This is a genomic window from Streptomyces sp. R33, from assembly GCF_041200175.1.
Lineage (GTDB): Bacteria > Actinomycetota > Actinomycetes > Streptomycetales > Streptomycetaceae > Streptomyces > Streptomyces katrae_B.
This window is the reverse complement of sequence record NZ_CP165727.1, coordinates 8,351,181-8,464,048: the sequence shown is the minus strand read 5'-3', so window position 1 is coordinate 8,464,048 and position 112,868 is coordinate 8,351,181. Positions and strand designations below refer to the sequence as shown.

Here is a 112,868-nt window from a genome sequence, read left to right as displayed (position 1 = left end):
GCCGCGTGAGCGTCCGAGGGCGTGATCGGCGGGCTCTCTGCGGCCTTCGGCCCCTTTTTGCGTGCTCCGGCGGAATGCTGGTGGGCTCGGACGACGGTGGAGTCGACCGATACGGTCCAGCCGATGTCGTCATCGGCGTCCGCGGCCGCCAGGAGCGCGGTCAGGATCTCCTGCCAGGTCCCGTCGACGGCCCATCTGATCAGCCGTTTGTGGGCGGTCGACCGTCCGTAAGGTCAAACGTCGGGTGTGTCAGAGCCGTCTCGTGGTGAACAAGGTGGTCCCGTGTACCACGTCCACTTCCTTCCGATCGGTCTCGGTGAACCCGACCTTGGCCAGCACTCTGCGAGAAGCAGTGTTCCAGTCCCAGACCGTGGCCCACAGACGTTCGTACCCAGACGGGGCCTTCCCCCGTGGTGGTAGACACGCTTCGTTGATCACGCGGCGAGCGTGAGCTTAGCTGCGTGGTGTCGGCGTTCGTATTCGTTGGGGCTGAGGTGGCCGTTGGCGGAGTGCCGGCGGCGGGTGTTGTAGCGGGTCAGCCAGGCGAAAACGGTTCTGCGGCAGATGCTGGCGTCGCCGTAGTCTCGGCTGCCCTGGAGGGTCTCGCGTTTGAGGGAAGCGTGGAAGCTTTCGCAGGCCGCGTTGTCGGCGCTGGACCCGACCGCGCCCATCGACCGGGTGACCTTCAACTGGTCGCAGAGACCTGCGAAGGCCCGAGAGCCGTATTGCGCCCCGTGATCGGAGTGAAAGGCGGAACCCTCCAGGCTGCCGCGGGTGCGGGCGGCCATCAGCAGGGCGTCGGCGACCAGGTCCGTGCGCATGTGGTCGGCGATTGACCAGCCGACCACCCGGCGGCTGAAACAGTCCAGCACCGTGGCCAGGTAGAGGAACTCGCCGTTCCCGAGGGGCAGGTAAGTGATGTCGCCCATGTATTTCAGGCCCGGCTCGGTGGCGGTGAAGTCCCTCTGGAACAGGTCAGGGACCAGCGCGGCTGCAGGGTCCGCGACAGTGGTGCGGACGCGTCTGCGCAGGCGGATGCCGGTGATGGAGAACCTTCGCATCACCCGGGCGACGCGCTTCTCATTGACGTGCAGGCCGGTCTCCTTCAGCTCGGCGGTCACCCGAGGGGAGCCGTAGGCGCCGCCGGACTGCGCGTGGACCTCGCGGATCCTCGTAGCCAGGCGCTGGTCGGCCCGCTGCCGGACCTGCCGGGCCTCGGCGCCGGCCAGCCACTTGTAGTAGCTGGATCTGTTCACGTCCAGGACCTGGCAGAGCTGCTTCACCTCGAAGGCGTCCCGGTGATCGTCGACGAACTGGAAGCGGCTCCTCACCAGTTCGTCTCTCCGGCGAAATACTTGGCTGCCTTGCGGAGTATGTCGCGCTCGGTCGCGAGTTTGCGTTCATTCGCCTCGAGCTCGGCCACCCTTGCCTCCAGCTGCCGGATCCGCTCGTCCGGATCCGCGGACGGCGTCGCCTGCCCGGCCCGGGCCGACGTCTGCCCAGCCCGGGCGGCGACCGGGCCGGCGCCTCGGCATTCCCGGTCCCTCAGCACCCACTCCCGCAGGGTGGCCCGGTTGATGCCCAGGTCGGCGGCGATGCTCTTGTAGGTCGCCCCGGGAGTGGACTCGTACAGGGCCACGGCATCGGCCCTGAACTCGTCCGAGTAGTCCTTCATCGCCATCGGCGGTCTTCTCGCTTCCTCCGGATCAAGCAGATCCAGTATCAGCGTGTCCACCACTCAGGGGGAGGCCCCACGATCGCGCCCATTCCAGAACCGCCAACGAGGCCTCGGTCGCGTATCCCTGACGCCACATTCGGCGTAGCAGCTCGAATGCCAGTTCCGGTTCCCCTACCGATCCTCGCCCGCTGTCGACCAGCCCGCAATAGCCGATGACGTCACGAGACGCCTTCCGTTCGACCGCCAGCAACCCGGTCGACCACACCTTGTTGGTGCGGATCGAATCCTCGAGCTCCGCGACCGTGGGGTGTCCGTCCGCGTCGATTCGGCGGTGCGGCGGCACTCGTGGATCACGTTCGGTCCACAGTTCACGCTGGACGACAGCCTCGTCTACCCGCCAAGGTCTGAGCAGCAGCCGACTCGTCTCGAGTAGAACCTCGCTGCCCGGCGCGCCAATAGTCATGACAGCAACCATCTCACGGGCGAACGCGCTGGCGTGTCACGGGGCGCTCGGTCGGTCCTGTCGATCGTGGATGCTCGACATGCGGAACAACCGAAATCCGGAAATCCGGTGGGCCCCCAGCTCCTCGTCCCGCCTGCTCGCCCACTTTCTCACACGCTCGATCGTCTCGTCCGGCGTAGGCATCGCCGAGTACACGACGAACTCCGCGTAGTTCGGGTTGTCGATCGGCAGTGGTGACAGTGGATGCTCGCGTAGCCTGGCCACCAGATACCCGGCGGCCAGCAGGTCACGGGACTTCTCGATGTCGAGGTCGGCCTTGTCCGCGTGCCAGTAGGAGCCGTCGTACTCGATGGCTAGCTTCCGCTCCCCGACCGTCTCGACCGTGATGTCGACGAGCCAGTTCGCGCGCCGAGCGAATGCCTCGTGCCGCACCGACTGGCCGGACGATGCCCGGCCGAAGGCGCGCTCCGCAGCGGCCCAGTGGTCAAGCTCTATACGGGACTTGCCGTGTTCCCGGCACTCGGGGCAGCCGCTGCCGTTCGCTCGTGAGGACAGGGCCGCCTGCCATGCGTGATCCGGGTTTGCGGAACAGATCCAGGCCGGTGTGAACAAGGTCTGGCTGGTCGGCCGAACCTGCCACGCGGACAACGGATTGGTCGGCGACCATTCCGCCGCCAGATGAGGGAAGTGGTGGGCGAGCGAGTCGAGGATCGTGCGGCACTCCGGGCAGCGCAGGCGCTGGCCTTGTTCCCGGCGGGCCGGTGTCTCCTGCCACTCGTGGCCGCAGTCTGGAGTTCGCCACCACACGAGCTTGCGTGAACCGGGCGACACCTTCGCCAGCTGAGTCTTGCCGTTCTTGGTCGGGTGCCATTGTGCGGCGATCTCGGCGTTGAGTCCGAATGCCTTGGGGTCGGCCTCGATCGCCTTGAGACGCGTCGCGCGTGTGTCCTGGCCGCGGCAGGACGGGCAGCCGTTACGCAGATACGGGAGCGGAGACTGGCGACGGCGGTGGCCTCGTGGGCAACGTAGCCGACGCTGCGAGTAGTCCGCGAGTCGAGCCTCCGGCTCGGCGGCTTTGCGCGGCTCCGGCCGACTGGAACGCTCAGTGGCCAATACGAGGTTCTGACCGCTCTTCCGTGAGAACTCCGCTCAGGGGTGCTTACGGCCATGCCAACGTCGTAGCTGCTGCGTATGGGGTATCGCCCTTGGTGGAGGGGCCTGGGATAGTCGAGGTATGGATCCCATTGCACCGGAGTCGGCTGATGAAGTGTTCCTGACGGCCGAGGAGTACGAGGCGGTGCATGCGGCTGTCCGCACCGTGGCTGGATCTAGGGGAGCTGGGCAGCCCCAGACGCTCAACTCGCTCTTTGAGCAGTGGGACGAGTTGGTGCACGAGGTGGAGGAGGGGTACGGATGGTCGGCTCCGGAACTCTCAAACGATCTAGGGTGTCGCACGGCGTTGGCCCATGTTTGGCGTCTGTTGCCGCCGCGAGTCCGCGCCATCCGTCAGCCTGAACTTGATGAGATCGACCGCAGGTTCCACGCCACCACCGTGGGCTGGCCGGGTCGGGATGACCAAGAAGGACAATGGTGGCTGCGGCGTGTGCCACGGCACCTTGAAGCGGAGACCTCCCAGCGCAGCACGCACGGCTGGCCCATGGGGTGGGACGTCATGGCGTTCCCGAAGCCGGAAGCGGTAGAGATCGCCGACTGAAAGGCGGCAGAACTCGGCGCATCCATCTCACCGGGCATGAAGGCTACGGCTGAGAGAGGATGCGGGCTCTGAACAGGGTGAACGAGGCTCTGCCGTACATCTGACGCTTGATCGTTTTGATTCTGTTGACGTGGCCTTCGACGATGCTGGAGCTGTAGGGCAGGGGGATCAGGAATGATCGCGGACCATTTCCTCGGGCAGCTGCTCGACAGGGTTCCCGAGACGAGAGCCGGCCTGGAGGAGATGTACGAGGACGAGGACGCAGACGGGGACGGGGGCGCGCCGATCGAGGCGCTGCCGGCCTCGGACACCGACCTGGACCTCTACGGGATCCTGCTCGACGGGCTGGTCAGGCCCGTCCTCCAGCCCGCCCTGGCGGCGCCGGAGCGGGACGAGGACCTGCTGAGGCGGTGTTTCGGCTTCGTCGAAGAGGTCTATGAAGTGGACACCCAGTACACCCGTGGCGCGGTGTACTTCCAGGTCCTGGAGAGCCTCCTCGACGCCCGTGAGTACCTGGACAACGCGGTCCCGTTCCTCCGGGGAAACCTCAGGGAGCCCGTCTCCAAGATGCTCAGGAACTATGAGGTCGAGGGCTACGAGGACGGCCTGCCGCCCCTCTGACCAGGAGCGGTAGCGGTACGGAAGGAAGACGCCGAAGTGGTGCCCGGTTCCCACCGGGCGCCACTTCGGCGTTCCGCGTCGTGCGAGCCGGTCGGTCGAGGTCGAACCGCTCGAGGTTCATGACCTTGCCGAAGCTGTCGGTCTCAGAGCGGGCGAGGTACGGGAGTGGCCCGAAGGAAGTGAGTGGCTCGTTCGGGACACGCTCTACAGATCAGTCATCATCCGCCGCAGAGATGCCGTCTCCGAAACCGGCGAGTGGCAACCTGTGTGGAAAGCCATGAAGGAACTCGCAGCACAGCATGGGGGACGGCAACGTGCGCCTCGTCGTGCGGTTCGATGACTGAGCAGGACACTGCGACCGCGCCTCGCCGCTGGGCGCCCCCTCCGGATCATCTCGCCGACCAGAGGAAGATGCCCGCGACGTGCAGTCCAGCCAGGTAGATGGCCGCTGTCTTCTCATAGCGGGTGGCGATCCCGCGCCACTGTTTCAAGCGGTTGATGCAACGTTCGACGGTGTTGCGCTGCTTGTATGCCTCACGGTCGAAGGCGGGCGGTCTGCCACCCCTGCTGCCGCGTCGCAGACGGTGGCCGCGTTGATCGGCTGGAACGGGGATGACCGCCCGGATGCCGCGCCGCCGAAGGTGTTCACGGATGGCCCGTGACGAATACGCCTTGTCGGCCAACACGGCCACTGGCCGGGTCCGAGATCGTCCACGCCTTCGCGGAACTCGCAGGCGGGCCATCACGTCAGCGAAGGCAGGCGCGTCACCGGCCTGTCCGGCGGTGAGGTGGAAGGCCAGGGGCCGGCAGTTGCCGTCGGCCGCGAGATGGATCTTCGTGGTCAGCCCGCCGCGGGATCGGCCGATGGCGCCGCAGCCGGTTGTAGACACCCCGCAGTTGCCGTACTTCTCCGGCAGCCGCACCCACTGTGCCCCGGTCTGAAACTTCCAGGCGATGGCGTCGATCACCTCTCGGTAGTCCCGCCACCGGCCACCCCGCTTCGGCGTCCGGTCCGGAAGCAACCGCTCGATCCGCGCCCACTGCGCGTCAGTCAACGGCACACCCGGAAAAACGATCGGACGATCTGGAAGAAGCGGCTACATGCAGCCGGCGCCATCGGCCCTGCCGACAGATGTCCACCAGGCGATCAATCGGCCGGCCATCGCGTCTGGCCTCAGGCCCAGTGGGTCGAGACCGAAGTGATCCTCCAGCTCGTGCCGCAGGAACTCCCCGATCTCCGCCTGGTCGGCGCCACCACGGAGGCGCTGGAGCAAAGGGGCGGGCATGCAGTCGTACTCGTCCTGCACGTCGTCACCGACGCCGATCGGATCCCACTCATTGAGCAGATGCCGCAGGTCGTTCTCGGTGACGTCGGTTCCAGATCCCATCGCTCCAGGGTGCCACCCGAGAACCACCGCCATCACTCACCCCCACCTTGATCCAAACCAAACCGCCTAGGGCTTAACACCGGCCACCACGCCGTGCTGTCCCGATCGCATGGCCACGGCGTGATTGAGGTGGAAGAACGGCCGTGCCAGTGGCATCAAGCGTCGCAACGCGGCCTTCCTGACGCTGACGTACTCATTGCAGAAGGCCACACAGCCGTGCCCACCGTCGTCTCGCACGTGCCATCGCACGTTGCCCGTGATGTCCCCTTCGAGTGCCGCCTCCAAGACACGTTCGAGGGGATCTTGCGCGAGCGGTCGCAGTCGTACCGTCAGCTCGTAGGGCAGCATCGACCTGATGACGACCTCGCACTCCTGTTCGCCGGTCTGCTTCACGGAACGGACGGCCGGCCACCATGAGGGGTAGTGCTCGATGTCGGCAAGCTTCGCGTACATGGTGGCGGGCGGGAGAGATGCCCTCCAGCGTCCGGCGAAGCGCATCTCGTGGCGGCTCACGTCAGTCTCCCTGTCGGCTGTGTGCTCCGGGGCACTCGCAGATGATTGCGGGTACAGGCGAAGAACGCGGCGGTTCCCAGTGCCCACATGAGGAGGAACCACAGTGGGCCGAGCAGGAGGTGTCCGTACGGGGTGTCCGCGGAGGTGAAGCCTGCGCCAACGCTGACCTGTGTCGGACCGTATCCGGGGAGCAGTTGGAGCCCGTCCTTGCCGGCTGCTGCGTTGCTCGTGGGGTTCTGCAGCATGGTGTCGAGCAGACTCGTCATGATGATGACGAACAGCGCCGCCAGCTTGTTGCGCAGAAAGGCGCCGAGGAGGACGCCGATACCGCCGTAGGCGACTGCGGCGGTGAACAGACCGAGCGCGAGGAGCCCTGGCCTGACGGGATCCCAGTACCAGCAGATGACGGCCGTGGCGTAGCACGCGATGAGGGCGGAGGCGACGGTCATGGCAATGACCTTGCTCAGGAGCAGAAAGGTACGGGGATAGCCGGCGAGCGCGAGTCTGCGGTCGAAGGCGAGGGACTTGAAGGTCGTGATGAACATCATGAAGCCGACGATGAGTGTTCCACACCGACAGGGGCGCCCAAATAGAGCGCGGCTGCCTTCGCCCAGGTATGCCGTCGGCATGGCATCCGACGCAGCATGGGCCGGGTCGGCTAGAAAGACACCGCCCAGCGCGACGATGTCTTCGCGGAGCACTGGGGTATGGCTGGCCAACCAGTGCCAGCGGCGCGACCAGCTCGACCGGGCGCAGCTCGAAGCCCTCGCCGGACTCGGGATGGACTGGGCCAGCTCGTAATTGCCTGCCCCGTCCCCGGCCGCCGAAGTGGTCGTGGACGGCTCGGAGTCCGGTCCCGGCTACGGGCAAGCCCCGGGCCCGGCACCCGCCTCTCGGACCGCGTGACGCTATACCGCTTCCGAGTGCGCGACCAGGTCATGTTCGGTCGGCTCCCGCTCACTTCTCGTCGAAGGTGATTTCCTCGGCCTGGCGGGTCATCTTCACGGTCTGGCCGTTGGTGATCTCGACAATGTTGTGCAGGCCGGTCAACTGCTTCGGATTTCCCTGGATGTAGAACTTGTCCGAGTTTCCGGCGAGGAAAGCAGGGAAACAGGCCAGGGAGGGATCCGCCGGGTTGAGGTCCAGGTAGTCCTTCAGCCGACGGAACAGCTTCGGGAGGATCACGGCCCCGGTCTCGGCCGTGAGCGAGTCCATCCCGATGACCTTCGCCCCCTCGGTGGTCGCATCCTTGGCCCATACGCCCTTCCTCGCGTTCCTAGCCTCCCTGGCGGCGACGGTCAGGGAGGCGCGCAGGTGGTCCGGGAAGGCGGCGTAGTAGGTCGGGTAGGCCAGACCGAGGTCGATCATGTGGTAGTTCGCGGTCTTCTTCAACAGGTCCTCGTCGACTTCGGTTTCGTAGCCGTTGAAGACCGGGGGGAAAGTCCTGCTGACCAGGGCCACGCACCGGCCGAAGATGTCCGCGCCGCGGGTGAGGATGAAGCCGGGCACGGCGTCCGGGGTGGTGCTCTTGACGAATTCGCCGTCGCGGACAACGTTGGTGAAGCCGAGCGAGGCCAGTAGCTCGTCACGTGCCTGATGCGCCAAGTTCAGCGGCTGGTGCTGCACGCCTGAGGGGGAATCCTTGTCCCCGTAGTGGGTCTCCAGCGCGTCGATGGCTTCCAGCCGGATCGGGGCGCGGCCGTCACCCTTCGGCAAGACCCTGTTAACCCCGGGCACGAGCTTCCAGTCCGCCACGTTGTCCGGGAGGAAGAGGATGGTGTCACCATCCGGTGCGGAGAACGCCGCCCGGAAGGTTCCTTTGATCAGCAGCATGGACGTGGCGGACATGGCACTCCCACAGACATCGGACAGGGTCGGCGCGCGCCTCCCCACTGTACGTCACCTTTGGTTACATATAGTGCATATCCGGCGAATCTACGGACATGCCCGGGCAGGGTGCGATCGCCCTTCGAGGGACGGGGTCAGCAGCGCCACGTCTTTGCGGGGGCCGCCCCTGACGAAGGCTTCGAGGCCCCCAGGCCGCCTCCGTACTGAGTGCCGTTCAAGATGAACATGTGCTTGCCGCTCAAGATGAGCATGCCGGCGGGCATCGTTGATCTTCATTGTGTCACTGGGATGCTCGGGGTACCGATGCTCCTTTCGAGGCTTGACATGATGCTCAGGTGATCGTTCCCGCTACCTGCCGTTTTGCCCTCGACCCAGACCGACCAGCCCGTGTTCGGCCTGGCCAGCGACCTTGAGCTGCACCTCCAGCGACCGGTTCCGCCTTCCCCGCCATGACTCGTCCGATCCGCCTGGCCCAAGGATCCGAGGCCGAGCCCCTGGTCAGGATGTCAGCAAACGCGGACCCCGCCGTTCTCGTCAAACACCTCCTTCGAAGAGATCAAGGACCTCGGCTTCACCGGCTGCCTCAACCTCCTGCACAAGCACATCAACCAAGGCCGCGCGGACGCCGACCGCAGCCACATCTCCCCGCGCCGACTCGCCCGGATGATCCTCACCAGGCACGACAACCTCAAGCCCGAGCATCGCAATCTTCTGGCACGACTCACCGCCGCCTGCTCCGAAATGACGCCAACTGGCCGCCCATATCGCGGACTTCGCCCAGCTCCTTACGCCCCGCGAAGGAAATGCCGACGGGCTCTCGCGCTGGATGGGCCAGGTCCGCGCAACCGATCTGCCCCATCTGCACGCCTTCACCCGAGGTCTGGAACGGACCGCGACGCCGTGAACGCCGCGCGCACACTTCCCTACAGCAACGGCCCCACCGAGGGCGCCAACACGTTCAGAGCGGTCTTCCATCGCATGGTCCAGCAGGTCTGTCCCTTGTCGGTGGGGTCCAGGGACGTGATCGCCACATCGCTGGGCGGCGCCGCACGTGCTCCTCGAAGTCGACCACCCGAAGCGGCTCGACCGTGAACCTCTCCACACGCCCTCCCCATCTCTGCACATGCCCCACAGCCGATCACGGCAGCCGCCACCGTCGGCTCCATGCTCCCTGCTCGTCCGGCAGCTGTGACGGAGTGTCATCATCACGGAAGCCGAGTCAGAGCCGCAAGGCGACGCCGACCGGCTGTGGCTCGTGGCCGGGGCGGTTCCGCTGCCCGGGGAGGTGCTGCCCGAGGCGCACCTGGATGGCGAAGAAGGCCAGGCTGGCTCCCAGGGCCACCACGAGGGTGGGCAGCAGCCCGCGCGGCCAGCCCGCGGGGAGGAAAGCGAGCAGGTCTTCACGGAAAAACACGGGGTAGCCCCCGACCACCCCCAGGAGCAGGCCCACCGCCAGCAGCGCGCGGTATGCCGTGCGGCGCCGCCCCTCGTTCTCCGTTCGGGCCAGGGCGTGCCCGAGCCGGCCGAGTACGAGCAAGACGGCGAGCCCGCAGACGAGCAGCATCCAGACCGGGAAGAAGAGGGCCTGCGGGCTGCGCGCCAGGACGGCCTGAATGGAGATGGGCAGGTCGCTGAGCGGGACGCCGAACGCGCGGTAGTAGGCCTCGTTGTACTGGTTGCCGAAGTAGTAGAGCGGCCCGAGGACGACGGTCCCGGGCGCTGCGACGTACGCCGCCTTGTCCAGGAACGACCTCTTGGGAGGGACCTACGGCGACCGCCGCGCCTTCACGGGCATGCGCTCAGTCTGTCGGTCCGCCCCGGGGCCCGCACGTCATGGCCGTCTGCCCGGCTGACACCTCGCCGCGCCTTCCGCCGCTTCCGTTCCCGTACTCCGGCGACTGGCTCTTCTACTTCACCGAACCCGACGGGTTACGTCATCGGCCTCAACCGGAAGCGGATCTCGACCTTGCCTTCGGCGATGTCGAGGCCGCCGAGAAGCTCCTCGTCGGTCTCGGTGCCTCCAAGCCCGCCCGAGGCAAGCACCGGGCACTCAGGGGCTGAGTCGCGGCAGCGACGGGGTGCCGCGCCCGGCCCCCTCGGTATCGGGCCGACCGGGATGGAGCCGCTGGAGCCTCCCGCTGGTGGCACGGGGAGCTCCCGGCGCGCCAACAAGACCTGGTCCATTGCGGTGCGGGGTTACTTCTTTCTCAGGCATGGATGGTGTGCTTATGTCGGGCTGCGGGTGGCAGACAGGGCCAGGGAGAGGACCCAGGGCTGGTCGCAAAGGGTCTCGACGTCTTCGCGGGAGAGCATGCCCGTCAGCACGGTGCGGCCGGGCACCGCCGGGCTGTCGACGCCCCTGCTGCTCAGCTGTTCGAGCTGGGCTGATGAGGGCGGTTGGGTGAGACGCACGAGCACCAGCATGTCCCTGTCCTGGGGGGCGCGGTCCTGGGCGTCGACGGCCATGGCGAGCGAGGCGTCGAGTTTCCGGTAGTCCACGGGCCGATTCTCAGAGGTTGGTGGCGTCGATGAGGCCGTGCCCCCACTTGGGGTCGAAGCTGCCCGGGGCGGCGCCAGGGACGGCCGCGTTCTCCCGGAGGAGTTCCAGCAGCTTCCGCGGGTCACAGCCGGGATCCCGCTCCAGGATGAGGGCCGCGAGCCCCGCGACGAAGGGGGAGGCCATGCTGGTTCCCTGGAGCGCCACGTGCTGATCGTCCGTCACGAAGGCCGGCTCCATGTCAAGGGCGTCGCGGGACAGCGCTGAGACGATCATGGCGCCGGGGGCAGTGATGTCGGGCTTCTGCGCCCCGTCCCGGCGCGGTCCCTCGCTGCTGAAGCTCGCAATGTCGCCGAGTTCCAACCATGGCGCCTCCCGGTCGATGCCGTCGATGTCCTTCCACTCGGTACGGGTGGTGAAGGCGGCCACGGTGATCGCCGACGTGGCGGCGCCGGGCGAACCGACCTTGAGGGCGTCGTGCACGGCGGGTCCGCTGAACTGCGGCTGCGGCCTGGCATCAGCGCGGCCGAGCATCCAGACGTCGACCTTGCCGCTGGTGACGTTCGCGCCGCGGAGCAGCAGCCGCCACTTGCCGGGGCCGGCGTTGGCGGGACCGTGAGTGATCTCCGGCTCGACTTGGACGAGGAAGTTGATGTCGCGGTTGGCAGTGTTGGGGCCCGGCGTGGTGATCTGGACCTTGCCCCCCGGGAGGTCGAAGACCTGGCTCGGCCGGTCCGCTTCCCGTACCGGCTGGAAGGGGGTCGTGGCGCCGGTTGGGGAGGCCATGGCGATCTCGAGCCGGTCGCTGCCCGCATACCAGCCGTTGAGCAGGAACACGTCCGGTTGGCCTTCGAAGACGCCGGGATGACAGGGGACCTGGCGGGTGGCGCCCTGCGGGACGGTGATCCGGGCGTGGAGGTCGTCATCGCCCTCGTTGCCGGCGGCGCAGACCACGATGCGGCCGGGTCCGCACTCCTCCTCGATGGACTGGGACATCGTGTCGGTGCCATCGTGCGCGTCGGAATGACCGCCGAGGCTGAGGTTGACGACCGCTGGCATGTCCAGGTCTCGGGCGACGCGGAAGACGTACTGGATTCCGTCGACGATGTGGGCGTCGTCGAAATCCGTCTTGACGATCACCAGGCGCGCCTCGGGGGCGATGCCTTCCGCACCGGCGGCGATGCCGGCAACGTGGGTTCCGTGGCCCTCGGTGTCGCGGGACAGGGCGGCCATGGCCATCCCGGCGTTGGCGAACTCCGCTCCGTATCGGCCCTCCGGCACTCCGGAGCCGCTGCGCACGGTCTGGTCCCAGATCCGTTCGATGCGCCCGGTGAAGGCCGGGTGCTGCGGGTCGATGCCGGTATCGACGATACCGACGATGACGCCTTTGCCAGTCAGTTCGGAGCTCGTCCGGAACTGGGACACGCCGACCTTCTGCTGGGCGAGGTTCAAGTAAGGGCGCAGCCGGTTGGCGGGCACGATGCGCTTGATGCCGGGGTGCTCGCTGAGCCGTTCGAGGGCGTCGATATCGACGATGGCGGTCCGTACCTTCTTGCCGCCCTCGTTGAGCACGATGCCGCTGCCGAGATCGCCATTGAGGAGGGTGTCCGGGTCGCATTCGAGGGTGACGACGACGCGCAGGGGCTTGGCTCGCTCCCGTACGGAGACGAGGCCGAGCATCCGGGCCTGCCGCCGCAGGGGCTCGCGCCTGCCGCCCTCCTGCTGGTAACGCTCGTACGCCGCTGCCAACGGAGACGCAAGCTTGGTGTAGTCCATGGCTGCTCTTCCCTACGGGCTCGTCGAGGTGGTCGTCTCCAGACTTGACTGTGGCCAGCTGGAGTGCACGGCCGACATGCCCTCTCCCTCGTACGTCACTCTGTTGGTTGCGGGTCAACGCGCTGTCATCCTCGACCGAGCGAAGCCCGATTTGCAGGCCAAGGAAGAACACGTTGAGAGCCGAGCCCGAGCAACCGAACGCAGGAACGACCTCACGACGTTCGCAGGCAAGACGTTTCCTCCGCCAGCGTCACCGGTCCGCTCACGTTCGAGGCATACACCTCGGACTATTACGTGAGTTACGACGGATCAAGCCCGCAGGGGCGACGTGTGCCCTGCTTGCATCGGCGCCCAGGACCACGGTCCGCGAAGTGCCCGGAACCTCCGGGATGCGCACGAGCAGGAGGGTGACGTCGTCCGGGTTGTCGTCGACGTCCGGAAGCAGGTCGCTCAGCAGCCGGTCGGCTGCGCCGTCCAGGGCGCCGGTCGTCGCGAGGCCCATCCCCAGCACAGCGGCGAGCCCGTCGACCTGCCCTTCGGTATCGCTGACCGAGGTCTCCACGAGTCCGTCCGTATATGTGAATGTGCGCCCGAGTTCCCCCGCACGCGCTGCCCGTGGGTACACCGAGGACCTCCAGCAGGCCGGGCAGTCCGCCTGGGACAAGATCCGCACCCAGCAGGACGGCGCCGCCGCGTGAGCCCGACGGCCGTCTTCGACCACACCGCCCTGGTCGCCCTCTACCGGGCCGACCCCTTCTTCACCGGCTTCTACATCGAATCCTCCCGGGGCACCGGCCGCGTCCTGATCCCGGCGCTGTCCGTCCTCGCTGCCGAACGCGCTACCCCCGGGGCCGGCGCTCACACCGCACGGCTGCGATTCGCCGCAGGCGTGCCCTTCACGACCGCCCACGCGCTGGACGCCAGCTCCTGGCCCGCCAGCGACTGGACGGTCACCCACCCGGCGGCCATCGCCTGGCAGGCCGCCAAGACCGGTGAGCCCGTCACCGCCCTATCCCTGACCCACGAGGCGTACGAGGGCACTGGCATCTACCCCCTCGACCCCACCTAGCCAGGACGGCCAATGCCGGAGGTCACGCAGAAGCCCGGCCACGGCTTCGGGATCATCAAGTCCGGCCTGGCAGCGGTGAGCTTGCAGATCGGCAACCTCGACCAGAAAGTCGAAGCCCTCGACCAGAAGATCGACCGGAACGAGGTCCAAATCATCGAGCTGCTCACCCAGCTCGTGGGGCAGCGCCCCGACGCCGGCTGATTTATCCGGGCCCGGCGCCCGGCCCGTACATGGCCCCGACCAGACACCTCTGGTCGGGGCCGTCGCGCGTCCAGGGTCAGACGAAGGCCGCCTTCACGTCCGGCGGTTCCCGTCCCGGGTGATCAAGTTCGAGGGACCAATCGACCAGCGAGGTCGCACCCTCGACTCTTCGGGACGCTGCGTCCAGCGGCCCTGCGTGACCAGCTGTCCGGCGCACGGTGAGGCCGGTGCGCCAGGCGTCGGCGGCCTTCTCCCACCGCCTCCGCCCGGCCACGGACGCCTCGTCGCCCAGTGCCGTCGATGTGCACCCGCGCCGCGCCCTTGATCAGCCTGCTTCGGTCAAGGCTGCGCGCGCGGCGGCGAGGATCTCCTCGGAGAGCGGGGAGCCGTTGGTGGCCCGGGACAGGACCAGCGCTCCGAACAGGGTGCAGAGGCGGACGATGCCGTCCTGGTCGTCAGTGGCGAGGAAGTCGGCGAAGTCGGCCACCCCCTCGGTGTAGACGCGACGGGCCTCACGTCCCCCGCCTTCGCGCGCAATGTCGGAGGCGAGCGCGGCGACCGGACAGCCGTCCGCCGGGCCGTCACGGTGCTCGACGGAGAGGTAGGTGTCGATCAGCACCTGCTGGGCGGCGTCGCGCCGCCCTTCATACCGCTCAAGTCCCTCGGTGTAGCGCCGGGCGAGCTCGGTGAAGGCGTGGGCGGTGGCCTCGTCGACGAGCGCCTCCTTGGAGGCGAACTGCTTGTAGAAGGCGCCGTGGGTCAGACCGGCCGCCTTCATCAGGTCGGCGACGCTGACCTGCGTGCCCTGCTCCCGGAACAACCGGGAGGCGGTGTCCACCACCCGCCTGCGATTTTCCTGCGCCTGCGCCTGCGATACGCGGCCCATGGCCACCTCCCGTTGGATGTCGACTGGCATCTATCGTAACTCCATGTTTAGATTGATTGCGTAATCTAATTTGTGTGGGTTGCCGTCGGCACCCGTCAGGAGCAGGAGCAGGCATGGAACTCAAGAACGCGGTCGCGGTCGTCACCGGCGCAAACCGGGGGCTCGGGCGGCACCTGGCAGCCCAGCTCGTCGAGCGTGGCGCGAAGGTGTACGGCGCGGCCCGACGCCCCGAGGCGGTTGACGTGCCGGGCGTCATCCCGCTGCGGCTGGACGTCACGGACGAGGCGTCGGTACAGGAGGCCGCCCGCGCGGCGTCCGACGCGACACTGCTGATCAACAACGCGGGCATCTCCACCGGCGTGACACTGATCGGAGGCGACGTGACTGAGGTGCGCCGGGAGATGGAGACCAACTTCTTCGGGCCGCTCGCCGCGACCCGCGCATTCGCCCCCGTCATCGAGGGCAACGGCGGCGGCGCCGTACTCAACGTCCTGTCCGCCCTGTCCTGGTTCCACCCGGCCGGCCTCGGCTCCTACGCAGCCTCCAAGGCCGCCGCCTGGGCGCTGAGCGATGCGACCCGTGAGGAGCTGGCACCGCGCGGGATCACCGTCTCGGCTCTGCACGTCGGGTACATGGACACCGACATGGCCGCCGGCGTGCCTGCCGATCAGAAGGTCGCCGCCCCCGACGTCGCGGCCCAGGCCCTGTCCGGCATCGAGACCGGCCTGTCCGAGATCCTCGCCGACGAGACCAGCCGGTACGTCAAGCAGAGCCTGTCCGCGGCACCCCAGCCGAACGCGGGCTGACGCTCCCCCCTCCACCCCGGCGCGGCCGCCTTCCCACCCCCTCCGACTCGCCGAACTGGTAGCCGTCCGCGCCGTCGAGGACCGCGTCATCGCCCCAGCCGTGCCGGTCGCCTGACGAGTGAACGCGGCTGAGGACGCAACGCGCCCGCGCCACAGCCAGAACAACACAAACTATTTCAAAAAGTACGGCGGCCATTCGGGATGCGCCCGCCGCCGAGATACCCGCCCCCAGAAACGCTTTGCTAGGAGTGCTCCGTGAAGGCCTTCGTCCTCGAGAGGTACGGCTCCCCCTTGCGGGAGGTCGAGATGCCCGTACCGGTCCCCGCCCCCCATGAGGTGCTCGTGCGCATGGTCGCGTCGGGCGTCAACCATGCCGACGAGCGGCTCCGCTCCGGCGAGTTCAAGGCAATCTTCCCGTTCCGGCTACCCAAAGTCATGGGCGGTGAGCTCTCCGGCGAGGTCGTGGAGGCCGGCTCCGCGGTACGAGACGTCGCCGTGGGTGACCACGTGTACGGCTATGTCGACTTGGCGGCCACGGGCACCTTCTCCGAGTTCGTCGCGGTCGACGCCGCCACGATGGCAGCCGTGCCCCAGTCCGTGAGCCTGGTCGAGGCCGCGGGGCTTCCAGTCGTCGCGCTCACGGCCTGGCAGGCCCTCGTCGAGATGGGCAAGGTGAAGAAGGGCCAGACCGTCCTCATCCACGGCGGGACCGGTGGCGTGGGATCGGTCGCGATCCAGCTCGCCAAGCACCTGGGCTGCACCGTCGCCACCACCGTCTCGACGGCGAACATCGCAGCCGCCCGAGAGCTTGGTGCCGACATCGTCATCGACTACCGCCACGACGACCTCGCGCAGAGCCTCGCCGGCACGCCCGTCGACCTCGTCCTCGACACCCAGGGCGGAGCCACGCTGCAGGCTTCCCTCGGTGTGCTGCGCCCCGGCGGCACCGTCATCGGCATCACGGGCCCGCCCGACCCGGCCTTCGCGCGGCGCGTCGGCGTCAACCCCGTCGTCCGGCTCGCCATCCGGGCCCTGAGTGCCCGTACTCGCCGCCGGGCACGCGCGCTCGGGGTCACCTACCGCTTCCTGTTCATCACACCTGATAGCGCCGCGCTGCGCCAGGTCGCCGTGCTGGTCGACGACGGGGTGCTGCGCCCGATCATCGACCGGGTGCTCCCGTTCGACCAGACCCCGCGGGCTCTCGACGAGGCGCTCGCCGGCGGCACACGCGGCAAGGTCCTGGTCACCACCGACTCGAAGGTGGTGACCAACCGTGGCTGAGTCCAACGTCCGTCCCCGCCCGACCACGTGGGCCACGGCGCCCAACCGCCGCATCGTCGTAGGTTCGAACACGCTCGTATACCGCGACCTCGGCCCCGAGAACGGCGTCCCGCTGGTCCTGCTCACTCACCTGGGCGCCACGCTCGACGAGTGGGATCCCCGATTTGTCGACGCGCTCGCCCGCGACCGCCGCATCGTCGCGCTCGACCTCACGGCGTCGACGAACTCGTCGACGTGTTGGAAGACGCCGCCGTGCCCGGCCCCTGGGTAGATGATCAGTGTGCTGCCGGGGTGCCGCCTTGCCCGCTGGAGTGCGGGGAAAGAACAGGAACTCCCATACACCGCCCCGACAGAGGAGGCTGCCCTGGAGCGGTTCGCCGAGTTCGCCGAGGCCTGGGGCAAGAAGTACCCGGCGATCGTCAGGCTCTGGGAGAACGCCTGGGAGGAGTTCACCCCGTTCCTGCGGTTCGACACCGAGATCCGCCGCATCGTCTGCACGACCAACGCGATCGAGTCCGTAACGCCAGGATCCGGCGGGCGGTCAAGGCCCGTGGGCACTTCCCGACGCTCTGGAGTGCGTTTATATGGCGATCATGTCCCTGGACCCCACGGGCAAGGGGCAGGCCCGCTGGACCATGCGCTGGAAGACCGCTCTGAACGCCTTCGACATCACCTTCGACGGCCGGCTCTCCGCAGTCCGTCAGTAACCCCAACCGCCCTCGATACACCGTTCGATTGACAGACCCTCGGGGATCAATGGAACCGTGGCTATCGGTGAGAACGATCACGGCCAGGCGGTGGCTCGGTTGGGGGCTGGCTCGTTGGTCCGGTCACGGACATCGACCACGAACAGGGGGTCGATACTGGTGGGCTCTCGTATTCAACTGTCACCAGTTCTCCGCTGATCCCAACCGGATGGTGACCGTGTGTGATCTCCAGCGGCGAATCGGCTCCACGTGCGCCCGGCCGTGCGGAGATTCACCCGCTTCGCCCACCACCGAGCCGATGTCTGATCACCTGCCTTGTGTGGGGGGGACGGTTCGCGGTTTCGTGGCCAGGCGTGAGCGGCGTCTCATCGGCGGAAGTGGGCGTGGTGTTCGTGCAGGAAGGCGTCGACGGTGCGGGGCTGGCGGCCGAGGATGTCGGTGACAGTGGTGGTGGGGGTTTCGGGTCGGGCGATGGCGAGTTGCTGGATCTCCGTCACGTGGTCGGCGAGCCAGGTGGGCATGTGGGCGTTGTGGATGAGGTTGTCGCGCAGTTCGTCCGGGGTGAGGTTGACGTAGCGGATCTGGTTGCCGGTCAGGGTGGTCAGTCGTGAGGCGAGTTCGGGGTAGGCGACGGCTTCGGGTCCGGTCAGGGCGTAGGTGTCGCCGGCGATGTCGGGCCTGGTGAGGGCAGCGGCGGCGACGTCGCCGATGTCGCGGCAGTCGATGTAGTTGCAGGGCGCGTCGCCCGTCGTGCCGAGGATGATGCCCTGGGCGACGGTGGGGGCCAGGCGCAGGAGGTTTTGCATGAACGCGTAGGGGCGCAAGAGGGTATGGGTGAGGCCGCTGGCGCGCAGGTGTTCCTCGACGGCGTGGTGTCCGCGGGAGATGGCGACCGGGGAGTCGGGTTCGGCGGCGGGTGCGGAGATCTTGACGATGTGTCCGATGCCCGCGTGGGCGGCGATGTCGATGACGCGGGTTTCGAGTTCGACCTGTGCGGGGCTGTTGGCCATGGCGAGGAAGAGCTGGCCGGCGCCCTTGAAGGCGGTGCGCAGGGAGTGGGGGTCGGTGGCGTCGGCGTACTGGACCTCGACGGGCGGTTGGTGTGCGCCGGTCATGCCGGGGATCGGCCTGTGCGGGGTGCGGGTGAGTGCGCGGACGGGTGTGCCGAGTGTGAGGAGGCTGTGGAGCAGGGCGTTCCCGGTTGCTCCGGTCGCTCCCATGACAACGATCATCGTGTGCTCATTCCTGGGTGACTTCCCGGCGGCGGGTGCTGCCGGGGTGGGCCCGGTCGGGCTTGGGCTCGTGGGACGGGTGGGCCCGGTGAACAGGGGTGGGCTATATCGGGGATGCTGTGGTGGTGCTGCGCCAGCGCAGGGTGATGATGGTGGTGGCGAGGGCTGCGGATACGGGCAGGTCGATGCGCAGGCGCTCCAGCCACGGGGTGGCGGGGATCCGAGTGTGGGCGGGTAGCCATTGGGCGGTGAACCATCCCAGCAGGGCCGCCGCGCCGACGGCGGTGATGACGAGTGCCGCGGTCAGGGCGACGCGCGGCGTGGTGGTGGTCCACCGTCGGGGCTGCCCGCCGTGCCGCAGCCAGGTGCCGACCAGGAACGCCACCACGGCGGAGGTGCCGGCGATGGAGGTGCAGGCGGCCACGGCCAGGTCCTGCTGCCCGGTGACGACTCCGGCGGTACCGGCCATCAGCCCAGGGGCGGCGTAGGCGGTCAGTACCTCGCGCCACAGGGTGAACGGCCGGGAGGCTGCCCGGTTTCGGCTGGTTCTGTCCTTCGTTGCGGGCACGTTGGCCTCTTTCTCGTTCGCGTGAGGGAAGCGAAAGGTTGCGGTGGGGAGCGTCAGGCTTACTCGGCCAAATTAATTAGGCAACTAACTATTGCCTCGCAAAAAGGGCCCTACCCGAAGGGCGGGGCCAAGCCAACTGAGATCCGGGTCAGTAAGCGGCCAGGGCCGCACTGCCGCGCACGACGCGGGCGAGCAGATCCAGGAACACCGCACGCTCCTCGACGGAAAGCCCGCCCACCATCGCCTCCAGCAGCCCGAAATGCTCGGACGCCATGTCACGCAGGCGCTGCGCACCGCGCGCGGTCAGGACGGCCACCGTGCCCCGGCCGTCGTCCGTGGACGGGCGGCGGGCGATCAGCCCCTCGCGCTCAAGGCCGTCCAGCAGGCCGGTGACCGTGGCCCTGGAGACATCGAGGTCGGCCGCAAGGCGCGAGGGGGATTTCTCCCCGCCGTGGTCTTCGAGGTCGGCGAGCAGGCGGTAGCGCCCCGTCGACAGGCCGAACCTGGCAAAGTGCACCTCGGCCGCCCGGCCGACCCTCGCGCCCGCCGAGATCAGCCGCACGGCGACCAGCACCGCCTGCGGATCGACCTCCAGACCGTAGCGCTCGACCTGCCGTCTGGCCTGGTCCAGCGTGGGTGCCTCGCCATCGATTTCATCCCTCGCCATGCACATAATATGGCGGCTAATCACTTTGCCTGTCAAGGCACCCCGGCTGGTGGGCTCTCGCATTCAACTGTCGCGGGTTCCCTTGGGAGCCCAGCCCGCTGGTGACCGGCTGTGCTCGCCAGCGGCGTATCGACTCCAGGCCCCGCCGCTTTCTCTGAGGAGGCGGCTGGTGGTCTTGTCGTGGTAGCCGAGGGCGTCCGCGACGACGGGGGCGGGAAGTTCGAGGAGTTTGCGGCCCCGTTGTTGCCGAACAGCCAGGTGCGGGCCGGGCCCGAGGCGTTGTACTGGTCATGCTCGTAGAGGCACAGATGCACGGCCGGACAGGCATCCATGCCCTGCGCGGTCTTTACCCGGATCTCCGGGGTCGGAGCGGGAGCGACGGCAGGGGCGGGGGCGGCGGTGCTGTGGCCCGCCAGGGCCAGGGGCAGAGCGGCCGCGGCGAGGACGCCCGCCAGCACGACACGGATCTTCATACCCGCCCTAACCGGACAGAGCCGGTCACGGATACGCCACGTCCGCAGACGCTGCACCGCGCGCAGGGCTGGCCAACCGTGCCACTCAGCCGCAAGACGTGTGTCTGAGTGCCTCAGTTGGCCAGTTCGGCCAACTGAGGCACTCAGACGGGTAGCGGCTATCGGCGTCAGTTCACCTTGGCGCAGACCGCACCGACGTCGAACGAGGTGTTGGCCTGGCCGGGCGTGCGCGCGGTAAGGCGTTAACAGAGTCGGAAGGCTCGTTCGGGTCGGTCGGAGGGTGTTTCACCGCATCGTGTGGATCATGTGTGTGTGCCTTGCGCAGGTGGGTAGCCGTTTTCCAACTGGGCTATACCCTCCGATGGTGACGGTGAGCTACCAGAGGATTACTCAAAGCGTCTTATCGCAGGCCCTCGTCCCGGGGTGGACAGTGCGCGACGGCGAGACCTGGTGCATGGTCACCCCGCCGCATCACACGCGCCGGGAGCAGGGCTGGAAGCTGCATCTGTCGGCGACCTTGCCGTCCTCGCCGCACGTTCTTGAGTGTGCGGCCCCGATCCTGGTTTCCCACGGGTGCGCCTTCAAGTTCGCGGTCTCGCCCGAGGTCACCGCGGATCTCACCTCCGCCCGGGCCCCGCGTGGCCAGTCGGGCAAGTTCCTGACCGCGTACCCGGGCGACGACGAGCAGTTGCGCACGCTCGCCGGACTGCTGCACGATGCCACGCTCGGCCTGGCCGGGCCCGCGATCCTCTCCGATCGGCGGTACCGGCCCGGCAGTCTCGTCCACTACCGCTACGGGGGCTTCGCGTCCTCGCGCCGCCTCAATGACGAGGGACTGTACGAGGGCGTGCTACGGGCCCCGGACGGGACGTTCGTGGCGGACGAGCGCAATCCGTGGTTCTCACCCCCGAGCTGGGCGCCGCTGCCGTTCGAGCCGCCCGTGCCCGCCGGGTCTGGGCGCCGTCGCGGCGAGCCGGTGGTCCTGGCCGGCCGCTACCGCGTCGAGGAAGCCGTTCGCCATTCCAACCGCGGCGGCGTCTACCGGGCGCGGGACGGGCACACCGGCGAAGAGGTGCTGATCAAGGAGGCCCGTCCGCACGTGGGCGCCGACGCGTCGGGCAGGGACGCCCGGCACTGGCTGCGGCACGAGGGCGACGTCCTGGCGCGGCTCGCACGGCAGGGCATCACCCCGGCGCTGCGCGAGATGTTCGAGGCCGGCGGGCACGTCTTCCTCGTCCAGGACCTGATCCCCGGAGCGAACCTGGCGCGGTGGTGTGCCGAGCGGCTGGCGCGCGACGGCGTTCCGATGCCGGCAGCCGTGGCCTGCAAGCTCGCCCGCGGCCTCATCCGGCTGGTCGCCGCGACGCACGCCGCCGGGTTCGTGCTGCGCGACCTCAAACCCGGCAACGTCATGGTCACCCCCGATGACATGCCGGTCCTGATCGACCTGGAATGCGCGATCCGCTTCGGCGAGCGCGCGCCCGTGGTGGGCACCGCCGGGTTCACCGCACCGGAGTACCTCGGCCACCGCGACCACAACGACAGGGCATCGCCGCCCGCGCCCGGCCCGGCGGTGGACTGCTACAGCCTGGGGGCCACTCTCCTGCACGTGGCGAGCGGTCTCATCCCCCAGCTCGCCGCGGATTCCCCCGACCGGCGCGGCGCCGGTGAGCGCGTCGCGGCACTCGTGGCCACCGCCGCCCCCGCCGCGCCCGCGCTGCGCGCCCTCGCCCCCCTCGTCCTGGGCCTGACCGCAGACCTCCCAGCCCGCTGGACGATCGAGGACGCGGCCGCCTTCCTGCGCCAGGATCCCGGCGTCGCCGCTCCCGTGGCCGCCGGCCCCACGCTGACCCGCGACAGCCGCAGGCGGCTCATCGACGACGGCCTGGCGCACCTGGCCGCGACCATCACTCCAGGCGGCGAACACCTGTGGCCACGCCCCCGCTCGGCACCCCCCGGCGACCCGTGCGCCGTCCAACTGGGCGCGGCCGGGGTACTGTCCGTCCTCGACCGTGCCGTGCGCTGCGGCGAGCACAGCGCCGAGCCCACCCTGCGCGCCGCAGCCCGGTGGCTCGAGCGCCGGCTGGCGCAACCCGAGCGGGTCCTGCCCGGGCTGTACTTCGGCCGCTCCGGCACTGTCTGGGCGCTGCACGACGCTGCCCGCACGCTCGGCGACGACGCCCTGTCCGACTCGGCGAGCCGATACGCGCTGCGTATCCCGCTCGACGGAACCAACCCCGACGTCTGCCATGGGCTTGCCGGGGCCGGCCTGGCACAACTGCACCTGTGGCACGCCACCGGCGAGACCCGCTTCGCCGAGCGAGCCTCCCACTGCGCGGACCGGATCCTTCGCCTGACCGGCGCCGGTGGGGCCCGCCGCGGGGAGGCGTTCGCGTCCCTGCCGTACGGATTCGCGCACGGCACAGCCGGGAAGGCCGCCTTCCTGCTGGCCGCCGGCCGTGCCCTGGACCGCGCCGACCTCGTCGAGGCAGCCACCGGCGCCGGGCACGTCCTGTGCGCGGCCGCCCGCGTGAGCGGCGAGGCCGCCGACTGGCCCAAGGGGCCTGGAGAGAGCGAACGCACCGCCCTGAACTTCTGGTGCCACGGCGCCTCCGGCATCGGGACCTTCCTGATCCGGCTGTGGCGCGCCACCGGCGAGGCCCGGTTTCGCGAATACGCAGAACGGGCCGCGCACGCCGTCCACCGCGACCGCGCTCGGGTGGGTCCGAGCACCTGCCACGGGGCGGCCGGCAACGGCGAACTCCTGCTCGATGCAGCCGACGCCACCGGCGAGAGCCGCTACCGCGCGTGGGCGGCGCAGACCGGCGCCTGCCTGCACGCCCGCGCCACCGTGCGCGAGGGGCGGCTGCTGGTCCCCGACGACACGCTGCGCGAGGTCAGTGCCGCCTACAACGTCGGCCTGGCCGGCGTCCTGGATTTCCTGCTGCGACTCGAACACGGCGGGAACCGCTCCTGGCTGGTCGACACCGACTGACCGCCGGGCACCACAAGGAAAGGGAGACACCACCATGGACACCCACGTCCTCGAACTCCAGGAACTGCCCGAAACCGACGAGCAGACGCTGGAACCGATGATGTGCTGCGACACCGACTTCACCTCGGGCCAGTGCACCGACTCGGGCCCCCGCTGTCAGGACGTTGCGCCTGACCCCGCGCAGGCGTAGGACGACGCGGTGTGCGGCCGTCCCCGGGCGGCCGCACACCGCTCCCGAGCAGCGGAGAGACTCGTTGGAGCAATGGAACGCGGTGCTGCCCCCCGGTATCGCCGCCGCGGCCCTGGACCTGGTTGCCGCCCTGGCTGGCCGACCGCGCCCGGCCCCCACGTGCGTGCGGCCCGATCTTGACGGCGGCGGACCCGGACTCGCCCTGGCCTACCACCAACTCGACCTGAGCCTGCCCGGAGGCGGCTGGGACGTCCCGGCTCTCGGCTACCTCGCCGCCTCGGCCGCCGGAGCCGAACGCCTGCCAAGCTCCTTCCCGGGCCTGTTCGGCGGCCTGGCCGGCCTCGCCTTCACCGCCTGGACCCTCACCCGAGACCCGGACCTGCTCCCCGCTGTCCACGACACCATCCTGCGGGAGGCCACCGCACGGGCCCGAGCCCTCGAAGACCACCTCCACGGCGTGCCCGTGCGCACCTTCGACGTCGTCTCCGGACTCACCGGCACCGGCGCCTACCTGCTGTGCCGCCACCACGAACCGGCGACCCGCCGCGCCCTGCGAGCCGTACTTTGCGCCCTGGTGACCCTGTGCGGCGAACACACCGGAACACCCCACTGGCACACCCCCGCCGCAGAGATCCGAAACACCACGACACGCCAGGGCTTCCCCCACGGCCTCCTCGACTGCGGCCTGGCACACGGCGTCGCCGGCCCACTCGCCCTGCTGGCCCTCGCTCTCGGCGCCGGCATCGTGGTCGCCGGGCAGACAGAGACCGTCACCCGCACCGCGCACTGGCTCGCAGCCCAACGCCTCGACGACGAACACGGACCCCACTGGCTCGGACAGATCGCCCCACCCGGACACCCCACCGCGACCGGCCCCCGGGTGATCCCCTCCTCCTGGTGCTACGGCACCCCTGGCATCGCCAGGTCCCTGTGGCTCGCCGCCACCGCACTCAACGACCCCGCCTTGCGCAGCCTCGCCGTCCAGGCCCTCAAGGCCGTCCACCACCGCACCGCAGCACAACGCTCCCGCCCCAGCGCTGCAGGCCTGTGCCACGGACTCGCAGGCCTCCTTCACATCACCACCCGCCTCGCCCACGACACCAAAGACCCCGAACTCGCCCACGCCGCCGCCGAACTCAGCGAAAACCTCCTAGCATCCCACGCTTCCGTGACGACCGCCGGGCCCGGATTCCTCGACGGCGCCTCCGGCGTCACCCTCGCACTCCTGGCCGCCGCGACCGACACACCACCAGCCTGGGACAGAGCCCTCCTCCTGGCATAAGGCGCCGCCGTGCCCTCCCCTGGAGAAGACAGCGAGCAGCCGGCAGCTGCCCCGACCACCCCTCCGCCGATCGCAGCCCCTCCTGCCCCCTCGGCATCCGGCTCGTGGAAGCGGCCCACCGTCGCCGTCGCGGCCGTGATCCTGCTGGTCGCCGTGGGGGTAGCCGCGAAGGGGTGGTCAGGGTCGAGCGAGCAGGGCGGTCAGGCCAGGCCTTCCTCCCGCACGGCGGCACGGGCCGCGGGAACAGCCGCTGCCCAGTCCCGTGAGGCGCTGGGGGCAGACGGCCACTGTTCTCCTCCAGAAGCGTTCCGTCCGGTGTTCAGCTCCGCCCTTGCGCGAAGGTGGAGCACGACAAGGTGGCCTTCGCCCTCAGGGTCGACAATCCCACGGGCTCCGCCGCCGACGTCACGGTCAAGGTGGGCGGCTCCTGGGCAGGAGCGGCCCACGACTGCGATCCGGGCCCCGGCACCACCCACATCACCGTCGAACCGGGCACGACGTTCACCACGGAACCGGCTCACTGCGAGATCGCGCGCCAGAGCGCCCCACTGGTCTATCAGGCGGAGGCGTAGTACATCGCAGCGGGCGACGGGCAGGAGTGGATCGGCCACGTCTTCTCACCCCCCGCCAACGTCTACGCGGACCGGGGAACCCTGTGGCGGTACGGCGGCGACGTCCGCCGGCGTCTTGGCCCTGCCCGGTCTGTGACGCGCCCAGGGGCATGAAGTGCCTGAACGACGACAACTATGCGCCCCGGTCACCGGTCATCCCGCCGTCACCCTAGGTGTCGGCCTTGAGGCTCTCGACGAACGAGTGGAAGTCATCGGCCAGGAAGAGCTCCGAGTCGGTCTCGAACCACGCGACCGAGGGCTCGCCATCCCGCCCGCAGGTCCGATAGTCAAGCCCGATCCAGCAGTGTCCGTCGCCGCCGAGCAGCACGACGGGTGCCAGCAGACCCCACTCCTCGACCATGTACGGGCTGCAACCGCCGGGGCGGCAGCGGGGTGTCCCTGACGGGCGCGCACGCCCCGATCCACCACGACACGGCGACCCGGCAGGCGCGGCGCATCGGCTCGGTCGCCTGAGAGCCGTCGTCGTTCAGGCCTTCCTGAGCAGCTGGGTCGCCGCGCGGCCGAACATGAGGCGGGCCGTCCGGTTCAGGACGCTGTCGAAGAGGCGGGGCAGGAAGCGGATACGCAGTTCCTCCCGCCACACCACCCGGCTGCGGCCCCCCGGCCCTGGCCGGACCTCGATCTCCGCCCAACCCAGGACGACCCGGCCGCGCTTTTCCAACCGGCACAGGCCAGGCTCGTCACCCGCCGGCGGCCGCCAGACCGTCACCTCCATGACGTCGTCGACGGTCACCGGTCCGACGCCCGACCGGGCCACGAAACGCGTTCCCTCGTGGGTCGGCGGCGCGGTGAGCACCTCGATCCTGGTCAGCGGGACCACGTCGGCGTGGCGGGGCCATTCCGTCAGCCTGCGCCACGCCTCCGCGGGGGCGAGCGGGGACGAGCGTTCGAGGGAAAAGGTGGGCACGGCACGAGCGTAGGGAATCGGCGCCGTCCACTGCGTAACGACGGGAAGCAAAGCGATCCCGGACAGTCCGGCCCGGTCTCACTCTTGCTCGGGGTGCTGCAGCCCGAGGGAGCCGGCGCGGCGGCCGCCCTCATGGAAATCGAACGACGAGATGGTGCCCGTCGGGCAGTACATGGCCAACTCCGGCACACGAGCACGAAGAACGGACTCGGTAAGAACGAGGACACCGCCACGACCCGGGCCGCGCAGCTCGCCGCGATCGACCAGGACTGGAACTGCCCCTGGCCCCTGGACTGGCAGCGCCACCACCGCGTCCTGGCAGACCTGGTCGACGCCGACGGCCAGCTGCCCGACATCGCACCCGGCGTGCTGATGGACGGCGACGACACCGGCAAGTGGCTCCAGCAACAGAAGCAGCCGACCGCCTGGGCCCGGCTGACCCGGCAGTGGAGCGACGACCACGCCGCCTTCCAGGCCCGCGACCTGTCCGGCCGCGACTTCGTCTACGTGTGGGCCGACGGCGTGCACCCCAAGGTCCGCCTCGGCCAGGCGCACTCGTGCGTGCTGGTCCGGCTCGGTGCGGATGGACGGCACCAAGGAGCATTCACGGACCACCCGCCGCCCCGGCAGCCCGGACGAACTCAGCATCACCTGGGACCACGACGGATGTACCGCGCTCACACAGGTCGAGAGCAAGTCCGCCGTCGACGCCCCACAGGACATCATCGACCAGCTTCTTCGCCATCATCACCGACCAGATCCGCACCCCCACCCGAACTCGTCGACGAAACCGGCCGCATAACCTGGCGCAGCCGCAGCACCCTATGGGGCAAAACGGTCTGGAACAGGGATGCCACCGCGCACACACCCCTGCGCTTCCCCGGCCAGTACTTCGATGCCGAGACACAGCTGCACCACAACTACTTCCGCACCTACGACCCGGAAACCGCCCGCTACCTCACGCTCGACCCTCTGGGCCTGGACGCGGACCCCAACCCCGTCGCCTACGTCGCCAACCCCCTCACCGACTACGACCCCCTGGGCCTCACACCGTGCAAGGAGGCGGACCCGACCTGGGGCGGACGCGTACGCTTCAGCACCGGACCGGGCGGCCGCGCTGGCACCATGAGAGCCACCATCGAACCAGGAATGACCGGCGGCACAACCAGGCCACCGAAAACCATCCTCGGTTACGTAAAGGGCCAGAAGCTCAACAAGACCCATCTGCTCGGAGCACAGATTGGCGGCTCCAACAAGGACCTGCGCAACTTCGTCACCATGCACCGACACGCCAACTCGCCAGTGATGAAGAAGATCGAGGACCAGATCCGTGCCGCAGTCGACGCCGGCGAGACGATCGAGTACACAGTCACACCCGTCTACGGGAGTGACCGTGCTACCGACGTCATCCCCAAGGGCCTCATGGTCCACGCCCGCGGAAACCGGGGATACCAGTTCACGCCCTACGAGGGCGGAAGCCCGGCCACCACATCACTATCCTTAACGTCCCCAAATACTGACCGGCCGGCTTTCAGGAGCATCGCCATGCACCCCGACGTGGAAGCCCTTGTTCAGCTCGTCCCGCCGCAGCAGGAAGCAACCCCCCGTGACTGGGCAGCGGTCCACAGCCGCCTCGGCCATGACCTGCCCGAGGACTACCGCCAACTCGTCGACACCTACGGCGGGGGCTTGTTCGACGAGGCGATCTGGATCCTGGAACCCGACTGCGCGGACAAGGAATACGATCTCTTCGCCATGGTCCAGGAGCGTGCCGAAGTACTCGAGCGGCTGTGGGAGGGGGACCGCGGCGAGCCCAACCCCGCACAGCTCACGGAACCCGGCACGAGCCTCGTGCCGTTCGCGCACATCGAGGGCACAGGCGCCTTCCTGTACTGGCTCACCCGGGACGATCAGGACCCGGCTGACTGGACGGTCATGGTCGATGCCGGTCGGGGACCGGAATGGGAGCACTACCCTGTCTCCTGCGTGCGGTTCGTCAAGGCAGCCCTGACCGGTGAGATCCGCAACAACATGTTCGACGAGCTCCTCCCCACCGACAACCACATGTTCGAACCGACCAGCGACTTCCTCTAACGACCTTGGGAGCGATTGAAATCGAGGCGTGCTGGCCTGATGGGTCGGCTGGTGGATGATCAGCAGTCGGCCCGCCGGGCGAGCACCAGTTCGGTGCCGGTGTTGCGGCGGGTTGCCCGCCGGGGCGGAGCGGTCGGAGACCAAGCCGGCGATCGCGAGGTGGGGCTCGACGTAGGTCTCGCGGCGGCCGGTGAACCGCTGCAGTGAGCGCCACTGCTTGAACTCGCCATTGGTGTGCTCCACGCAGATCCGGCGGGAGGACTGACGGCGCCGCTGCTCGCACCAGGCGTGGTGGTCGCCCAGTGCCGCGTCGCCCTTCGGCTTCTTTGGTGGGGCAGCCCGAGGCAAGTGCGCGCTGTCTGAAGGGGCCTTGCCAGGATCCTGGCAGGGCCCTTCACGCGGCAGCCGGCGGGCAGCACGCTTCGGGCTCGGTCGGTGGCAGTTCACAGTCCCTGGTGGGGTGGCTGCCGGTGGGGGTTAGCGGCGGTGGTTTTCGTGGTGTCCGCGGCAGCCCCAGGCTTCGGTATCGATGAGGTTGCCGCGGTTGTCGCGGAGGGTGGCGGTGTCGCGCTCGTCCCAGATCTGGTGACGGCGGTGCTGGTAGACGTCGTGGCGGGTGTCGCGGCCCTGGCCGGTGTGGACCTTGACGCTGGAGCGGCCGTCCAGACGGAGGTGGTAGCGGTTGCCCTGCTGGTCGGTAAGGGTGAAGCCGTCAAGGTCGACGCTGCGGCGGCCGGTGTTCTCCACCTCGACCCATTCGGTGTTCAGGGCGCGGTTGCCGCGGCCGCGACTGTCGTGCTGGACCTCGCCGATGACGATCGAGGGGTTCCGGCCGCGGTGGTGGCGCCGCTCGTCGTCGTGGGCGGCGGCCGGCATCGCGGCGGCGCCGATCAGGGCGCCGGTAGCCAGTACAGGTACCTCGGGGCGAAGACTCCCCACAGCGCGATGGCGCCGGCGGGCACGCACAGGCGTAGCCAGCGCGGGTACGTGACCGGCTGCGCCAACGGCCGTAGGAGCCGACGGAATCGGGTGGGACGGCTGGAGTCGGGCACCTGGTCATCCTGCCAGTGGGACGAGCGCGGAGCCTCCCCCATATGGGGGAGAGCGAACCCACCGATGGGGGAGGTCGCGGGGCCTTCTCCACTGCCAAGGTGGCTTCGTCCTCAGCATCGATGGCCATGACCTCACGAAGGGCCGCGGTGGCATCCGGGTGGCGGACCGGCTCACCGTCACCGTGCGGCTCGGCCCGGGACACGACCCCGGCACCGAGTTTCCCGGCGCAGGCCACGGCCCCCGATGGTGACCGGCCGCGCAAGCTCGTGCGCATTCGTGCGAACGGTCCACCGTCAACACCTCTACCTTGGAGACAATGATGAAGCACAGACTCGCCGTGGTACTGGGCGTCCTTTCGCTCAGCGCGACATGCCTCGCCGTCGCCGGTCCAGCGTCAGCGACAACGCTCTCCTGGAATCCGTGTGCTCAGCCCGACGGCCCCGCCGACCAGCAGTGCGCTGATCTGTCCGTCCCCATGGACTACCGGAAGCCGGACGGCGCCCACCTCACCCTGCGCGTCACCCGCCTGGTCAGCGACCGCCCGGCCGCCCGGCGCGGCACCCTGCTGGTCGTCCCGGGCGGCCCGGGCGGATCCGGCGTCGACGCGCTCGCCTACACAGGACCGGCGCTGCGCAAGGCCTTGGACGGCGCCTACGATCTGGTCAGCCTCGACCCGCGCGGGGTGGGTGGCTCCACGGGCGTCGGCTGCGGGCTGAGCGCGGACGACCGGGACGTGATGAACCTCCGCAGTTGGCCTGGTCCCGGTGGCGATATCAGCGACAGCGTCGCCCGCGCCCATCGCATCGCTGACGCCTGCGCCCGCAACGGCGGTGCCGTGGTACGCAGTTACTCCACGGCGAACGAGGTGCGCGACATTGAGCGCTTCCGCCAGGCCCTCGGTACCGCGAAGCTGTCGATGTACGGGGTGTCGTACGGCACGTATGTGACCGCCGCCTACGCTCAGGAGCACCCCGAGGACACCGAACGGGTGGTGCTCGACAGCACCGGCGATCCCGACCCGGCGCGAGTGGAACGCGGTTGGCTCGCCAACACGGCGGCCGGCGCCGACGAGCGGTTCCCCGACTTCGCCCGCTGGGCCACCGACCCTGCTCGCGACCGCGACGGGCTACGGCTGGCCCAACGCATCAGTGAGGTGCGGCCGTTGGTGCTGTCCCTTGCCGACAGACTGGACCGCACGCCCCGCGCGACCACCACGCCGGACAAGCCGCTCACCGGCAACATCCTGCGCCAGGCCGTCCAGCAGGCGCTCACGTACAGCGATGTCGACTTCCCCTGGCTGGCCCAACTGATCAAGGCGGCCGAAGACCCCCACGCCACACTTGCCCTGCCCCCCGGATACGCCACGCCGATGCCGGACCGCGACGCCGCCGTGTTCACGGCGACGCAATGCAACGACGTGAGCTGGCCCCACGACGTTCGCGGCTACGCCCACGCCGTGGCCACCGACCGCATCCGGCGCCCGCTCACCGCAGGACAGCCGGTGAACATCACCCCCTGCGCCTTCTGGCACACCGAGCCGACCGACAAGCCGGTCCGCATCACCTCGGACGGGCCGTCCAACATTCTGATGCTGCAGAACCTCCGGGACCCGGTCACGCCCTACTTCGGTGCCCTGCGCATGCGGGCCGCCCTCGGCGACCGAGCCCGCCTGGTCACCGTCGACCGCGGCGGCCATGGCTCCTACCACGCCGACGGCAATGCCTGCGGTGACCGGGCGGTGACGGGGTTCCTCCTGACCGGGCATCGCCCGTCGGCCGATCTACGGTGCACGACGTAGCTGCGACCCGGGCCAGAAGCGTTCCGGCGACTCGAGGACGACCCGACCCAACCCGACCTCGCGGAGCGCATGGCACACCTCGCGGAAGGAGGCCGTAGGCAGTCCTCAGACGCCGCCTCACCAAATGAAACGACGTCTCACTGATCTTTTCGTAAGTTCGGTGGGTGTGGTGGGTGGATGGTGAGTCCGGTGTGGGCGAGGAAGGACCATGGCAGTTGTGGGTTGTGGTTGATTGCGGTGGATGCCTTGTTCGGTGGCGTCGGCGACCTCTGCGAGGTGGTCGCCGGCGAGGTTGGCGAGTTCACGTTTCTTGAGTGAGGACCACAGCAGCTCCACCGGGTTCAGCTCGGGAGCGTAGGCGGGTAATCGCTCGAGGGTGAGCCAGTCCTGGTCGGCGACCCAGGCGCGCATCGCCCGGCTCCAGTGGGCGGACAGGCCGTCCCAGACCAGCACCACCCGCTCGCCGCGGTAGAACCCTGAACCGGTCGAACGACTCCTCAGCGGTCTCCCAGTCTGGTTCGGTATCTGCTGCTTGCGGGACCCCGACCCGGACCGTAGCCGTGACGAGGAGCAGACACCGGTCCACTCCAGCCGCGGCCGGGTCCAGGGCGGCCACCGCGGCGGCGAACATGGCAGGCTGGTACACCGCGTAGCGTTTCGCCTGGATGCGGATGCGCTCACCGTCCACAGTCACCCCACGGATGTCGATGCCATGCTGCTTCTCGCCCCGGCCGCCAAACCGCTCAACGAGTGCCCCCGGGAACAGTCCAAACCTTGCGGGCAGTTCTGAGCCACGCCGGGAAATCGTCCACGCACCACAAGCTACGTGCACTCGGCGTCAAAGTCATCGGCAGGCACATACTGTCTGCGCATGACCAGGAGCACGCCAGCCAGACCGATATCCGTGGAGGCGGTGTTCCCGGAGCCGGCCGCTCATCGGGGCCGGACCACGCGGCTGCACGAACCTGCTGCGACGTGAGCGTGGACTCGACTGTCTGCCATGACCTGCCCGGCGGTCGAGCAGGCCCGGAAACCGATGCCACTTGTGATCACGGCCCGGCCCGACCAGGAACCACTCACCCCGTCCGCCCGTCATGTACACGGGGGTTACCAGAGACTCAACACCCTTTACACTCTTCACGATCGAGGTCCGAGGAGATCCATGGCCGACACCGTCAACTCACTGGCCGCCCGTGTTCACGAACTGCTGGTGGAGGTCATGACCAACGGTCCCGCCGCGGTGGGCACCGCGGGCTTCCACGACGTCGTCGCGCGCGCCACGGCGCTCGGCCCCGACGGCACGTGGCTCGTCGCCGCGGGCCACGCGAGCCTCGGCGTCCTGGCCGTCCTGCACGGAGAGGCGGACCGGGCCATCTTCCACCTCGACGCGGCGGTGGCAGCCGGTTTCAACGACTGCGTGGCGCTCCACGTCGCCCCCATACGTCCGCTGCACGACGATCCCCGCTTCCGGGCCCTGTATCAGCGGATGCGCATCACCCAGGCCGACCTCGACGAGTTCTTCTGGCTGCACCAGGAAATGCAGCTCATGTCGCAGGACGCCCAGACAGCGGCCGTCGACAACATCGGCCGCCTCGACACCGGGGTGTCGCCGCTCCCGCAGGCCCCCATGCCGACCCGCGAACCGAACACCCCCGGCGTCCTGATCACCCGCATCGATCTCGCCGCGACCCAGACCGCGCTCCAACAGGCCGCCTTGAAGGCGGAGTTCCAGCGCAGCTCCGGCAATACCAGCCTCAGTCTCATCGACGACTCGTGGGACTACGACCGCGCCAGGCGCGACGCCTGGCACGCCGACGAGCTGGATTCCCAGCGCCTGCGGGCCGCCGAAGCCCGGGCTTTCATCGAACGCCCCGGCGCCGGCACCACACTCATCCCCTGCCCGCCGCTGGGCTCGATCACCTACCCGGGCTGAGGAGAAGCCTCACCGGCACAGTGGCCGGTGAGGCTTCTCCCCCGGCTCCCGTCCGCCATTTCGCGCGAGGCTGGTGAGAACCGGCTCAGAGACCGCGACGCCCCCGCCGGCCGGCGGGGGCGCGATGGCAGGTACTCAGGCTTGGGTGAGCCAGCCCTCTTCAAGACCGCCCAGAACAAACCCGTTCTCGAAGCGCACCCTGTATCTGATCTGAGCGCCGACTCCGGCGTCGAACCCTCCGGCCCGGATGAGCTGCTGACGGAGGTTGTCGATCACGCCGGCCGTGTAGCCATCGAACTGGACGCCGCGGATTCGCCGTTCGAATTCCGCGAGCCCGTCCTGGGCCACGCCGCCCGCTTCCTTTGCCGAGCCCGTGACAATGCCCTCCAAGCCTTCGGCCAGGCACAGCGGACCGGGGAAGCCAATCCTGGCCGCCGTGTCGTTCGCGGTGACCTGAACATCCCTGGTCAGCTTGACCTTCGCGCCGGTCTCGTACGGCATGGGTGTACCCCCTCATTCGATCTCGGCCGTGACCATGGCAAGCGTAATCGGGATGCCATGGAAGGAATGGGTGTCCGGCGAGATCAGGAGCCCCACGGCTTTCCAGGCCGGGCCCTTCGTATCGGCCTCGGCCTGCAACTGCTCGAAGATCCGCTCCCAGGTCAGGTCCGGCTTCTTGCCTACCGGCAGCAACGGCTCCAACCGCTCCCGCTCGCCATTCGTCAGATGGCTACGACGCATGGGCGGTCAGCTGTCGTTGCGGGGCGGCAAGCGGCTGCGTCCGGCCCTCGTCTACGAGGCGGCGCGGCTGGTGACCGACGAGGAGGTTCCCGGCCTGGACGAGGCCGCGCTCAGCCTGGAACTCCTGCAGATGCATGGGCTCGTCCACGACGACATCATCGACGACAGCCCCGAAAGGCCCGGCGGTCCCTCCACCTACTACGCGTACCGGCAGGAGTTCCCGCACGACGAGCGCACCGCCTCGGCGCTGGCCATCCTCGCGGGCGACCTCGCCGCGTTCCTGTCCGTACGCGTCCTGCTCGACGGCGCCGCGTCGGACGAGGTGAAGCAGGCCATGTTCAGGGTCCAGGGACACCGGCGCCCAGACCGTCGCCGGGCAGATCATCGACCTGGAACGGGATTCCAGTCCGCTGCCGGACGAGGAACTGCTCCATTGCGTCACCGAGTTCAAGTCCACCCGGTACTCGATCCTTGCGCCCCTTCGCCTGGGCCTGCTGGCTGCGGGCGCCGACCTCGCCGCCGACGACGAACGGCTGCTCCGCTATGCCACCGCGCTCGGCATCGCCGGCCAGATGCGCAACGACTACCTCGACCTCTCCGGGGAAGGGGGTGCCGGCCCGGGCTCCGACATCCGTGCGGGGCGGCGCGCGTACGCCGTGCGGGCCGTACTGGCCGCCACGGACGGCGCCGAGCGGGCGGTGGTGGAGAAGGCGCTCGGCGACGTCGACTGCCCCCGGGAGTCCGTCGACCACATCCGCGACCGCGCCCGGCGCCACGGCATCGACGCCCGGATACGCGCCGACATCCGGCGCCACGCGCAGACCGCCACCGCCGAAGCCGCCGCAGGGACGCCCCACTGGCGTACGGAAGCCGTCTCCTTCTTCACACACCTGCCCCACGTGGTCGCCCACACGGTGCAGTGAATCGCTCCGGGCTCCGTCCGGCGCCGCGGCGCCTCCCCCCGGCGGTCCATCGTGATCCCTCCCGGGGAGGCGCTGCGCACGCCGGAATCGGGCGTGTCGGAAGGTTCTGTTCGGGAGGCTCTGTGGCCCGGTGTCCGGGGCAAGGGGTGGCGGGCGAGCGGCCTCGCGCAATGCCGCGCGCCTGGCGGCCGACCGCCGGCCGCGCGCGAGGATGGAGGGATGACAGACCACTTCACCACCCGGACCATCGACGTCACCACCGGCTCCGCCGAGGCCGTCCACGATTTGACCGCCGCTTGCGCCCGCTTCCTCCGCGACGTCGCCCGCGGGCGCGACGGGCTCCTCAACGTATTCACCCCGCGCGACGGCCGGGCTCGCCGTCATCGAGACGGGCGCCGGCAGCGACGACGACCTTCTGGACGCCCTGCGCACGCTGCTCCCCCGCCGACGACCGCTGGCCCACCGGCACGGCTCCCCCGGCCACGGCCGCGACCACGTGCTCCCGGCGCTCGTGCCGCCGTACGCCACGCTTCCGGTCGTCGGGGGCGAACTCGCGCTGGGAACCTGGCAGTCGGTCGTCCTGGTGGACACCAACGGGGACAACCCGCAGCCCACCGTACGGCTGTCCTTCCTCGGCTGAGGACCCAGTGCCGTGCGGCGGCTCCCCGGCGCCTCAGGGGCGCCGGGGAGCCGGAGCCGGAGCCGTCACCGCCGGCGGTCGCGTACGGCGCTGGGCGTCGGTGTTCGGGGTGAGGGCGTCCCCGGGCCTTGACCCCGGATTTTGAACACCTCTATGCGGCTTGGGCCGAGGCGGGAGGGCCGGCGTCGGGTGTTGTATCGGGTCAGCCATCGGAAGGCGTCGAGCCTGGCCTCGCGCTTGCTGGACCAGCCTTTGCGGCCTTTGAGCGTTTCCCTCTTGAAGGCGGCGTTGTCCGCGCGGGACCCGACCGCCCCCATGCTCTGCCGGACCCCCGCTGACCTGCAGATTTCGGCGAAGGCCGGGCGGGACCGGCGGGACCGGTCGGACCAGGGTTGCCCGGGCAGCCCGGCCTACTGCCGGCCCCGCAACGCCCGCCACCGACACCGCCGGCAAAGCAGCGTCCGGACCAGTACCTACTCCTGCCAAGCCCGGGTCCCGTGCTTCCTGATCCACCGGCCGAACACACCAACCCCCGCTGGACCGTGATCAGAACTCACGCAACTGAGACAGCGTCACCCCACGTGCGATAAAGCCCGGGAACAGCGAGCCCATGCACATCCCTCACCCCCAAGTCGGTGACCCCACCCGCTGAAAACAGCCTGCTACCAGCAATAACGTCCCAAAGCCCACTGTCTCTCACCCCATCACCCCAAAACCAAGAGATCACAACCAGCCGTTGCACAGAAGGCGAGGGCGAATGACAGCCCGGGGTCGGGCAGCAGCGGAAAGTGGCGAAGATCTTGCGGTCCTTCCGGCGGGCGTTCGTCCGGTTGAGACCCGGAGGGTGTGGACCGGGGCCTCCGCATGCGGTTCGCCGCCGCCGCTGCACGAAACGCTCCGGCCCGGCTGACAGCGCCGTCGTGCACCACCCCTCAGGACTCCCGAGGTCATTGCTACCGGTCTCGCCGCGGACCGTACGCCACGGGCAGGAGAACGCTGCCGCTACATGTCCCAATGCCGGACTCGCCCGCCTTGATGACCGAATACCGCCCTATGAGACAGCGTGGCCGATTTTGAAGCCGCGGTGTTGTCGGGGAGTTGGCACCGGGCCATGATCGCTTCTCGTACAACCCGACTACCCACCAGGGAGCCGAGATGTGATGGCAAACCCCCTTCCACGGGATGGGGCTGGACGGCCTGCGGGCCGCCTTCCGGTACCTGCAACCCGGGGCCACCGTGCATGGTTCCGGTTCCTGAACAAGGGACGTTTCTGAAACTCCCCTGCAAAGCCACTCAGAGGAACTCCGGGGGCTTTTCGTTCTCGGCCCCCGCACAGTCGGTTCTCAGCTTCTCCCGCACTACAACATCCGCGTAGGCGCGGCCGTTCACGCCGAGTGGGTCCGCCTGGCAGCACGGCTTCATGTATGGCGCCCCGTACGCCGGACTCCGCTACTGCGCCGACGCAGACCACGCGGTCCGACACGCGTCGTCATCACCTGATGCCGCCGACCCGGCCCGAACGGGGTGGTCAGAGCCAGCTCTGACCACGACAATCCCCGGTCGGCCGAACAAGACATGGCCATCCGCCCGTCAACTGCCGACGGCGCACGGCCATGACCTGATCGCAGCTCGCCGCGTTCTCCTCCACCGTGCCGCTCTCTCGCATGCCCTGCATTCCACCATCAAAGGAGTTCTTGATCTTCATGTACAAACGCTCGGGATTTCTCGCCCTCACCACGGTGGGCGTAGTGCTGTGCACCGCTGGTCTCACGCCATCGGTCAGCCAGGCAGCCGGCAGCGCCGACGGCGATAAGGGGTCCTACGCCGAAAAGCACGGCCTGACAATGGATGACATCGGGCACATCAACGCACTGAACGAGAAGGCTCTGAATCTGGGTCAGCCCGGCAAGTCATCGGAAGGGTCACTGCCGAGTGCCGCCGAGTCCCTCAGTGCCTCCGCATCGGCTGGCGACAGGGTGACCCCTCCCGCCGAGCCGCTCGACAGCATGCCTGACGCGTACCGGGCCCACGGAGACAGGGCCACTACCGGCATCAGCAACTACATACGCAAGTGGCAGCAGGCCTACAGCCACCGCGACGGCAAACCTCAGCAGATGACCGAAGAGCAGCGAGAGCAGCTGTCCTACGGGTGCGTCGGCGTCACCTGGGTCAATTCAGGCCCCTACCCGACGAACAAGCTGGCCTTCGCGTCCTTTGACGAGGACAAGTACAAGAAGGCTCTGGAGACCACCGGCCCACGGCCGGGCGAGACGCGGGCCGAGTTCGAAGGGCGCATCGCCAAGCAGAGCTTCGACGAGACAAAGGGGTTCAACCGGGCTCGTGATGTGGCATCCGTCATGAACAAGGCCCTGGAGAACACCCACGACGAGGGGGCCTATCTCAGCTACCTCAAGGCAGAGCTCACGAAAAACAACGACGCTCTGTCCAAAGAAGATATCCGTTCGAACTTTTACACAGCCCTGAGGAACACACCGGCCTTCAAGGACAGGAACGGGGGCAACTACGACCCGTCCAAGATGAAGGCGGTCATCTACTCGAAGCACTTCTGGAGCGGACAGGACCCCAGGAACCCCTCCGACAAGAGGAAGTACGGCGACCCGGACGCCTTCCGCCCCGCCCAGAACACAGGCCTGGTCGACATGTCGAAGGACAGGAACACCTCGCGTAGCCCCGCCAAGCCCGGCGAGAGCTACGTCAACTTCGACTACGGCTGGTTCGGGGACCAGAAAGAAGCAAACCCCGACAACACCATATGGACCCACGCCAACCACTACCACTCGCCCGGCGGCGCCATGGGGCCCATGCAGGTATACGAGAGCAAGTTCCGCAGCTGGTCCAGCGGCTACACGGACTTCGACCGCGGAACCTACATCATCACCTTCATACCCAAGAGCTGGAACACCGCCCCCGCCAAGGTGAAGCAGGGCTGGCCGTAACACCCCGCCCCTCACCACGAACACGCCCTCCGCGCAACTGCCCAGCCCACCACGTGCCACATGCGGAGCGGGGCAACCCTTCGATCACCCACACCCCCCAGTTCGCGGCCCGATGACCACCGCCCCGACCGGGTGCTGCCCATCACCCTCAGGGCTCCGCTATGAGCACTGAACACTCGGACAGGCAGTCCTCCGCATCGTCGACAAGGACCAGGTGGAGCCCGTCGAGGAACAGGACCGGCGTATCCCGCCTCCCCTTTTGCCACTCACGACAGGGGAGGCGGCCGGTACCTTCGCGGGGATGACGGTCGCATCGCGGGCCGGAAGCCGGCGGCTACCACGACCCGGGCGGACACCGAACTGCCCCACCGTATGGCCGTCTCCCCGCCAGAAACCAGCGGGAGACGGCCATACGGCGGTTGGCGATGTAGCCGAACCGCTCACATGACTCTTCGCACACCTCAGGACCTTGCGGCCACCCTCTCGTCCCCGGACAACGGAACGCTGTCTCGTTACCCGGGTGGCGGCGCACGGACCGGCCGCGCGTCACGGAAGACAGCTGATGCGCAGGTAACGTTGCGCCAATGCCCTGACCGCGTGGCCGTACTCGGCATAGACGTTCAGCCGCCGCTTGCGCCGTGCCTGATCCGGTCGTTTCGGGGCTGGCTGCCCGCCGCTCGCCCCGCCGACCACGGCCGCGTCACTCGTCCCTGACCGGGCGGGCTCGCTCCAGGGGCGTCCCCCCACGGACGGGCGCCACCCGACCGGCCCGTCGCCTTGTCCGGTGCGGTGCCGCGTGGCACCGTCGGAAAGGCCTCAGCCCCCAGCACTAACGACAGAGGAGGCCGCGCATGGCCGACGACCTGGCCGCGGACACCATCCGGAAACTGGAAGACGCCATGGCGTCCCGCTCCCTGCCGGAACACACCACCGAACTGCTTCGCGTCTCCCTCGGCCAGGCCAGGGCGGCGAAGTCGGCCGGTCACGACCAGGAGGCGATTACCATCGCCGCCCAGGCCCTCCAGATTGCGGAGACCTCGTCCACGGACCGGTAGCGGCACGCCCCGGCCCCGGCCCCCGGCGCCAGCTGGGGACCAGGGCCGGGAGCCGAGCCGGTGGGACCGTCAGCAGTGGCCGACGCTGGTCTGGCCGGCCGACCAGCGATGAGTGGCCGGTGCCGGCTATGAAGCCATCGAGGGTGTGGCTGCGGTCCAATTGCAGCCGGCAGTGTTCAGGCGGAGCTTCCGCCGGCGGCGGACCCGTCGTCGTTCCTCCCGCTCGGGGGCCGCTTCGGCCTCGTGTCTGCTTTGCTCTTCGGGCCTGCCCCCTCTGGCGGGCCTTCTCCTCTTCGGCGGCGGTCTTCTCCAGGGCGGTGAGGACCTCCTTGCCCAGGTGCATCCCGGCGGCGTCGTGGTGGGCGCGTGTGGTGGTGGAGTCGATGCCGACCCGGTACAGGTCCACCTCGCGCCGCTTCGCCGCCTCCGCGATCAGGTCCTCCAACAGGGCTTGGAACTCTTCGGCGTCACGCCACTGGCGGGAGCGATTGGAGACGGTTGACCAGGCACCGAACTCGCTCGACATCTCCCGCCGCTGCACGCCGGTCCGGAACCGCCAGATCATGCCCTCGAACTGCTGCCGCAGGGTCTTGGGGTAATACGGGCCGTACTCGCCGATCGGCAGGTGCGGCTCAATGAACTCCCACACCTCGTCAGTCAGTTGAGCGCGCGTCACGTACGACGGTCTACCGGGCCAGGGCCCGCGCAGCCGCAGATTCGCCGGGCCCCCGCACCCCAGACGGGGCACCCACCCCGGAGGCTGCGGTGCTCATCGACAGGAATCCAGGGCCGCCGGCCAAAGATCGATCAGGATGGTGGCATCGAGGACGTGACACTCCTCATCCTGGAATGGCCGGGTGAGCAGGGTGTGAACGCCATGTGGCGCGCTCACCCATCGCTCCCAGCCCCTCGACACCGAGCCACGCACCCCGGCCGGACTCACTCTGCTTTTCACCGGGCCGCAGCTCCTGAGCGCTCTCACCCAGGAAGATCTGTCCTCGGCCGATCATGAGGGCGATCCCAGCCTGCTGCGCCGCCCGCTCTTCCTGACCACCAGCCGGGAGCGGGTCTTCCCCGTCGTCACCCCCCTGACAGCCAGCCCGCCCGCCCCGTTCCGGACCACCGCGCACAGCCCGTTAGTCGAGGGGGTGCCAGCCGGGTTCGAGGCGGTCGAGGAGGGTTTCGAAAGTTGTTGTGGCGCGGTCCCAGTCGCCGTCGGCAAGGGGTGCATGCAGCAGCCCCAGTAGGGAGTCGACCAGGAGCGCGGCCTCGGCATCTGCCCTGTCATCAGGCATGCCCAGGCCCGTGAACGCGCAGACCAGAACGTGTCTCCATTCGGTGAGGAGGCTGCGCATCACCGGGCCGTACCGGTCGGGGTTGAGCACGCTCGCGGTCATGACCTCGAAGGTGACCGGCAGGATGTCCCGCCGTTCGGGCGGCGTGGTGAACTGGCGCCAGACTTCCTCCAGCATCGCCCGCATGCCTGCCGGGTCCGTCGGTGCGCCCGCGACGTCGAGGGCCCGGCGCAGGACCAGCAGCGGGCGCCCCTCGTCACGGTCCAGTGCCTGGGCCACCAGCTGCTCCTTGCTGCCGAAGTAGTACAAGAGCATGCGGTCGCTGGTCCCGAGCGCCTTGGCAAGCGGGCGCAGGGAGAGGTCCGCCAGTCCGTTTTCGACCACGTAGGCGCGGACCTGCCTCAGCAGGTGGTCTCGTTTCGCCTGGTCAGCCGTACGCGCCATGTCACTCCGCAACCCCGATGCCCGATATGCGAGGTATTTACTGTAATGGGCGCTACATGTATATTTGAATGTAGCAAGTGCTACACGTATCGGCTGGGAGTCGCCACACGGCGCGCCACCAGCTGACCCAACCCGGAAGGAATGATCACGCATGGCCGGCCGGCAGCCCGACCACGCAGAGGCACGGCGCAGCGGACCTCAGAAGACCCGGACTCCGAGGCGCGGATGCCTGCGCTCGCACGCGGTTCACGGCGCGCCGTACCAGAACCTCACCCGCCCGGCATGGGCCGCGCGGCAGATGGCCATGTGGGGGCGTGTCCTGAACCCGCCCAGCGCGAGGCTCGACCGCGCCGTCACCCGGAACACGTCCTGGCCCGTTGTGCGCGCCCCGGAATCGGTCGGCTGTACGCGGCGCCGCCTGACAGCCCAGCTGACCGCGTGGGGCCTCGAGGAGCTGGTCGACACGACTCAGCTCGTGGCCAGCGAGCTCATCACCAATGCGCTGCGACACACCCGCGGTCCCATCGGCGTCCGCGTGCACGTGCACGGCGGCCTCCTGCGGTGCGAAGTGGAGGACGCCGACCCGAACGGCCCGACCCGCCGGACCGCCCCCGCCGACGCCGAAAACGGACGCGGCATCGAACTCGTCGACGCCCTCGCCCACAACTGGGGTAGCCACCGCACCCTCACCGGCAAGACGACATGGTTCGAACTGCCCCTCCCCCACCAAAGCCGAGCCGCCACGGTGGCCGTGCGGTAGGGCGGTAGGGCGGTAGGGCCCCACCCTCGAGGTCCACCTCCGCGAAGGATCCGATGGCGCCCGCCCGTACGGGGAGCACGGTGTCGGCGAGGTAGCCCTGGGGGGAGCAGTGGCCGCCGGCATCACCCCGGCGCTCCGCAGTGCATCGCCCGGCCGACCAGGGCGGAGCATCGGTCTGGTGGGCGAGCGCCCAATCTCGCACTGCGACCACGGTTGGCCGTGAAGCAACGGCGGTCTGTGCGATCCCGCCCGCCGGCTACGAGCTCCTTGAACTTCCGCCGGCCGAGCTGGCCTAGGGTACGGCCCGGACACTGGGCTGCCCCAGCGGGGGGACTCCCCGGGGGAGGCGGCACGGCTTCCACACGGCGTCGGTGATGAGCTCGCGCCCCGAGGTCGTAGACGGAACCGTGTGGTGGTCCGCCAGCGTCCGTGAAGCCTCCCGCGCCACCGCGACAAGCAGCCTCACCGTCGCCTGCGCCCACCTGGCGTGACCCGTACTCGGCTCTGCCCCCTCCCCGCGGCAGGGCCGAGTACCAAGACCGGGCGGCGACCGGCCCGCCATCGTCCGGCTCCCCGTCCCGGTCGGACTGGGACTCCCCCAAACGCAGGTGGCGAAGCAACGGGCCCCGCCCCTTGTAGACCGTGCGGCGTGGTGGCTCCTTACACCGGCGGCGACATCCTCTTCGGCCGCTCCCTCGTCGGCACGTCCTCGCGGAGCGCTGCGGGCGGGGAGCCCGGTTCGTGGTGCAGCCGGCCACCGGCCCGCTGCCGCCGGCGTACGACGCCCTCCCTGTGGGCGAGGTCAGTGCCGCGGGGGCAGGGGGTGGAGCGTCACGTCGTACACCCTCCCGTCCGCAACGGTCAGCGTCATGAACGAGCAGAAGGGCTGGCGCCTGCGGTCCGTGGGCGAGCCCGGGTTGAGCAGGCGCAGTCTCTCCGCAGTGGTGTCCCATGGGATGTGGCTGTGGCCGAACACCAGGACGTCCACCCCTGGGAACCGTGCGGCGCAGCGCCGCTCCCGTCCGGCGGACGCTCCCGTTTCGTGCACGACCCCGAAGCGCACTCCTTCCAGCTCGGCGTAGGCGACCTCGGGGAGTCTGCGACACAGTCCCGGGCCGTCATTGTTGCCGTACACGCCGATCAGCCGGCGAGACCTGGACTCCAACAGGTCGAGCGTGGCCTCGTCGACCCAGTCCCCGGCGTGGATGACGGTGTCGGCCTCGTCGACGGCCGCCAGTAGGGCTTCCGGGAGTGACCTGGCGCGGGTGGGGAGGTGGGTGTCCGAGGTCAGCAGGAGCCGCATGCATTCCACGATAGGGGCTGCGCGGCGAGCCCCTCGGCGGATGCGGCCGTAGCGCGCCGCCGCACGGACCCCGGGAGTCACCCGCGGCGCACGGTCAGGCTCGGTGCGCAGGGTTCGTCCAGTCCCATGGCGTCGGCCGGCCGCGCCAGACACGGCGGGTGCATCAGCTCGCAATACCCATCGCAAGAGACCCACCGCTCATCACATCACGGCACAGTACCGTCGGAAAGCTGACGGCTCGCTCACCGGACAGCGGCCGCGCAAACCCCTCGCTCCCTCCTCTTTTCCCGCCCGGGGCTTGCGGCTTTCGGCTCGCCCTGTCCCGTGGAGCCGTTGATGGCGACGCGCCCGTCCGGCAGCCAGGGGCGGGAGGAGGCTTCAGTCCGCCTTGGCGACGGGAGGGACGTATTCCCCCACCAAGGTGCGGTGCCACCAGGCGTGGGTCTGCCGCAGTTCGTGGCGGTCGGTGAAGCGGTAGCGGTAGAGACGGGCGCGCAGGAATGTGGGCGGGGAGGACGGGAAGGGATTGTGGCGCAGCAGCTTGAGGACGGTGGGGTCGTTGTCGAGCAGCTTGACGAGGAAGGCCGTGAACCAGGGCCCGGCGTAAGCGGGTGAGATGGCCGCGAACCACATCATCCAGTCGAGCCGCAGGTGGTAGGGGGCCACCTGTGGGGGCATTCGGCGTACGTCACCGGGTTTGCCCTTGAATCCGTATGCCCGCCACACCGTGTCGTCGGTGATCTCCGGTTCGTCGGTGCCTTCGAGCACCACCTCGTAGCGCGTGCGCCCGATGGTGCCGAAGGCTCCGTAGGTGTTCATCAGGTGGAAGGGGTTGAAGGAGTAGTTCATCACCTGGTGGCGGGAGAGCAGGTTGCGCACCGGCCAGTAGCTGAGCAGCACCATGAGCCCGGCGACGGCGAGCACCGTGATCTCGTACCAGGTCGGCGGGGCGGCAAAGGAGGGCGGTTGGGGCAGGCCCAGCACGTCTGCGGCCCGTACGCCGTCGATCGCGGTCACGGCGAGCAGGATGGTCAGCCAGTTGAGCCACGCGAAGTTTCCCGACGCCACGAGCCAGAGCTGTGTGACGACGATGAAGCCGGCGACCACGCTCGCGATCGGCTGTGGCGCGAACAGCATCACCGGAGCGACGAGCTGCGCCACGTGGCTGGCCGCGACCTCGACCCGGTGCAGCGGCCGCGGCAGGCGGTGGAAGTACCAGGTCAAGGGGCCGGGCATCGGCTGGGTCTCGTGGTGGTAGTACAGGCAGGTCAGGTCGCGCCAGCACGGGTCGTGACGCAGCTTGATCAGTCCGGCGCCGAACTCCAGTCGGAACAGGAGCCAGCGCAGGAGGAACAGCACCAGGACCGGGGGCGGTACATCCTCGTTCCCGAGGAAGATCGCCAGGAAGCCCGCTTCGAGCAGCAGCGACTCCCACATGAAGCCGAACCACGTCTGACCGACGTTGACGACGGAGAGGTAGAGAACCCACGGCACTGCCCACATCAGCATCGACGCCCACAGCGGTACCCGGTCGGCCGCGCCCACGGCGAGGGCCACGGAGAGCACCGTGCCCGTCCAGGCGGTGAGCGCGAAGAAGCGGTCGGAGTAGTGGAGCTGGAAGATGCTGGGCGACCTCCGGAAGGGAACGGACGCGACGAAACGAGGGACCGGCAGCAAACCGCGCTCACCGATGAGCGCCCGGAATTGATTGGCGGTGCTCAGGAAGGCGATGAAATAGAGCACGGCCAGACCTCGCTGGAACACGAGTCTGCTCAGCCAGTAATCACCGTCCGCGAACCACTCCACGACTCCTCCTGGCGTGGTGTCCTGCGTCCCACGTCCGTATCCCCGCCGTGCCAGGGATCCCCGTTTCGCTCCCCTACCTCTACCTTCCCCCCGGCGGGCGACCAGCGCAGCGGGTTGTCAGCCAGGGGCCACAGCCGTGCAACGGTACGAGCATTGCGCCGGAGACTGGCATCCACTCGAGCCGCCCGCCAGGTGGTCCAGCGCCGGCCACCCGCCGCCGGTCATCGTGTTGCCGCACGGCACGGCCGACTTCGTTGCTGTGGATACGGGCCCACCGCTGGGCGTGGGAGGCGTGGCCTTCGAGGCCGCCGCCTTCCCTGTGCCCCGGGCAGTCGTCAAGTCGCTACTGCCGGACGTCCCAGGCGACGACCTGGCACTCCTGGCAGCCCGGACCCGCGCGCTCACGGCCTCCCACGTGGCGTCCTGGACGGTGCCCGGCGAGCCGTCGGCCGTACCCCTTCGCAAGCGATAGCGACGGGCAGGGGCCGGCCCTTTGGCGCGCGGACTTCCACGAACAATGGCGGACCCACCGAATCGGGTACGTCGACCTGCTCTGGCGTGGGCGCCGAGCTGCTCTGACGTGGGCGCCCGAGCAGAGGCGGGTCCGCGATGGTTCGACGTGATCGCACCTCCCTGCCCTTGAGTCGAGTCTTGTCAATTTTCTTACTGCGCGCTATATAGGTGGTATCGCCATGTGCATCTGTGACGAGTGCGGAGAGGAGTGAACGATGATGCTCATGCGGACCGATCCTTTCCGGGAACTGGACCGGCTGACACAGCAGGTTCTGGGCACCGCGGCCCGGCCAGCGGCCATGTCCATGGACGCCTTCCGCGAGGGTGATGCCTTCGTCGTCGAGCTCGACCTGCCCGGTGTCGACCCCGAGTCCATCGACCTGGATGTCGAACAGAACGTCCTCACCATCAAGGCGGAGCGGCGAACCACCGCCTCCGCAGAGAACAGCGACGTGCTGATCGCGGAGCGCCCCTCCGGGACCTTCACCCGCCAGCTGTTCCTCGGCGAGACGCTGGACGCCGACCACATCGAGGCCTCCTACGAGGCCGGCGTACTGCGGCTGAGCATCCCCGTCGCCGAGGAGGAGAAGCCTCGGAAGATCCAGGTCAGGGCCGCAGACGGCTCGCGCAAGGAGATCAACGCCTGACGGGCGCGCGGCAGGAAATGCGGAGGGCGCGCCGACCACCCCCCGGAGTACCCTCCGTACTCCGTCCGCGGCTACCGAGTCAGCCAGGGACGAAAGCGAGGTTGCGGTCATGCCCCAAGGACCGCCTCCCGCAGCCGCGATCGCAGCGCGCGCCGACGGACACCTCAAGGTCGCCGTCTCGGGCGAGATTGACATCCTGAGCGCGCCGCAGCTTCGGGTGACCCTGGAGGAGGCGTTCTCCGACGGTTGCCGTGTAGTGGAGGTCGACTTCAGTGGAGTCGAATTCTGCGACTGCTACGGCCTCGGCGTCCTGCTGGACGCCCGCCGCCGGGCGGCAGACCAGGGCACCGTTCTGCGCCTGGTGAGCGTCACGTCGCCCCTGGTACAACGCCTCCTGCACCAGACCGGTACAGCGGCGGCCCTGCTCGGCCCGCCCCGCGAAGTGAACAGCCGAAAGATTCATTGATTCTGAGCTCGTTGATTTGAGAGGAACGGATGATGGCACGCGCAGTCGGGATCGACCTGGGCACGACCAACTCCGTCGTCGCGGTCCTGGAGGGCGGCGAGCCCACGGTCATCACCAATACCGAAGGAAACAGGACCACCCCTTCCGTGGTGGCCTTCGGCAAGGGCGGGGAGGTCCTGGTCGGGGAGATCGCCAAGCGGCAGGCGGTGACGAACGTCGACCGCACCGCCCGGTCGGTCAAGCGCCACATCGGCGAGAGCGACTGGCGGTTCCCCGCCAGCGGCGACATCGACGGCAAGCGGTACACGGCGCAGGAGATTTCGGCGCGGGTGCTGCAGAAGCTGAAGCGAGACGCGGAGGCGTACCTCGGTGAGGACGTCACGGACGCCGTGATCACCGTTCCGGCGTACTTCAACGACTCGCAGCGCACCGCGACGAAGGAGGCCGGTGAGATCGCGGGGCTGAAGGTGCTGCGGATCATCAACGAGCCGACGTCCGCGGCGCTGGCCTACGGACTGGACAAGGAGAACGACCAGACGATCCTTGTCTTCGACTTGGGCGGCGGCACCTTCGACGTGTCGCTTCTGGAGATCGGCGAGGGACTGGTGGAGGTCAAGTCAACCAACGGCGACACCCACCTCGGCGGCGACGACTGGGACCAGAAGATCGTCGATCACCTGGTGAAGCAGTTCCACAACGCCTACGGCGTCGACCTGTCGAAGGACAAGATGGCGCTCCAGCGTCTGCGCGAGGCGGCGGAGAAGGCGAAGATCGAGCTGTCCGCCGCTACCGAGACGACGATCAACCTGCCCTACATCACGGCTTCCGCCGAGGGCCCGCTTCACCTGGACGAGAAGCTCACGCGCTCGCAGTTCCAGCAGCTGACCGCCGACCTGCTGGAGCGCTGCAAGGCGCCGTTCCACAACGCGGTCAAGGACGCGAAGATCAAGGTCTCGGACATCGACCATGTCATCCTCGTCGGCGGCTCGACGCGCATGCCCGCGGTGACGGAGCTGGTCAGGGAACTGACCGGCAAGGATCCGCACAAGGGCGTCAACCCGGACGAGGTCGTCGCCATCGGCGCCACCCTCCAGGCCGGTGTCCTCAAGGGTGAGGTCAAGGACGTCCTGCTCCTCGACGTGACCCCGCTGTCCCTCGGCATCGAGACCAAGGGCGGCATCATGACCAAGCTGATCGAGCGCAACACCACGATCCCGACCAAGCGGTCCGAGATCTTTACGACGGCCGAGGACAACCAGCCGTCCGTGCAGATCCAGGTCTACCAGGGTGAGCGCGAGATCGCGGCGTACAACAAGAAGCTCGGCATGTTCGAGCTGACCGGCCTGCCGCCGGCCCCGCGCAGCGTCCCGCAGATCGAGGTCTCCTTCGACATCGACGCGAACGGCATCATGCACGTCACGGCCAAGGACCTCGGCACGGGCAAGGAGCAGAAGATGACCGTCACCGGCGGCTCCTCCCTGCCCCGCCAGGACATCGATCGCATGGTCCGAGAAGCCGAACAGCACGCCGAGGAAGACCGCCGCCGCAAGGAGGCTGCCGAGACCCGCAACAGCGCCGAACAGCTCGTCTACCAGACCGAGAAGCTGCTGCGCGAGAACGACGGCAAGGTCCCGGCCGAGGTCAAGACCGAGACCGAGACCGCCGTGGCCGAGCTGAAGGAAACGCTCGAGGGCGGAGACACCACGGCCATCCGCAACGCGACGCAGCGCGCGAGCGCGGCCGCCCAGAAGATCGGCACCGCTCTCTACGCCGACGTCCAAGGGGCTGCGGGCGGCGGCGGAGCGGCATCCGGCGGCGAGCCGTCAGGAGAGGACGAGGAAGTCGTCGACGCAGAGATCGTCGACGAGGAGAAGGCGAAGGGAGACACGGGATGAGCCGGCCGAAGTCATTCGACGGGCCGCGCAGGCAGCCGCCCGTCGTCATCCGCGACAAGCGACGCATCGACCCCGTCACCCTCCAGCTGAGGGCGCCCGACACCACTCCTGCGCAACAGGAGGCGCAGCCACGCGCCGGAGAGCCGGGCACTCCCGGCCCTCCGGCCGCGGGCAGCCCGCCCGAGGCATGGGAGACGCAGCTCGCGGAGCGCACCGCCGATCTGCAGCGACTGAAGGCCGAGTACGACAACTATCGCAAGCGGGTGCGGAGAGACCGCCTCGCGATACGGGAAATCGCGGTCGCCAACGTCCTGGGAGGGCTGCTTCCGGTCCTCGACGCCATTGACCGGGCACGCGAGCACGGTGAACTCGACCCGGGCTTCGGGGCGGTCGCCCACGCGCTGGAAACCCAGCTCGCCACCCTCGGCCTGCAGGAAGTCGGGGCCCCGGGAGAAGTCTTCGACCCCGCCCAGCACGAAGCGATCTCCTATCAGCGGTCCGACGAGGTCGACCAGCCGACCTGCACCACGGTGCTCCAGCCCGGCTACCGCGTCGGACAACACCTCTTGCGCCCGGCGCAGGTCACGGTGAGCGAGCCCCCCGACCAAGCCCAGCCAGGACACGGCAACGCCAAGCCGCCACCACCGGCCTGACACAGCACCGTCAAGCGGCGGGGGGCCGGGGAATCCGACCTCCCCGCCCGCGTCCTGCTCCCCCACGGCCCACAGTGGCCGATGCGACGGGAGGCGCCCTCCGGTGGGTGTCGCCGCGGACGCAAGGCTCAGTTGGCCGCAGCCGAAGAGGCTCGCTCGCGAAGCTGTACGCCCACTCCAGGCTGCTCGGGTGGTGTGTGCGCTGTGGAGCGGAGCAGCGGCGCGCCGCGCCGTTCGGGCCGGTGAAGGGCCGCGTCGGTGACCTTCTCGCGCGGCGTGCCGACAGCACCCGGTGCCGCGGGGATGAGCCTGCGCGCAAGGAGGCGGCCCACCCAGTGTCGGCCGCACGCGGGACATGGTGAGGCACCGGCAGGAGTGTAGGGGGAGGGCACGGGAATGCCGTCGCGTGAGAAGTACTCCCAGGCGCCGTCCTCATCGCTGTACTGCTGCACGTCGTAGTCGATACTCCAGTCATGCCAGCACCGGCCGCACGTGAATTCCACCCGCTCCAATGCCATCTCGGTGATCATGCCCCTCGCCTCCTTTCGGACCACTCGTCCTCCTCAATCGATATACCCCTGTCGATTGGCTTGACAACATCGCCCGCACGTTTTAAGACGGATACGAAAGAGGGCCGCTCCGGACATTCCGGAGGTGAGAGGAATGAGCCGCTCGCGCCCGTCGCGGGACCATTACGCCGTCCTCGGTCTCCGGGCGGAGGCGTCACCGGAGCAGATCACCAGCGCCTATCGCACCCTGATCCGTGCCCTGCACCCTGACGCCCGCCCTAGTGGGCCGTCAGCCGATGCGGAACTCGCCGAAGTCATCGACGCCTACCAAACCCTCCACGACCCACTGAGGCGTTCCGCCTACGACAACGAACGCGGTCAAAAGCGGCAGGTCACCAGCCGTCCGGTACGGATACCCGTACGAGTGAGGTCCGCGACCAACACGGGCGCCCGGCCACCCCTACGCTCCGCGACGGACCCTCGCACGCTTGCTTCGCAGGCGCACGGAGACCCATTCAACGAACTCGTGACCTGGCTGTTTTCTGGCATATAACGACACCAGCCCTGGCTTTCATGAGCCACCGACGGAATTTGCTTTATCGGCACTGGCGCATGCTGCGGCTATCGCCTTCCACGACGTGGCGGACGACCGTGTCGGCCCCTGACTCATGAGGTGTGGGGTCTCGTGGCCGTCTTCGGCCTGGCCCGGTACGGCGGGCTGCCCAATGTCTCCCAGAACTCCGATGAACCTCGTGACCCGGGCGGGCTCGGCCTCTCGCCGAGCCCGCCACGCCGGCTCCGCTCCGGAGCCGGACCCGCGTCACGCCGTCAGCGCTGCAGCGTCAGCAGACCCGGCCGGTAGGGCCACAGGCCGTAGTCACCACCGACGTTGGGGTCGCGTCCCTGGTAGAGGAACTGCAGGTTGCAGGGATCGACGGTGAAGGTCTGGTCGGCGCTGGTGCGGATCAGTTCGCCATGGCTGATGTCGTTGGTCCAGCCGGCGCCGCTGTTGGCCTTGCCGGCGAAGGGGTTGCTCTCGCTCGCGGCCTGCGGCGTCCATGCGCCGTCCAGACTGGTGGCCGTGAACGAGCGGAAGTAGCGGCCCTGCGAGCCGACCGCCTCGACGATCATGAGGTAGCGGTTCTGGCCCTGGAGCTTGTAGACCTGCGGGGCTTCGAACAGGTTGTTCGTCGTGTCGCTCATGATCGTTGTGTAGGTCGAGCCGAAACTGCCCGGGAAGTTCCCGATCGGCATGCTGGCGCGGTAGATCTTGCCGTTGTCACCGGCGAAGAACAGGTACATGTTCGTGCCGTCACCGATGAGGGTCTGGTCGATGGGGCCTGTTCCGGAGCCGGCAATGCTCCCCGAGAACAGCACCTGCTGTGACGACCAGCCGTTCGGGTTGGTGGGGTCGCTCGACGTCCGGTAGGAGAAGGGGGCGCCGCCGCCCCACTGGTAGGTGAGCACCCAGATGTTCTTCGGCGCGAAGTAGAAGAGCGTGGGTGCGACGGTGGAGGTCGACATCGCGTTCTGGCTGGCCGAGGCCATCTCCGACCAGTTGGTGAACAGGCCGAAGTTCATCGAACCCCACGCCTTCCCCGTGTCGTGCGTCGTCGCGTAGACGAGTTGCCGGCCGTTGTACGGGGCCACGGTGAAGTCCTTGAGCGAGGCCCACCCCGGCTTGGGCTGCGCCAACGGGCCCGTTGACGTCCAGCGGTACGCCGACGGAAGGCTGCACGTGCCGGGGTTGCCCCCGCCTACCCGGACGAGCTGCCACTGCTGGTTGTTGCCGCCCCAGTCGTCGTACTGGACGACGTTCGCGTTGTCGGCGGTGGAGCCGCCTTGCACCTCGAGGGCCTTGTTGCTGTGGCGCGCGATCAACCTCAAGTAGCCGTCCGAGCTGTCGGCCAGCCGCCACTGCTGGTTGGTGCCGTTCACGTCGGCCCACTGGACGATCGAGGCGCCGTTCGCGGTGGACCCGTTCTGGACGTCCAGCACCTTGCCGGAGTGACGGGACTTGATGCGGTAGTAACCGCCGCCGGAGTCGACGAACTGCCACTGCTGCTGGTTCTGATCGTTCCTGGTCCACTGCGTGATGCGGGCGCCGTCGTTGGTCGCCAGGTTGTAGACGTCCAGGGCCTTACCGCTGTTGCGGTTGACCAGCACGTACGAGGCGTTCGGGTCGACGGTCGTCGCCGCGCCGGCGGGCTGCACACCGAGGAAGGCGGCCAGGAACAGCAAGGGCGCGAGGAGGGCGAGCAGGCGTCGTCTCAGGTGCACCGGGGATGGCTGGCGGGACCACATCAGAAGAGCTCCTTCGGGAGGTGGGGGCGGGGGTGAGGTGACCCGGACGAACCGCGGAGCGGCCTCGTCTGGGGGTCGGGGAGGGGATAGGCGTGAAGGCGGCCGCACATGCCGAAGCGCTGGTGCTCCGGGCGCTCCAGTCGGGACACTTCGCCGTGGCCGAGGTGAGCGAGGTCTCCGGCCTTCAGCCGTTCCAGCTGACGGCCGGTCGTGAGGGCTGCGGCCAGGGGGCCGTCACGCCAGCGGATCCACCAGGCGTCCAGGAGCTCGCTCTTCAGGCGGTGGGCCGCGGTGTGGAACTCCTGCAGCCCGCCTGTGCGCAGGGCCAGGAATCCCTCGAGTGCCAGGTCGCGGCGGCGGCGCGCCGCCGCGGAATGGTCTCCGGTCAGGGCGGCAGCCTTCCGGTATGCGTGGGGATCGGCCAGCACAGGAGCAGGGAAGGTGAAGACGGCGTCCCCCGCCTCGGGGAGTCCGCTGTTCTGCATGAGCACCACAAGGCGCAGGCCGCCGTCGTTGACGAGGCGGTGGATCGTGCCGGGGGTGAACCAGACGACGTCGCCGGGGAGCAGCGGGGTGTCGGCGAAGCCGGAAGTGGTGAGGGTCTGGACGCTGCCCGCGCCGCCGATGACGACGTAGGCCTCCGAGCAGACGAGGTGCATGTGGGGCGTGCCGCCGCACAGCCCGTCGGCGGCCTCCCAGTCGTACACGGTCAATCCGGAGATCCCCACGCCGCCGGGGAGCGGGGTCACCACGGGTGTTCCGCGATATGGCGGGACAGGCGCCGGGGGGTCCATGCGCCGTCGGCCACGACGATCCGGTAGCGGCGTGACAGGGTGTCGCCCGGGGCCAGCGGCAGTTCTTTGTCGAAAGCCAGGGACGGGTTGACGGCGGGGATGGGCTCACTGCGGACGAACCAGTGGCAGGGGGCGTCCGGATCGTCCAGGAACAGGAGCGTGGAGGAACGGTCGACCTCGTCGTGCGTGCCGGTGAAGGCCAGCCAGTCGCCCTGTTCGCCCATCGCGGGGCCGATCACCTCGCCACCGGTGAAGTCGCGCGGGCCGCGCCAGAACAGGCCGGAGTATCCGGCGAGCTCTCTGCCCTGCGTGCCGGGGCTGCCGAACATCAGGCCGGTGTCGCGGACGTTGGTGAGTGCGGTGGTGATGTCCAGGGTCCAGGAGTCGGCCCCGACGTCGTGTGCGGTCAGCGTGCGGCGCTCGTCGATCCAGTGCTCCCCCGCCATCGTGTGCCAGGCCAGGTCTTCGGTGATCACGGCGCGGCCACGGGCCGTTCCGGCGGACACGGTGAGGCTGCGCATCGTGCCGAGGTTCGGCAGGTCCACGTAGCCCTGGCCGCGCAGGTAGGTGCCGCCGCCCCAGAAGTTCTGCCCCGACACCCACGATGCGGTGATCTGGATGCCCTTGTGCCAGCGGTGGTCGTGCGGCCGGTACCCGGTGACCACGTCGCCGGCGAGCGTGCGCACCGGATGCAGGTAGGGCTTCGGCGCCTCGAAGGGGTCCGTGACCGGCCGGTGCACGTACTGGAAGAGGTCGACGTCGCGAGCTCGGACGGTCAGCGCGTCCTCGTTCTCGAGGAGTTCGAACGTCATCGGAACACCTCCGGGCGCCCTCCGTGGAGCGAACCGTAGAACGGGTCGGCCGCGTCGATCTCCCCGCGCCGGACCGGCAGGCCGGTGATCGCGGCCTTGTACAGGGCGGTGACCAGTTCCATGGTGTTCCTGCCGAGGTCGGGCCGGATCCCCGCGTCGTAGCCGTCCAGGAAGGCCGCGAGCTGGGCGGTGTGAGAACTGGGCAGGTCGTCCGGCGGCTCCCACTTCAGGCCCGACGACGTGGTGGTGAACCTCCAGTCCGCGTTGGAGTAGCCGTACAGATGCCGCAGCTCGACCGTGGCGTCGGTGAGATCGAACCGCAGGTAGCTCTCCTCGCGCGGGGAGAGGACGCTGTTGACGACCGTCGCGATGGCTCCGTTGTCGAACCGGACCAGGGCTGCGGACACGTCCTCGGTCTGGACGTCGCGCGCGAGGCGGCCGGCCATCGCGCGTACCTCGGCCCATTCGCCGAGTACGGCGAGCATCAGGTCCATCTGGTGGATGCCGTGGCCCAGTGTCGGGCCACCGCCCTCGCTCCCCCAGGTGCCGCGCCAGGGCACGTCGTAGTAGGCCTCGTCGCGGTACCACGCCGTGACGCACTGCGCGACCAGCGGACGGCCCAGCGTCCCGGCCGTGATCCGGTCGCGCAGGTACCGGGCCCCCGAGCCGTACCTGTGCTGGAACACCCCGCCCGCAAGGGCGGGCCCTTCGGCGCCGCGGATCCGGTCGAGCTCGGCCAGCGACAGCGCCACCGGCTTCTCGCACCACACCCACGCCTGCGATTCCAGGCAGGCCACGGCCTGGTCGGCGTGCAGGAACGGAGGCGTGCACAGGTGCACGAGGTCCGGCCTCCGCTCCTCGAGCATCGTGTGCAGGTCGGTGTAGACCGCGGGAATGCCGTGTTCGGCCGCGAACGCCTCGGCGCGCGCGGCGTCCACGTCGACCGCTGCCACGATCCGGGCCCGGTGCGCCTGCGCGCGGAGGGCGGGAACGTGGCAGATGCGCGCGATCCCACCCGTTCCGACGATCGCCGTTCTTATCATCCGCCCAGCACCTCCTTGATCGAGTGATAGGCGGGCTTGGGCAGCAGGTTCTCGTCGTAGGGCAGCGCTGCGCCCTCGCCGGGGAAGACGGAGGGGATCCACGAGTACTTGTCCGTGTAGTCCCAGATGGTGACGCCGACGCATTTCTTGACCGCCAGGCAGGCTTTGACGTAGTCGGCGTACCAGGTGGCCTGGGTGGCGAGCATCGAAGGGGTCGCGGGGAGGGCCATCCGGATGTCGAGCTCGGTGATCGCGACGTCGACCCCGAGGTCGGCGAAGCGCTGCATGTTCTGCTGGGCGTCGGCGGGGAAGCCGTACTGGAGCGCCAGGTGGCCCTGGATGCCAAGGCCCTCCACCGGGACGCCGTCGGCCTTCAACTGCCTGATCAGGGTGTGATAGGCGTTGCTCTTGGGGCCGATCCCGTCGATGTTGTAGTCGTTGAGGTACAGCTTGGCGTGCCGGTCGGCCTCGTGGGCCCAGCGCAGGGCGTCGGCGATGTAGCCGGGGCCGAGGGTCTTGTAGAAGAGCGTCTCGCGGTAGGTGCCGTCGTCGTTGAAGGCTTCGTTGACGACGTCCCAGTGGATCACCTGGCCCTTGAAGTGCCGGACTTCCGTCTGTATGTGGTTCTTGAGGACGGCGCGCAGCTCGTCGGCGGTCCAGGTTCCCTCGGTGAGCCAGGCGGGGAGCTGGTTGTGCCAGACGAGGGTGTGGCCTCGGACCTTCTGGTGGTGGGCCTTGGCGAACGCGACGACCTTGTCGGCGGCGGTGAAGTCGAAGACGCCGCGCTCGGGTTCGGTGGCGTACCACTTCATGGCGTTGCCGGGGGTGGTCTGCCCGAATTCGCTGCCGAGGAGCTTCAGATAGGCGGCGTCGGCGAACTCGGGATTGTCGGTGGCGGAGCCGAAGTACTTGTGGTGCTTCTCGGCCAGTTCGCCGAGCGTCCTGGGGCGGGGCTCGGCGGCTGCGGGCTCGGCGGCGAGACCGGCCGAGAGGCAGATGGCGGCGGACAGGGCGGTGAGGATCCGGGACATGGGACTGGACATGGCGGGCTACTCCTCGGGGAATGGGGGTCAGTCGAGGACGATCGTGGTCAGCGCGCGCGGGGCGAGCTTCGCCGTGAGGGTCGTGCCATGCGTGGAGACGATGTCGGCCGGGGTGATCGAGCGGGTCTCGTCGGTGACGTAGCCGTCGGGGTGACGGTCATGCCCGCCGCGAAGGGAGAATGCGGCGGTGCGTTCGGTGGTCGCGGTGTTGAGGATTTCGATCACGCGGCTGCCTTCGTTGTTGCGGAAGGCCGTGATCTGCAGTGCCGGGTCGGCGTTCGTGACCGGCACGCGGACGGCGCCGGGGCGGATGAACCGGCTGAAGGCTGCCAGCGCCCAGTACCGCTTGGACACCCGGTAGTCGTCCCCGGGGTTGGCGAGCTGGATGAGCCCTCGGGTGGCACCGAGGGACGCTCCGGTCCAGTAGACGTAGGCATTGGCGTTGCCGACGGTCAGGGTGTTCTGGATGTCGGCCGCGACGGTGAGACCGTCGTAGCCGCTGCCGTCGTCCCAGTTCTCGTTCCAGGTGGCGCCGTCCGGCGACCATTCCGACATCCACACGCGCTTGTCGGTCGGCTGCGGGACCGCGGTCGGACCGCTGTAGCGGTGGCCGGTGATGGTCCGCACCGCCTTGCCGGCGGCGGGGTCGGCCTCGATGGCCTCGGTGTAGGCGACCTGCCGGTCCCAGCCCGCTGCGTCGCAGCAGACCACCCCGGTTTTCAATCCGGACGCCCGAACGGTCGCCCCGAGCACCTTGACGAAGTCGACGGTCTGCTGCGGGGTGAACCGCATCGAGGCGTAGGTCGCCGTCCAGTCGGGTTCGTTGGTGAATCCGAGGTCGGTGATCCCTATGCCTTCCTGCCGGTAGAACTTCGCGTACTGGACGAGGTAGTTCGCATAGGCCTGGCGCCATGCGGGCCGCAGCTCGCCGCCGTCGTTCTCGCTTCCGTTGGTCTTCATGAAGGCAGGGGCGCTCCAGGCGTCGGCGAAGAACCGTGTGACGCCGTAGGCCTTGGCCTCCTTGGCGAGCCAGACTTGGCCGCCGTCCCAGCCGTCCCAGACGTACTTCGGCGTGGCGTCCGGTCCGCCGGGATCGGCCGGCAGGATCGTCGGCATGTGGTCGTAGACCCTGTCGGTCGACGACCCGATGCCCAGGCGCAGGATCGAAAGGCCCGCGCCCTTGTCCTCACTGAGCAGCAGGTCGAGCACCTCGCGCTGCTTGGCCGGGCTGAGTCCGCGTGCGCCGTGCAGCAGGTCGGCCCGCTGGAAGGCCATCGAGAAGCCGAATCCGTCTATGGGCTGGAGCGCGGCGCGGAAGTCGATGTCGGGTCGCGCGGGGGCGGCCACGGCCTGCGATGTTAGCGCTAACAAAATTGTACATGTCAGTGCGGTCAGGCGTTTCACAGCGTCTCCTGGGGGGGGGTGGAGGTCGCGCGGGACGAGTCAGCCCTTGGTGGCGCCCGCGGTGAGGCCGCCGATCAACTGCCGCTCGGCGACGGCGTAGAAGGCGAGGGCGGGCACCATGGCGAGCACGATGTAGGCGAGGACGAGCGCGTAGTCGGTCGAGTACTGGCCCTGGAACTGCTGGACGCCGACCGGGATCGTCTGCCATTGCGGGTCGTTGAACACCAGCAGTGGCAGGAAGAAGTTGTTCCAGCTCGCGACGATCGCCAGCACCGAAACCGTGCCGAGCGCCGGACGCGCCATCGGGAGCAGGATCTTCCAGAAGAAACGGAACTTGCCGCAGCCGTCCACGATGGCCGCCTCCTCTACCTCCGCCGGGATGGTCCGGAAGAAGCCGCGCAGGATGATGATCGTCATGGGGAGCCCGAAGGCCGCCTGCGGGAGGATCACTCCGAGCGGGTTGTCGAGCAACTCGAAGTTGCGCAGCAGCAGGAACAACGGCAGGACGGCCACCGCGAACGGGAACATCAGCCCGATCGTGAACAGCGTGTAGAACAGCTCCCTGCCCCGGAAGGCGTAGCGGGCCAGCACGAACGCCGCCATCGCGGACGCCGCCACCGTGCAGCACGTCGTGCCGATCGCGATACCCGCACTGTTGGCGATCTGCCGCCAGAACATCCCGTCGCCGAGAATGCCGGTGTAGTTGCCGGCCTTCCAATGCTCCGGCAACCCGAACGGGTTGGTCGTCAGCTCGCCGGTGTTCTTGAATCCGGAGATCACCGCGTAGATCAGCGGCACGACGACGAACGCACCTATCAGCCAGACCACGGCGTGCAGCGACAGGCCGCGTGCCGTCCTGCGGGCGTTCATCGGCCACCTCCCGAGGTGACGGCCCCGCTCAGGTCACGGCGGAGCACGTAACGCTGGTAGAAGAGGGAGAAGACCAGGCTGATCATGAACAACACCACGCTGATCGCACTGGCGTAGCCGACCTGGTAGCGCTTGAATCCGAACTGGAACATCGAGATCGCCATCGTCTCGGAGGAGTGGTTGGGACCGCCCGCCGTCATGACCCAGACGAGGTCGAAGAGCTGGATGGCCCCGATGATCGAAAGGAAGGCGCTGATCCGGATCGTCGGCCCGAGCAGCGGCAGCGTCACGTGCCGGAACCGCTGCCAGACGCCGGCGCCGTCGATGCTGGCGGCCTCGAGGATCTCCCCCGGGATGCTCTGCAGCCCGGCGAGGAAGAGCATCATGTGGAAGCCGAAGTACTTCCAGGTCATGACCACGAACAGGGTCGGCATGACCGTCGAGGGATCGGCGAGCCACTTGCCCCGCAGCCCCTCCAGGCCGAGGGCGCCGGCGAGATGGTCGGCGATGCCGGCACCGGGAAGGAAGACCATCGTGAAGAGGACCGCCGTGACCACCTCGGACAGGATGTACGGCGCGAAGAACAGCATCCGGTAGACGGCCCGGCCGCGCAGCCTCTGGTTGAGCAGGACCGCGGTGAACAGCGCGAACGGCAACTGCACCGTGATCGACAGGGCGATCAGATACAGCCCGTGCTCCAGATCGCCGAGGAAGACCTGATCGTCGAACAGCTTGGCGTAGTTCTCGAAGCCGACGAAGTCGTCCATGGGGCCGGTCCCGCCCCATTTGAAGAAGCCGGTGTAGACGGCGACGGCGATCGGGGCGAGGACGAAGACGAGGAAGAGGACCAGAGCCGGGACGAGGAACCAGGCGACCGACGCCCAGCTGCGCAATCCGCGCAGGATCGACCGTGCCGGAGCGGGCGGGCGCACCGGCAGGGCGGCCTGCGTCCGCTCCTTGGTCAGGGTGGCCACGGAGCTAGGCACCCTTCGCAGCCTCGGTGATCGACTTGGTGACCTGCTCGGGCGTCTTCTTGCCCGCGATGAGGTCGGCGACGCTGTCGTTGACCTCCTGGCCGACCGCCGGCGGGTAGGCCTGGTCGAGGAAGAGCTGGAAGCCAGTCGCCTTGACCAGGCTGTCGGCCACCACCTTCCTGTTGGCGTCGGCGAGCTGGCTCTCCGCGCCCTTGACCACCGGCAGGTAGCCGTTGGAGGCCAGCAGCTTGGACTCGTTCTCCAGCACGAAGAACTTCAGGAAGTCCAGCGCCTCCTTCGGGGCGCCCTTGCGCAGCGCGAAGCCGCCGCCACCGCCGAACACATCAGTGACCTGGCCGACACCGCCGTCGACCGTCGGGAAGGGGAAGAAGCCCAGGTCCGCTCCGAGGTCGGCGCCCGCGTCCTTCTGCACCGACGGTCCCCACTGCCCCATCAGCTCCATGGCGGCCTTGCCGTTGCCCATGGTCGCTGCCTGGCCTCCGGGGGTGGCGTAGCCGGCGCCGAGGAAGCCCGTCTGGAACGGTTGGAGGTCGACCAGCTCCTTGAGGTGCGTGCCCGCCTGGACGAAGCCGGCGCCGGTGAAGTCCTTGGTGGTCGCGGCCTGCTCCAGCGCGGGGAGGCCTGCGACGCGCATCGCGAGGTAGGCCCAGTAGTAGTGGCCCGGCCATTTCTCCTTGCCCGCGAGGGCGATCGGGGTGACGCCTGCGGCCTTGAGCTTCTTGACGTCTTCGAGGAGCTCGGCCCAGGTGGCCGGCGGAGCGGTGATCCCGGCATGGGCGAAGAGCTTCTTGTTGTACCAGAAGCCGACCATGCCGACGTCGTAGGGCACTGCGTAGGTCCGGCCCTCGAACTGGTAGGCCTGCAGCGAGACGGGGGTGAGGTCGGACGACCAGCCGAAGGCGTCGGTGAGGTCCTCGACCAGCCCCGCGTCGACCTGCTGGCGCAGCACGCCGCCGCCCCAGGTCTGGAACACGTCGGGGAGCTTGCCCGAAGAGGTGGTGGCGGTCAGCTTGGACTTGAAAGCCTCGTTCTCCAACGAGGTCGTCTTGATCGTGATGTTCGGGTGAGCGGCCGTGAACGCCGAGGAGATCTGCGGGAAGAGCGACTTGCCCGGTTCCGTCGTGGCGATGTTCCACCACGCGAAGGTCAGCTTGCCGTCGGCCGCCGGTTTGTCGCCGGAGTCGCCACCGCCGCAGGCCGAGGCCAGCGAGACGGACAGGGCGGTCAGGCCCGAGAGGGCCAGGAAGCTTCGTCGGCTCGGGGGGGTGCTGGCCATGGGACCTCCGGGGTAAGGAATGCCGGCTCGATCTCGAAAATATTTCGTAACATTCTCGAAATTCGGTGCTGCCACAAACTAGGAACGTGGGGCTCCTCGGTCAAGACCTGTCACCGATAAATCCACCAACACCCCTTCCCCCTTGAGTCCTTGAGCTTGACAAGCAAGTCACCCCGCCCGGAAACTCTTCGAAAGTTTGCGATACATGTCGCCAGCCCAAGGCGTCCGCGCAGAGGAGAGAAGTTGAGCGAGCAGCGCCCGACCCTGGCCGTCATCGCCGCGGAGGCAGGGGTCTCCCAGGCCACCGTGTCCAAGGTGATCAACGGCCGCTCCGATGTGGCGCCCTCGACCCGCGAACGGATCGAGAGCCTGCTGCGCTCTCACAACTACCTTCACCCCGGCCGACAGGGCAGGGCCCGCAGGTCGGGCCTGGTCGACTTGATCATCGGCGGTCTGGACAGCGCGTGGGCGGTGGAGATACTGCGCGGCGTCGAGGCCGAGTGTGCCCTGCGGAGCGTCGGCACCGTCGTGTCGCTCGTCCCGCCGGGCGAGGCCACGCCGTCGAGCTGGGCTGCACTGCCGGTACTGCACCACAGCGACGGCGTCATCCTCGTCACCGCCTCGGTCACCCAGGCCCAGCGCGCCCAGGTCGAACAGGCCGGGGTGGCGCTGGTCGTCATCGACCCGATCGACCTGCCGGGCAACGGTGTGCCGAGCATCGGCGCGACCAACTGGGCGGGCGGCCTCGCCGCAACCGAGCACTTGCTGGGGCTGGGGCACCGCCGGATCGCCACGATCGGCGGGCGCAGGGAGATGCTCTGCAGCCAGGCCCGCATCGACGGGTACCGGGCCGCACTGGAGCGGGCCGGGATCGAGGTCGACCGCGACCTGATCCGGTTCGGCGACTTCCAGCACGAGGGCGGGTTCCGGTGCGCCCGGGAACTGCTCGCCCTCCCCGAGCCGCCGACCGCCATCTTCGCCGGTAGCGACCAGCAGGCGATGGGCGTCTACGAAGCCGCCCGGCAGGGCGGGCTGAGCATTCCGCAGGACCTCAGCGTGGTCGGCTTCGACGACCTGCCGATGTGCGAATGGCTGTCACCGCCGCTGACGACGGTGCGCCAGCCGCTGGAGGAGATGGGCCGGCTCGCCGCCCGCACCCTCTTCCAACTCCTGGACGGCCAACCCCTGGTCAGCCCCCGGATGGAGCTCTCCACCGAGCTCAAGGTCCGGCTCTCCACCGCCTTGCCCCCTCTCTAGGAGAACTCCTTGACCGAGCCCTGGCGTGACCCCCTCCTGCCCGTGTCCGTGCGAGTCTCCGATCTTCTGAAACGGATGACGCTGGAAGAGAAGGCGGGTCAGCTCGCCGGCTTCTGGGCGCTGCCCTCGGATCCGGGGACACCGGTCGCGCCGATGGAGGACGATTCAGGCGAGTCCGCGCTCGGCCTCGACGACATCGCGGCCCACGGGCTCGGCCAGCTCACCCGGGTGTACGGCACCGCGCCGATCACCGTGGAAGCCGGCATGGCGCGGCTCGCCATGCTCCAGCAACAGGTGACCGGATCCGGTCGGTTCGGGATACCGGCGGTCGCTCACGAGGAGTGCCTGACAGGGTTCATGACGTTCGGGGCGACGGTCTTCCCCGCACCGCTGGCCTGGGGTGCGTCCTTCGATCCCGAGCTCGTGCGCCGGATGGCCGCCGCCATCGGGGCGGGGATGCGGCGGGTGGGCGTCCATCAAGGGCTGGCTCCGGTACTCGACGTGGTCCGCGACTACCGGTGGGGCAGGACCGAGGAGTGCATCGGCGAGGATCCCTATCTCGTCGGAGCCATCGGCACCGCCTACGTGCAGGGCTTGGAAGGCGCCGGGATCGTGGCGACGCTCAAGCACTTCGCCGGCTACTCGGCCTCGCGTGGCGGCCGGAACATGGCCCCCGTCGCCTCGGGGCCGCGCGAGTTCGCCGACGTGCTCGTCGAGCCCTTCGTACGGGCACTGCGCGAGGGGGGCGCCCGGTCGGTGATGAACAGCTACACCGACGTGGACGGCGTCCCGGTGGCCGCCGACGAACGGCTGCTGACCGAGCTGCTCAGGGGTGAGCTCGGTTTCAGCGGCGTGGTCGTCGCCGACTACTACGCCGTCTCTTTCCTGCAGACCCGGCACGGCGTCACCGGATCGCGCGGCGCGGCCGGCGCGCTGGCGTTGACCGCCGGAATCGACGTCGAACTGCCCACGGCCCGGTGCTACGGCGAGCCGCTGACCGAACTCGTTCGGTCCGGAAGCGTACCCGAGGAGCTCATCGACCGGGCCGCGGAACGGGTCCTGGTGCAGAAGGCCGAGCTCGGCCTGCTCGACCCCGACTGGGAACCCGTCAAACCCGAGCCGGTCGACCTCGACCCGCCGGAAAACCGGGCACTGGCCAGGCTCCTGGCCGAACGGTCCACCGTGCTGCTCGCCAACGACGGCACCCTGCCGCTGCAGCCGTGCCGGGTCGCGATCACCGGGCCGTACGCCGACGACCCCCGGTCCTTCCTCGGCTGCTATTCCTTCCCCAACCACGTCGCGCTCCCCGGCGACCTCGGGCTGGAGATCCCGACGCTCGGCGAGGCGCTCACCGCTGCCGGGTTCACGGTCACCGCGGACGATCCGGACGTGAACGTGCTGGTGCTCGGGGACCGGGCGGGCATGTTCGGCCGGGGCACCTCCGGAGAGGGCTGCGACGCCGAGACCCTCGACCTGCCCGGCGACCAGGCCGCACTGGCCTCCACCGTTCTGGACTCCGGAGTGCCGACCGTCCTGGTCCTCGTCTCCGGGCGGCCCTACGCGCTCGGCACGCTGGCCGAGCGCGCATCGGCCGTGGTGCAGGTCTTCTTCCCCGGCGAGGAGGGCGGGACGGCGCTGGCCCGGATCATCAGCGGGGCCGCTGAACCGTCCGGGCGGCTGCCCGTCTCCATCCCCCGCCGGGCCGGCGGCCAGCCCGGCACCTACCTGCACTCCAGGCTCGGCGGGCACACCGACTGGAGCTCGGTGGACCCGACCCCGCTGTTCCCCTTCGGACACGGGCTGAGCTGGACCGGCTTCGCCTGCTCGGAGCTCGAGGTGGATCCCGTCGCCGCGACGGACGGGGCCGTCGCGGTTGCGGTCACCGTACGCAACGTCGGCGAGGTGGCCGGGACCGAGGTGGTCCAGCTGTACCTCTCGGACCCGGTGGCGTCCGTCGTCCGGCCTCAGCGGTGGCTCGCCGGATTCTCCAGGGTCGAGCTGCAGCCGGGCGCAGCCGCCCGGATCACCTTCACCGTCCATGCCGACCGGACCTCATTCACCGGGCTCGACCTGCGCAGAAGAGTGGAGCCGGGGGAAATCGGCGTGGCCGTCGGACGGTCCAGCGGCGATCTTCCGCTCCAGGGCTCCTTCACTTTGGAGGGTCCCGTACGCCACCCGGCGGCCGACCGGGTGCTGTCCGTGCCGGTCGAGATCGTCCCGGTTCCATGACCACGTTGTTCGATGATCCCGTCTTCGGTGATCCCGTGCTGCCGGGGTTCCGGCCCGACCCCTCCGTCTGCCGAGTGGGAGCGGACTACTACCTGGTGACGTCCAGCTTCGAATGGTTCCCGGGCCTTCCCGTGTTCCACAGCCGCGATCTCGTGAACTGGCGGCGCATCGGCTCCGCGCTCGACCGGGCGTCTCAGCTCGACCTCGACGGGTGCGAGCCCTCACGGGGCCTGTTCGCACCGACGATCCGGCACCATGAGGGGGTCTTCCATCTCGTCTGCACGCTGATGGACGGCCCCGGCCACTTCGTCGTCACGGCGACCGACCCGGCGGGGCCGTGGTCGCAGCCGCACTGGCTGGACGGCGAGGGCTTCGACCCGTCGCTGTTCTTCGACGACGGACCGGACGACAGCGACGGCCGGGCCTGGTTCACCGCCGCCCGGGTGCTGGACGAGGCCGCCGGCCGCACCGAGATCTGGATGCGCGAATACCTTCCCGGCGAACGACGGCTCACGGGCCCCGAGCACGTCCTGTGGTCGGGAAGCCACCCGGGCGCCCGATGGTCGGAAGCCCCGCACCTCTACAAGATCGACGGCGCCTACCTTCTGCTCACCGCCGAGGGCGGCACCGATGTGGACCACAGCGTGGTGGCCGCCCGCGCCGACCGCGTGACCGGCCCCTACGAGGGCGCCCCCGGCAACCCGGTGCTACAGCCCGCCAAGGGCCCCGTCATCTGCACCGGGCACGCCGACCTCGTCCAAACCCCGTACGGGGACTGGCGGGCCGTCCTCCTGGGCGTCCGCCCGGGCTCCGCCCTCGGGCGCGAGACCTTCCTCAGCCGGATCACCTGGGACGACAGCTGGCCGGTCTTCTCCCCCATCGTCCACACCGACCGCCGCCGCCCCGTCCACGACGACTTCGCCACGCTCTCCGCGGACTGGAACACCCTGCGCACCCCGCCCGAGCGCTTCTGGGCCACAGGCAAAGGGCTCCGCCTCCAGCTCCGCCCCGAACGCCTCGGCGAGCGCACCACCCCGTCGCTCCTGGTCCGCCCCCAAGAACAGCCCGACTGCGACGTCTCCACCGAACTGCACTTCACCCCCGCCGCACCGGGTGAACAGGCAGGCCTCGCCGTGGTCCTCGACGACGACACCCACCTCCTCTTCCTTCGCACCACGGAAGGGCTCAGCCTCCGCCACGGGCGCGAGGTCCTGGCCGGCGTTCCGGTCCCCCCGGGCCCCGTCCGCCTGGGGGTGCGCATCCGCGGCTTCAGCCACACCTTCGCCCACCAGGCACCCGACGGCGGCGCCTGGCAGGACCTGACCACCGTCGAAGCCACCTTCCTCACCCCGCTGTTCACCAGCATCCAGCTCGGCCTCTACGCCACCTCCAACGGCCGCTCCTCCACCAACCAAGCCCACTTCACGTGCTTCGACATCACGTATCCGAGCCGGCAGGATCCGCCTGGACACCAGCGTCGATGATGCCCCCGCCGGTCCCGGGTCCCGGCCGGCAGCCCGCTGGACCCGGTCGCGCATCCGGTCGTGGAAGCGGGCGATCCATCCGCTGTGGCGCCGGCGACTCCGGAAGGCATGGGGGCGGTAGCCGGGCGCGTGTTGGCGGGCATCTGCCCGCCGCGTGATGCGGGCCGCAACCAGGTGGCCGAGCGCGTCCGCCGACTGCCGGCGGCAGTAGCCCTCCTGAGATTTCGGCAGCCCAGCTCGGAGATCCTCATCGAAAGTTTTTCGATGACCTTTATGCAACGGGAAGCGGATAGCGGGCTATCTCGAGGGGGAGGATCTCGAAATCATTTCGAAACTCTTGACTTGTTTCGACGGGGTTTCCACACTGAGGCCCGAGACGGTGTCACCGTCTCTCCGGGTGGCGGGTGACGGCCTCGGATCATGACGCCCTGGTGGTGAGCGTCCTTTGTCAACGGACGCGGGCGTCGCTTACGCGGATTCATTCTGCCGCGCTCCAATCCTTCCGTGATTTCTGTCCTGGAGGCTCATTCATGGGCTTAAATGCCTCTCCCCCACACACCGTCCGCCGGAAGATCGGCGGTCTTTGTACGGCCGTGGTCGTCGGCGTCCTCGGTTCGGCCGCGGTGCTGGTGGCTCCGCTGACCTCACACGCCGCCGAGAGCACGCTCGGTGGCGCGGCGGCGCAGAGCGGCCGTTACTTCGGCGCCGCAATCGCCTCGGGCAGGCTGGGCGACTCGGCGTACACGACGGTCGCGGGCCGCGAGTTCAACTCGGTGACGCCCGAGAACGAGATGAAGATCGACGCCACCGAACCCCAGCAGGGCCAGTTCAACTTCAACGCCGGTGACCGCGTCTACAACTGGGCGGTGCAGAACGGCAAGCAGGTACGCGGCCACACCCTGGCCTGGCACTCCCAGCAGCCCGGCTGGATGCAGAACCTCAGCGGCAGCGCGCTGCGCCAGGCGATGACCAACCACATCAACGGCGTGATGGCGCACTACAAGGGCAAGATCGCCCAGTGGGACGTCGTGAACGAGGCTTTCGCCGATGGCAGCTCGGGAGCCCGGCGCGACTCCAACCTGCAGCGCACCGGCAACGACTGGATCGAGGTCGCCTTCCGCACCGCGCGCGCCGCCGACCCGGCCGCCAAGCTCTGCTACAACGACTACAACGTCGAGAACTGGACCTGGGCCAAGACGCAGGCCATGTACGCCATGGTCCGGGACTTCAAGCAGCGCGGAGTGCCGATCGACTGCGTCGGCTTCCAGTCCCACTTCAACAACGACAGCCCGTACAACAGCAACTTCCGCACCACCCTGCAGAGCTTCGCCGCCCTCGGCGTCGACGTGGCCGTCACCGAACTCGACGTCCAGGGCGCCTCGGCCACGACCTACGCCAACGTGACCAACGACTGCCTGGCCGTCCCGCGCTGCCTCGGCATCACCGTCTGGGGGGTGCGCGACACCGACTCCTGGCGGTCGGAGCAATCGCCGCTGCTGTTCGACGGCAACGGCAGCAAGAAGCCCGCCTACACCTCCGTGCTGGGCGCACTCAACGCCGGCTCCTCTACCCCCACTCCTACCCCCTCGCCCGGTTCCGGACAGATCAAGGGCCTCGGGTCAGGCCGCTGCCTGGACGTGCCCGGTGCCAGCACCAGCGACGGCACCCAGCTCAACCTGTGGGACTGCAACAACCGCACCAACCAGCAGTGGTCGTACACCGCCGGAGGCGAGCTCAGGGTCTACGGCAACAAGTGCCTGGACGCCGCCGGCACCGGCAACGGCACCAAAGTCCAGATCTACAGCTGCTGGGGTGGCGACAACCAGAAATGGCGCCTCAACTCCGACGGATCCATCGCCGGAGTCCAGTCCGGCCTCTGCCTTGACGCAACCGGCAACGGCACCGCCAACGGCACCCTGATCCAGCTCTACTCCTGCTCCAGTGGAAGCAACCAGCGCTGGACCCGAACCTGACGGCCTGCCACAGCGAAAGGGTGAACGATGAAAACCCACGGTGCGGCTTCCCACGCCCCTCCCCAAAGACGTCGCTGGTCGCCCCGGTTAGCCGCCGTGGTGGCGGCGACCCTCGCGATCGGCACGCTCGTCGCGGTGAAACCGGTTCCCGCCGAGGCAGCCACGGTGGACACCCAGGCCTGGTACGTCCTGGTCAACAGCAACAGCGGCAAGGCCGTTGAAGTGCAGGGCGCCTCCACCGGCGACGGCGGGAACGTCGTCCAGTACACCGACTGAAGCGGCGCCAACCAGCAATGGCAGATGATCAAACTGTCGTCCGGTGGCGGCGGATGCGGCAGCGCCCCGACGCTGGCGAGCGGTACGCACACGATTCAGAGCAGCGGTAAGAGCCGCAGCTTCGTCCTCAGGGTTCCCGACGACTACACCAACAGCCGGCCCTACCGGCTGATCTTCGCGTTCCACTGGCGGGGCGGAACCGCCGGCGAAGTCGCCTCGGGCGGGACGAGCGGGAACGCCTGGTCCTACTACGGCCAACGGGAACAGTCCAACAACAGCGCCATCCTCGTCGCCCCCCAGGGCCTCGGCAACGGCTGGGCCAATTCGGGCGGTGAGGACGTCACCTTCGTCGACGACATGATCCGGCGGATCGAGGGCGGCCTCTGCGTCAACACGGCGCAGCGTTTCGCCACGGGTTTCAGCTGGGGCGGCGGTATGAGCTACGCACTCGCATGCACCCGGGCGAACGTCTTCAGGGCTGTCGCGGTCATTTCCGGCGGCGAAATCAGCGGGTGCAGCGGCGGCACCCAGCCCATCGCCTACTTCGGAATCCACGGCGTCAGCGACTCCGTCCTCAACATCGCGCAAGGGCGCTCCCTGCGCGACAGGTTCGTCAGCAACAACGGCTGCACTCCCCAGAGTGCGCGCGAGCCCGCACCGGCAGCCGGGCGCACATCACCACCCCCTACTCGGGCTGCCGTGCCGGGTACCCGGTCCAATGGGCCGCGTTCGACGGAGGCCACATGCCCGGTCCGGTCGACGGCTCCCCCAATGAGAGCGGCGTCGCGACCTGGACCAAGGGAGAGATCTGGAGGTTCTTCGCACAGTTCCAGTGACACGCCCGCACCATGGAGTGGAGCCAGGATGATCCTGGCTCCACTCTTCGTCCGTCTTTTGACGGACGGGCGGGCCTCTTCAGGGTGATGGCAGCGCTTCCTACAAGACACCGTCGACAGTACGGTCGCGCGGCCACCGAGCGGGCCCGGCTCCGGGTCGGATTCCGCAGCATATCCGTCGACGAGGCCGGGGTGCTCCGGGTCAACGGCCGCCGGATGGTGCTGCGCGGGGTGAACGGGCACGAGTTCGATCCTCATCACGGCCGTACGCTCTCTCGCGAAGTCATGTGCCAGGACGTGGAGTTGAACCGCAGGCCCTTCCTGCTCCCCGAGTTCGCCCACGCCATGGGAAACAGGCCCGGCCGGGCTCGCCGAATACCTGCAGCTGTGCAGCGAGTACCCGCGGGTCCAGGACGGCTACGTCTGGGAGTGGATGGACCAGGGGCTGCGCACCCGCGACGCCCGGGGGCGCGAGTTCTTCGGCGACGGCGGCGGCTTCGGCGAGGATCTGCACGGCGGCGACTTCACCTGCGACGGCCTGGTCTTCCCCGACCGCACTCCCTCGCCCGGCCTCCTCGAGTACGCGAAGGTGATCGCCCCCGTCCGAATCGGCCCCGGCCGCTTCGACCGGACCATCGGAGGCCTGCTCGGCATCGGCGAACTCCCCCTCCGTGGACCACGGCTGAACCTGTGCGCGCCCCTACCGACAACGACCGCGGCTGGCACCAGCGCGACGCCGGCTACTGGAAGGACCGCGGGCTGCACCGACTGCGGCAGCGCACCGTGTCCGTCACTGCTGACGCGAACGGCATGGTCGCCGGCGTCCGCAGCGCCGCCGCCGGGGGCAGCTCCGGCTACCTCACCACCTACCGCTGGGAGAGTGACGGTGACAGCCTGCGCCTACAGGTGCATGCCGAACCGGTCGGCCACTGGCCGGAGCGAAGCGACGGCTTCCACGACACCATGGTGGACTCGGTACTCCCGCCGGAGGAGTACCAAGAGCTGGTCCGCAGGGACAAGTCCCGCTCACTGACCCGTATCGGACTCGACTGGCAGATTCCCGCCGACCGGTCCCGGGTTGAGTGGTTCGGCACGGGACCGGGCGAGGCCTACCCAGACTCGAGTCAGGCATGTTCGCGTCGGACGTTTCCACGCGACCGTGGACGAACTGCAGACGCCCTACGTGCGCCCCCAGGAGAACGGCAACCGTGCGGACTCCCGCTGGGCCACCTTCACCGACCGAGCCGGGAACGGACCGAGCGTCGTGGGCGAAGAGCCGTTCCACTTCGCCGCGCGCCGCTGGACCGACCAACAGCTCGACGCTGCACGGCACCACAGCGACCTCGTCCCGGGTCCGGTGATCCACCTCCGCACCGACCGTGCCGTCCAGGGCCTCGGCACCGCCGCCGGGGACCCGGTGTCCTGCCTCAGTACCGGCTCGAATTCGCGTCGGCGGACTTCGCGTTCCTCCTGCCTCCCGTGCAGCGGAGCTGAGCCCACCGAGCGGCCCCGCACGCGCTCTGCCCGCCGCACCTGGTCGGCGGGCGGGCAGGGCGTGGTGATCGTTCAGGAGCAGAGTGCACCGTTGAGCGTGTAGCGCGCCGGGAACGCGTTGGTACCCGAATACGTCGCCTGGAAGCCGAAGCTCACGCTGCCGCCGGGCGCCAGTGTGCCGTTCCACCCGGCGTCCCGGGCGGTGACCGTGCTGCTCGACTGGCTCACCGTTGCGTTCCAGGCGTTGCTGATCCGCTGATCACCCGCGAAGCTCCAGCCGAGGGTCCACCCGGAGATCGCCGAGGTTCCGGTGTTCCTCACGGTCACCGTCGCCGTGAAGCCGTTGCCCCAGGCGTTGTCGATCCGGTACGCCACCGTGCAGGAGGCCGCCGACACGTCGTCGTCCGCCTCCGTCGCCGTGAACGTCGCCGGCTGCACGCCGGTACCACCGACCGTGAAGGTCGCGCCACCCGACAACGCGTCGGCATCCTGGGCGGCGACGACTGAAACCGGCTGCGTCGTCGCCCAGTTGGCGGGGGTGAACACCAGGGTCGCCGCTGCCGAAAGGTCCTGGTCGCCGGAGCTCCGGGCCACCGTCACCGTGACGTTCTGTGCGGGCGCGGCCGACAACCGCACGCCCACCGGCGCCGAACCGCCCTCCGGGACCGTCACCAACGCCGGTGACACCTGGACCACGGGCACCGCCGGGGCGCTGCGCTGCTCGGCCGCGAAAGCCGCCAGCCAGGCCAGCGAGGCGTTCCAGTTGATGGCCACCTCGTTGGTGGAGTACGAGCCGATGTCGTCCACGTAGCACGCCGCCGGTGCGCAGCCCGCGAGCCTCTCCTTGGCCACCGGATCCTCCAGCCCCGCGTTCGGCCCGCCGGCGAAGGAACCGGCCGGCGGGTGCGGCAGCGAGGCGTCGTTCTGGTGCGCCCAGAACCGGTGGTGCTGGTTCTCGGAGTGGCGTTCGCCGTAGCCGGTGACGTAGGAGAGGTCGAGCGCGTTGCGGCCGAGCAGGTAGTCCAGGGACTCCAGCGCTCCGGCCCGGTAGCGTTGTTGACCGGTGAGCTCGTATGCGACGGCCAGCACCATCGCGTTGTTGGTGACGGAGCTGTTGGAGCCCCACACGTATCCGGTGGCGGGGAGTGACACCGCGTAGCCCTGTCCGGCCATGGTGGACAGGTGGCCATCGGCGGCCGCGGTCAGCAGGCCGCGCAGCCGGGCCATGTCGTCGGCGGGCAGGGCCACGCCGGGGACGGTGGCGAGGGTGATCCTGCCCAGCGTCGCGGTCCCGCCCCACCAGAACCCGTCGACGGGCTTGGTGTGGTGCGGAGAGGAGGTGACGGCGTCCCGGTACTGCGACTCTCCGGTGGTGGCCAGAAGTTCCGCCGCCGCCCAATAGAACTCGTCGGAGACGTCGGCGTCCTCGTACGCACCGCCGCCGGTGTTGTCGGTCGCCGGGGCGAGCACGTTCGGGTTGGCCTTGGCAGCCGTCCAGGCGCGGCGGGCGGCGTCCAGGCAGCGCGCGGCGAACGCGGCGTCGTACGGCGCGTACACCCGGGCACACTGCGCGGCCGAGGCCGCCAGGTTCAGCGTCGAGGCGGTCGACGGCTTGTGCAACTCACGTTGTTCGGCATCCATTTCGGGCCGGGTCGGCAGAGCGGTCCACTTGGCGTCGTGCATCTTGTGGAAGGCCATCCCGGCCATCGGCTTCCCGGCCGGGACCTGCATCCGCAGCAGGAACTCCAGCTCCCAGCGGGCCTCGTCCAGTACGTCCGGCGTCCCGTTGCCGCGCTCCGGCACCCGTAGCGTCGCGTCGCCGAGCGCTGCGTCGCCGCCCGAACGGCGTGCCCGCTCGAAGGAGTTGACCATCTCCCAGACGGAGATGCCGCCGTTGACCACGTACTTGCCGTGGTCGCCCGCGTCGTACCAGCCGCCGCGCACGTCCAGTTGGTAGTCACACACCCCGGCCTGGCATGGAACACTGCTGTCGCCCTTGTTCGGGGCGACGCCCAGGTGCCCGGCGGGGCGGGCGTAGGCACTGCCGCCCGCCAGGGCTGCGTCGATCGCAATACCGCTGCGCTGCTGGTAGAAGAACGACATGCTGTCGGCGCGCAGTCCGTCGTACAGCGATGCCGAGATGTCGAACGGGTGGCTGCTCTGGCCGCCGACGGCCAGGGTGTAGCCAGTGCCGGTGCCGGTGTACGGGCCGAAGTCCACCAGGTGGGTGGACTGGCCGGACGCCTGGTCGGCACCGCGCACAGTGGTGGTGCCCGAGGCGGCCACCGTGCCGGAGGCGTCCCGCAGCTGCCAGGCGAGCGGGGCGGTCGCGGAGCTGGCCACGGTGGCCCGCTTGGGGCCGTCGGGCAGGTAGCCGAGCTGGTTGACCCGGACGGGTGTGTCGGCAGCGGCGGCCACGGTGGCGGCGGCCGCGACAGGAACGGTCAGGGCGGTCGGGGACAGGCCGCAGACGGCGAGCGCGAAGCCGGCGAACACAGCGGCCGCGCGACGTGGCACGCCGCGGGCGGAGGTGACAGGAGGCACGGCTGGAGCCTTCCTTGGTGGGGTGGGGGCAAAAGTGGGAGCGCTCCCAATGAAGCCAGCCGCCGGACGGGCCCGTCAAGGCTCTTGGTCGTACAGGTAGTTGGCCTCCCTTTCATCCGAGAACGGGCCGACTACCACGACAGCTTCGGCGGACGGACAAGGTGGCGCGAAATCGACGAGCGGCGCCGGCGCCGGCCCGCGACGGACGCGCACGCCCAGACCCGCGCCTCACGCCCAATCGTCGGCCGGGATCGAAGTCGAGCGCGGCCGGACCAAATCGACCGCCTGACGCCTCCCTCCCCCACTGTCTCCGCGCAGACAAGCGGACGCGCGGCCGAGGCGCCGGCATCCAGAGGCGTTCGCCGAGGGAGCGCCCCCGCAGTGCGGCGACCCGGGCAAACGTGCGACCGGCACACTGGATCCACCGACGGCGTCGGCCGGGCAGGGCCCCGTGCTCCGGGAAGGGCGAAGGGGTCGGCGGAGGAGATCTTCGTGGCTCTTGATGAGCAGGCACGACCGTGCCGACCGCGGACACGGCCGACGCCGCCCCTCTCAGGCGGTGACCGTGGTGAAGCTGTGGATCGTGGTGGACCGGTACAGCTCACCCGGGCGCAGGAGGACCGTCGGGTAGTCGGGGCGGTTCGGGGAGTCCGGGAAGTGCTGCGTTTCCAGCGCGACCCCCGCGTAGGCATGGTACGGCCTGCCTCCCTTGCCCGTGATGTCACCGGTCAGGCCTTGGGCTGTGTAGACCTGGATGCCCGGTTCCGTGGTGAGCACGTCCATGCGGCGGCCGGATGTGGGGGCGTACAACACGGCGGCCTTCCGAGGACGGGCTCGCCGGGCGCCGTCGAGGACCCAGTTGTGGTCGAAGCCGCCGCCGGCGAGGGCCAGTTGCGCATCCGTATGGGTCAGGACGTCGGAGAGCCGCCGGGGCCGGCGGAGGTCGAACGGGGTGTCGCTGACCGGGCGGTGGGGGCCGTCGGGGATGAGCTCGGCGTCGATGGGGGTGTAGAGGGGGGCCGCTACCTGGAGGTGGTGGGCCAGGACGTTGCCGCGCCCCTCTCCTTCGAGGTTCCAGTAGGCGTGGTTGGTGAGGTTGACGACCGTCGGTGCGTCGGCGACCGCCTGGTACGACAGGGCCAGGTTGTCGTCGCGGTCCAGGGTGTAGGTGATGCGGACGTTCAGGGCACCGGGGAACCCCTGGTCGCCGTCGGGGCTGTGCAGGACCAGGCGCACGCCGGTGCGGTGTGAGGAGTGGACGGGTTCGCACCGCCACACGCGCTGGTCGAACCCGTCCGGACCGCCGTGCAGCGTGTGCCCGTTCTCCTGGGTGGCGAGCCGGCGGGTGACGCCGTCGACAACGAGCCGGCCGCGGGCGATGCGGTTGGCGAAACGGCCCACCGTCGCACCGAAGTAGCGTGCGGAGCCCTCGCAGGCGCCGGGGTCGCGGGCGGCGAGCACCACATCAGCTGTGTGGCCCCAGCGGTCCGGCAGGATCAGGGAATGGAGGCGGGCGCCGCGCGTGTGGACCTCCGCGCGGGCCCGGCCGGGGAAGCCGAACCGCCACCTCTCCCCCGTTCCCTCATCGGCCAGGCGCAGGGGACGGCCCGTCCTCGGACCGGCGGCAGTCTGCCTGGGCTCAGCGGCCCGGGCGGCAGATTCGTATAGGTGTTCCATGACGGTGTTCCCTGGAAGTCGGTCCATCGGATTGCATGCCGGGAAGCATGGTGTGATCGCGGCACTCGAGCGCTGGGGCAGGGACGAAGCCGGACCCCCCGGTCAGCAGCGTGCCGCCGATCACGGTGGCGGCGATCGCGTCGAGTTCCATGCCCATGGCGTGGAGGGCGTAGCCGGAGAGCATGTAGAAGGTCAGCAACAGGCCGCCGAGTGCGGAGCACAGGCCGCTGACGGCGTATACGGCGATCTTGGTGGAGCCCACCGGAAGGCCCATCAGGCGTGCGGAAGGCTCATTGCCGCCCAGCGCGTACACATTGCGGCCGAAGCGCGTGTGGTGCAGTACGACGAAGGCGATCACCAGCACGGCCAGGGCGATGACCACCGGGATCGATACGAACAGTCCCCCCGGGCCGTACAGCCGGGTCTGCGCGATTCCCGCCGTGGCGGGGTCGCCGATCGTGATGGATTCGGTGCTGATCGTACGGTGGCGGTCGCGGTGAAGACGGCGGAGCCGCTCCCGGTGGTCCCGGCGGTGACCGTCACCTTCTGCGCGGTGTTCCAGTTCGCCGGGGTGAAGATGAGCTCGGGAGGCGTTGCGGCGAGGTCGGTGTTGCCCGAGGCGCGGGCCACGCTCACCGTGACGTTTGCGGCCGGCTGCTTGGAGAGCTTCAGGTCGAAGGTGCCCGTCTCCCCGCGGCGTACGGAGAGCTGTGCGGGGGTGGCGACGAGCGCCGGGCCGGCGGCGACGGTGATGCCGACGGGGGCCGACTCGGCGGAGGGGCCGAGGCTGTCGTAGGCCTTGGCGTAGAGGGAGGGGGAACCGGCGGCGAGACCGGCGGCGGCGAAGGTGAAGGGCGCGGCGGTGTCCGTGCCGAGGAGGGTGGTGCCGCTGTAGAACTCGACCTTCCCGATGGTGGCGCTGTCGGCGGCCGCGGCGGTGGCGGCGAGCGGGACGGGGGTGCCCGCCGTGCAGACGGCACCCGCAGTGGGGCTGGTCATCACGGCGACCGGGGGCTGGTGGCCCCCGGTGCACGAGGTGCCGTTGACGGCGAAGGAGGTCGGGGCGGAGTTGGTCCTGCTGTAGCCGAACTGGCCGCCGGCGGTGACGGCCGCGCCGGCGGCGACGGTCTTGTTCCAGTCGAGGCCGTGACCCTGACCGTCTTGCCGGACTGGGACCAGGTGCCGTTCCAGCCGTTGGTGAGCTGCTGGTTGCCCTTGTAGGCGTAGGTCAGGGTCCAATCGTCGAGCGCGGTGGCGGACCGGTTGGTGAGAGTGAGCTCGGCGGTGAGGCCCGAACCCCAGTCGTCGGTCTTGCAGTCGACGCTGCACTGCACCGCCGTGGCCGCGGCACTGCCGGCGTCGGCGGCCGTGAGGCCCAGGGGAAGGCTGCGGGAGAAGGCCGCGGCAGACGCGATCAGCAGCCTGCTTCGTCCGTGAAGTCCGGGTGGGGGGATGTGCCGACATGCCGATGGTTCTCCTCGCGGCTCGGGGAGACGGGTATGGGCAGAAACGATTGCGCACAATCTCTGAACCAGTGGGAGCGCTCCCACTGTGCAGACGCGGCGCGGCGGCGTCAAGACGCGTGAAGAGCCGAAAGCATTCCGCGGGAAATTCACCCAACCCCTCTTCTACTTGGCGCCAGTTGGCGCTACGGTCTGGCCCCACCAGTGGGAGCGGTTCCATCAGTCGGCGCGGCGCCAGGGCGCACCTTGCTGCAAGGACTCGCTCATAGACATCCCCGCGCCTTTCGGCGCAACTCGGCGGAGCAGCGCTGACCTTGCGCGACGGCGGTACCTGCCGGCATCGAGCCACGAGGTCGCCGGCATGCAGGACCTGGTGGTGGCCGCGTGCATGCGACCGGGGCCCGCAGTTTCCTGCCGGTTCCCGCGATCGCCTACCACGACCCGAGCCAGTGGCTCACCCCTTCCCCCACCCTCGCCTCGGTCGCGGGCCGGGTCCCCCCGGTCGCGGACGAGATCGACGAGCACACCTGCGGACACGCGTTCACCGACCGCGCCACGGCCCGGTTCCGACGACCGCACCCATCCGTACGACGGCACGCTCCCCGCACAACGCCACACTCCCCCGATTCAGCACATTCATCGTATTCGACACCGGGCTGCGCGACCGCCTGCGCACCCTGAACCGAAAGGCACCCCACGAAATGAGCCGCACCATCCCCCGCACCGCCCTCTTGGCGGCCCTCAGTCTCGTCACGGCCGCCGGCGCCACCGCCACCGCGTTCGGTACCGCGGCCGGCGCCGCCACCGCCGGCTGCAAGGTCGAGTACCAGATATCGAACCAGTGGAACACTGGGTTCGGGGCCAACGTGATCGTGACCAACACCGGTGACCCGGTCGCCTCCTGGACCCTGGAGTGGTCCTACGCGAACGGCCAGCAGGTCACCCAGGGCTGGAACGCCACCATCACCCAGTCCGGGGCCGCGGTAACCGCGAAGAGCATGTCCTACAACGGGTCGCTGGCCACCGGCGGTTCGACGTCCTTCGGGTTCAACGGTTCGCACAACGGCACGAACGCCGTGCCCACGACGTTCAAGCTCAACGGCGTCACCTGCAACGGCGCCACCGACCCGACCCAGCCCCCCACCACACCGCCCACGACGCCGCCGACCACGCCTCCGCCCACGGGCGGCAAGGCCGACAACCCCTACGCCGGCGCCAAGGTGTACGTGAACCCCGAGTGGTCCGCCCATGCCGCCGCCGAACCGGGCGGTACCAGGGTGTCCAACCAGCCCACCGCCGTCTGGCTGGACCGCATCGCCCTCGTCACCGGCACGAGCGGCACGATGGGTCTGCGCGATCACCTCAACGCGGCCCTGACACAGAAGGGCAGCGGCGAACTCGTCGTCCAGCTGGTGATCTACAACCTGCCCGGACGGGACTGCTCCGCGCTCGCCTCCAACGGCGAACTGGGCCCCACCGAGATCGACAAGTACAAGACGCAGTACATCGACCCGATCGCCGCGATCCTCGCCGATCCGAAGTACGCGGGGCTGCGGATCGTCACCACCGTCGAGATCGACTCCCTGCCGAACCTGGTCACCAACGTCTCGGGCCGGCCCACCGCCACCGCCAACTGCGACGTGATGAAGACCAACGGCAACTACATCAAGGGCGTCGGCTACGCACTGAACAAGCTCGGCTCGATCGCCAACGTCTACAACTACCTGGACGCCGGCCACCACGGCTGGCTCGGCTGGGACGACAACTTCGGCGCCTCCGCCGAGATGTTCAAGCAGGCCGCGACCGCTGAAGGCTCCACGCTCTCCCACGTGCACGGCTTCATCGTCAACACCGCCAACTACAGCGCACTGAAGGAGGACAACTTCAAGATCGACGACTCCGTCAACGGCACCTCCGTGCGCCAGTCGAAGTGGGTCGACTGGAACCGCTACACCGACGAACTGTCCTATGCCCAAGCCATGCGCACCAAGCTGGTCTCCCTGGGCTTCGACGCCAGCATCGGCATGCTCATCGACACCTCCCGCAACGGCTGGGGCGGCACCGCTCGGCCCACCGGACCCGGTGCGCTGACGAGCGTCGACACGTACGTCAACGGCGGCCGCTACGACCGGCGCATCCACCTCGGCAACTGGTGCAACCAGTCCGGCGCCGGCCTCGGCGAACGACCGCAAGCGGCCCCGGCCGCCGGCATCGACGCCTACGTGTGGATCAAGCCCCCGGGCGAGTCCGACGGGGCCAGCAAGGAGATCCCGAACAACGAGGGCAAGGGATTCGACCGGATGTGCGACCCCACCTACACGGGCAACGTACGCAATGGCAACAGCATGTCGGGAGCCCTCCCGAACGCACCGCTGGCCGGACAGTGGTTCTCCGCCCAGTTCCAGGAGCTCATGAAGAACGCCTACCCGGCACTGTGACACGCCGCCGGTGAACGACCCGGAGCCGTACGGAACCGTCTGGATACCGTACGGCTCCGGGCCGTACCGCACTCAGGGTCTCGGCTCTCGGCTCTCCGCTCTCCGCTCTCCGCTCTCAGGAGGAATCCCGCACGATCAGCTCCGTCGGAAGGACCCGACGTGGCTCCTCCCCCGCCACGGGACCGCCCTCGGGACTCTCTGCGATCTTCTGGAGCAACAGCCGGGTCATCGTCCGGCCCATCTCCTCGATCGGCTGGCGCACGCTCGTCAGCGGCGGGTCCATCAGCCGGGCCACCGCCGAATCGTCCACCCCGACCAGCGCCACGTCCTCCGGGACCCGCCGCCCCGCCTCACGCAGCACCCCACGCGCACCGGCCGCCATCACATCCGACGCGGCGAAGACCGCATCCAGCCCGGGATCACGTGCCAGGAGCTCACGCATCGCCAGCCGTCCGCCCGCCTCGGTGAAGTCCCCGGCCGCAACCAGCGACTCGTCGGGCAAGATCCCCGCCTCGGCGAGCCCCGCACGGTAGCCGCCCAGACGCGCCCGGGCCACGTACATGTCCAACGGCCCGCTGATCGTCGCGATCCGGCTCCGGCCCTGCCCCACCAGGTGGGCGACGGCCGCCCGGCCCGCACCGATGTTGTCGGAGTCCACATAGGCCACCGGCTCGGCCTCCGAACGCCGCCCGTTCATGACGACCGGCACCCCCAGCCTCGCGATCCGGTCGGGCAGCGGGTCATCACCATGCACCGATGCCAGCAGCACACCGTCGACCCGCTGCGCGGCCAGATACTGCTCGAACCGATGCCGCTCCACCTCCGTACGGACCAGCGTGAGCAGCAACTGCTTGTCCGCCTCGGCCAGCTCGGCGCTCACGCCGCGGATCAGGTCGAGGAAGTACGGCTCCGAGAACAGCCGGGCCTCGGTCTCCGGAATGACCAGGGCCACCGCGTCGGTCCGGCTGCCGGCCAGCGCCCTGGCCGCCTGATTGGGTACGTACCCGAGCTCTGCGACGGCGCGGGCTACGGCGTCCTTGGCCCGCTCGCTCACCCGCGGCGAGCCGTTGATGACCCGGGAGACCGTGCCCCGGCCGACACCGGCCAGTGCCGCGACCTCGTCCAGAGTGGGCCTGCCGCCCTGCCGTCCGCTCACGCTCTTGAACTCCCCTCGTGCGCCATGGCACTCCGCGCCGGGCGCGAGCCCGGCCGGCTGACCAGGTATGACGGTGCACCCGCCCGTAGCCGAGGACCACGTTACGCCGACCACACATGGGAGCGCTCCCACACTACTCTCAATCCCCTCCCGACACCATGGTCACGTACACACCAGGCAAGGGAAACACCCCTCCAGCACGGCCCGCATTCCAGCAGGAAGCCGCACGCCCCAGAGTGCCTCAGCGTAATAAATTCGTATTCATCTCTTGACACCCGCACCCGCCAAGCAGCAACCTTCCGGCAACACGTGGGAGCGCTCCCACTTCACGGTGCGACCACGACCTTCACATCAGGTGCGGGCGGGCCCCTGGTCCAGCCGCGAACGGCCCGCCGGGCTCCATGACGCACCACGAGCAGCCCCTTGGACGAGGAGAGTGGAATGCGTACTCCCAGCAGCAGACACGGACGCGGACGCCGCACCGCGATCAACGCGATCGCCGCGGTCGCCGTCGTGGCGGCCGGTACGGCCCTGCTCACCGGCTGCGGCGGTGACAGCGCCACGGGCAAGGGCGACGGCGCAGCCGACGGCGAGCAGATCACGCTGCGGATCGGTACCTACGGCTCCTTCGGCTACGACGATGCGACCGGGGCCAAGCTTTACGCCGAGTACACGAAGGCGCACCCGAACATCAAGATCGAAGAGTCGAACGTCGCGGACGGCCAGAAGTACTGGGACACGCTCAAGCTGCGTCTCTCCCGCGACAGCGGTCTCGCGGACATCCAGGCCCTGGAGGTCGGATACATCGCGGAGGCGACCGGGCCCGCCTTGGCCGACAAGTGGGCCGACCTCGGCAAGACCGGCGGCGCGGACCTCAGCGGGTTCCTGGACTGGAAGGTCAAGCAGGCCACCACGGGTGACGGCAAGGTCATCGGCCTCGGTACGGACATCGGTCCGATGGCCATCTGCTACAACAAGGACCTGTTCGCCGCGGCCAAGCTGCCGACCGATCGGGCCGAGGTCGCGAAGCTGTGGGCGGGCGACTGGGCGAAGTTCATCGCCACCGGCGAGAGGTACAAGACGAACGCCCCGGAGGGCACCGCCTTCCACGACTCCGCGAGCGGTCTGTTCAACGCCGTGATCTCCAGCGAGCCGGTGCAGTACGCCAACGCCAAGGGCGAGCTGGACTACGCGAACAGCCCGGGCGTGAAGAAGGCGTGGGACATCGCCGTGGCGGCGGCGAAGGGTGAACTGACGGCGAAGCTCCGCCAGTTCGATGAGAAGGGCACGTGGAACGCGGCGTTCAAGAACTCGAGGTTCGCCACCGTGGCCTGCCCGAGCTGGATGACGGGCATCATCAAGGACCAGGCGGGCCCGGAGAACCAGGGGAAGTGGGACATCGCCGCGCCTCCCGTGACCGGGAACTGGGGCGGCTCGTTCCTCGCCGTCCCGAAGTCGGGCAAGCACGCCAAGGAGGCGGCCGAGCTCGCCGCCTGGCTCACCGCTCCGGCCCAGCACGCCAAGGTCTTCGGCGTGAACGGCAACATCCCCTCCTCCAAAGACACGTTGGCCTCCCCCGTCGTTCAGGACGCCAAGCTGCCGTACTTCGGCGACACCCCGGTCGGCAAGATCTACTCGCAGGCCGCGGCCGGCATCACGCCCGTTCCGATCAGCCGCTGGGACGGCCAGGTGAAGACCTTCCTCACCGACAACGGCATCCTCGACATCGAGCAGCGCGGCACCGACCCGGCCAAGGCCTGGGAGAACGTCAAGAAGCTGGTCGCCGACAAGATCGACCAGTAACGGGGCAGTGCGAGGGGCCGCCGCCGCCCGCTACCTCCCCGCGGGTGGTGGCGGGCCGTCGACCGTCCGCACCACCGCATCACTGCACGCATCGACCTGGAAGGAAGCCCCCGTGGCCACCTCCGTACGGGCGACGGGTGGCGGCTCCGCGCCGCCCGCCGCACAAGCCGCGGGCTCCAGCGCCGGCCCCGGCTCCCACAGGCAGCGGCCGTCCGGCCGGAGCGGTTGGCGCAGCACGCTCTACCGCCTCGATCTGAAGGCGACTCCGTACGTCTTCATCGCCCCCTTCTTCCTCACCTTCGCCGCCTTCGGGCTCTTCCCTCTGATCTACACGGGCTGGCTCTCGCTCCACCGGGTCGAACTGGGCGGCAGCGCGCAGTGGAAGGGAATGGAGAACTACAGCGCCCTGGCGACGAGCGAGTTCTTCTGGAACGCGCTCGCCAATACCTTCACCATCGGCGTGCTCTCGACCGTTCCGCAGCTGCTCATGGCCCTCGGCCTGGCCCATCTGCTCAACTACCGGCTGCGCGGCCGCGGCTTCTTCCGTGTCGCGGTCCTCGCCCCGTACGCCACCTCGATCGCGGCGGCGACGCTCGTCTTCGCCCAGCTCTTCAACACCGACTACGGCCTGATCAACACGGTCCTCGGCTGGCTCGGCTTCGACCCGGTCGCCTGGGAGTCCTCCAAGTGGCCCTCTCACATAGCGATTTCGGTGATCGTGACCTGGCGCTGGACGGGCTACAACGCCCTCATCTACCTGGCGGCGATGCAGGCCGTGCCGCAGGACCTCTACGAGGCCGCGGCGTTGGACGGGGCATCGCGCTGGCGCCAGTTCCTCAGCGTGACCATCCCCTCGATCCGGCCGACGATCCTGTTCACCGTCATCGTCTCCACCATCGGCGCCACCCAGCTCTTCGGCGAGCCGATGCTCTTCGGCGGCAGCGTCGGCATCAGCGGCGGCAGCGGAAACCAGTTCCAGACCCTGAGCCTGCTCATGTACGAGAAGGGGTGGGTGACCGGCGCACTGGGCCAGGCCTCCGCCATCGCCTGGGTCATGCTGCTCCTCCTGCTGCTCATCGGTGGCATCCAGGCCCTGATCACCCGCTCGAACCACGACCGCGACCGTAGGCGCAGTCGCGCCGGCCACCTGCGCAAGAAGACGGGGAGCTGAGCCCATGGCCCACGCACTCGACCCGACGACCACGGCCAAAGCGCCGCGCGCCGGCCGTTTCCGCCAGTCGGCGGGCCGCCAGCACCATGCGGGACCACTGACCTACGTCCTGCTGGGCCTGGCAGCCCTCGTCTCCCTCTTCCCGCTGTACTGGAACCTCGTCGCCGCCTCCCATTCGGGCGAGCGCGTCGTCGAGGCCCCGGCCCCGCTCCTGCCCGGTCCCCGGCTCTTCGACAACCTCTCCTTCGCCTGGAACCAGGTCGACATGGGCGAGGCACTGGTCAACACCACGATCGTGGCCGGGCTCGTGGCCCTGTCCACCGTCCTGTTCTCCACCCTGGCCGGCTTCGCCTTCGCCAAGCTGCCGTTCAAGGGCCGGGGCGCCATGCTGACGCTCGTGGTGGCGACCATGACGATCCCGCCACAGCTCAGCGTGATCCCGCTCTACCAGGTCATCACCGATCTCGGCTGGGTCGACCAGCTCCAGTCGGTCGTGCTGCCCTCGCTGGTCGCCGCCTTCGGTGTGTTCTTCATGCGCCAGTACCTCCTCGAGGCGCTGCCCGTGGAGCTGGTGGAGGCGGCCCGGATGGACGGCGCACACAGCCTGCGCATCATCTGGCACGTGGTGTTCCCGGTGGCCCGGCCCGCGATGGCGGTCCTCGGGATGCTCGTCTTCGTCCAGGCCTGGAACGACTTCTTCTGGCCCTTCATCGCCCTGACCCCCGACGGGAACCCCACCCTGCAGGTCGCCCTGGCCGGCCTCGGCGCGGGCAACCACACGGTGGACCAGGCCGTCGTGCTGACCGGCGCGCTCATCTCCACCCTGCCGCTGCTCCTGGTCTTCGCCGTCCTCGGCAAGCACATCGTGGGCGGCATCACCGCCGGCGCCGTCAAGAACTGACGGCGTCGTCGAGGACGGACGGCCCGTCGATGAGTTCGCCCCGTCTTCCGGCACCGCTTCATCCGGCACGACTTCATCCACACCTGCGTTGGGAGCGCTCTCCTATGACCGCGTCCGAGACCCGGCCACTCACCGCCGCCCGCACCTTCCCGTCCGACTTCCTGTGGGGCACGGCCACCGCCGCCTATCAGATCGAAGGCGCCGCCCGAAAGGACGGCCGAACGCCATCCGTCTGGGACACCTTCTCCCACACCCCCGGCAAGGTCTTCGAGGGACACACCGGCGACGTGGCCGTCGACCACTACCACCGGTTCCCCGAAGACGTCCGCCTCATGTCCGAACTGGGCCTGGGTGCCTACCGGTTCTCCGTATCCTGGTCACGCGTCCAGCCGACCGGCCGGGGCCCCGCCGTCCAGAAGGGCCTCGACTTCTACCGCCGACTCGTCGACGAACTGCTCGCGGTCGGCATCACACCCGCCCTCACCCTCTACCACTGGGACCTGCCCCAGCACCTGGAGGACGCGGGCGGCTGGCCCGAGCGCGCGACCGCCGAACGGTTCGCCGAGTACGCGGGCCTCGTAGCCGATGCGCTCGGAGACCGGGTGAAGCGATGGACCACGCTCAACGAGCCCTGGTGCAGCGCCTTCCTGGGCTACGCCTCCGGCGTCCACGCTCCGGGCCGCACCAACCCGGTCGCCGCCCTGCGCGCGGCCCACCACCTCAACCTCGGTCACGGCCTCGCCGCCCGGGCCCTCCGGGCCGCACTGCCCGGGGACGCTCAGCTCGCGGTCTCCCTCAACCTCCACGCGGTCCGCCCCCTGACCTCCTCGCCCGAGGACGGGGAAGCGGCCCGCCGCATCGATGCCGTCGGCAACCGGATCTGGCTCGGCCCGATGCTGGAGGGCGCCTACCCCCAGGACCTGTTCGCGGACACCGCGCACCTGACCGACTGGTCCTTCGTCCAGGACGGCGACTCCGCCACGATCCACCAGCCCCTGGACCTCCTCGCCGTCAACTACTACACCCCGACGGTCGTCTCGCATGTGGCGCCGGGCGACCAGAAGCCGCAGGACGACGGCCACGGCAACAGCGAGCACTCTCCCTGGCCCGGCGCGGACGACGTCGCCTTCCACCAGGCACCGGGCGAACGCACCGCGATGGGCTGGCCGGTCGACTCCGGGGCGCTCTACGACCTGCTCACCCGCACCGCCGCCCGCTATCCCGGCCTGCCGCTCGTCATCAGCGAGAACGGCGCCGCGTACGAGGACGAGATCGGCCCCGACGGCACGGTCCATGACCCGCAACGCGCCGCCTACATCCACGCCCACCTCGAGGCCGTACACCGGGCGATCACGGACGGGGTGGATGTACGCGGCTACTTCCTCTGGTCACTGCTCGACAACTTCGAGTGGTCCTACGGCTACGCCAAACGGTTCGGCGCCATCCACGTCGACTACGGCACTCTGCAGCGCACACCCAAGTCGAGCGCGCACTGGTACGCCCGGGTGGCCCGGACGGGACAACTGCACGCTCCCGGTGACGCGTAGCCCACGCAAGCCTCACCGTTCCGCGGTGGACGTGGGGAAGGCGTCCTACGTGTCGCGGCGCTCGGCCTGTGGCGATCGGGGAACACGGCGCCCGGTCAGATGAATGGCCACAGCTGGTCGCCGGCGCCGTTGTCGTCCCAGAGGACGGTCTGGGCTCCCACCCCCTGGACCTGCCCGAGCTCCCGTGGCCGCTCTCCCCCAGTCCTGCCGAAGAGCGGCGGGACGACTTCGACCTCGCCGAACTGCGACCGTCCTGGATCTCCCTGCGCGACCGGCTCGCCGAACACTGCACCACCAAGGAGCGCCCCGGCTGGCCGACCCTCCGCGCGCGGGGCAGCTCCCTGGACGAACCCGGCGTGGTGTTCACCGGCCGGTGCCAGCTCGCGTGCCGGGCGCGGACCCTGACCGACCCGTCGGAAGGGCGCGGCGGCCTTGCCGTCCGGCTCGACGAGCATCACCACTACGCGATCGAGGCGTCCGGCACGGAGGTACGGGTCCTCGCGTGCGTCGGCTCCCTGTCCACGGTCGTGGCCGCACGCCCCCCCGGTTCACCGTTGGGCTGCCCTGGAACATCGACGTCGTCACCAACGACGGCCCGACCGACTGGACCCCCTACCAGGAGAACAAGGCGTTCTCACCCGGCTACCCGAACGGCACGATCATCCTGGCCCCCGAGTTCCTCAACGTGCTGCGCGACGGGGAACCGGCGACGCTGGTCTTCCACTTCTACCGCGGCGCCACCGTCGCCTACCACGTCACCAAGTCGGGAAATTCGGTCACCGGCACGGCCTCCTGACGCGCCGCCATCGCCGCGGCCGCCCGGCTCCCCCGGGCGGCCAGGGCACCCAGAGGAGCCCGTCGAAGCGCTTCGACGGAGAGTTGGACACGCACCCAGGCTGACGCTAGGGTCGGCGTGCAGCGCACGACGTAAACGATGACGCGGGCGCGTCGAAGCGTTTCACGAGGCTGGGAGAGCTGGATGGTAACCCTCGCCGAAGTCGCCCAGCACGCCGGAGTGTCGGCGAGCACGGTGAGCTATGTCCTCAGCGGCAAGCGGTCCATCTCCGCGGGCACGCGACTGCGGGTCGAGCAGAGCATCCACGAGCTGGGGTACCACCCGAACGCGGGCGCGCGGGCCCTGGCCAGCAGCAGGTCGAACATCATCGCGCTGATGGTTCCGCTGCGCACCGACATGTATGTGCCGGTGATGATGGAGATCGCCATCGCGGTCGCCACGACGGCCCGGACGCACGGGTACGACGTGCTGCTGCTGACCGGCGAGGAAGGCCCCGACGCCGTCCGCCGCGTCACCGGCAGCGGGCTCGCCGAGGCGATGATCCTGATGGACGTCGAGCTCGACGACGAGCGGCTGCCGCTGCTGCGCGGCACCGACCTGCCGTCCGTGCTGATCGGGCTGCCCGCCGACACCTCAGGGCTGACCTGCGTCGACCTCGACTTCAAGGCCACCGGCGCGTTGTGCGTCGAGCACCTGGCGATGCTCGGCCACCGCGACATCGCCGTCATCGGCGAGGCCCCCGCGGTCTACGAACGGCACACCGGCTTCGCCGAGCGCACCCTCGACGGGCTGCGGTCCCGGGCGCGGGACTTGGGCATCAGGATGCTGCACCGGCCGTGCGGGGGCGGCTACGACGCGATGGCCGTCACCCTCGCACGCATCCTCGACGAGCGTCCCGACACCTCGGGGTTCGTCGTGCAGAACGAGCAGGCGGTCGAGCCGCTGCTCGCCCTGCTGCGCCGGCAGGGCCGCGCCGTGCCCGAGGACGTGTCGGTGGTCGCGATCTGCCCTGACCAGGTGGCCGTCCAGGCCTCGGTGCGACTGACGTCGGTTTCCATCCCCGCGCAGGAGATGGGCCGGCACGCGGTGGAGCGTCTGGTCGCCAAGCTCGACGGCCGCGGCACGGACGAGGTCGTGCTCATCGCGCCCGAGTTGACGGTACGGGAGAGTACGGGGTCGGCGCCCTCCGCCGCCTCCTGACGCCGACAGCCCTCGGTCCGGCGTTCCGGGGAGATTCTGAGCGCCCTGGGGGCCGAGACCGAGCGCGCCCCAGGGAGATGCGGTCCCGCCTCGGCCCTGATGCCAGGTCAGCCTCCGCTGACCGTCAGGTGTTGGTCGTGAAGTTCTGCCCGCCGGACGACGGGGTGATCTCATAGCCGGGCATCCAGCCCTTGGTGTGCGCGATCCAGTTGAGGATCGGCTTCACGTCCACGGTGCCGGAGTTCGAGTCGGACGGGCCGACGACTCGAGCATGTGCGTGGCGGTACGGTCGCCTGCCAGGAGGCGGTCCTGGAGCGCAGGGGGTCCACGGCCAGCCGGCGCCTCTCAGGAAGCCGTCCAGGCGTCCTCCCGGCGGACGGCCGCATGCGGCTCCCACGGGCCGTGGACGGAGCCGTCGATCGCGGTCATGGCCGGAGAGCCGCCACGGCGGCGTAGCGGCCGACGGTCACCCGGTCGGTGACGGCCGCCCCCGTCAGGAGGTCGCGGTGGGTGCCGGGCACGTCGACGGTCACCGGCTCGAGGCCGTGGTTGAGCACGAACAGCACGCCGCCCCGGCGGACGGCCTCGACCTGCTCGGGGAGGCCGTCGAGCACCGGCCGGACGCTCGCGGCGGAGGCGGACCGGGCCAGCGCGCCGCGCAGCGCCTCCGGCTCCGGGAGCGTGGAGACGTACCAGGCCCGGCCCTTGCGCAGCACAGCGGGGAGTCCGTCGAGTTGGCCGCCCTTGTACCGGACCGTCTCCTCGGCGGTGCCGTCGGCCTCCAGCTCCTCCGACCACAGCATGCCGTGGAAGCCCTCGCAGGTGACAGTCTCCCCCGCCTCCAGCGGCCACCACTCGTGCAGTGCCGCCCCGTCTCTGTCGCCGCCGACGGCTTGAAGGTTGCCGACGGGAACGGGGAGATGTTCGAGCTCGTCGTCGAGAGGGGCGAGGACGCGGCGCGCGCCTCCCGGGCGGACGCAGTCCTGGTGGTCGCGGCAACGACCCGCACATCAACGGACGTGAGACCGAGGACCGCACGACCCTGGCCCTCCCCGCCCACCACGAGCGCCTCCTGCGCGCGGCCCCGCACGGCCCCGCACGGCCCCGCACGGCCAACCCGAACACGGTGCTGGCGCGGGTGTCGGCGTACCCGTACGCGGTCGATCACGCGGAGGTGCCGGCGCTGCTGTGGACGGCCCACGGCGGCCAGGCGTCCGGCACGGCCCTGGCCCTGGCCCTGGCCGGCGACGTCTCTCCCTCCGGCCGCCTCCCGCAGACCTGGTACGCCGACGACTCCGACCCGCCCGGCCTCCTCGACTACGACGTGGGCGGCAGCCGCCAGACGTACCTCTGTTTCGAGGGCACGCCCGTCTTTCCGTTCGGCCCCGGCCTGTCGTACGCGTCCTTTTCCTACGAAGGCCTCACGACTCGCGTCGAGGACGGGACGCTGCACGTGTCCTTCACGGTCGGCAACACCGGTGACGTCACCGCGGACGAGGTCACCCAGCTCTGCAGCCGGGCCGTGGAGCCGCCGGTGCCACGGCCCCGCAGGGAACTGGCGGCGCACCGGCGCGTGACGCTCGCGGCCGGCGAGTTCACGGAGGTCGCCTTCCGTGTGCCGATGTCGGCCTTCGCGTTCTGGCACGTGATGCGCGCACTGCAGAGCACCGCGTACGAGGCGGGTGCGAGTACGGGCGTCCTGATCGGCACGCCCGGAGGTCGGACGCTCCACTCGTCGCTGGGCTGGACCATGTGCTCCCCGATGACGAGCCTCTGGTACGAGCCGTCGGATGCCGCCCGGTGAGCCGGGTCTGATGCACCGGACCGCCATGGCCCTGCACTTCCGCAGTCCCTAGCAGCGGGCGGGCAGGCGGGTGGGATCGGCGATGATCTGTCGGACGGTCGACCATGCCGCGCCCAGCACCGGTCCACTCCGGCCCAGGGCGGAGGGGCGCACCGCCTCCGGGTTCCAGGGCCGGACGGTGATCCGGGCGGCGAGTTCGGCGCGGATGGACGGGAGGAGCCATTCGGCGAGTTCGGCGTAGGCGCCGCCCAGAACGAGGCCGTCCGGGTCGATCAGGTTCACCGCCGAGGTGAGGGCGAGGCCCAGGGCCCGTCCTGCGCGGTCCAGGGCGCGCAGGGTCGCCGCGTCCCCGGCGCCCGCCCGCTCGGCCAGCAGCGCCACCGGGTCGCCGACGTGCGCGAGCCCGGCCTCGCGCAGGACGGCCGCTTCGCCCGCGTACTGCTCCAGGCAGCCGCGGGCCCCGCAGGCGCAGCGGGCGCCCTCCGGGTGGACGGGCAAGTGGCCGAGTTCGCCGGCGAAGCCGCGGGCACCCCGGAACAGCTGCCCGCCGACGACCAGTGCGGCACCGATTCCGGCCTCGGCGGAGACGTGTACGAAGGTCTCGGCGGAGTGTCCCTGGTGCCACTGCTCGGCCAGCGCCCCGAGGTTGGCCTCGTTCTCCGGCTCGGGCACGGTGTCGGGGTCGGGCCAGTGGTCGGCGGGGCGGACGGCTTGCCAGCCGAGGTTGGGGGCGTGTCCCACCAGCCCGCTCGGCTCGTTCGGCACCACCCCCGGCACGGCCAGGACCCGGCCGGCGACACGCAGGCCGAGAGCGGCGGCCTCGGCCTCCGCCTCGGCGCCCAGCGCGGCGGCCTCCGCCAGCACCTGCCCGGCCGGCCGGCCCGCGTTGGCCCGCTCCACCCGACGCCAGACCCGGGATTCACCGCGCAGGTCCACCACGCACGCGGCGAGATGGGTGACGCCGATCTCAAGGCCGAGGCCCGCGGGACCGCGGTCGCTCAGCTCCAGTGCCCGTCCGGGGCGGCCGACCCGTCCGCTGGGCGCGGTCTCCGTCTCGGTCAGTGCTCCGCGACCGATGAGCTCGTCGACCAGGGAGGAGACGGCCGGCCTCGTCAGGCCCGTGTGCCCGGCGACGTCCGCACGGGAGAGCGGGCCGTGTGCGGCGACCGCCCCGATCACCACCGCGAGATTCTGCCGGCGCATCCCCTGCTGCGAGGCGGGCGCGGCCTCCGCGCCCCCGCTCGCCCTGCCTATCCCCGCCATCGAGCCGACCCTCCTATCGTTCTGCCGGCGCGACCTCCTGCAAGGCCCGCGCCCGCCGCAGCGTACTGGTGATCCGTTCGAGCGTGTCGTCGTCACGGGACACGGGTTCCAGCACACGGCCCGCGGCGGTCCCCCAACGGCGGGCGACGGCGTCGGCGGGCTCACCCGTGAGCAGTGCAGCGGCCTGGGCGGCGGCCCCGAGCGCGACCGGTTCCCGGACCTCGGGCACCTGGACCGCTCGTCCGGACAGCCGCAGGACGGTCTGCTGCCAGGCCCTGCCGCGGGCTCCGCCGCCGATCAGCAGCAGTGGTTCCTCGGGGGCGGGGTTCTCGCCACCGGCACGCAGTACGTCGTCCAGGGCCGTGAGCAGGGCGTGGGCGGCGCCGTCGTACGCGGCCTGGAGCAGCTGCCCGGGCGTGGTGTCGTGGCGCAGGCCGTGGACCAAGCCGGAAGCGGCCGGGAGGTCCGGAGTGCGCTCGCCGTCCAGGTAGGGAAGGACCACCACCGTGCCGCCCGCCTCGACGTCGTCGCGGTCGCGGCCGACGAGGGCGGCGAAGCGGTCGACGGCGAGGGTGCAGTTGAGCGTGCAGGCGAGCGGCAGCCAGCCGCCGAGGGCATCGGCGAAGCCGGCGACGGTTCCGCTCGGGTCGGCGGGCCGGGTCCGGCCGACGGCGTAGACGGTGCCGGACGTACCGAGGCTCAGCACCGGCCGTCCGGTGGTCAGGCCCAGCCCGAGGGCGGCGGCCATGTTGTCACCGGTCCCGGTGGCCACCAGCGTGCCCTCGCGCAGTGGCATCCCGGCCCGCACGGAGCCCGCCAGGGCGCCCGGCGGGAGGACCTGCGGCAGCAGCCCGATGTCGAGGCCGATCCGGCCGAGGACGTCTTGCTCGTAGCCGTCCGGGCCCCACCAGCCGGTTCCCGACACGTCACCGCGGTCCGTCACCGCCTCACCGGTCAGCCGCTCCGTCAGGAAGTCGTGCGGAAGCCGGACGGCCGCGACGCGGTCGGCGGCGGCAGGCTCGTTCGCGAGCAGCCAGGCCCATTTGGCGGCCGTGAAGGCGGCCGTCGGGACGCTGCCGGTGCGGCGGGCGAGTTCTGCCGGGCCGAACGCGGCTGCGAGTCCGGCCGCCTGCGGGGCGGAGCGGACGTCGTTCCACAGCAGCGCCGGGCGCACCGGCCGGCCGGCAGCGTCGAGGGTGACCAGGCCGTGCTGCTGGCCGGCGATCGAGCAGGCGGCGGCGCGATCCGCCCAGCCGGTGCCCGCCATGGCCTCGCCGAGCGCCCGCCACCACTGTTCGGGGTCGCTCTCGCGTCCGGCGCCCGCGCTGACGGCGTGCGGGGCGCGGCCCTCGCCCAGGACGGCGCCGGTTTCCAGGTCGACGGCGAGGGCCTTGGTGGACTGGGTCGAGCTGTCGACACCGATCACGACACGCTGAGCAGACATGCGTTTCCTCCGGTGGGGTTCCCTCTTGCGTCTCGGCATACTAATTTGTTTTTCGTCATTACAAATAGTTCCTCGGTCTGATCCGGAGCGCCTCATGACCAGCGACCCGCTCGTCCCCACCCCCGCGCACAGGTTCACCTTCGGCCTGTGGACCGTCGGCTGGCAGGGCCGGGACCCCTTCGGCGACGCCACCCGGCCCGCCCTCGACCCGGTCGAGACCGTGGAGCGGCTGGCCGAGCTCGGCGCTTACGGCGTCACGTTCCACGACGACGACCTGATCCCCTTCGCCGCCGGCGACACCGCACGCGAGCAGGCGGTCAAGCGCTTCCGCACCGCACTCGACACGGCCGGCCTGAAGGTCCCGATGGCCACCACCAACCTCTTCACCCACCCGGTGTTCAAGGACGGCGCCTTCACCGCCAACGACCGGGACGTGCGCCGGTACGCGCTGCGCAAGACGATCCGCAACATCGACCTGGCCGTGGAACTCGGCGCCTCGGTCTACGTCGCCTGGGGCGGCCGGGAGGGCGCGGAGTCGGGCGCGGCCAAGGATGTGCGCACCGCCCTCGACCGGCTGAAGGAGGCCTTCGACCTGCTGGGCGAGTACGTCGAGAGCCAGGGTTACGATCTGCGCTTCGCCATCGAGCCCAAGCCCAACGAGCCGCGCGGCGACATCCTGCTGCCCACCATCGGCCACGCCCTGGCGTTCATCAACGAGTTGGACCGGCCCGAGCGGGTGGGCCTCAACCCGGAGGTCGGCCACGAGCAGATGGCCGGGCTGAACTTCCCGCACGGAATCGCCCAGGCCCTTTGGCACGGCAAGCTGTTCCACATCGACCTCAACGGCCAGACCGGCATCAAGTACGACCAGGACCTGCGTTTCGGTGCGGGCGACCTGCGCCAGGCCTTCTGGCTGGTCGACCTGCTGGAGTCGGCCGGCTACGACGGCCCCCGTCACTTCGACTTCAAACCGCCGCGCACCGAGGACTCCGCCGGTGTCTGGGCCTCGGCGGCCGGCTGCATGCGCAACTACCTGCTCCTGGCGGAGCGTTCCCGCGCCTTCCGGTCCGATCCGGAGGTCCTGGCCGCGCTCGCCGCCTCCCGGCTGCCCGAACTCGCCCTTCCCACCGCCGAGGACGGCCTGGCCGGGCTACTGGCCGACCCGTCCGCCTTCGAGGAATTCGACGTCGATGCCGCCGGCCGCCGCGGCATGGCCTTCGAACAGCTGGACCAGCTCGCCCTCGAACACCTCCTCGGAGCCCGCTGAGCCGGTGAGCCCGTGAGCCGGGCCGTGACGTTCCACGGGCCGGCTCCGACACTCCCCAGGGGGCCGGCGCCTTCGCGCCCGGCGGCCCCGCTCAGGCCGGGTAGGCGAGGCAGGTCTCCAGGGTGCCGGCGGGCTGGACGTGGACGGTGCCGGACGGCCCGCAGAACCGGAGCTGCCAGGGATGCGGGGTGTCGGTGGTCACGTGGAGGCGGTCGCCCCGGCGGCGCAGGTGGAAGCGGGCCGCCTCGCCGGGGCCGTCGGAGCGCGGGATCACCACGGTGCGCTCGGCGCCGTCGGCGAAGGCGTGTACCCACAGTTCGACGCCGTCCGCCCAGGCGGAGACCGGGCGCTGGTCGTCGGCGGCGAGCGGGATGACGAAGTCGGGACGGGCCAGCAGCGGCAGGGTGTGGAAGCCGTGCTGTTCGCGGACCCACCTGAGACCGGCGACCTGAGTGCCGGTCAGAACGTTCGTCCACGTCCCTTCCGGCACGTAGTACTCGACCGTGCCGTCGTCGGTGAACTTCATCGGGTGGTTTCCTCCGTCCGCGCGCGGTGCGCGGTGATCAGGCCTCGGAACCAGTGGTAACTGTCCTTGGGCGTTCGGGTCAGCGTGTCGTAGTCGACGTGCACCAGGCCGAAGCGCTGGCCGTAGCCGCGCGCCCACTCGAAGTTGTCCAGCAGCGACCAGACGTAGTAGCCGCGGACGTCAACCCCTGCGGAGACGGCGTCGGCGACGGCGGCGAGGTGGTCCGCGAGGTAGTCGAGCCGCTCGGTGTCGTGGACCCGGCCGTCGGGACCGACGGTGTCGGCCTCGGCAGAGCCGTTCTCGGTGATCCAGACCGGCGGAAGCCGCGCGTAGCGGGCGTGGAGTTCGCGGAGCAGCTCTGTGAGCGCGTCCGGGACGACGGGCCATCCCATGGTGGTGCGCCGGGTCGGGTACCGGTCCGGCTCGGTGACGCCGATGTCCACGGCGGTGCGCGTTTCGGGGTCGGCCTCGCGGTGGTGGGCGGCGGCGACGGTGATCGGCCGGTAGAAGTTGACGCCGAGGAAGTCCAGCGGGGCGCCGATCAGCTCCAGGTCGCACGGCAGTCGCCAGGGACCGTCGGCGAGACCGGCCCAGGTCTCGGCCTCGTACGCGGGGTAGCGGCCCGCGAGGAGCGGCTCGGTCCAGATCTCGTTGTGGAGGACCTTGGCACGGCGCAGGGCGGCCCGGTCCTCGGGGAGGGCGGAGCCGAGGTGGATGCGGTCGAGGTTGAGGGCGATCCCGACCTCCTGGGCGCCCGCGGCGCGCAGCTCCCGGACTGCGAGGCCGTGGGCGACCAGCAGGTGATGTGCGGCCGCGAGCGCGCCTCGCCCCTCCTCGGCGCCGGGCGCGTGGCGCCCCTCGGCGTAGCCGACGAAGGCGGAGCAGTACGGCTCGTTGAGGGTGATCCAGCGCTCCACGCGGTCCCCGTATCGCTCGGCCGCGAGGGCCGCGTACTGCGCGAACGCCTCGGCGGTCTCCCGGACGCGCCACCCACCCCGGTCCTCCAGGGTCTGGGGCAGGTCCCAGTGGTAGAGGGTGACAGCGGGGGCGACTCCGGCGGCCAGCAGCTCGTCGATCAGGCGGTCGTAGAAGTCCAGCCCCTTGGGGTTGACGGTTCCGCTGCCCCGCGGCAGCAGGCGGGGCCAGGCGATCGAGAAGCGGTAACTGTCCACACCGAGTCCGCGCAGCAGGGCGACGTCCTCCGAGTGGCGGTGGTAGTGGTCACAGGCCGTGTCGCCGGTGGCACCGTCGAGCGTACGGCCGGGCGTGTGGCTGAAGGTGTCCCAGATGGACGGGCCGCGGCCGTCCAGGTCGTGGGCGCCCTCGATCTGGTAAGCGGCGGTCGCGGCACCGAAGCGGAACCCGGCGGGCAGTTCCGGGAAGGCCGGGGTGGTCATGGGCGGTATCTCACAGGTCTGTCGGTCTCCTGGGTCTCGGGGTGCGGGGCCTAGGCGCGGGGCGCGCGGGCCGCCCTCGCGGGTCTGCCCGGTCCGGTGGTGCGGGGCGGTCAGAGCTCCGGCGCCAGGCCGCGCTCGCGCAGCCAGGCCAGTTGGACGGGCGGGTTGGAGCCGCAGCCGCCGCCGTGGTCGCCGAACGGCCACACGGTCATGGTGCGGTCCTCGCCCGCGTAGTGGTTGAAGGCTGCGTAGACCGTGGAGGGCGGACAGACCGGATCCATCAGTCCCACGCTGAACACCGTCGGCGCGGTGGCCCGCCGGGCGAAGTGGACACCGTCGAAGTGGTCGAGGGTGGCGAAGGCCGGCTCCACGCGGTGGCGGCTGTGCCAGCGCAGGTACTTGGCGATCTCCACGTACGGGCCGTCCCCGCACATCGCAGCAGCGTGGCGGAAGTGACACAGGAAGGGGACGTCCGGCATGGCCGCCGCCACGCGGTCCCCGGCGAGACCGGCGACGGCGAGCGCCAGACCGCCGCCCTGGCTGCCTCCGGCCACCACGATCCGACGGCTGTCGAGTCCCGCCAGCTCCGGGACCGCGTCCACGGCTCGCACGCAGTCGGTGATCAATCGCCGGTAGTAGTAGGTGTCGGGAGAGTCGATGCCGCGGGTCATGAAGCCCTCCACCCACTGCGTGCCGTCGCCCACGCTCCGGTCCGGGGTGTCGTGGCCCTGGCCCCGGCTGTCGACGACGAGTTGGGCGTATCCCGCAGCGGACCAGAACAGGTGGTCGGTGGGCAGTCCTCGACCGCCGCCGTAGCCCATGTAGGTGATGACGACCGGCAGCGGTCCGGCCGCGTCGCGGGGGCGCAGCAGCCACGCGGCCACCGGTTCACCGTTCCAGCCGGGGAAGCGTACGTCGTCGACCTCGACGGTGTGGAGCAGGTGCCGGGCGGTGGCCCGTTCCACCTTGATCGCCCCGTCGTGCGACCGGGCTTCGGCGAGGGTCTTCCGCCAGAAGGCGTCGAAGCCCGTCGGATCGGACAATGCAGGGCGGTAGGTCACGAGTTCGTCCGCGCCGAGGTCTGTGAGCGGCATGGGGGGGGTTCCTCCGGTCGGAGAGGTGACGGGTAACGGAGCTCGGCGGCCACACGGGGCCTTCCCCCGCAGGTCCGGGCTGGGGTGCGGGAAGGGGTGGCGGCCCGCCCCCCTGTGACGGGCCGCCGGTCTCGCGGGTGCGGGCCTCAGTCGGTCCCGCCGGACACGGTGAAGCCGAAGGCGGCCAGGCGGAAGCCGCCGTGCAGCGTCAGCCGCAGGTCGTGGACGCCGTCCAGCGGAGCGGCGAGCTCGGCCGCGACGGTCTTCCACGTGTAGCGGGTTCGGACAGGGAACTCACGTGTACACCCCCCCGGCAGGTTGGGCGTTACGATCACTTGTCGAAGCGCTTCGACGCTGACATGAACCCATATCACTGTCAACCACCCCTGGTAAAACCAGTTTTGTATTTCCTCAGGTTCTTGCCGAACTGGTAACACGCCGCTGTTCGCGCCGCGGCGCCAAGCGCTTCGACACGTCGAGGGGCAAACCACCCCGAGAACCGAGTGGAACCGGATGCCCTTTGCGAGCCGAGGACTCGCCGCGCGCTGGTCGTCCCCCGGGGCGAGTACCTCGCCGGGAACTCCCTGCGCGACTGCCCGGCGGTGTAGTGGTAGGCGGGGAAGCCCTGACGCAACCACCAGGCGAAGCTGTCGCGATGGCACTCTGACCCGCCTCGTAGCCGTAGGAGCCCGCGAGCCGACCCGGGCGCCGGGCGGGGCGCGTAGGTGACGAGCACTTGCGGTCGGACCACGCAGACCACCTCGGCCGGGTGGACGGCGACCTCGTCCACGTCGGCGGACCGGAAGGCCCCGGGCCGGCGGTTCTGCTCGCCGACGTCGCGCCGGGCGGCGACCTCCGCCAGCTTCGGGAAGGGTGCTCCAGACGGGGCCCGGCGAAGTCGGCGAACCCGGGATGCAGGGCGGCCAACGCTGCGGCCGGGAAGGTTTGTCGGGTCGCGCCAATGCGGTCGGGCCGGCCCTGGACCGGGTGGTGCTCCACGACTCGGAAGGATGGTGCGCAGTACCTCGTGCCAATCCTCGGGCTGCTGCAGGGCCCAGACGGGCGGCAGTGGGCGCCCGGTGCCGGCCAACTCGCGCTCGAGGACGGCGTGTGCGTACTCGGCACGAGGGCCGCGAGCTCCCGTCCGCCATGCATGCTGACCATCACGGCGAAATGTTAACGCTCACACTTTCCCTGTCAAGGAACCGCTGGAGGCATAGGCAGAGTGCGACCGGCGCGACGGAGAGCCCGGGCCGACGCGGCGGTCAGCCCCGGGTCCGATGGCGCCGGCTCAAGACGGCCGGCGGGGCCCGCGCTGCGACGCAGCACCATCTCGGGCGAGATCAGCACGCGGGTGCGGGTGTGCGCGCCGCCCTCCAACTCCTCGACGAGCAGTTCCAGGGCCCGGCGGTCGAGCTCGCCGAACTGCCGCACGGCGGCCAGGGGCGGGGCGAAGCAAGCGGCCTCAGGAATCTCGTCGAAGCCGACGACGCCGATGTCGCCCCGGATCGAGCGACCGGAGTCGCGCCGGGCGCGCAGCGGGCCGAGGGCCGTGCTGTCGCTGGCGCAGAAGACGGCGGGAACGTCGCCAAGTTCGGCGATCCGGAAGCCTGCCGGGTAGCCGGCGCCCGCGCACTCCAGCCGTCGCGCTCGACAAGCCGCCAGAAGCCCCGGAAGCCGTTTGCGGTCATCATGCCGGGACGCACCCGATGAAGAGGTGCCCTGCAGAGGCGGCTGATCGCCTGCGCCGTTGTTGGCCCAACGGTGATCCGAACAGACCCTTGACGGCACTCTTGTGAGCGTTAACACTCAGGTATCGCCAGGCCGGAGCCGCTGCAAAACCGGACTTCGCACAGCGCGAGGAAACGACTCCCGGCCGACCCGGCTCGACCGCTTCCGGTTCTCCCAGCCGGGTCGCACTGTGCCGGTCGCGGAACATCACTGGAGGAAGTGTGCGGAAGCTTTCAGCGAGCCTTGTCGCCCTGGGCCTGACTCTGTCGCTGGCAGCCTGCGGCCAGAGCGCCAACGGAGCAGGCGAGGGCGGGGGTGGCGGGGATGCCAAAGGCGGCCTCATCGGCATCGCGATGCCGACCAAGTCGTCGGAACGCTGGATCAACGACGGCAACAACATGGTCCACGAGTTCCAGGCCAAGGGTTACAAGACCGACCTCCAGTACGGCGACAACGTCGTGGAGAACCAGGTCTCCCAGGTGGAGAACATGATCACCAAGGGGGCCAAGCTGCTGGTGATCGCCGCCATCGACGGTTCCTCGCTCACCAACGTGCTGCAGAAGGCCGCCGACGCCCACGTCCCGGTCATCTCCTACGACCGGCTGATCCGCGGCACCGGGAACGTCGACTACTACGCGACCTTCGACAACTACAAGGTCGGCGTCCTCCAGGGCAGTTACATCGTCGACAAGCTCGGCCTCAAGGACGGCAAGGGTCCCTTCAACATCGAGCTGTTCGCCGGCTCACCGGACGACAACAACGCCGCGTTCTTCTACAACGGCGCGATGAGCGTCCTCAAGCCGTACATCGACGACAAGAAGCTGGTCGTGCAGAGCGGTCAGACCTCCCTCAGCCAGATCGCCACCCTGCGCTGGGACGGCGGTCTCGCCCAGTCCCGGATGGACAACCTGCTGAGCAAGTCGTACACCGCCGCCCGTGTCGACGCCGTGCTCTCTCCGTACGACGGTATCTCGATCGGCATCATCTCCTCGCTCAAGGGCGTCGGCTACGGCGCCGGCCAGCCGCTGCCCGTCGTCACGGGCCAGGACGGCGAGCTGGCCTCCGTGAAGTCGATCATCGCGGGCGAGCAGACCCAGACCGTCTACAAGGACACCCGCCAACTGGCCAAGGCCGCCGTCCAGATGGGCGACGCGCTGCTGACCGGCGGCAAGCCCGAGGTCAATGACACCAGCCAGTACGACAACGGCGTCAAGACCGTACCGGCGCAGCTGCTCCAGCCGGTCAGCGTCGACAAGGAGAACTACCAGAAGGTCCTGGTGGACAGCGGCCAGTACACCGTCGACCAGCTCAAGTAGCCCCCGGAGTCCGACCGGCGGGTCCGGCGACGACGAAACGGCGGTGCGGTGCCCGGGAGACCGCCCGGGCACCGCACCGCCCCGACGATACGGATGCACAACCATGGCCCGACCCGTGCTCGAGATGCGGTCGATCAGCAAGACGTTTCCCGGTGTCAAGGCCCTCTCCGAGGTCAACCTGACCGTCGGCGCCGGTGAGGTACACGCCGTCTGCGGTGAGAACGGCGCCGGCAAGTCCACGCTGATGAAGGTACTCAGCGGGGTTTACCCCCACGGCGGCTACCAGGGCGATATCTACTTCGAGGGCGAGCCCTGCCGGTTCCGGGACATCCGGGCCAGCGAGCAGCGCGGCATCGTCATCATCCACCAGGAACTCGCGCTGGTGCCCTACCTGTCCATCGCCGAGAACATCTTCCTCGGCAATGAGCACGCCACCCGGGGCGTCATCAGCTGGCACCGGACGCTGACCCACGCCGCCACACTGATCCGGCAGGTCGGACTCGAGGAGAGCCCGCACACCAGGATCGCCGACCTCGGCGTGGGCAAACAGCAGTTGGTCGAGATCGCCAAGGCGCTCGCCAAGAAGGTCAAGCTGCTCATCCTGGACGAGCCGACGGCCGCCCTGAACGACGAGGACAGCCGCAAGCTGCTCGACCTGATCCTCGAACTCAAGGCCCAGGGCATCTCCTGCATCCTCATCTCGCACAAGCTGAACGAGATCGCCCGGGTTGCCGACGCCGTCACCATCCTGCGCGACGGGCGGACCATCGAGACCATCGCGATCGGTCCAGAGGGCATCTCCGAGGAGCGGATCATCCGTGGCATGGTCGGCCGCGACCTGGAACACCGCTACCCCGAGCGGCAGCCCTACTCGGCACCAGGGGCGGAGATGGGCGAGGTCGCCTTCGAGATCGAGGACTGGAGCGTCCAACATCCGATCGACCACCGGCGCAAGGTGGTCGACGGCGTCTCGCTCAACGTCCGTCGAGGGGAGATCGCCGGCATCGCCGGCCTCATGGGCGCCGGCCGTACCGAACTGGCCATGAGCGTCTTCGGTCGCTCGTACGGACGGTGGACCGGCGGCCGGGTGCGGCTGCACGGCCGAGAGGTCCGTACCCGGACGGTGCCGGAGGCGATCGGGCACGGCATCGCGTACGTGACCGAGGACCGCAAGCAGCTCGGCCTCAACCTCAGCGACGACATCAGTCGGAACATCTCGCTGAGCGCCCTCGGCAAGGTCGCCCGGCGGGGCTGGGTCGACCGGCACGAGGAGGCGCGGATCGCCGAATCGTTCCGGCGGACCATGAACATCAAGGCACCCTCGGTGTTCGCGGAGACCGGCAAGCTCAGCGGCGGCAACCAGCAGAAGGTCGTCCTCAGCAAGTGGATCTTCGCCGAGCCGGAGGTGCTGATCCTCGACGAGCCCACCCGGGGCATCGACATCGGTGCCAAGGCGGAGATCTACACCGTCATCGCCGAACTCGCCGCCCAGGGCAAGACGGTACTCGTCATCTCCTCCGAACTCCCCGAACTCCTGGGCCTGTGCGACCGGATCTACACGATGGCCGAAGGCCGGATCACCGGTGAAGTGAGCCGCGCGGACGCCACCCAGGAATCCCTCATGCGGCTCATGACCATGAGTGCAGCATCCCCCGACAAGCAGGTGTGAGGCATGGCCCAGACCAAGACCACCTCGGACACCACGCCCAGCACACCGGGCACCGGCCAACGACCGTCGGCCGGTGCCGTACTCGCCCGAGCATTGCGCGGCAACCTGCGCCAGTACGGGATGCTGCTCGCACTGGCGCTGATCGTGCTGCTGTTCCAGTTCTGGACGGACGGCATCCTGCTCCAGCCGCTCAACATCACCAATCTGATCCAGCAGAACGGCTACATCCTCATCCTGGCCATCGGCATGATGATCGTCATCATCGCCGGGCACATCGACCTGTCGGTCGGGTCGCTCGCCGCCTTCGTCGGGGCGGCCGCGGCGGTGATGATGGTCGAGCACAAGATGGCGTGGCCCGTGGCGCTGGTGGCAGCTCTGCTGATCGGGGCTCTCGCCGGAGCCTGGCAGGGGTTCTGGATCGCCTATCTCGGGATCCCCTCGTTCATCGTCACGCTGGCCGGCATGCTGCTGTTCCGCGGTGGGACCCAGATCCTCCTGCAGGGCCAGTCGGTGGCGCCGTTCCCCAAGGGCTTCCAGAACATCAGCAGCGGCTTCCTCCCCGCCGTCGGCCCCCACACCAACTACCACAACCTCACCCTGCTGCTGGGCCTCGTGGTCTTGGCCGTCGCGATCCTGCAGGAGGTGCGCGGACGGCGGCGGGCCGCCTCGTACGGGCTGGAACCGCTCCCGGTAGGGCTGTTCCTCGTGAAGCTCGGCGCGATCACCGCGGCCGTGGTGGCCTTCACGCTGCTGCTGGCCAGCTACCACGGCGTGCCGATCGTCCTGCTGATCCTCGGCGTCCTGCTCGTCGGCTTCGGATACGTGATGCGCAACTCGATCCTCGGCCGGCACACCTACGCCATCGGCGGCAACGAGGCCGCAGCGAGGCTGTCCGGGGTGAACAGCAAGCGGGTCGTCTTCCTCGCCTTCGTGAACATGGGCGTCCTCGCGGCCCTGGCCGGGATGGTCTTCGCCGCGCGGCTCAACGCCGGTACGCCGCAGGCCGGCATCAACTTCGAGTTGGAGGCGATCGCCGCAGCCTTCATCGGCGGCGCCTCCGCGAGCGGCGGTGTGGGTACCGTCCTCGGTGCGCTCACCGGCGGTCTGGTGCTGGGCGTGCTGAACAACGGCATGTCGCTGGTCGGCGTGGGTACCGACTACCAGCAGGTGATCAAGGGCCTGGTACTGCTGGCGGCCGTCGGCTTCGACGTCTACAACAAGCGCAAGGCAGGGGCCTGACCTGGCCCCTCCCCTGCTCGGCGCCGCCGCCCGCACGAGGAGGGGGCCTCGCCTATCGGCACCCCGGCTCCCGCGGCTCCGCTCGCGCGTCAACGATCCGCTCGAAGAAGAACTCGTGCTTGAGGAAGGAGACGTCGTACTCCTGACCCGGGTAGGGCGGGAGCAGCTGTGCGGCCTGGATCAGCCGCCAGCCCGCCCGGAGCGCCGCCTCCCCCGACTCGTACGGCGGCACGTCGCTATCGCCCGTGGTCGGTGAGGTGCGGTCCGTGCCGTCGTACAGCGACCAGCCCACGACATGGGAGTCCAGTGCCGAGGTGGCCAGGTACAGGACCAACACCTGCTGCCGCAGCACCGGCGCGGTGCCTTCCGTCCGCTCGGGGCGGCGTTCTTCGGTCGTCATGCCTGCCCCTCCGCAGGGCGGTTGGAGACCCTGCTCACCCAGTGGTCGAGGTCGAAGTCGTCGTCGCCGGTCAGCACCCGCCACAGCAGGATGCGGTTGAACCGCTCCAGCCGGCCGGCCTCCATCTCGTCCCACGGGAGCATCGCGTCCAGCTCCGCAGCCACCTGCGGGTCGTCGAGATCAGAGGTGTTCCGCAGGCGCTGTTGACCCACCCTTGGGTTGAATCGGACTTGAACATGTAGCGCATCGTGTCGCTCTCGTTGCTCCGGCCCCCTTGACGCGGCTTTCCGCGCTGCGACGGGAGAGACGGTCGTCGGCTACATCCGGGCCCGGCGGATGGAACGGGCGCGCCACTTCCTGCAGCAGGCCACCACCCTCTCCGTCCCCGCCGTCGCCGCATCGGTCGGCCTTCCCGACCTCCAAGCGTTCAACAAGGCTTGCCACCGCGCGCTCGGGGCTTCTCCGCGCGCCATCCGCGCCGCCCAGTCCGGTTCCCCGTGCTCCCCCGCCCCGTGGTCCGACCGGCACGGGACGCGACTGCCGGGCCGCCCCGCAGGACCCGCCGCCCCCGCTTTCTCCCCGTCGGCAACCTTTCCGCATCCTGCGGCAACCCAGCAGCGCACCTCGACTCGGATCTTCGAACGGACGGACATGCAGACTGCACGGCAGGCCGCGCGGCAGCGCAGGCAGAGACAGAGACTGATGAGGGGCGCGACGGTGCTGCTGACCATCGTGGGGGTCCTCGCCTGCCTGGTGACGACCATGCGCCCCGGCCCCAAGGCGGAGGCCGGGGGCGAGGTCAGGGCCGACGTGGCGGCCACCGCCGCCACCGGGGCGGGAGCCACGCCCCAGGCCCCGACGAGCCCAGCGCCCTCGACGGACAGCTCGCGAGCGGCGCCCACCCCGACCGCGACCACGGGGACGACCGCCGCGGCGCCACCGCCTTCGGCGGAAGCGCCCCCGAAGTCGGCGTCGACCACGGCGCCGTCGGCAGGACGCATCCAGCCGGGTACCACCTACAGCGGCGTCGCCACCGCCTACGCCGCCGCCGACGGCAACGGCGCATGCCTGTTCGGCCCGAGCGACGACCTCATGATCGCGGCCATGAACACCACCGACTACGAGTCGTCCAGGGCGTGCGGCGCTTACGTGCGCGTCCGCGCAGCGAGCGGCGCCTCGATCACGGTCCGGATCACCAACGAATGCCCACTGCCCTGCGCACCCGGACAACTGGACCTCAGCGAACAGGCGTTCGCGAAACTGGCCGATCCCAAGCTCGGCCGTATTCCGATCACCTGGAGCCTGCTGAGCCCCTCAGCCCCCGGCACGATGTCCATCCGGTACAAAACGGGGTCCAGCCCCCACTGGTGCGGCATCCAGGTGATCGGCCACCGGAATCCGGTCGTACGGCTGGAGGTGCGCACCACCAAGGGCTGGCGGAAACTTCCTCGTACCGACTACAACTACTTCCTCTCCGCCGACGGCAGCGGGTGCGGCGGCGCGATGAGGATCACCGACATCTACGGAGAGCAGCTGACGGTCGAGGGGACCGCGCTGCTGCCGAACGTCGCACAACCGACCCGGGTCCAGTTCGCCCCGCGCTGAGACCGCGCCGCCTCGGACGGCGGATCCACGGTGGCGCACGGGAGTGACCCTTGATCGAACGGGCCCTGGTACGCTGCCGCCCGAATGTTAACGCACACATTTTCGGAGGGGGCGACCGACGGACATGGTCCCCGATGACGCGTCCGCGGAGTTCCACGACTTCTTCGAACGCCACTACGCCGGACTCGCCCGGTTCGCCCATCTCCTGACGGGCGAGTCGGACGGCGGCGACGATCTGGCCGCGGACGCCCTGATCGCCCTGTGGCAGCGCTGGGACCGGCTGCGCCAGGCCGAGTACCCCCTCGCCTACGCCCGTGGCGTCGTCGCCAACCTGGCCCGGTCACGGATCCGCAGCGCGGTGCGCGAGCGCCGCCGGATCGCCCTGTTCTGGTCCCGCGGCGTGGAGCCGTCGGACGGTCCGGACGTGGCCTCCGTGGTGGACGTCCGTACCGCTCTCGCCCGGTTGCCCTTCCGGAAGCGGGCATGCGTGGTCCTGCGGCACGCCTTCGACCTGTCGGAGAAGGACACCGCGCTGGCGCTCGGCATATCCGTCGGTACGGTGAAGAGCCAGACCTCGAAGGGGATGGCCGAACTGGAACGGATGCTGGGCAACACAGGAGCGTCCGGGGAACTTTTGACGGGGAGGAGGAGCCGTTGAACGAGGAACTCGCCCGGCAGCTGCGCACGGCCGCCGAGGCCCATCAGCCCGACCGCGCCCGGATCCTGGCCCGTGTGGAACGCGGCATGGCCGGCGCCCCCGCCCGCCGGCGCCAATCGCCGGGCGCGCGGCCCTGGCGCGGGGTCGCCCTCGCCTCCCTCGCCACGGCCGGCGTCCTGGCGGTCGGTGGCTTCGCCGTCGCCGCCATCGTCCAGTCACCGCCGGCCCGGCCGGACGTCTCGGCCACCCCCGCCGCGCCGCCCGCGTCCCCGGCGCCCTCCGCGCCGTCCGCGTCCCGGACCCCCCGCTCGACCCCGTTGGCTCCCACCACCGGCGGCTCCACCGCGCCGGGCCACTCGTCCCCGACGAGCCCCGGCCCCGCGGCGTCGGGCGGCGCCGGCTCGGCCGGCCCCGGCGGCGCGCGCGTCCAGGACGGGCCGTTGCGGTCGGCCGGCTCCTTGGCCGCGAACAGCAACCCCTACTGGGCGCAGAGCGACATCACCCTCAAGACCACCGAGCCGCTCACCGCGCTCACCGTGGAGCTGCGCATCGCGCAGACCGGCGGAGTACAGAGCACCGGCGGCTGGCGGACGCTGCCCGCGGACGACTTCACCGTCACCGTCCGGGACGAGGGCGCAGCCGTGGTCTACCGCTGGATCCTCAAGCCGGGCCGTACGGTCCCGGCCGGGCAGCACGTCTTCGCCGGCCAGTACAACCACGCCGCCGGCGAGCGCGAGGCCGGGCTCGACGGTTACCGCGTCGACGCAAACGGTCCCCGCGGCGCCCTCTCGGTCTGGGGCGGCTTCTCCCCGGCACGATGATGCCGCGCCCGCAGCCCTCGGGCTGAGCGGGCGCGGCCCCGGCGATGTGCGGACGTACCGCCAGTGGCCCGTGAGGGGCGGCTCCCATCCGCCGCCCACCCACGGGCCAAGGCGTTCAGGACAGGTCGCCGTAGACCACGCCACGGCCGTAGCCGCCCAGGTAGACCCGCCCGTACACGTCGGGGTCGCCGCTGATGACGCTGATGGCGCTGCCGCCGAACTGGTGCTGGTCGTCGTTGATCCGGACCCAGGCCGAGCCGCCGTCGGTGGAACGGAACAGCCCTGCGACGCCCTTCACCTTCCCACTGAGGTAGAGCGCCTGGTACCCGGCGCCCGGGGCCGGCTTGCCGAAGCCGACGGCGGTCGCCTGCTCCACGCCGCCCAGCTTGCCGAAGCTCTTCCCCCCGTCGGTGGAGTGCAGCAGTCCGCTGCCCGCGCCGGCGATCCACAGGTCACCGGGGATGCCGGGAACCGCCTTGAGCTCCCCGGCGCCCAGGCCGGTGGCCCGGGCGGTGAAGTGCTTCCCGCCATCGGTGGAGACGTACAAGGTGCCGCCGCTGAGGGCGTAGAAGGTGTTCGCCGCCGAACGGTCGGCCACCACGGCCGCGTCCTTGGGCAGACCGGAGGCCGCCGCCCAGGTCGAGCCACGGTTGGTCGAGTAGAACGGAACCTGCCCCGCGGGGGTCCACACCACGGTGGCGCCGTCCGCCGAGACGGCCACGGAACCGCCGCCCGCGTCGGGCACCGGCGCCGCGGCGAACGGTGCCCAGTCGGCTCCGCCGTCGGTCGAATAGGCGCCGTGCTGCGCGCCGCCGAGACCGACCCGCACCATGAACTGCGGCTTCGACTGGGCGAAGTCGATACCGGTGGTGTTGGTGAACAACGGTCCGGAGAGCGCCTTGGAGGGGACCTTGGTCAGGTCCTCGTGCCGGAAACCGCTGACATCGCCGAGGGCACTGATCAGGGGAAGACCGGGGGGCTTGATCAGTCCGAGCGTCGCGGTCTCCTCCAGGCCCTTGGCCGGGATGGTCCAGTGCGTCGCCTGCCCGGTGTCCACCGCGGTCACGTCGTTGCTGCCCCACATCCCCGATCCGGTGCCGTACAGCACGTGACCGGAATCGAAGGGGTCGATGGCCAGGGCGCCCATCCAGTGACCGATGCCGGTGCCCACGTAGGGCGCCGCAGAGCTGTCCCGCACCGAGGTCGCGCCGAGCGCCTTCCAAGAAGCGCCGCCGTCGACCGACCGGTAGATCTCGTCCGAGGGCCACCAGCGGTCCAGCGTGGTGACCATGACCGTGGACGGGTGCTGCGGATCGACCGACAGGCCCGCGAAGCCGTAACCGCCGCTGGACGGCGAGATGTTCTGCCAGCCTCCGGTGGACGGCGTGTACTTCCATACCGAACCAGCCGTCACGCCGTTCGGGCCCGGCGCGTTGGTGTAGGTCAGGTACAGCGAGCCGTCACCGGACAGCACTCCGTGCTGCGGCAGCTGCCCCTTCGGCTGGCCGGGCACGGCCTGCCAGGTGCTGCCGCCGTCGGTGGAGCGGTACAGCGAGGTGGTCTTGTCGGCCACCCCGACGTAGATCGTCCGGCTGCCGGACGGGCCGAAGGTCACGAAGGAGAGACCGACTCCGCTGCTCGCACCGTCCTTCACGGGGAAGCCGGCGACCTGGCTCCACGTCACGCCGTAATCGGTGCTGCGCCAGAGCCCGTTCTTGCGGGTACCCAGGTAGAGCGTGCGGTGGTCGGACGGGTCCACCACCAGCCGCTCGCCCATGGACCGGCCGTCCTCGTTGCCGCCCAGTTTGAACGGCAGGTCGGTGCGCTGGAAGGTCCTGCCCTGGTCGGAGGAGCGCAGGATCGCGCCGTTGCCGGCCCAGTCGTTGGTGTAGGTGCCGCTCGCGAGGTACAGGCGGTTCGGGTCGACCGGGTCGGTCGCCAGGCTCTCGATCCCCAGCAGGTTCCAGTCGGCTCCGCCGATCCAGTCGGTCAAGGGGGTCCAGCGTGCGGCGGTCGCGTCCCAACGGTAGGCGCCGCCGATGTCGGTCCGCGCGTACAGCAGGTCCTTGCGGGCGGGGTTGAAGACCAGCCCGGTGACGAACCCGCCACCGACGATCTGCGCGTTGTGCCAGGTGTACCCGGCCGGGCCGCCCACCCTCACCAGCTTCCACCGCTGATTGCTGCTGCCCTGATCCGCGTACTGGATGAGCGGCACGCCGTCGCCGCGGGAACCACCCCACACGTCCAGCACCATGCCGCTGCTCCGGGAGACGATTTTCACCGCTGCGCCGCCGACGTCCTCGATCTTCCACTGCTGCGCAGCGGCACCGTGGTCGGACTGCTGCTCGACGGCTGCCGCCGACTGTCTGGACGCACCCCGCACACCGAGGACCTTCTTGCTGCTGCGGTTCTCCAGCTCGTAGTAGCCGTCCCGCGTCGGCTTCAGCCGCCATTGCTGACTCGCGGCACCGGCCACGCGGCTCTGCTGCCGGGTCCAGGCGCCGTCCGAGGCGTCCGCACCTGGCACGTCCAGCACCTTGTCGCTGCGCACGGACACCACTTCGTAGTAGGCGTCGGAATCCAACGTCGCGGCCTCCGAGTCGGCCTGCACGAACAGCAGGTAGGGGCCGAGCACACCGGGCACACCCAGCGTCAGACCCATCGTCGCCCAGCGCCGGCGGTGGCGTCCACGCGCACGTCGCTCGCTACCGGCCGCGTGCGTGCGCCGATCGCGACCGTGGGCGGTGGGATCCGTCTCGTTCATGGGGGTTGCTCCTTGCTCCGGGCCTGCCTCGCCCACCCGCTCAGGTCAGCGGTGCGCAGCGGCATACGGCGCCGTGGTCGGACGATCCGTAGGTGTGATCGTCTTCGGGTCGCCCGTCAGTCGCCACAGCTCCGCAAAAGGTTGCCGACCGCCGAAGTCTTCCTTGGACCACCGACGGCCTGGCCCAGCGCGCGCAGTTGGTGCTGGCGTAAGCACGAGGCTGGTACCACACGGTGTCACCGCGGCAGGCCGGCGCACCGAGCAGCACCGCTCCGGCGTGCCGGATCTGCCCCTTCCCGTCAGCGGCGACGGACAGCCGCTGGTTCCACCCTGTACTCTCGCTCACCGAGAAGGTGCACCTGTTCTTGCGCGGATCCGGCCTAGACACTGGGATCCTCGCAGCTCAGGAGCACCTTCTCCTCACTTGTCGTCAGATCACCCAGCCCGGTTGAATACCCGAGGTCAATCGAGGTGTGGCGCCGTACTCGGCGGATCGCTCCCCTGAGGGAGGTGGGAATGGGGCTCATGGATACGGACCACGCGGGGCTGGTCGTCGCGGCGCAGGCCGGTGACGATCGGGCGCGCGAGAAGCTGATCGCCGCGTACCTGCCGTTGCTCTACAACATCGTCGGGCGAGCGCTGAGCGGCCATGCCGACGTCGACGACGTCGTCCAGGAAACCCTGCTGCGCGTGGTGCGCGACCTGCCCGCCCTGCGTTCCCCGGAGAGCTTCCGGTCCTGGCTGGTCTCGATCACGCTCCGCCAGATCAATGCCCACTGGCAGCGGCAACGCGCCTTCGCCGACCGGACCACGGTCATCGACGAGGCGCTCCGGATACCGGACGCCGGCGCCGAACCTGAGGACGCGACGATCCTGCGTCTGCATGTGTCGGACGAGCGCCGTCAGGTTGTCGAAGCCCGCCGGTGGCTCGACCCGGACCATCGGGTGCTGCTGTCGCTGTGGTGGCAGGAATGCGCCGGCTCGCTGAGCCGTGACGACATCGCCGCCGCGATGGGTCTCACGGTCGCCCACGTCGGAGTACGTCTGCAACGCATGCGCGAGCAGCTGGAACTGAGCCGGACGATCGTCGCCGCGCTGGAGGCCGACCCGCGCTGTCCGGAATTGAACGAGACCGTCGTCGGCTGGGACGGTCTCCCTGCATCGGTGTGGCGCAAGCGGATCGCGCGGCACACCCGCGGCTGCACGGTCTGCACGGCGACGACGTCAGAACGGGTTCCGGCCGAACTACTGCTCCTCAGCCTCGCGCCGCTGGCCGTCCCGGCCGGACTCATCGGCGCGCTGGCCGCCAAGGGCCTGCTGTCGGGCACGGCCGCGAGCGCCGCCGGGCCGGCCACGGCACACGTCGCCGTCACCTCGGCGACGGGCGGAAGCGGTCTGCACGGCTCGCTGATCGGCAAACTCCACGCGGTGACCGCTCATCAGCTGATGGGCCTCGCCACCGGTGCGGTGCTCATCGCCGGGACCGCCACCTACGCGACCTGGCCCGAACCGGTGCACCGGGTGCCCGGAGTCATCGCCGCTCCCCCGGTCGGAGATCCCACGCCGAGCCCGTCGCGCACCACCACGTCGGCGGGACCATCCCCGGCGAGTCCGTCCGCCGCAGCGAGCACTGTTCCGCTGGGCGCACAGTCACTGGAGTCCGTGGCCGACCCCGCCCTGTACCTCACCTATGCGGGCGACTTCGCGATGCTCGGCCGAGTCTCCGCGTCCAGCGGCGCGCAGACACGGCAGCGTGTCACCTTCACGGTCATCGGGGGGCTGGCCGACACTCGGTGCGTCACCTTCCGCGCCGCCGACGGCCGCTATCTGCGCCATCGCGACCTGCGGCTACAGCTGAGCACCAACGACGGCAGCGAACTGTTCCGTGAAGACGCCACCTTCTGTCCGAGCCCGGGGGCGGTCGCCGGGTCGGTGACCCTGCACGCACACAACTATCCCGGATCGGTCCTCCGCCACCGCGACGGTGGCATCTGGCTCGATGGATCCGACGGCACCCGGGCCTTCGCCGGTCAGGCTTCCTTCATCATGCGCAGGGCCTGGGCCTCCGCTCCTTGAGCATGTTGGACCGACTCGCGCAGTGACGGCTGGTGATCCTGCACCACCACGGGCCTGCACCACGCCGTTCTCAACCCGGCAGTGAGCCGAGTGCTGCGCCGAACCGGTTCCGATCCGCATTCGTCGACGGCTGCCCCGCCGTGACGGCCTGAAGACTGATCACTACAACCGCTGATCGGTACCACTCCACAAGCCTTCGCTGTGATCAGGACGGCGCCCTTTCCCCAGGGACGACCAGACGGCGGGGCTTGGCATAACACTTTTTGCCTGCGAGATGCATCACCGAGCAATCGTCCGGACGGCGCGCCTTTTTCGTTACGAGACCGCGAGTTCGGAGGCCTCCATATCGTGGGGTTCCTTTCTCGCCGCTCACCACGGGTGCCGGCGTGGCAGGTTCCCCGACCTTGCCGTTGACGTATCTCCTGAAGAAAGCCGCTCCCATGACGCGACACACCCACGACCCCCGGGCGACCGGTACACAGGAACGGTCCCACGTCCTGCACCGCACCCATCCCGAGGCGGATCAGGCCGTACCGGCCGATGCGCGCACGATCACGGCACCCAGGGTGACCCGCGCCCCCCGGGGAGAATCATGAAAGGCCTGCACCGGCTCAGCCGACGTCGCCGGACATGGACGATAGGACTGTCGGCCACGGCCCTGGTGGCCGGTGCCGTGACGCTCCTCCCCAGCTCCGCCGGAGCCGCCAACCTGGGTACGCAGGCGGCCCCCTCGGGCAGGTACTTCGGCACCGCTGTGGCCGCCGGCAGGCTCGGCGACCCGACGTACGCCGCGATCTCGGACCGGGAGTTCAACATGATCACCCCGGAGAACGAGATGAAGTGGGACGCCATCGAACCGTCCCGCGGCAATTTCAACTTCGGCCCCGCCGACCAGATCGTCAACCGTGCCCTGGCACACGGCCAGCGCATGCGCGGCCACACCACGGTCTGGCACTCGCAGCTCCCGTCCTGGGTCAGCTCCATCGGCGACCCGAACACGCTGCGCAGCGTGATGAACACTCACATCACCACCGAGATGACCCACTACAAGGGCAAGATCTACGCCTGGGACGTGGTCAACGAGGCGTTCGCCGACGGCTCCACCCAGCACCGCAGCTCGGTGTTCCAGAACGTGCTGGGCAACGGCTTCATCGAGGAAGCGTTCCGCACCGCCCGGGCGGCCGACTCCTCGGCCAAGCTCTGCTACAACGACTACAACATTGAGAACTGGTCCGAGGCCAAGACCCAGGGTGTCTACAGCATGGTCAAGGACTTCAAGTCCCGCGGCGTGCCGATCGACTGCGTCGGGTTCCAGAGCCACTTCGGCGCCGACGGCCCGCCGTCCAGCTTCCAGACCACCTTGTCCAACTTCGCCGCCCTGGGCGTTGACGTCCAGATCACCGAGCTGGACATCGCCCGGGCGTCGTCCACCCACTACGCCAACACGGTCAAAGCCTGCCTGTCCGTGGCCCGGTGCACCGGCATCACGGTATGGGGCATCCGTGACAGCGACTCCTGGCGCAGCGGCGACAGCCCGCTGCTGTTCGACAACAACGGCAAACCGAAGGCCGCCTACACCGCCGTCGTGAACGCCCTCAAGGCCGCCGCCGGTACCACCGGCGGGACCGGTACAGGAGCGATCAAGGGCGTCCCCTCCGGTCGTTGCATGGACATCAACGGCTCGACCACCGTCAACGGCACCCAGGCACAGCTGTGGGACTGCAACGGACAGACCAACCAGCGCTGGACCTACACCTCCAGCAAGCAGCTGATGATCTACGGCAACAAGTGCCTGGAGGCCATGTCCAAGGGCACCAGCAACGGCACCGCGGTGGTCATCGGGGACTGCGACGGCGGCGCCGGTCAGCAATGGAACATCAACACCAACGGCACGATCGCCGGCGTCCAGTCCGGGTTGTGCCTCGACGCCGTCGGCGCGGCCACCGCCAACCGCACCAAGATCCAGCTGTACTCCTGCTGGTCCGGCACCAACCAGAAGTGGACCGGCCTGTCCGGGACGTCGACCCCGACGACGCCCGCGCCGACGGGCGGCACGTGTGCCCTTCCGTCGACGTACCGGTGGACGTCGACGGGTGCGCTGGCGCAGCCGGCGAACGGGTGGGGCTCGGTGAAGGACTTCACCGACGTGGTGTACAACGGCAAGCACCTGGTCTACGCGTCGAACACGTCGGGGTCGTCGTACGGCTCGATGATGTTCAACCCCTTCACGAACTGGCCGGACATGGCGTCGGCCGGCCAGACCGGGATGAGCCAGGCCGCGGTGGCGCCCACGCTCTTCTACTTCGCACCCAAGAAGATTTGGGTGCTGGCGTACCAGTGGGGTTCGTGGCCCTTCATCTACCGCACGTCGAGCGACCCCACCAACCCCAACGGCTGGTCCTCGCCGCAGCCACTGTTCACCGGCAGCATCCCCAACTCCCCCACCGGCCCGATCGACCAGACCCTGATCGCTGACGGCCAGAACATGTACCTGTTCTTCGCCGGTGACAACGGCAAGATCTACCGGGCGAGCATGCCGATCGGGAACTTCCCGGGCAACTTCGGCTCGTCGTACACGACGATCATGAGCGACTCGACGGACAACCTGTTCGAGGCCCCGCAGGTCTACAAGGTTCAGGGCCAGAACCAGTACCTCATGATCGTTGAGGCGAGGGGTGCGAATGGGCGCTACTTCCGCTCGTTCACGGCCTCCAGCCTGAGCGGTTCGTGGACCGCGCAGGCCGGCAGCGAAAGCAAACCCTTCGCGGGCAAGGCCAACAGCGGTGCCACCTGGACCAACGACATCAGCCACGGTGACCTGGTCCGCAACAGCCCCGACCAGACCATGACCATCGACCCCTGCAACCTGCAGTTTCTCTACCAGGGCAAGTCCCCCACCGCGGGCGGCCCCTACGATCAACTGCCGTACCGGCCGGGTGTCCTCACCCTGCAGCGCTAACCCGCCCGATCCACGGTGATCGCGGTTCGGGGCGGCCTGCCGACCCGCAGACCAGCGGTACACGGCCCGGGCAGCTCCTTCTGCTGACCGATACCCCACCGCCTCGAGGAACCCCAGCCGTGCGTCGGCTGGGGTTCCTCTCTTGCCGGCGTACCGGGCGGCATCTGCGG

97 protein-coding genes and 18 pseudogenes (1 of these 115 only partly in view) are annotated in these 112,868 nt (G+C 69.6%); 58 read left to right on the top strand and 57 right to left on the bottom strand.

Going from position 1 to position 112,868, the window contains the following annotated elements; all coding sequences use genetic code 11:
* The 4 genes and pseudogenes from AB5J51_RS39080 to AB5J51_RS39065 form a co-directional block, all read right to left on the bottom strand.
* A pseudogene (locus tag AB5J51_RS39080) lies at positions 1-218 on the bottom strand (IS5 family transposase); its annotated part reaches 454 nt to the left of the window's first position; the annotation flags it as partial.
* Positions 219-434: 216 nt separating this feature from the next.
* A protein-coding gene (locus tag AB5J51_RS39075; protein WP_369779997.1) for an IS3 family transposase occupies positions 435-1,681 on the bottom strand; the annotation gives its coding sequence in 2 pieces (ribosomal slippage) (positions 435-1,342 and positions 1,342-1,681; 1,248 coding nt in all).
* Positions 1,682-1,706: 25 nt separating this feature from the next.
* On the bottom strand, positions 1,707-2,141 hold the full coding sequence (locus AB5J51_RS39070) for a GNAT family N-acetyltransferase (protein WP_369779996.1): 435 nt from the start codon (positions 2,139-2,141) through the stop codon (positions 1,707-1,709).
* 36 nt (positions 2,142-2,177) lie between these two features.
* The gene (locus AB5J51_RS39065; RefSeq protein WP_369779995.1) at positions 2,178-3,254 is read right to left on the bottom strand and encodes a zinc-ribbon domain-containing protein; all 1,077 of its coding nucleotides are present in this window, start codon (positions 3,252-3,254) and stop codon (positions 2,178-2,180) included.
* A 121-nt stretch (positions 3,255-3,375) separates the two neighbouring features.
* On the opposite strand from AB5J51_RS39065, the gene AB5J51_RS39060 reads away from it, so the two are divergent.
* Positions 3,376-3,855, top strand: coding sequence for a hypothetical protein (locus tag AB5J51_RS39060; RefSeq protein ID WP_369779994.1), 480 nt, complete (start codon positions 3,376-3,378; stop codon positions 3,853-3,855).
* Between the two features lie 174 nt (positions 3,856-4,029).
* Entirely contained in the window at positions 4,030-4,476 is a 447-nt protein-coding gene (locus AB5J51_RS39055; RefSeq protein WP_369779993.1) for a hypothetical protein, read from the top strand.
* Positions 4,477-4,865: 389 nt separating this feature from the next.
* On the opposite strand, the pseudogene AB5J51_RS39050 reads toward AB5J51_RS39055, so the two are convergent.
* From AB5J51_RS39050 to AB5J51_RS39025, 6 genes and pseudogenes are all read right to left on the bottom strand, one after another.
* Positions 4,866-5,342, bottom strand: a pseudogene (locus AB5J51_RS39050) (IS5 family transposase); the annotation flags it as partial.
* Positions 5,343-5,384: 42 nt separating this feature from the next.
* Positions 5,385-5,537: pseudogene (locus tag AB5J51_RS39045) on the bottom strand (transposase); the annotation flags it as partial.
* A gap of 36 nt (positions 5,538-5,573) precedes the next feature.
* The gene (locus AB5J51_RS39040) at positions 5,574-5,864 is read right to left on the bottom strand and encodes a hypothetical protein (protein ID WP_369779992.1); all 291 of its coding nucleotides are present in this window, start codon (positions 5,862-5,864) and stop codon (positions 5,574-5,576) included.
* A gap of 66 nt (positions 5,865-5,930) precedes the next feature.
* Positions 5,931-6,377 carry an SRPBCC family protein gene (locus tag AB5J51_RS39035; protein WP_369779991.1) on the bottom strand — a complete coding sequence of 149 codons (447 nt, stop codon included), beginning with the start codon at positions 6,375-6,377 and terminating at the stop codon, positions 5,931-5,933.
* Positions 6,374-6,925, bottom strand: coding sequence for a hypothetical protein (locus AB5J51_RS39030; RefSeq protein ID WP_369779990.1), 552 nt, complete (start codon positions 6,923-6,925; stop codon positions 6,374-6,376). Before AB5J51_RS39030 ends, AB5J51_RS39035 begins: the two co-directional genes overlap by 4 nt.
* 409 nt (positions 6,926-7,334) lie before the next feature.
* Positions 7,335-8,225 (bottom strand): thermonuclease family protein, encoded by an 891-nt coding sequence (locus AB5J51_RS39025; protein ID WP_369779989.1) that lies wholly within the window; start codon positions 8,223-8,225, stop codon positions 7,335-7,337.
* A gap of 518 nt (positions 8,226-8,743) precedes the next feature.
* On the opposite strand from AB5J51_RS39025, the pseudogene AB5J51_RS39020 reads away from it, so the two are divergent.
* Positions 8,744-9,182 (top strand): annotated as a pseudogene (locus AB5J51_RS39020) (transposase); the annotation flags it as partial.
* A gap of 262 nt (positions 9,183-9,444) precedes the next feature.
* On the opposite strand, the gene AB5J51_RS39015 reads toward AB5J51_RS39020, so the two are convergent.
* Positions 9,445-9,789, bottom strand: a complete 345-nt coding sequence (locus tag AB5J51_RS39015) for a hypothetical protein (protein ID WP_369779988.1) — start codon at positions 9,787-9,789, stop codon at positions 9,445-9,447.
* A gap of 269 nt (positions 9,790-10,058) precedes the next feature.
* On the opposite strand from AB5J51_RS39015, the gene AB5J51_RS39010 reads away from it, so the two are divergent.
* Positions 10,059-10,286: a hypothetical protein gene (locus AB5J51_RS39010; RefSeq protein WP_369779987.1), complete on the top strand. Its 228-nt coding sequence runs from the start codon at positions 10,059-10,061 to the stop codon at positions 10,284-10,286.
* 165 nt (positions 10,287-10,451) lie between these two features.
* On the opposite strand, the gene AB5J51_RS39005 is transcribed toward AB5J51_RS39010, so the two are convergent.
* The 3 genes from AB5J51_RS39005 to AB5J51_RS38995 all read right to left on the bottom strand — a co-directional run bounded on the left by AB5J51_RS39005 (position 10,452) and on the right by AB5J51_RS38995 (position 13,123).
* Complete coding sequence (locus AB5J51_RS39005) at positions 10,452-10,724, bottom strand: hypothetical protein (RefSeq protein ID WP_369779986.1); 273 nt, start codon at positions 10,722-10,724, stop codon at positions 10,452-10,454.
* Between the two features lie 10 nt (positions 10,725-10,734).
* The gene (locus AB5J51_RS39000; protein ID WP_369779985.1) at positions 10,735-12,498 is read right to left on the bottom strand and encodes a S8 family peptidase; all 1,764 of its coding nucleotides are present in this window, start codon (positions 12,496-12,498) and stop codon (positions 10,735-10,737) included.
* Between the two features lie 262 nt (positions 12,499-12,760).
* On the bottom strand, positions 12,761-13,123 hold the full coding sequence (locus tag AB5J51_RS38995; RefSeq protein ID WP_369779984.1) for a SpoIIE family protein phosphatase: 363 nt from the start codon (positions 13,121-13,123) through the stop codon (positions 12,761-12,763).
* 69 nt (positions 13,124-13,192) lie between these two features.
* On the opposite strand from AB5J51_RS38995, the gene AB5J51_RS38990 reads away from it, so the two are divergent.
* Both AB5J51_RS38990 and AB5J51_RS38985 read left to right on the top strand, forming a co-directional pair.
* Entirely contained in the window at positions 13,193-13,567 is a 375-nt protein-coding gene (locus tag AB5J51_RS38990; RefSeq protein WP_369779983.1) for a hypothetical protein, read from the top strand.
* Positions 13,568-13,579: 12 nt separating this feature from the next.
* Entirely contained in the window at positions 13,580-13,768 is a 189-nt protein-coding gene (locus tag AB5J51_RS38985; RefSeq protein ID WP_369779982.1) for a hypothetical protein, read from the top strand.
* A gap of 325 nt (positions 13,769-14,093) precedes the next feature.
* On the opposite strand, the gene AB5J51_RS38980 is transcribed toward AB5J51_RS38985, so the two are convergent.
* Complete coding sequence (locus AB5J51_RS38980) at positions 14,094-14,654, bottom strand: TetR/AcrR family transcriptional regulator (RefSeq protein ID WP_369780398.1); 561 nt, start codon at positions 14,652-14,654, stop codon at positions 14,094-14,096.
* 113 nt (positions 14,655-14,767) lie between these two features.
* On the opposite strand from AB5J51_RS38980, the gene AB5J51_RS38975 reads away from it, so the two are divergent.
* From AB5J51_RS38975 to AB5J51_RS38960, 4 genes and pseudogenes are all read left to right on the top strand, one after another.
* Positions 14,768-15,460, top strand: coding sequence for an SDR family oxidoreductase (locus AB5J51_RS38975; protein ID WP_369779981.1), 693 nt, complete (start codon positions 14,768-14,770; stop codon positions 15,458-15,460).
* Positions 15,461-15,715: 255 nt separating this feature from the next.
* A complete protein-coding gene (locus tag AB5J51_RS38970; protein WP_369779980.1) occupies positions 15,716-16,741 on the top strand; it encodes an NADP-dependent oxidoreductase in 1,026 nt (341 codons plus the stop codon).
* Complete coding sequence (locus AB5J51_RS38965) at positions 16,734-17,012, top strand: hypothetical protein (RefSeq protein ID WP_369779979.1); 279 nt, start codon at positions 16,734-16,736, stop codon at positions 17,010-17,012. The genes AB5J51_RS38970 and AB5J51_RS38965 overlap by 8 nt, the downstream gene beginning before the upstream one ends.
* A 36-nt stretch (positions 17,013-17,048) precedes the next feature.
* Positions 17,049-17,448, top strand: a pseudogene (locus AB5J51_RS38960) (transposase); the annotation flags it as partial.
* 365 nt (positions 17,449-17,813) lie between these two features.
* On the opposite strand, the gene AB5J51_RS38955 reads toward AB5J51_RS38960, so the two are convergent.
* The 3 genes from AB5J51_RS38955 to AB5J51_RS38945 form a co-directional block, all read right to left on the bottom strand.
* A complete protein-coding gene (locus AB5J51_RS38955) occupies positions 17,814-18,680 on the bottom strand; it encodes an NmrA family NAD(P)-binding protein (protein WP_369779978.1) in 867 nt (288 codons plus the stop codon).
* Positions 18,681-18,783: 103 nt separating this feature from the next.
* Positions 18,784-19,248 (bottom strand): hypothetical protein, encoded by a 465-nt coding sequence (locus AB5J51_RS38950; RefSeq protein ID WP_369779977.1) that lies wholly within the window; start codon positions 19,246-19,248, stop codon positions 18,784-18,786.
* A gap of 148 nt (positions 19,249-19,396) precedes the next feature.
* On the bottom strand, positions 19,397-19,915 hold the full coding sequence (locus tag AB5J51_RS38945) for a MarR family winged helix-turn-helix transcriptional regulator (RefSeq protein ID WP_369779976.1): 519 nt from the start codon (positions 19,913-19,915) through the stop codon (positions 19,397-19,399).
* A gap of 903 nt (positions 19,916-20,818) precedes the next feature.
* On the opposite strand from AB5J51_RS38945, the gene lanL reads away from it, so the two are divergent.
* The 4 genes from lanL to AB5J51_RS38925 all read left to right on the top strand — a co-directional run bounded on the left by lanL (position 20,819) and on the right by AB5J51_RS38925 (position 25,427).
* Entirely contained in the window at positions 20,819-23,383 is a 2,565-nt protein-coding gene (gene lanL, locus AB5J51_RS38940) for a class IV lanthionine synthetase LanL (protein ID WP_369779975.1), read from the top strand.
* Positions 23,384-23,417: 34 nt separating this feature from the next.
* Entirely contained in the window at positions 23,418-23,573 is a 156-nt protein-coding gene (locus AB5J51_RS38935) for a hypothetical protein (protein WP_369779974.1), read from the top strand.
* Between the two features lie 64 nt (positions 23,574-23,637).
* The gene (locus AB5J51_RS38930) at positions 23,638-24,855 is read left to right on the top strand and encodes a lanthionine synthetase C family protein (protein ID WP_369779973.1); all 1,218 of its coding nucleotides are present in this window, start codon (positions 23,638-23,640) and stop codon (positions 24,853-24,855) included.
* A gap of 341 nt (positions 24,856-25,196) precedes the next feature.
* Positions 25,197-25,427 carry a hypothetical protein gene (locus tag AB5J51_RS38925; protein WP_369779972.1) on the top strand — a complete coding sequence of 77 codons (231 nt, stop codon included), beginning with the start codon at positions 25,197-25,199 and terminating at the stop codon, positions 25,425-25,427.
* Positions 25,428-25,635: 208 nt separating this feature from the next.
* Here the strand turns inward: AB5J51_RS38925 and AB5J51_RS38920 are convergent, their stop codons facing one another.
* The 3 genes from AB5J51_RS38920 to AB5J51_RS38910 form a co-directional block, all read right to left on the bottom strand.
* The gene (locus AB5J51_RS38920) at positions 25,636-25,827 is read right to left on the bottom strand and encodes a hypothetical protein (RefSeq protein ID WP_369780419.1); all 192 of its coding nucleotides are present in this window, start codon (positions 25,825-25,827) and stop codon (positions 25,636-25,638) included.
* A 126-nt stretch (positions 25,828-25,953) separates the two neighbouring features.
* Complete coding sequence (locus tag AB5J51_RS38915; RefSeq protein WP_369779971.1) at positions 25,954-26,394, bottom strand: SRPBCC family protein; 441 nt, start codon at positions 26,392-26,394, stop codon at positions 25,954-25,956.
* A gap of 78 nt (positions 26,395-26,472) precedes the next feature.
* Positions 26,473-26,991, bottom strand: a complete 519-nt coding sequence (locus tag AB5J51_RS38910) for a hypothetical protein (RefSeq protein ID WP_369779970.1) — start codon at positions 26,989-26,991, stop codon at positions 26,473-26,475.
* Positions 26,992-27,037: 46 nt separating this feature from the next.
* On the opposite strand from AB5J51_RS38910, the pseudogene AB5J51_RS38905 reads away from it, so the two are divergent.
* Both AB5J51_RS38905 and AB5J51_RS38900 read left to right on the top strand, forming a co-directional pair.
* Positions 27,038-27,914, top strand: a pseudogene (locus tag AB5J51_RS38905) (RHS repeat-associated core domain-containing protein); the annotation flags it as partial.
* Positions 27,915-27,939: 25 nt separating this feature from the next.
* The gene (locus AB5J51_RS38900; protein ID WP_369779969.1) at positions 27,940-28,488 is read left to right on the top strand and encodes an SMI1/KNR4 family protein; all 549 of its coding nucleotides are present in this window, start codon (positions 27,940-27,942) and stop codon (positions 28,486-28,488) included.
* A 477-nt stretch (positions 28,489-28,965) separates the two neighbouring features.
* Here AB5J51_RS38900 and AB5J51_RS38895 read toward each other — a convergent pair whose 3' ends face one another.
* On the bottom strand, positions 28,966-29,427 hold the full coding sequence (locus tag AB5J51_RS38895) for a lamin tail domain-containing protein (protein WP_369779968.1): 462 nt from the start codon (positions 29,425-29,427) through the stop codon (positions 28,966-28,968).
* Positions 29,428-29,860: 433 nt separating this feature from the next.
* Here AB5J51_RS38895 and AB5J51_RS38890 point away from each other — a divergent pair, with 433 nt between their 5' ends.
* Entirely contained in the window at positions 29,861-31,339 is a 1,479-nt protein-coding gene (locus AB5J51_RS38890) for an alpha/beta hydrolase (protein WP_369780397.1), read from the top strand.
* A 117-nt stretch (positions 31,340-31,456) separates the two neighbouring features.
* On the opposite strand, the gene AB5J51_RS38885 is transcribed toward AB5J51_RS38890, so the two are convergent.
* A complete protein-coding gene (locus AB5J51_RS38885; protein WP_369779967.1) occupies positions 31,457-31,795 on the bottom strand; it encodes a transposase in 339 nt (112 codons plus the stop codon).
* Between the two features lie 706 nt (positions 31,796-32,501).
* On the opposite strand from AB5J51_RS38885, the gene AB5J51_RS38880 reads away from it, so the two are divergent.
* Positions 32,502-33,272 (top strand): hypothetical protein, encoded by a 771-nt coding sequence (locus tag AB5J51_RS38880; RefSeq protein WP_369779966.1) that lies wholly within the window; start codon positions 32,502-32,504, stop codon positions 33,270-33,272.
* Positions 33,273-33,407: 135 nt separating this feature from the next.
* Here the strand turns inward: AB5J51_RS38880 and AB5J51_RS38875 are convergent, their stop codons facing one another.
* Together AB5J51_RS38875 and AB5J51_RS38870 are read right to left on the bottom strand one after the other, a co-directional pair.
* Positions 33,408-33,773 (bottom strand): hypothetical protein, encoded by a 366-nt coding sequence (locus AB5J51_RS38875; protein WP_369779965.1) that lies wholly within the window; start codon positions 33,771-33,773, stop codon positions 33,408-33,410.
* A gap of 12 nt (positions 33,774-33,785) precedes the next feature.
* Positions 33,786-34,013 (bottom strand): hypothetical protein, encoded by a 228-nt coding sequence (locus AB5J51_RS38870; RefSeq protein ID WP_369779964.1) that lies wholly within the window; start codon positions 34,011-34,013, stop codon positions 33,786-33,788.
* On the opposite strand from AB5J51_RS38870, the pseudogene AB5J51_RS38865 reads away from it, so the two are divergent.
* From AB5J51_RS38865 to AB5J51_RS38855, 3 genes and pseudogenes are all read left to right on the top strand, one after another.
* A pseudogene (locus tag AB5J51_RS38865) lies at positions 34,012-34,257 on the top strand (polyprenyl synthetase family protein); the annotation flags it as partial. The gene AB5J51_RS38870 and the pseudogene AB5J51_RS38865 overlap by 2 nt on opposite strands.
* A 136-nt stretch (positions 34,258-34,393) precedes the next feature.
* Positions 34,394-34,936: a polyprenyl synthetase family protein gene (locus tag AB5J51_RS38860; RefSeq protein WP_369780396.1), complete on the top strand. Its 543-nt coding sequence runs from the start codon at positions 34,394-34,396 to the stop codon at positions 34,934-34,936.
* Between the two features lie 219 nt (positions 34,937-35,155).
* A pseudogene (locus AB5J51_RS38855) lies at positions 35,156-35,576 on the top strand (YjbQ family protein).
* Positions 35,577-37,104: 1,528 nt separating this feature from the next.
* Here AB5J51_RS38855 and AB5J51_RS38850 read toward each other — a convergent pair.
* Positions 37,105-37,281, bottom strand: coding sequence for a hypothetical protein (locus AB5J51_RS38850; RefSeq protein WP_369779963.1), 177 nt, complete (start codon positions 37,279-37,281; stop codon positions 37,105-37,107).
* Here AB5J51_RS38850 and AB5J51_RS38845 point away from each other — a divergent pair.
* Both AB5J51_RS38845 and AB5J51_RS38840 read left to right on the top strand, forming a co-directional pair.
* The gene (locus tag AB5J51_RS38845; protein ID WP_369780395.1) at positions 37,280-38,533 is read left to right on the top strand and encodes a protein-glutamine gamma-glutamyltransferase; all 1,254 of its coding nucleotides are present in this window, start codon (positions 37,280-37,282) and stop codon (positions 38,531-38,533) included. The genes AB5J51_RS38850 and AB5J51_RS38845 overlap by 2 nt on opposite strands.
* An 851-nt stretch (positions 38,534-39,384) precedes the next feature.
* Entirely contained in the window at positions 39,385-39,588 is a 204-nt protein-coding gene (locus AB5J51_RS38840) for a hypothetical protein (protein ID WP_369779962.1), read from the top strand.
* On the opposite strand, the gene AB5J51_RS38835 is transcribed toward AB5J51_RS38840, so the two are convergent.
* Both AB5J51_RS38835 and AB5J51_RS38830 read right to left on the bottom strand, forming a co-directional pair.
* Positions 39,533-40,237, bottom strand: a complete 705-nt coding sequence (locus AB5J51_RS38835; protein ID WP_369780394.1) for a transposase — start codon at positions 40,235-40,237, stop codon at positions 39,533-39,535. The two genes, AB5J51_RS38840 and AB5J51_RS38835, sit on opposite strands and share 56 nt — an antisense overlap.
* Before the next feature lie 487 nt (positions 40,238-40,724).
* Complete coding sequence (locus AB5J51_RS38830; RefSeq protein WP_136224202.1) at positions 40,725-41,327, bottom strand: TetR/AcrR family transcriptional regulator; 603 nt, start codon at positions 41,325-41,327, stop codon at positions 40,725-40,727.
* A gap of 151 nt (positions 41,328-41,478) precedes the next feature.
* Between AB5J51_RS38830 and AB5J51_RS38825 the strand changes: the two genes are divergently transcribed.
* Positions 41,479-42,087, top strand: a complete 609-nt coding sequence (locus AB5J51_RS38825; protein ID WP_369779961.1) for an ATP-binding protein — start codon at positions 41,479-41,481, stop codon at positions 42,085-42,087.
* Positions 42,088-42,889: 802 nt separating this feature from the next.
* On the opposite strand, the gene AB5J51_RS38820 is transcribed toward AB5J51_RS38825, so the two are convergent.
* Positions 42,890-43,390: a metallophosphoesterase gene (locus AB5J51_RS38820; protein ID WP_369779960.1), complete on the bottom strand. Its 501-nt coding sequence runs from the start codon at positions 43,388-43,390 to the stop codon at positions 42,890-42,892.
* A 378-nt stretch (positions 43,391-43,768) separates the two neighbouring features.
* Positions 43,769-45,196 (bottom strand): lipase maturation factor family protein, encoded by a 1,428-nt coding sequence (locus tag AB5J51_RS38815; protein WP_369779959.1) that lies wholly within the window; start codon positions 45,194-45,196, stop codon positions 43,769-43,771.
* Positions 45,197-45,209: 13 nt separating this feature from the next.
* Between AB5J51_RS38815 and AB5J51_RS38810 the strand changes: the two genes are divergently transcribed.
* From AB5J51_RS38810 to grpE, 5 genes are all read left to right on the top strand, one after another.
* Entirely contained in the window at positions 45,210-45,668 is a 459-nt protein-coding gene (locus AB5J51_RS38810; protein WP_369779958.1) for a SpoIIE family protein phosphatase, read from the top strand.
* A 256-nt stretch (positions 45,669-45,924) separates the two neighbouring features.
* Positions 45,925-46,356 (top strand): Hsp20/alpha crystallin family protein, encoded by a 432-nt coding sequence (locus tag AB5J51_RS38805; protein WP_369779957.1) that lies wholly within the window; start codon positions 45,925-45,927, stop codon positions 46,354-46,356.
* Between the two features lie 109 nt (positions 46,357-46,465).
* The gene (locus tag AB5J51_RS38800; protein ID WP_369779956.1) at positions 46,466-46,822 is read left to right on the top strand and encodes an STAS domain-containing protein; all 357 of its coding nucleotides are present in this window, start codon (positions 46,466-46,468) and stop codon (positions 46,820-46,822) included.
* Positions 46,823-46,854: 32 nt separating this feature from the next.
* Complete coding sequence (gene dnaK / locus AB5J51_RS38795; RefSeq protein WP_369779955.1) at positions 46,855-48,717, top strand: molecular chaperone DnaK; 1,863 nt, start codon at positions 46,855-46,857, stop codon at positions 48,715-48,717.
* Complete coding sequence (grpE, locus tag AB5J51_RS38790; RefSeq protein ID WP_369779954.1) at positions 48,714-49,370, top strand: nucleotide exchange factor GrpE; 657 nt, start codon at positions 48,714-48,716, stop codon at positions 49,368-49,370. The genes dnaK and grpE overlap by 4 nt, the downstream gene beginning before the upstream one ends.
* 128 nt (positions 49,371-49,498) lie before the next feature.
* On the opposite strand, the gene AB5J51_RS38785 is transcribed toward grpE, so the two are convergent.
* Positions 49,499-49,900: a hypothetical protein gene (locus AB5J51_RS38785; protein WP_136224196.1), complete on the bottom strand. Its 402-nt coding sequence runs from the start codon at positions 49,898-49,900 to the stop codon at positions 49,499-49,501.
* A gap of 133 nt (positions 49,901-50,033) precedes the next feature.
* On the opposite strand from AB5J51_RS38785, the gene AB5J51_RS38780 reads away from it, so the two are divergent.
* Positions 50,034-50,432: a J domain-containing protein gene (locus tag AB5J51_RS38780; RefSeq protein WP_136224195.1), complete on the top strand. Its 399-nt coding sequence runs from the start codon at positions 50,034-50,036 to the stop codon at positions 50,430-50,432.
* 275 nt (positions 50,433-50,707) lie between these two features.
* Here the strand turns inward: AB5J51_RS38780 and AB5J51_RS38775 are convergent, their stop codons facing one another.
* The 9 genes from AB5J51_RS38775 to AB5J51_RS38735 form a co-directional block, all read right to left on the bottom strand.
* Positions 50,708-52,183, bottom strand: coding sequence for a non-reducing end alpha-L-arabinofuranosidase family hydrolase (locus AB5J51_RS38775; protein ID WP_369779953.1), 1,476 nt, complete (start codon positions 52,181-52,183; stop codon positions 50,708-50,710).
* Positions 52,183-52,932 carry a cupin domain-containing protein gene (locus AB5J51_RS38770; RefSeq protein WP_369780393.1) on the bottom strand — a complete coding sequence of 250 codons (750 nt, stop codon included), beginning with the start codon at positions 52,930-52,932 and terminating at the stop codon, positions 52,183-52,185. The genes AB5J51_RS38775 and AB5J51_RS38770 overlap by 1 nt, the downstream gene beginning before the upstream one ends.
* The gene (locus AB5J51_RS38765) at positions 52,929-53,789 is read right to left on the bottom strand and encodes a PmoA family protein (protein WP_136224193.1); all 861 of its coding nucleotides are present in this window, start codon (positions 53,787-53,789) and stop codon (positions 52,929-52,931) included. Before AB5J51_RS38765 ends, AB5J51_RS38770 begins: the two co-directional genes overlap by 4 nt.
* Positions 53,786-54,832: a Gfo/Idh/MocA family protein gene (locus AB5J51_RS38760; protein WP_369779952.1), complete on the bottom strand. Its 1,047-nt coding sequence runs from the start codon at positions 54,830-54,832 to the stop codon at positions 53,786-53,788. The genes AB5J51_RS38765 and AB5J51_RS38760 overlap by 4 nt, the downstream gene beginning before the upstream one ends.
* On the bottom strand, positions 54,829-55,875 hold the full coding sequence (locus AB5J51_RS38755; RefSeq protein ID WP_369779951.1) for an endo-1,4-beta-xylanase: 1,047 nt from the start codon (positions 55,873-55,875) through the stop codon (positions 54,829-54,831). The genes AB5J51_RS38760 and AB5J51_RS38755 overlap by 4 nt, the downstream gene beginning before the upstream one ends.
* Positions 55,876-55,902: 27 nt before the next feature.
* On the bottom strand, positions 55,903-57,222 hold the full coding sequence (locus AB5J51_RS38750) for a glycoside hydrolase (protein WP_369779950.1): 1,320 nt from the start codon (positions 57,220-57,222) through the stop codon (positions 55,903-55,905).
* Between the two features lie 96 nt (positions 57,223-57,318).
* Entirely contained in the window at positions 57,319-58,149 is an 831-nt protein-coding gene (locus AB5J51_RS38745) for a carbohydrate ABC transporter permease (protein WP_369779949.1), read from the bottom strand.
* The gene (locus tag AB5J51_RS38740) at positions 58,146-59,054 is read right to left on the bottom strand and encodes a carbohydrate ABC transporter permease (protein ID WP_369780392.1); all 909 of its coding nucleotides are present in this window, start codon (positions 59,052-59,054) and stop codon (positions 58,146-58,148) included. Before AB5J51_RS38740 ends, AB5J51_RS38745 begins: the two co-directional genes overlap by 4 nt.
* Before the next feature lie 73 nt (positions 59,055-59,127).
* Complete coding sequence (locus AB5J51_RS38735) at positions 59,128-60,420, bottom strand: extracellular solute-binding protein (RefSeq protein ID WP_053790548.1); 1,293 nt, start codon at positions 60,418-60,420, stop codon at positions 59,128-59,130.
* A gap of 243 nt (positions 60,421-60,663) precedes the next feature.
* Between AB5J51_RS38735 and AB5J51_RS38730 the strand changes: the two genes are divergently transcribed.
* The 9 genes and pseudogenes from AB5J51_RS38730 (at position 60,664) to AB5J51_RS38690 (ending at position 70,072) form a co-directional block, all read left to right on the top strand.
* Positions 60,664-61,677, top strand: a complete 1,014-nt coding sequence (locus tag AB5J51_RS38730; protein ID WP_053790547.1) for a LacI family DNA-binding transcriptional regulator — start codon at positions 60,664-60,666, stop codon at positions 61,675-61,677.
* A 9-nt stretch (positions 61,678-61,686) separates the two neighbouring features.
* Complete coding sequence (locus AB5J51_RS38725; RefSeq protein ID WP_369779948.1) at positions 61,687-63,906, top strand: glycoside hydrolase family 3 N-terminal domain-containing protein; 2,220 nt, start codon at positions 61,687-61,689, stop codon at positions 63,904-63,906.
* Positions 63,903-65,390 (top strand): glycoside hydrolase family 43 protein, encoded by a 1,488-nt coding sequence (locus tag AB5J51_RS38720; RefSeq protein WP_369779947.1) that lies wholly within the window; start codon positions 63,903-63,905, stop codon positions 65,388-65,390. The genes AB5J51_RS38725 and AB5J51_RS38720 overlap by 4 nt, the downstream gene beginning before the upstream one ends.
* 530 nt (positions 65,391-65,920) lie before the next feature.
* On the top strand, positions 65,921-67,363 hold the full coding sequence (locus AB5J51_RS38715) for an endo-1,4-beta-xylanase (protein ID WP_369779946.1): 1,443 nt from the start codon (positions 65,921-65,923) through the stop codon (positions 67,361-67,363).
* Between the two features lie 96 nt (positions 67,364-67,459).
* A pseudogene (locus tag AB5J51_RS38710) lies at positions 67,460-68,475 on the top strand (RICIN domain-containing protein).
* A gap of 12 nt (positions 68,476-68,487) precedes the next feature.
* Positions 68,488-68,727 (top strand): annotated as a pseudogene (locus AB5J51_RS38705) (hypothetical protein); the annotation flags it as partial.
* Positions 68,728-68,854: 127 nt separating this feature from the next.
* Positions 68,855-69,022: pseudogene (locus tag AB5J51_RS38700) on the top strand (glycoside hydrolase family 2 TIM barrel-domain containing protein); the annotation flags it as partial.
* A 143-nt stretch (positions 69,023-69,165) separates the two neighbouring features.
* A pseudogene (locus tag AB5J51_RS38695) lies at positions 69,166-69,597 on the top strand (beta-galactosidase); the annotation flags it as partial.
* A gap of 37 nt (positions 69,598-69,634) precedes the next feature.
* Entirely contained in the window at positions 69,635-70,072 is a 438-nt protein-coding gene (locus AB5J51_RS38690) for a hypothetical protein (RefSeq protein WP_369779945.1), read from the top strand.
* Here AB5J51_RS38690 and AB5J51_RS38685 read toward each other — a convergent pair.
* From AB5J51_RS38685 to AB5J51_RS38670, 4 genes and pseudogenes are all read right to left on the bottom strand, one after another.
* The gene (locus AB5J51_RS38685) at positions 70,042-72,513 is read right to left on the bottom strand and encodes a glycoside hydrolase family 9 protein (RefSeq protein WP_369779944.1); all 2,472 of its coding nucleotides are present in this window, start codon (positions 72,511-72,513) and stop codon (positions 70,042-70,044) included. The two genes, AB5J51_RS38690 and AB5J51_RS38685, sit on opposite strands and share 31 nt — an antisense overlap.
* Before the next feature lie 552 nt (positions 72,514-73,065).
* The gene (locus tag AB5J51_RS38680) at positions 73,066-74,190 is read right to left on the bottom strand and encodes an aldose epimerase family protein (RefSeq protein ID WP_369779943.1); all 1,125 of its coding nucleotides are present in this window, start codon (positions 74,188-74,190) and stop codon (positions 73,066-73,068) included.
* Between the two features lie 82 nt (positions 74,191-74,272).
* Positions 74,273-74,668, bottom strand: a pseudogene (locus tag AB5J51_RS38675) (sugar ABC transporter permease YjfF); the annotation flags it as partial.
* A gap of 8 nt (positions 74,669-74,676) precedes the next feature.
* Positions 74,677-75,611, bottom strand: a pseudogene (locus AB5J51_RS38670) (cellulose binding domain-containing protein); the annotation flags it as partial.
* A 743-nt stretch (positions 75,612-76,354) separates the two neighbouring features.
* Here AB5J51_RS38670 and AB5J51_RS38665 point away from each other — a divergent pair.
* Positions 76,355-78,091, top strand: coding sequence for a glycoside hydrolase family 6 protein (locus AB5J51_RS38665; protein WP_053788212.1), 1,737 nt, complete (start codon positions 76,355-76,357; stop codon positions 78,089-78,091).
* Positions 78,092-78,206: 115 nt separating this feature from the next.
* Here AB5J51_RS38665 and AB5J51_RS38660 read toward each other — a convergent pair whose 3' ends face one another.
* Positions 78,207-79,247, bottom strand: coding sequence for a LacI family DNA-binding transcriptional regulator (locus AB5J51_RS38660; protein ID WP_369779942.1), 1,041 nt, complete (start codon positions 79,245-79,247; stop codon positions 78,207-78,209).
* 441 nt (positions 79,248-79,688) lie between these two features.
* On the opposite strand from AB5J51_RS38660, the gene AB5J51_RS38655 reads away from it, so the two are divergent.
* The 7 genes and pseudogenes from AB5J51_RS38655 (at position 79,689) to AB5J51_RS38625 (ending at position 86,665) form a co-directional block, all read left to right on the top strand.
* The gene (locus AB5J51_RS38655) at positions 79,689-81,050 is read left to right on the top strand and encodes an ABC transporter substrate-binding protein (protein ID WP_369779941.1); all 1,362 of its coding nucleotides are present in this window, start codon (positions 79,689-79,691) and stop codon (positions 81,048-81,050) included.
* Positions 81,051-81,162: 112 nt separating this feature from the next.
* Complete coding sequence (locus AB5J51_RS38650) at positions 81,163-82,221, top strand: carbohydrate ABC transporter permease (protein ID WP_369779940.1); 1,059 nt, start codon at positions 81,163-81,165, stop codon at positions 82,219-82,221.
* A gap of 4 nt (positions 82,222-82,225) precedes the next feature.
* Positions 82,226-83,122 carry a carbohydrate ABC transporter permease gene (locus AB5J51_RS38645; protein ID WP_369779939.1) on the top strand — a complete coding sequence of 299 codons (897 nt, stop codon included), beginning with the start codon at positions 82,226-82,228 and terminating at the stop codon, positions 83,120-83,122.
* A 104-nt stretch (positions 83,123-83,226) separates the two neighbouring features.
* The gene (locus AB5J51_RS38640; protein ID WP_369779938.1) at positions 83,227-84,669 is read left to right on the top strand and encodes a GH1 family beta-glucosidase; all 1,443 of its coding nucleotides are present in this window, start codon (positions 83,227-83,229) and stop codon (positions 84,667-84,669) included.
* A 68-nt stretch (positions 84,670-84,737) separates the two neighbouring features.
* A pseudogene (locus tag AB5J51_RS38635) lies at positions 84,738-85,115 on the top strand (glycoside hydrolase family 43 protein); the annotation flags it as partial.
* Positions 85,116-85,171: 56 nt separating this feature from the next.
* Positions 85,172-85,465: a hypothetical protein gene (locus tag AB5J51_RS38630; protein ID WP_369779937.1), complete on the top strand. Its 294-nt coding sequence runs from the start codon at positions 85,172-85,174 to the stop codon at positions 85,463-85,465.
* Positions 85,466-85,648: 183 nt separating this feature from the next.
* Positions 85,649-86,665, top strand: a complete 1,017-nt coding sequence (locus tag AB5J51_RS38625; protein WP_369779936.1) for a LacI family DNA-binding transcriptional regulator — start codon at positions 85,649-85,651, stop codon at positions 86,663-86,665.
* Between the two features lie 425 nt (positions 86,666-87,090).
* On the opposite strand, the gene AB5J51_RS38620 is transcribed toward AB5J51_RS38625, so the two are convergent.
* Complete coding sequence (locus AB5J51_RS38620; RefSeq protein WP_369780391.1) at positions 87,091-87,510, bottom strand: Beta-galactosidase C-terminal domain; 420 nt, start codon at positions 87,508-87,510, stop codon at positions 87,091-87,093.
* A gap of 21 nt (positions 87,511-87,531) precedes the next feature.
* On the opposite strand from AB5J51_RS38620, the pseudogene AB5J51_RS38615 reads away from it, so the two are divergent.
* Positions 87,532-88,358 (top strand): annotated as a pseudogene (locus AB5J51_RS38615) (glycoside hydrolase family 3 C-terminal domain-containing protein); the annotation flags it as partial.
* Between the two features lie 159 nt (positions 88,359-88,517).
* On the opposite strand, the gene AB5J51_RS38610 reads toward AB5J51_RS38615, so the two are convergent.
* Positions 88,518-89,732 (bottom strand): ROK family protein, encoded by a 1,215-nt coding sequence (locus AB5J51_RS38610; RefSeq protein WP_369779935.1) that lies wholly within the window; start codon positions 89,730-89,732, stop codon positions 88,518-88,520.
* A 13-nt stretch (positions 89,733-89,745) separates the two neighbouring features.
* Entirely contained in the window at positions 89,746-91,176 is a 1,431-nt protein-coding gene (gene xylB / locus AB5J51_RS38605) for a xylulokinase (protein WP_369779934.1), read from the bottom strand.
* 94 nt (positions 91,177-91,270) lie between these two features.
* On the opposite strand from xylB, the gene xylA reads away from it, so the two are divergent.
* Positions 91,271-92,443: a xylose isomerase gene (xylA, locus tag AB5J51_RS38600; protein ID WP_053788202.1), complete on the top strand. Its 1,173-nt coding sequence runs from the start codon at positions 91,271-91,273 to the stop codon at positions 92,441-92,443.
* 91 nt (positions 92,444-92,534) lie between these two features.
* Here xylA and AB5J51_RS38595 read toward each other — a convergent pair whose 3' ends face one another.
* The 6 genes and pseudogenes from AB5J51_RS38595 to AB5J51_RS38570 form a co-directional block, all read right to left on the bottom strand.
* On the bottom strand, positions 92,535-92,969 hold the full coding sequence (locus AB5J51_RS38595) for a hypothetical protein (RefSeq protein WP_369779933.1): 435 nt from the start codon (positions 92,967-92,969) through the stop codon (positions 92,535-92,537).
* Positions 92,966-94,366, bottom strand: a complete 1,401-nt coding sequence (locus AB5J51_RS38590; RefSeq protein WP_369779932.1) for a GH1 family beta-glucosidase — start codon at positions 94,364-94,366, stop codon at positions 92,966-92,968. The genes AB5J51_RS38595 and AB5J51_RS38590 overlap by 4 nt, the downstream gene beginning before the upstream one ends.
* Before the next feature lie 110 nt (positions 94,367-94,476).
* Positions 94,477-95,460, bottom strand: coding sequence for an acetylxylan esterase (locus tag AB5J51_RS38585; RefSeq protein WP_369779931.1), 984 nt, complete (start codon positions 95,458-95,460; stop codon positions 94,477-94,479).
* Positions 95,461-95,606: 146 nt separating this feature from the next.
* Positions 95,607-95,795: a hypothetical protein gene (locus tag AB5J51_RS38580; RefSeq protein ID WP_369779930.1), complete on the bottom strand. Its 189-nt coding sequence runs from the start codon at positions 95,793-95,795 to the stop codon at positions 95,607-95,609.
* A 380-nt stretch (positions 95,796-96,175) separates the two neighbouring features.
* Positions 96,176-96,289, bottom strand: a pseudogene (locus tag AB5J51_RS38575) (N-acetyl-1-D-myo-inositol-2-amino-2-deoxy-alpha-D-glucopyranoside deacetylase); the annotation flags it as partial.
* Between the two features lie 368 nt (positions 96,290-96,657).
* On the bottom strand, positions 96,658-97,251 hold the full coding sequence (locus AB5J51_RS38570; RefSeq protein ID WP_369779929.1) for a substrate-binding domain-containing protein: 594 nt from the start codon (positions 97,249-97,251) through the stop codon (positions 96,658-96,660).
* A 161-nt stretch (positions 97,252-97,412) separates the two neighbouring features.
* Here AB5J51_RS38570 and chvE point away from each other — a divergent pair, with 161 nt between their 5' ends.
* The 3 genes from chvE to mmsB all read left to right on the top strand — a co-directional run bounded on the left by chvE (position 97,413) and on the right by mmsB (position 101,415).
* A complete protein-coding gene (gene chvE, locus AB5J51_RS38565; protein WP_369779928.1) occupies positions 97,413-98,507 on the top strand; it encodes a multiple monosaccharide ABC transporter substrate-binding protein in 1,095 nt (364 codons plus the stop codon).
* Positions 98,508-98,610: 103 nt separating this feature from the next.
* On the top strand, positions 98,611-100,176 hold the full coding sequence (gene mmsA, locus AB5J51_RS38560) for a multiple monosaccharide ABC transporter ATP-binding protein (RefSeq protein WP_369779927.1): 1,566 nt from the start codon (positions 98,611-98,613) through the stop codon (positions 100,174-100,176).
* 3 nt (positions 100,177-100,179) lie between these two features.
* Positions 100,180-101,415 carry a multiple monosaccharide ABC transporter permease gene (mmsB, locus tag AB5J51_RS38555; RefSeq protein ID WP_369779926.1) on the top strand — a complete coding sequence of 412 codons (1,236 nt, stop codon included), beginning with the start codon at positions 100,180-100,182 and terminating at the stop codon, positions 101,413-101,415.
* A 52-nt stretch (positions 101,416-101,467) separates the two neighbouring features.
* Here mmsB and AB5J51_RS38550 read toward each other — a convergent pair whose 3' ends face one another.
* A complete protein-coding gene (locus tag AB5J51_RS38550; protein WP_369779925.1) occupies positions 101,468-101,815 on the bottom strand; it encodes a hypothetical protein in 348 nt (115 codons plus the stop codon).
* Positions 101,812-102,027 (bottom strand): hypothetical protein, encoded by a 216-nt coding sequence (locus AB5J51_RS38545; RefSeq protein WP_369779924.1) that lies wholly within the window; start codon positions 102,025-102,027, stop codon positions 101,812-101,814. The genes AB5J51_RS38550 and AB5J51_RS38545 overlap by 4 nt, the downstream gene beginning before the upstream one ends.
* A 61-nt stretch (positions 102,028-102,088) precedes the next feature.
* On the opposite strand from AB5J51_RS38545, the pseudogene AB5J51_RS38540 reads away from it, so the two are divergent.
* The 4 genes and pseudogenes from AB5J51_RS38540 to AB5J51_RS38525 form a co-directional block, all read left to right on the top strand.
* Positions 102,089-102,298: pseudogene (locus AB5J51_RS38540) on the top strand (helix-turn-helix domain-containing protein); the annotation flags it as partial.
* A gap of 219 nt (positions 102,299-102,517) precedes the next feature.
* Positions 102,518-103,420: an expansin EXLX1 family cellulose-binding protein gene (locus tag AB5J51_RS38535; RefSeq protein WP_369779923.1), complete on the top strand. Its 903-nt coding sequence runs from the start codon at positions 102,518-102,520 to the stop codon at positions 103,418-103,420.
* Between the two features lie 124 nt (positions 103,421-103,544).
* Positions 103,545-104,078 carry a SigE family RNA polymerase sigma factor gene (locus AB5J51_RS38530; RefSeq protein ID WP_053788192.1) on the top strand — a complete coding sequence of 178 codons (534 nt, stop codon included), beginning with the start codon at positions 103,545-103,547 and terminating at the stop codon, positions 104,076-104,078.
* Positions 104,075-104,899 (top strand): hypothetical protein, encoded by an 825-nt coding sequence (locus AB5J51_RS38525; RefSeq protein WP_369779922.1) that lies wholly within the window; start codon positions 104,075-104,077, stop codon positions 104,897-104,899. Before AB5J51_RS38530 ends, AB5J51_RS38525 begins: the two co-directional genes overlap by 4 nt.
* Positions 104,900-105,014: 115 nt before the next feature.
* On the opposite strand, the gene AB5J51_RS38520 is transcribed toward AB5J51_RS38525, so the two are convergent.
* Complete coding sequence (locus AB5J51_RS38520) at positions 105,015-107,561, bottom strand: RICIN domain-containing protein (protein WP_369780390.1); 2,547 nt, start codon at positions 107,559-107,561, stop codon at positions 105,015-105,017.
* A gap of 618 nt (positions 107,562-108,179) precedes the next feature.
* Here AB5J51_RS38520 and AB5J51_RS38515 point away from each other — a divergent pair.
* Both AB5J51_RS38515 and AB5J51_RS38510 read left to right on the top strand, forming a co-directional pair.
* Positions 108,180-109,739 (top strand): sigma-70 family RNA polymerase sigma factor, encoded by a 1,560-nt coding sequence (locus AB5J51_RS38515; protein ID WP_369779921.1) that lies wholly within the window; start codon positions 108,180-108,182, stop codon positions 109,737-109,739.
* 592 nt (positions 109,740-110,331) lie between these two features.
* Positions 110,332-112,698, top strand: a complete 2,367-nt coding sequence (locus tag AB5J51_RS38510) for a non-reducing end alpha-L-arabinofuranosidase family hydrolase (protein WP_369779920.1) — start codon at positions 110,332-110,334, stop codon at positions 112,696-112,698.
* Positions 112,699-112,868 lie beyond the last annotated feature (170 nt).

What these genes read in the sequence shown, in the direction of transcription:
- AB5J51_RS39070 (WP_369779996.1), bottom strand. Translation starts at nt 2,141, where the DNA reads ATGACTATTGGCGCGCCGGGCAGCGAGGTTCTACTCGAGACGAGTCGG.
- AB5J51_RS39060 (WP_369779994.1), top strand. Translation starts at nt 3,376, where the DNA reads ATGGATCCCATTGCACCGGAGTCGGCTGATGAAGTGTTCCTGACGGCC.
- AB5J51_RS39055 (WP_369779993.1), top strand. Translation starts at nt 4,030, where the DNA reads ATGATCGCGGACCATTTCCTCGGGCAGCTGCTCGACAGGGTTCCCGAG.
- AB5J51_RS39040 (WP_369779992.1), bottom strand. Translation starts at nt 5,864, where the DNA reads ATGGGATCTGGAACCGACGTCACCGAGAACGACCTGCGGCATCTGCTC.
- AB5J51_RS39030 (WP_369779990.1), bottom strand. Translation starts at nt 6,925, where the DNA reads ATGATGTTCATCACGACCTTCAAGTCCCTCGCCTTCGACCGCAGACTC.
- AB5J51_RS39025 (WP_369779989.1), bottom strand. Translation starts at nt 8,225, where the DNA reads ATGTCCGCCACGTCCATGCTGCTGATCAAAGGAACCTTCCGGGCGGCG.
- AB5J51_RS39015 (WP_369779988.1), bottom strand. Translation starts at nt 9,789, where the DNA reads ATGCTGCTCGTCTGCGGGCTCGCCGTCTTGCTCGTACTCGGCCGGCTC.
- AB5J51_RS39010 (WP_369779987.1), top strand. Translation starts at nt 10,059, where the DNA reads ATGGCCGTCTGCCCGGCTGACACCTCGCCGCGCCTTCCGCCGCTTCCG.
- AB5J51_RS39000 (WP_369779985.1), bottom strand. Translation starts at nt 12,498, where the DNA reads ATGGACTACACCAAGCTTGCGTCTCCGTTGGCAGCGGCGTACGAGCGT.
- AB5J51_RS38985 (WP_369779982.1), top strand. Translation starts at nt 13,580, where the DNA reads ATGCCGGAGGTCACGCAGAAGCCCGGCCACGGCTTCGGGATCATCAAG.
- AB5J51_RS38980 (WP_369780398.1), bottom strand. Translation starts at nt 14,654, where the DNA reads ATGGGCCGCGTATCGCAGGCGCAGGCGCAGGAAAATCGCAGGCGGGTG.
- AB5J51_RS38975 (WP_369779981.1), top strand. Translation starts at nt 14,768, where the DNA reads ATGGAACTCAAGAACGCGGTCGCGGTCGTCACCGGCGCAAACCGGGGG.
- AB5J51_RS38955 (WP_369779978.1), bottom strand. Translation starts at nt 18,680, where the DNA reads ATGATCGTTGTCATGGGAGCGACCGGAGCAACCGGGAACGCCCTGCTC.
- AB5J51_RS38945 (WP_369779976.1), bottom strand. Translation starts at nt 19,915, where the DNA reads ATGGCGAGGGATGAAATCGATGGCGAGGCACCCACGCTGGACCAGGCC.
- AB5J51_RS38935 (WP_369779974.1), top strand. Translation starts at nt 23,418, where the DNA reads ATGGACACCCACGTCCTCGAACTCCAGGAACTGCCCGAAACCGACGAG.
- AB5J51_RS38920 (WP_369780419.1), bottom strand. Translation starts at nt 25,827, where the DNA reads ATGGTCGAGGAGTGGGGTCTGCTGGCACCCGTCGTGCTGCTCGGCGGC.
- AB5J51_RS38900 (WP_369779969.1), top strand. Translation starts at nt 27,940, where the DNA reads ATGCACCCCGACGTGGAAGCCCTTGTTCAGCTCGTCCCGCCGCAGCAG.
- AB5J51_RS38890 (WP_369780397.1), top strand. Translation starts at nt 29,861, where the DNA reads ATGAAGCACAGACTCGCCGTGGTACTGGGCGTCCTTTCGCTCAGCGCG.
- AB5J51_RS38880 (WP_369779966.1), top strand. Translation starts at nt 32,502, where the DNA reads ATGGCCGACACCGTCAACTCACTGGCCGCCCGTGTTCACGAACTGCTG.
- AB5J51_RS38875 (WP_369779965.1), bottom strand. Translation starts at nt 33,773, where the DNA reads ATGCCGTACGAGACCGGCGCGAAGGTCAAGCTGACCAGGGATGTTCAG.
- AB5J51_RS38870 (WP_369779964.1), bottom strand. Translation starts at nt 34,013, where the DNA reads ATGCGTCGTAGCCATCTGACGAATGGCGAGCGGGAGCGGTTGGAGCCG.
- AB5J51_RS38845 (WP_369780395.1), top strand. Translation starts at nt 37,280, where the DNA reads ATGTACAAACGCTCGGGATTTCTCGCCCTCACCACGGTGGGCGTAGTG.
- AB5J51_RS38850 (WP_369779963.1), bottom strand. Translation starts at nt 37,281, where the DNA reads ATGAAGATCAAGAACTCCTTTGATGGTGGAATGCAGGGCATGCGAGAG.
- AB5J51_RS38840 (WP_369779962.1), top strand. Translation starts at nt 39,385, where the DNA reads ATGGCCGACGACCTGGCCGCGGACACCATCCGGAAACTGGAAGACGCC.
- AB5J51_RS38830 (WP_136224202.1), bottom strand. Translation starts at nt 41,327, where the DNA reads ATGGCGCGTACGGCTGACCAGGCGAAACGAGACCACCTGCTGAGGCAG.
- AB5J51_RS38825 (WP_369779961.1), top strand. Translation starts at nt 41,479, where the DNA reads ATGGCCGGCCGGCAGCCCGACCACGCAGAGGCACGGCGCAGCGGACCT.
- AB5J51_RS38820 (WP_369779960.1), bottom strand. Translation starts at nt 43,390, where the DNA reads ATGCGGCTCCTGCTGACCTCGGACACCCACCTCCCCACCCGCGCCAGG.
- AB5J51_RS38805 (WP_369779957.1), top strand. Translation starts at nt 45,925, where the DNA reads ATGATGCTCATGCGGACCGATCCTTTCCGGGAACTGGACCGGCTGACA.
- AB5J51_RS38800 (WP_369779956.1), top strand. Translation starts at nt 46,466, where the DNA reads ATGCCCCAAGGACCGCCTCCCGCAGCCGCGATCGCAGCGCGCGCCGAC.
- dnaK (WP_369779955.1), top strand. Translation starts at nt 46,855, where the DNA reads ATGGCACGCGCAGTCGGGATCGACCTGGGCACGACCAACTCCGTCGTC.
- grpE (WP_369779954.1), top strand. Translation starts at nt 48,714, where the DNA reads ATGAGCCGGCCGAAGTCATTCGACGGGCCGCGCAGGCAGCCGCCCGTC.
- AB5J51_RS38785 (WP_136224196.1), bottom strand. Translation starts at nt 49,900, where the DNA reads ATGATCACCGAGATGGCATTGGAGCGGGTGGAATTCACGTGCGGCCGG.
- AB5J51_RS38780 (WP_136224195.1), top strand. Translation starts at nt 50,034, where the DNA reads ATGAGCCGCTCGCGCCCGTCGCGGGACCATTACGCCGTCCTCGGTCTC.
- AB5J51_RS38775 (WP_369779953.1), bottom strand. Translation starts at nt 52,183, where the DNA reads ATGTGGTCCCGCCAGCCATCCCCGGTGCACCTGAGACGACGCCTGCTC.
- AB5J51_RS38765 (WP_136224193.1), bottom strand. Translation starts at nt 53,789, where the DNA reads ATGACGTTCGAACTCCTCGAGAACGAGGACGCGCTGACCGTCCGAGCT.
- AB5J51_RS38760 (WP_369779952.1), bottom strand. Translation starts at nt 54,832, where the DNA reads ATGATAAGAACGGCGATCGTCGGAACGGGTGGGATCGCGCGCATCTGC.
- AB5J51_RS38755 (WP_369779951.1), bottom strand. Translation starts at nt 55,875, where the DNA reads ATGTCCAGTCCCATGTCCCGGATCCTCACCGCCCTGTCCGCCGCCATC.
- AB5J51_RS38745 (WP_369779949.1), bottom strand. Translation starts at nt 58,149, where the DNA reads ATGAACGCCCGCAGGACGGCACGCGGCCTGTCGCTGCACGCCGTGGTC.
- AB5J51_RS38735 (WP_053790548.1), bottom strand. Translation starts at nt 60,420, where the DNA reads ATGGCCAGCACCCCCCCGAGCCGACGAAGCTTCCTGGCCCTCTCGGGC.
- AB5J51_RS38720 (WP_369779947.1), top strand. Translation starts at nt 63,903, where the DNA reads ATGACCACGTTGTTCGATGATCCCGTCTTCGGTGATCCCGTGCTGCCG.
- AB5J51_RS38715 (WP_369779946.1), top strand. Translation starts at nt 65,921, where the DNA reads ATGGGCTTAAATGCCTCTCCCCCACACACCGTCCGCCGGAAGATCGGC.
- AB5J51_RS38680 (WP_369779943.1), bottom strand. Translation starts at nt 74,190, where the DNA reads ATGGAACACCTATACGAATCTGCCGCCCGGGCCGCTGAGCCCAGGCAG.
- AB5J51_RS38665 (WP_053788212.1), top strand. Translation starts at nt 76,355, where the DNA reads ATGAGCCGCACCATCCCCCGCACCGCCCTCTTGGCGGCCCTCAGTCTC.
- AB5J51_RS38655 (WP_369779941.1), top strand. Translation starts at nt 79,689, where the DNA reads ATGCGTACTCCCAGCAGCAGACACGGACGCGGACGCCGCACCGCGATC.
- AB5J51_RS38645 (WP_369779939.1), top strand. Translation starts at nt 82,226, where the DNA reads ATGGCCCACGCACTCGACCCGACGACCACGGCCAAAGCGCCGCGCGCC.
- AB5J51_RS38640 (WP_369779938.1), top strand. Translation starts at nt 83,227, where the DNA reads ATGACCGCGTCCGAGACCCGGCCACTCACCGCCGCCCGCACCTTCCCG.
- AB5J51_RS38625 (WP_369779936.1), top strand. Translation starts at nt 85,649, where the DNA reads ATGGTAACCCTCGCCGAAGTCGCCCAGCACGCCGGAGTGTCGGCGAGC.
- AB5J51_RS38610 (WP_369779935.1), bottom strand. Translation starts at nt 89,732, where the DNA reads ATGGCGGGGATAGGCAGGGCGAGCGGGGGCGCGGAGGCCGCGCCCGCC.
- xylB (WP_369779934.1), bottom strand. Translation starts at nt 91,176, where the DNA reads ATGTCTGCTCAGCGTGTCGTGATCGGTGTCGACAGCTCGACCCAGTCC.
- xylA (WP_053788202.1), top strand. Translation starts at nt 91,271, where the DNA reads ATGACCAGCGACCCGCTCGTCCCCACCCCCGCGCACAGGTTCACCTTC.
- AB5J51_RS38595 (WP_369779933.1), bottom strand. Translation starts at nt 92,969, where the DNA reads ATGAAGTTCACCGACGACGGCACGGTCGAGTACTACGTGCCGGAAGGG.
- AB5J51_RS38590 (WP_369779932.1), bottom strand. Translation starts at nt 94,366, where the DNA reads ATGACCACCCCGGCCTTCCCGGAACTGCCCGCCGGGTTCCGCTTCGGT.
- AB5J51_RS38585 (WP_369779931.1), bottom strand. Translation starts at nt 95,460, where the DNA reads ATGCCGCTCACAGACCTCGGCGCGGACGAACTCGTGACCTACCGCCCT.
- mmsA (WP_369779927.1), top strand. Translation starts at nt 98,611, where the DNA reads ATGGCCCGACCCGTGCTCGAGATGCGGTCGATCAGCAAGACGTTTCCC.
- mmsB (WP_369779926.1), top strand. Translation starts at nt 100,180, where the DNA reads ATGGCCCAGACCAAGACCACCTCGGACACCACGCCCAGCACACCGGGC.
- AB5J51_RS38550 (WP_369779925.1), bottom strand. Translation starts at nt 101,815, where the DNA reads ATGACGACCGAAGAACGCCGCCCCGAGCGGACGGAAGGCACCGCGCCG.
- AB5J51_RS38535 (WP_369779923.1), top strand. Translation starts at nt 102,518, where the DNA reads ATGAGGGGCGCGACGGTGCTGCTGACCATCGTGGGGGTCCTCGCCTGC.
- AB5J51_RS38530 (WP_053788192.1), top strand. Translation starts at nt 103,545, where the DNA reads ATGGTCCCCGATGACGCGTCCGCGGAGTTCCACGACTTCTTCGAACGC.
- AB5J51_RS38520 (WP_369780390.1), bottom strand. Translation starts at nt 107,561, where the DNA reads ATGGGTCTGACGCTGGGTGTGCCCGGTGTGCTCGGCCCCTACCTGCTG.
- AB5J51_RS38515 (WP_369779921.1), top strand. Translation starts at nt 108,180, where the DNA reads ATGGGGCTCATGGATACGGACCACGCGGGGCTGGTCGTCGCGGCGCAG.
- AB5J51_RS38510 (WP_369779920.1), top strand. Translation starts at nt 110,332, where the DNA reads ATGAAAGGCCTGCACCGGCTCAGCCGACGTCGCCGGACATGGACGATA.